General features: G+C 63.7%; 102 protein-coding genes, 1 other RNA gene and 3 pseudogenes (1 of these 106 running past the window's edge). 75 read left to right on the top strand and 31 right to left on the bottom strand.

The window, feature by feature from the left end:
• From NKI21_RS19605 to NKI21_RS19510, 20 genes are all read left to right on the top strand, one after another.
• Window positions 1-1583: the 3' portion of a peptidoglycan D,D-transpeptidase FtsI family protein gene (locus NKI21_RS19605; protein ID WP_128303490.1), read on the top strand. Its footprint begins 127 nt before the window's first position; the window shows 1583 of its 1710 coding nt (coding positions 128-1710); its start codon lies beyond the left edge, outside the window; it ends in the stop codon at window positions 1581-1583.
• A 54-nt stretch (window positions 1584-1637) separates the two neighbouring features.
• On the top strand, window positions 1638-3092 hold the full coding sequence (locus tag NKI21_RS19600; protein WP_128303491.1) for a UDP-N-acetylmuramoyl-L-alanyl-D-glutamate--2,6-diaminopimelate ligase: 1455 nt from the start codon (window positions 1638-1640) through the stop codon (window positions 3090-3092).
• Window positions 3089-4546: a UDP-N-acetylmuramoylalanyl-D-glutamyl-2,6-diaminopimelate--D-alanyl-D-alanine ligase gene (locus NKI21_RS19595; RefSeq protein WP_352442236.1), complete on the top strand. Its 1458-nt coding sequence runs from the start codon at window positions 3089-3091 to the stop codon at window positions 4544-4546. Before NKI21_RS19600 ends, NKI21_RS19595 begins: the two co-directional genes overlap by 4 nt.
• 18 nt (window positions 4547-4564) lie before the next feature.
• Window positions 4565-5647, top strand: coding sequence for a phospho-N-acetylmuramoyl-pentapeptide-transferase (gene mraY / locus NKI21_RS19590; protein WP_352708893.1), 1083 nt, complete (start codon window positions 4565-4567; stop codon window positions 5645-5647).
• An 8-nt stretch (window positions 5648-5655) separates the two neighbouring features.
• The gene (murD, locus tag NKI21_RS19585; RefSeq protein ID WP_352442237.1) at window positions 5656-7056 is read left to right on the top strand and encodes a UDP-N-acetylmuramoyl-L-alanine--D-glutamate ligase; all 1401 of its coding nucleotides are present in this window, start codon (window positions 5656-5658) and stop codon (window positions 7054-7056) included.
• A complete protein-coding gene (gene ftsW, locus NKI21_RS19580; protein WP_128303494.1) occupies window positions 7056-8207 on the top strand; it encodes a putative lipid II flippase FtsW in 1152 nt (383 codons plus the stop codon). The genes murD and ftsW overlap by 1 nt, the downstream gene beginning before the upstream one ends.
• A 1-nt stretch (window position 8208) precedes the next feature.
• Complete coding sequence (gene murG, locus NKI21_RS19575; RefSeq protein WP_128303495.1) at window positions 8209-9336, top strand: undecaprenyldiphospho-muramoylpentapeptide beta-N-acetylglucosaminyltransferase; 1128 nt, start codon at window positions 8209-8211, stop codon at window positions 9334-9336.
• The gene (gene murC, locus NKI21_RS19570; RefSeq protein WP_023813140.1) at window positions 9333-10739 is read left to right on the top strand and encodes a UDP-N-acetylmuramate--L-alanine ligase; all 1407 of its coding nucleotides are present in this window, start codon (window positions 9333-9335) and stop codon (window positions 10737-10739) included. Before murG ends, murC begins: the two co-directional genes overlap by 4 nt.
• A complete protein-coding gene (gene murB / locus NKI21_RS19565) occupies window positions 10736-11701 on the top strand; it encodes a UDP-N-acetylmuramate dehydrogenase (protein WP_031213597.1) in 966 nt (321 codons plus the stop codon). The genes murC and murB overlap by 4 nt, the downstream gene beginning before the upstream one ends.
• 313 nt (window positions 11702-12014) lie before the next feature.
• Window positions 12015-12941, top strand: coding sequence for a D-alanine--D-alanine ligase (locus NKI21_RS19560; RefSeq protein WP_352442238.1), 927 nt, complete (start codon window positions 12015-12017; stop codon window positions 12939-12941).
• Window positions 12929-13870, top strand: coding sequence for a cell division protein FtsQ/DivIB (locus NKI21_RS19555; RefSeq protein WP_352442239.1), 942 nt, complete (start codon window positions 12929-12931; stop codon window positions 13868-13870). Before NKI21_RS19560 ends, NKI21_RS19555 begins: the two co-directional genes overlap by 13 nt.
• Window positions 13867-15174 carry a cell division protein FtsA gene (ftsA, locus tag NKI21_RS19550; protein WP_352442240.1) on the top strand — a complete coding sequence of 436 codons (1308 nt, stop codon included), beginning with the start codon at window positions 13867-13869 and terminating at the stop codon, window positions 15172-15174. The genes NKI21_RS19555 and ftsA overlap by 4 nt, the downstream gene beginning before the upstream one ends.
• Window positions 15175-15242: 68 nt before the next feature.
• Window positions 15243-16922 carry a cell division protein FtsZ gene (gene ftsZ / locus NKI21_RS19545; RefSeq protein WP_352442241.1) on the top strand — a complete coding sequence of 560 codons (1680 nt, stop codon included), beginning with the start codon at window positions 15243-15245 and terminating at the stop codon, window positions 16920-16922.
• 281 nt (window positions 16923-17203) lie between these two features.
• On the top strand, window positions 17204-18154 hold the full coding sequence (lpxC, locus tag NKI21_RS19540; RefSeq protein ID WP_023813134.1) for a UDP-3-O-acyl-N-acetylglucosamine deacetylase: 951 nt from the start codon (window positions 17204-17206) through the stop codon (window positions 18152-18154).
• Window positions 18155-18416: 262 nt separating this feature from the next.
• Entirely contained in the window at window positions 18417-19286 is an 870-nt protein-coding gene (locus tag NKI21_RS19535) for an outer membrane protein assembly factor BamD (protein ID WP_023813133.1), read from the top strand.
• Window positions 19287-19505: 219 nt separating this feature from the next.
• Entirely contained in the window at window positions 19506-21179 is a 1674-nt protein-coding gene (recN, locus tag NKI21_RS19530; RefSeq protein WP_352611269.1) for a DNA repair protein RecN, read from the top strand.
• Window positions 21180-21349: 170 nt separating this feature from the next.
• Entirely contained in the window at window positions 21350-23554 is a 2205-nt protein-coding gene (ligA, locus tag NKI21_RS19525; RefSeq protein WP_127296004.1) for an NAD-dependent DNA ligase LigA, read from the top strand.
• The gene (locus NKI21_RS19520; protein WP_352442243.1) at window positions 23551-24243 is read left to right on the top strand and encodes a DUF2461 domain-containing protein; all 693 of its coding nucleotides are present in this window, start codon (window positions 23551-23553) and stop codon (window positions 24241-24243) included. The genes ligA and NKI21_RS19520 overlap by 4 nt, the downstream gene beginning before the upstream one ends.
• Before the next feature lie 165 nt (window positions 24244-24408).
• The gene (locus tag NKI21_RS19515; protein ID WP_128303502.1) at window positions 24409-25137 is read left to right on the top strand and encodes an AzlC family ABC transporter permease; all 729 of its coding nucleotides are present in this window, start codon (window positions 24409-24411) and stop codon (window positions 25135-25137) included.
• The gene (locus tag NKI21_RS19510) at window positions 25134-25430 is read left to right on the top strand and encodes an AzlD family protein (protein ID WP_352442244.1); all 297 of its coding nucleotides are present in this window, start codon (window positions 25134-25136) and stop codon (window positions 25428-25430) included. Before NKI21_RS19515 ends, NKI21_RS19510 begins: the two co-directional genes overlap by 4 nt.
• Before the next feature lie 158 nt (window positions 25431-25588).
• Here NKI21_RS19510 and NKI21_RS19505 read toward each other — a convergent pair whose 3' ends face one another.
• From NKI21_RS19505 to NKI21_RS19495, 3 genes are all read right to left on the bottom strand, one after another.
• A complete protein-coding gene (locus NKI21_RS19505; RefSeq protein WP_352866848.1) occupies window positions 25589-27433 on the bottom strand; it encodes an aminopeptidase P family protein in 1845 nt (614 codons plus the stop codon).
• 146 nt (window positions 27434-27579) lie between these two features.
• Window positions 27580-28452: a 50S ribosomal protein L11 methyltransferase gene (locus NKI21_RS19500; protein ID WP_352866845.1), complete on the bottom strand. Its 873-nt coding sequence runs from the start codon at window positions 28450-28452 to the stop codon at window positions 27580-27582.
• A 10-nt stretch (window positions 28453-28462) separates the two neighbouring features.
• Window positions 28463-29041 (bottom strand): SCO family protein, encoded by a 579-nt coding sequence (locus NKI21_RS19495; protein ID WP_023813126.1) that lies wholly within the window; start codon window positions 29039-29041, stop codon window positions 28463-28465.
• A gap of 228 nt (window positions 29042-29269) precedes the next feature.
• On the opposite strand from NKI21_RS19495, the gene NKI21_RS19490 reads away from it, so the two are divergent.
• From NKI21_RS19490 to NKI21_RS19480, 3 genes are all read left to right on the top strand, one after another.
• The gene (locus tag NKI21_RS19490) at window positions 29270-29761 is read left to right on the top strand and encodes a CreA family protein (protein WP_352551976.1); all 492 of its coding nucleotides are present in this window, start codon (window positions 29270-29272) and stop codon (window positions 29759-29761) included.
• 68 nt (window positions 29762-29829) lie between these two features.
• A complete protein-coding gene (locus tag NKI21_RS19485; RefSeq protein WP_128303506.1) occupies window positions 29830-30471 on the top strand; it encodes a DapH/DapD/GlmU-related protein in 642 nt (213 codons plus the stop codon).
• A gap of 303 nt (window positions 30472-30774) precedes the next feature.
• Window positions 30775-31200: a low affinity iron permease family protein gene (locus NKI21_RS19480; RefSeq protein WP_127320442.1), complete on the top strand. Its 426-nt coding sequence runs from the start codon at window positions 30775-30777 to the stop codon at window positions 31198-31200.
• A gap of 3 nt (window positions 31201-31203) precedes the next feature.
• Here the strand turns inward: NKI21_RS19480 and NKI21_RS19475 are convergent, their stop codons facing one another.
• Window positions 31204-32070, bottom strand: coding sequence for an SDR family NAD(P)-dependent oxidoreductase (locus NKI21_RS19475; RefSeq protein ID WP_352442249.1), 867 nt, complete (start codon window positions 32068-32070; stop codon window positions 31204-31206).
• A gap of 188 nt (window positions 32071-32258) precedes the next feature.
• Between NKI21_RS19475 and NKI21_RS19470 the strand changes: the two genes are divergently transcribed.
• A complete protein-coding gene (locus NKI21_RS19470) occupies window positions 32259-32540 on the top strand; it encodes a hypothetical protein (protein ID WP_023813121.1) in 282 nt (93 codons plus the stop codon).
• A 53-nt stretch (window positions 32541-32593) separates the two neighbouring features.
• Here NKI21_RS19470 and NKI21_RS19465 read toward each other — a convergent pair whose 3' ends face one another.
• Window positions 32594-33169, bottom strand: coding sequence for a TMEM175 family protein (locus NKI21_RS19465; protein ID WP_127293041.1), 576 nt, complete (start codon window positions 33167-33169; stop codon window positions 32594-32596).
• 242 nt (window positions 33170-33411) lie between these two features.
• On the opposite strand from NKI21_RS19465, the gene NKI21_RS19460 reads away from it, so the two are divergent.
• Both NKI21_RS19460 and NKI21_RS19455 read left to right on the top strand, forming a co-directional pair.
• Window positions 33412-33813 carry an SH3 domain-containing protein gene (locus tag NKI21_RS19460; protein WP_023813119.1) on the top strand — a complete coding sequence of 134 codons (402 nt, stop codon included), beginning with the start codon at window positions 33412-33414 and terminating at the stop codon, window positions 33811-33813.
• A gap of 184 nt (window positions 33814-33997) precedes the next feature.
• Window positions 33998-35209 carry an MFS transporter gene (locus NKI21_RS19455; protein ID WP_352866837.1) on the top strand — a complete coding sequence of 404 codons (1212 nt, stop codon included), beginning with the start codon at window positions 33998-34000 and terminating at the stop codon, window positions 35207-35209.
• 33 nt (window positions 35210-35242) lie between these two features.
• Here the strand turns inward: NKI21_RS19455 and NKI21_RS19450 are convergent, their stop codons facing one another.
• On the bottom strand, window positions 35243-36715 hold the full coding sequence (locus NKI21_RS19450) for an MATE family efflux transporter (RefSeq protein ID WP_352442251.1): 1473 nt from the start codon (window positions 36713-36715) through the stop codon (window positions 35243-35245).
• A gap of 169 nt (window positions 36716-36884) precedes the next feature.
• Window positions 36885-38369 (bottom strand): esterase-like activity of phytase family protein, encoded by a 1485-nt coding sequence (locus tag NKI21_RS19445; RefSeq protein ID WP_352442252.1) that lies wholly within the window; start codon window positions 38367-38369, stop codon window positions 36885-36887.
• A gap of 295 nt (window positions 38370-38664) precedes the next feature.
• Here NKI21_RS19445 and NKI21_RS19440 point away from each other — a divergent pair, with 295 nt between their 5' ends.
• Complete coding sequence (locus NKI21_RS19440; protein WP_352442253.1) at window positions 38665-41076, top strand: GcvT family protein; 2412 nt, start codon at window positions 38665-38667, stop codon at window positions 41074-41076.
• Window positions 41077-41088: 12 nt separating this feature from the next.
• Window positions 41089-42642, top strand: coding sequence for a trimethylamine methyltransferase family protein (locus NKI21_RS19435; RefSeq protein ID WP_352442254.1), 1554 nt, complete (start codon window positions 41089-41091; stop codon window positions 42640-42642).
• A gap of 142 nt (window positions 42643-42784) precedes the next feature.
• Here the strand turns inward: NKI21_RS19435 and NKI21_RS19430 are convergent, their stop codons facing one another.
• On the bottom strand, window positions 42785-43810 hold the full coding sequence (locus tag NKI21_RS19430; RefSeq protein WP_352442255.1) for a LacI family DNA-binding transcriptional regulator: 1026 nt from the start codon (window positions 43808-43810) through the stop codon (window positions 42785-42787).
• Window positions 43811-44007: 197 nt separating this feature from the next.
• Here NKI21_RS19430 and NKI21_RS19425 point away from each other — a divergent pair, with 197 nt between their 5' ends.
• The 5 genes from NKI21_RS19425 to NKI21_RS19405 all read left to right on the top strand — a co-directional run bounded on the left by NKI21_RS19425 (window position 44008) and on the right by NKI21_RS19405 (window position 48994).
• Entirely contained in the window at window positions 44008-45039 is a 1032-nt protein-coding gene (locus NKI21_RS19425; RefSeq protein WP_352866827.1) for a Gfo/Idh/MocA family protein, read from the top strand.
• Entirely contained in the window at window positions 45036-45944 is a 909-nt protein-coding gene (locus tag NKI21_RS19420; protein WP_128303517.1) for a sugar phosphate isomerase/epimerase family protein, read from the top strand. Before NKI21_RS19425 ends, NKI21_RS19420 begins: the two co-directional genes overlap by 4 nt.
• Before the next feature lie 103 nt (window positions 45945-46047).
• The gene (locus NKI21_RS19415; RefSeq protein ID WP_352674441.1) at window positions 46048-47061 is read left to right on the top strand and encodes a substrate-binding domain-containing protein; all 1014 of its coding nucleotides are present in this window, start codon (window positions 46048-46050) and stop codon (window positions 47059-47061) included.
• 89 nt (window positions 47062-47150) lie between these two features.
• A complete protein-coding gene (locus NKI21_RS19410) occupies window positions 47151-47948 on the top strand; it encodes an ATP-binding cassette domain-containing protein (protein WP_023813110.1) in 798 nt (265 codons plus the stop codon).
• A complete protein-coding gene (locus NKI21_RS19405) occupies window positions 47945-48994 on the top strand; it encodes an ABC transporter permease (protein WP_128303519.1) in 1050 nt (349 codons plus the stop codon). The genes NKI21_RS19410 and NKI21_RS19405 overlap by 4 nt, the downstream gene beginning before the upstream one ends.
• Window positions 48995-49275: 281 nt before the next feature.
• Here the strand turns inward: NKI21_RS19405 and NKI21_RS19400 are convergent, their stop codons facing one another.
• A complete protein-coding gene (locus NKI21_RS19400; protein WP_352866820.1) occupies window positions 49276-51945 on the bottom strand; it encodes an ATP-dependent helicase in 2670 nt (889 codons plus the stop codon).
• A 252-nt stretch (window positions 51946-52197) separates the two neighbouring features.
• On the opposite strand from NKI21_RS19400, the gene NKI21_RS19395 reads away from it, so the two are divergent.
• Window positions 52198-54513, top strand: a complete 2316-nt coding sequence (locus NKI21_RS19395; RefSeq protein ID WP_352866817.1) for a glucose/quinate/shikimate family membrane-bound PQQ-dependent dehydrogenase — start codon at window positions 52198-52200, stop codon at window positions 54511-54513.
• Between the two features lie 135 nt (window positions 54514-54648).
• Here NKI21_RS19395 and NKI21_RS19390 read toward each other — a convergent pair whose 3' ends face one another.
• The gene (locus tag NKI21_RS19390; protein ID WP_013530999.1) at window positions 54649-55083 is read right to left on the bottom strand and encodes a hypothetical protein; all 435 of its coding nucleotides are present in this window, start codon (window positions 55081-55083) and stop codon (window positions 54649-54651) included.
• 434 nt (window positions 55084-55517) lie between these two features.
• On the opposite strand from NKI21_RS19390, the gene NKI21_RS19385 reads away from it, so the two are divergent.
• A complete protein-coding gene (locus tag NKI21_RS19385; protein ID WP_023813104.1) occupies window positions 55518-56405 on the top strand; it encodes a dienelactone hydrolase family protein in 888 nt (295 codons plus the stop codon).
• Window positions 56406-56415: 10 nt separating this feature from the next.
• On the opposite strand, the gene NKI21_RS19380 is transcribed toward NKI21_RS19385, so the two are convergent.
• Window positions 56416-57324 carry an EamA family transporter gene (locus tag NKI21_RS19380; protein WP_352866812.1) on the bottom strand — a complete coding sequence of 303 codons (909 nt, stop codon included), beginning with the start codon at window positions 57322-57324 and terminating at the stop codon, window positions 56416-56418.
• An 89-nt stretch (window positions 57325-57413) separates the two neighbouring features.
• Between NKI21_RS19380 and NKI21_RS19375 the strand changes: the two genes are divergently transcribed.
• Window positions 57414-57893 carry an Lrp/AsnC family transcriptional regulator gene (locus tag NKI21_RS19375; RefSeq protein WP_352442261.1) on the top strand — a complete coding sequence of 160 codons (480 nt, stop codon included), beginning with the start codon at window positions 57414-57416 and terminating at the stop codon, window positions 57891-57893.
• 16 nt (window positions 57894-57909) lie between these two features.
• On the opposite strand, the gene NKI21_RS19370 is transcribed toward NKI21_RS19375, so the two are convergent.
• On the bottom strand, window positions 57910-58107 hold the full coding sequence (locus NKI21_RS19370) for a hypothetical protein (RefSeq protein ID WP_013531006.1): 198 nt from the start codon (window positions 58105-58107) through the stop codon (window positions 57910-57912).
• A 234-nt stretch (window positions 58108-58341) separates the two neighbouring features.
• Complete coding sequence (locus NKI21_RS19365) at window positions 58342-58821, bottom strand: thioesterase family protein (RefSeq protein ID WP_352761659.1); 480 nt, start codon at window positions 58819-58821, stop codon at window positions 58342-58344.
• Window positions 58822-58923: 102 nt separating this feature from the next.
• Here NKI21_RS19365 and NKI21_RS19360 point away from each other — a divergent pair, with 102 nt between their 5' ends.
• Together NKI21_RS19360 and NKI21_RS19355 are read left to right on the top strand one after the other, a co-directional pair.
• Window positions 58924-60336, top strand: coding sequence for an FAD-binding oxidoreductase (locus tag NKI21_RS19360; protein ID WP_352776019.1), 1413 nt, complete (start codon window positions 58924-58926; stop codon window positions 60334-60336).
• A gap of 119 nt (window positions 60337-60455) precedes the next feature.
• Window positions 60456-60977, top strand: a complete 522-nt coding sequence (locus NKI21_RS19355; protein ID WP_352866809.1) for a hypothetical protein — start codon at window positions 60456-60458, stop codon at window positions 60975-60977.
• 26 nt (window positions 60978-61003) lie between these two features.
• On the opposite strand, the gene NKI21_RS19350 is transcribed toward NKI21_RS19355, so the two are convergent.
• Window positions 61004-61990 (bottom strand): Dyp-type peroxidase, encoded by a 987-nt coding sequence (locus tag NKI21_RS19350; protein WP_352866805.1) that lies wholly within the window; start codon window positions 61988-61990, stop codon window positions 61004-61006.
• Window positions 61991-62121: 131 nt separating this feature from the next.
• Here NKI21_RS19350 and NKI21_RS19345 point away from each other — a divergent pair, with 131 nt between their 5' ends.
• The gene (locus NKI21_RS19345; RefSeq protein ID WP_352442265.1) at window positions 62122-66084 is read left to right on the top strand and encodes an AsmA family protein; all 3963 of its coding nucleotides are present in this window, start codon (window positions 62122-62124) and stop codon (window positions 66082-66084) included.
• A gap of 34 nt (window positions 66085-66118) precedes the next feature.
• Here the strand turns inward: NKI21_RS19345 and NKI21_RS19340 are convergent, their stop codons facing one another.
• The 3 genes from NKI21_RS19340 to NKI21_RS19330 form a co-directional block, all read right to left on the bottom strand.
• Window positions 66119-67000, bottom strand: coding sequence for an RNA polymerase sigma factor (locus NKI21_RS19340; protein ID WP_128303531.1), 882 nt, complete (start codon window positions 66998-67000; stop codon window positions 66119-66121).
• A 16-nt stretch (window positions 67001-67016) separates the two neighbouring features.
• Window positions 67017-67322 (bottom strand): hypothetical protein, encoded by a 306-nt coding sequence (locus NKI21_RS19335; protein ID WP_128303532.1) that lies wholly within the window; start codon window positions 67320-67322, stop codon window positions 67017-67019.
• 126 nt (window positions 67323-67448) lie between these two features.
• The gene (locus NKI21_RS19330) at window positions 67449-67886 is read right to left on the bottom strand and encodes a MarR family winged helix-turn-helix transcriptional regulator (RefSeq protein WP_352866801.1); all 438 of its coding nucleotides are present in this window, start codon (window positions 67884-67886) and stop codon (window positions 67449-67451) included.
• 156 nt (window positions 67887-68042) lie between these two features.
• Between NKI21_RS19330 and NKI21_RS19325 the strand changes: the two genes are divergently transcribed.
• Window positions 68043-69845 carry a chloride channel protein gene (locus NKI21_RS19325; RefSeq protein WP_023813095.1) on the top strand — a complete coding sequence of 601 codons (1803 nt, stop codon included), beginning with the start codon at window positions 68043-68045 and terminating at the stop codon, window positions 69843-69845.
• Here the strand turns inward: NKI21_RS19325 and NKI21_RS19320 are convergent.
• From NKI21_RS19320 to NKI21_RS19305, 4 genes are all read right to left on the bottom strand, one after another.
• Window positions 69842-70066, bottom strand: a complete 225-nt coding sequence (locus NKI21_RS19320; protein WP_128306086.1) for a ribbon-helix-helix domain-containing protein — start codon at window positions 70064-70066, stop codon at window positions 69842-69844. The genes NKI21_RS19325 and NKI21_RS19320 overlap by 4 nt on opposite strands.
• Window positions 70067-70076: 10 nt before the next feature.
• Window positions 70077-70274: a DUF4169 family protein gene (locus tag NKI21_RS19315; protein WP_127260259.1), complete on the bottom strand. Its 198-nt coding sequence runs from the start codon at window positions 70272-70274 to the stop codon at window positions 70077-70079.
• A 16-nt stretch (window positions 70275-70290) separates the two neighbouring features.
• Window positions 70291-70833: an SspB family protein gene (locus NKI21_RS19310; protein WP_128306087.1), complete on the bottom strand. Its 543-nt coding sequence runs from the start codon at window positions 70831-70833 to the stop codon at window positions 70291-70293.
• A 118-nt stretch (window positions 70834-70951) separates the two neighbouring features.
• On the bottom strand, window positions 70952-71641 hold the full coding sequence (locus NKI21_RS19305; RefSeq protein ID WP_013531017.1) for a TetR/AcrR family transcriptional regulator: 690 nt from the start codon (window positions 71639-71641) through the stop codon (window positions 70952-70954).
• A gap of 188 nt (window positions 71642-71829) precedes the next feature.
• On the opposite strand from NKI21_RS19305, the gene NKI21_RS19300 reads away from it, so the two are divergent.
• Together NKI21_RS19300 and NKI21_RS19295 are read left to right on the top strand one after the other, a co-directional pair.
• Complete coding sequence (locus tag NKI21_RS19300) at window positions 71830-73035, top strand: multidrug effflux MFS transporter (protein WP_352442267.1); 1206 nt, start codon at window positions 71830-71832, stop codon at window positions 73033-73035.
• Between the two features lie 70 nt (window positions 73036-73105).
• Window positions 73106-73204: pseudogene (locus NKI21_RS19295) on the top strand (hypothetical protein); the annotation flags it as partial.
• Between the two features lie 37 nt (window positions 73205-73241).
• Here NKI21_RS19295 and NKI21_RS19290 read toward each other — a convergent pair.
• Both NKI21_RS19290 and ssrA read right to left on the bottom strand, forming a co-directional pair.
• Window positions 73242-73687 (bottom strand): annotated as a pseudogene (locus NKI21_RS19290) (AAA family ATPase); the annotation flags it as partial.
• 112 nt (window positions 73688-73799) lie between these two features.
• Window positions 73800-74159: a transfer-messenger RNA gene (gene ssrA, locus NKI21_RS19285) on the bottom strand.
• Window positions 74160-74329: 170 nt separating this feature from the next.
• Between ssrA and NKI21_RS19280 the strand changes: the two genes are divergently transcribed.
• The 4 genes from NKI21_RS19280 (at window position 74330) to NKI21_RS19265 (ending at window position 76383) form a co-directional block, all read left to right on the top strand.
• Window positions 74330-74641, top strand: a complete 312-nt coding sequence (locus NKI21_RS19280) for a DUF2853 family protein (protein WP_023813086.1) — start codon at window positions 74330-74332, stop codon at window positions 74639-74641.
• Window positions 74642-74798: 157 nt separating this feature from the next.
• A complete protein-coding gene (locus NKI21_RS19275) occupies window positions 74799-75593 on the top strand; it encodes a thymidylate synthase (RefSeq protein WP_109668127.1) in 795 nt (264 codons plus the stop codon).
• Complete coding sequence (locus NKI21_RS19270; protein WP_352723419.1) at window positions 75590-76009, top strand: hypothetical protein; 420 nt, start codon at window positions 75590-75592, stop codon at window positions 76007-76009. Before NKI21_RS19275 ends, NKI21_RS19270 begins: the two co-directional genes overlap by 4 nt.
• Window positions 75988-76383 (top strand): hypothetical protein, encoded by a 396-nt coding sequence (locus tag NKI21_RS19265; RefSeq protein WP_155930600.1) that lies wholly within the window; start codon window positions 75988-75990, stop codon window positions 76381-76383. The genes NKI21_RS19270 and NKI21_RS19265 overlap by 22 nt, the downstream gene beginning before the upstream one ends.
• Window positions 76384-76405: 22 nt before the next feature.
• Here NKI21_RS19265 and NKI21_RS19260 read toward each other — a convergent pair.
• Window positions 76406-76608: pseudogene (locus tag NKI21_RS19260) on the bottom strand (TOBE domain-containing protein).
• Between the two features lie 149 nt (window positions 76609-76757).
• On the opposite strand from NKI21_RS19260, the gene modA reads away from it, so the two are divergent.
• The 4 genes from modA to NKI21_RS19240 all read left to right on the top strand — a co-directional run bounded on the left by modA (window position 76758) and on the right by NKI21_RS19240 (window position 79797).
• Window positions 76758-77552: a molybdate ABC transporter substrate-binding protein gene (gene modA, locus NKI21_RS19255; protein WP_352866795.1), complete on the top strand. Its 795-nt coding sequence runs from the start codon at window positions 76758-76760 to the stop codon at window positions 77550-77552.
• Between the two features lie 15 nt (window positions 77553-77567).
• Window positions 77568-78272, top strand: a complete 705-nt coding sequence (modB, locus tag NKI21_RS19250) for a molybdate ABC transporter permease subunit (protein ID WP_127293102.1) — start codon at window positions 77568-77570, stop codon at window positions 78270-78272.
• The gene (gene modC / locus NKI21_RS19245; protein ID WP_352866791.1) at window positions 78269-79381 is read left to right on the top strand and encodes a molybdenum ABC transporter ATP-binding protein; all 1113 of its coding nucleotides are present in this window, start codon (window positions 78269-78271) and stop codon (window positions 79379-79381) included. The genes modB and modC overlap by 4 nt, the downstream gene beginning before the upstream one ends.
• A gap of 74 nt (window positions 79382-79455) precedes the next feature.
• On the top strand, window positions 79456-79797 hold the full coding sequence (locus NKI21_RS19240; RefSeq protein ID WP_095087111.1) for a winged helix-turn-helix domain-containing protein: 342 nt from the start codon (window positions 79456-79458) through the stop codon (window positions 79795-79797).
• Window positions 79798-79826: 29 nt separating this feature from the next.
• Here NKI21_RS19240 and cobF read toward each other — a convergent pair whose 3' ends face one another.
• Complete coding sequence (cobF, locus tag NKI21_RS19235; protein WP_352866787.1) at window positions 79827-80627, bottom strand: precorrin-6A synthase (deacetylating); 801 nt, start codon at window positions 80625-80627, stop codon at window positions 79827-79829.
• Window positions 80628-80833: 206 nt separating this feature from the next.
• Here cobF and NKI21_RS19230 point away from each other — a divergent pair, with 206 nt between their 5' ends.
• The 6 genes from NKI21_RS19230 (at window position 80834) to NKI21_RS19205 (ending at window position 86462) form a co-directional block, all read left to right on the top strand.
• Entirely contained in the window at window positions 80834-81835 is a 1002-nt protein-coding gene (locus NKI21_RS19230; protein ID WP_352866784.1) for a DUF4424 domain-containing protein, read from the top strand.
• A complete protein-coding gene (locus NKI21_RS19225; RefSeq protein ID WP_352442874.1) occupies window positions 81835-82353 on the top strand; it encodes a dihydrofolate reductase in 519 nt (172 codons plus the stop codon). The genes NKI21_RS19230 and NKI21_RS19225 overlap by 1 nt, the downstream gene beginning before the upstream one ends.
• Window positions 82354-82532: 179 nt before the next feature.
• Window positions 82533-83657 (top strand): FtsH protease activity modulator HflK, encoded by a 1125-nt coding sequence (gene hflK / locus NKI21_RS19220; protein ID WP_023813074.1) that lies wholly within the window; start codon window positions 82533-82535, stop codon window positions 83655-83657.
• The gene (gene hflC / locus NKI21_RS19215) at window positions 83657-84622 is read left to right on the top strand and encodes a protease modulator HflC (protein ID WP_352442873.1); all 966 of its coding nucleotides are present in this window, start codon (window positions 83657-83659) and stop codon (window positions 84620-84622) included. The genes hflK and hflC overlap by 1 nt, the downstream gene beginning before the upstream one ends.
• Window positions 84623-84628: 6 nt before the next feature.
• Window positions 84629-84817, top strand: a complete 189-nt coding sequence (locus tag NKI21_RS19210; protein WP_023813072.1) for a DUF2065 domain-containing protein — start codon at window positions 84629-84631, stop codon at window positions 84815-84817.
• A gap of 127 nt (window positions 84818-84944) precedes the next feature.
• Window positions 84945-86462, top strand: a complete 1518-nt coding sequence (locus NKI21_RS19205; RefSeq protein ID WP_352442872.1) for a DegQ family serine endoprotease — start codon at window positions 84945-84947, stop codon at window positions 86460-86462.
• Between the two features lie 46 nt (window positions 86463-86508).
• Here the strand turns inward: NKI21_RS19205 and NKI21_RS19200 are convergent, their stop codons facing one another.
• A complete protein-coding gene (locus tag NKI21_RS19200) occupies window positions 86509-87081 on the bottom strand; it encodes a GNAT family N-acetyltransferase (RefSeq protein ID WP_128305780.1) in 573 nt (190 codons plus the stop codon).
• Window positions 87078-87965: a phosphoserine phosphatase SerB gene (gene serB / locus NKI21_RS19195; protein WP_352442871.1), complete on the bottom strand. Its 888-nt coding sequence runs from the start codon at window positions 87963-87965 to the stop codon at window positions 87078-87080. Before serB ends, NKI21_RS19200 begins: the two co-directional genes overlap by 4 nt.
• On the opposite strand from serB, the gene miaA reads away from it, so the two are divergent.
• Both miaA and NKI21_RS19185 read left to right on the top strand, forming a co-directional pair.
• Window positions 87955-88923, top strand: a complete 969-nt coding sequence (miaA, locus tag NKI21_RS19190; protein ID WP_352866779.1) for a tRNA (adenosine(37)-N6)-dimethylallyltransferase MiaA — start codon at window positions 87955-87957, stop codon at window positions 88921-88923. The genes serB and miaA overlap by 11 nt on opposite strands.
• A 105-nt stretch (window positions 88924-89028) precedes the next feature.
• On the top strand, window positions 89029-89820 hold the full coding sequence (locus tag NKI21_RS19185) for a GGDEF domain-containing protein (RefSeq protein ID WP_128305783.1): 792 nt from the start codon (window positions 89029-89031) through the stop codon (window positions 89818-89820).
• Between the two features lie 224 nt (window positions 89821-90044).
• Here the strand turns inward: NKI21_RS19185 and NKI21_RS19180 are convergent, their stop codons facing one another.
• A complete protein-coding gene (locus NKI21_RS19180; protein ID WP_352612373.1) occupies window positions 90045-91877 on the bottom strand; it encodes an ATP-binding protein in 1833 nt (610 codons plus the stop codon).
• Between the two features lie 155 nt (window positions 91878-92032).
• Between NKI21_RS19180 and NKI21_RS19175 the strand changes: the two genes are divergently transcribed.
• The 3 genes from NKI21_RS19175 to NKI21_RS19165 are packed head-to-tail and all read left to right on the top strand — an operon-like array spanning window position 92033 to window position 93481.
• Window positions 92033-92596 carry a helix-turn-helix domain-containing protein gene (locus NKI21_RS19175; protein ID WP_023813064.1) on the top strand — a complete coding sequence of 188 codons (564 nt, stop codon included), beginning with the start codon at window positions 92033-92035 and terminating at the stop codon, window positions 92594-92596.
• A 4-nt stretch (window positions 92597-92600) separates the two neighbouring features.
• The gene (locus tag NKI21_RS19170; RefSeq protein WP_023813063.1) at window positions 92601-92909 is read left to right on the top strand and encodes a hypothetical protein; all 309 of its coding nucleotides are present in this window, start codon (window positions 92601-92603) and stop codon (window positions 92907-92909) included.
• A gap of 44 nt (window positions 92910-92953) precedes the next feature.
• On the top strand, window positions 92954-93481 hold the full coding sequence (locus NKI21_RS19165; protein WP_023813062.1) for a GNAT family N-acetyltransferase: 528 nt from the start codon (window positions 92954-92956) through the stop codon (window positions 93479-93481).
• Between the two features lie 4 nt (window positions 93482-93485).
• On the opposite strand, the gene NKI21_RS19160 is transcribed toward NKI21_RS19165, so the two are convergent.
• Window positions 93486-94364, bottom strand: a complete 879-nt coding sequence (locus tag NKI21_RS19160) for a LysR family transcriptional regulator (RefSeq protein WP_352776207.1) — start codon at window positions 94362-94364, stop codon at window positions 93486-93488.
• 122 nt (window positions 94365-94486) lie between these two features.
• Between NKI21_RS19160 and tmpA the strand changes: the two genes are divergently transcribed.
• Both tmpA and tmpB read left to right on the top strand, forming a co-directional pair.
• Entirely contained in the window at window positions 94487-95638 is a 1152-nt protein-coding gene (gene tmpA / locus NKI21_RS19155; protein ID WP_023813060.1) for a 2-trimethylaminoethylphosphonate dioxygenase, read from the top strand.
• Complete coding sequence (gene tmpB / locus NKI21_RS19150) at window positions 95635-96225, top strand: (R)-1-hydroxy-2-trimethylaminoethylphosphonate oxygenase (RefSeq protein WP_128305786.1); 591 nt, start codon at window positions 95635-95637, stop codon at window positions 96223-96225. Before tmpA ends, tmpB begins: the two co-directional genes overlap by 4 nt.
• Window positions 96226-96295: 70 nt before the next feature.
• Here the strand turns inward: tmpB and NKI21_RS19145 are convergent, their stop codons facing one another.
• Window positions 96296-98116, bottom strand: a complete 1821-nt coding sequence (locus NKI21_RS19145; RefSeq protein ID WP_128305787.1) for an NAD(P)/FAD-dependent oxidoreductase — start codon at window positions 98114-98116, stop codon at window positions 96296-96298.
• A gap of 420 nt (window positions 98117-98536) precedes the next feature.
• On the opposite strand from NKI21_RS19145, the gene NKI21_RS19140 reads away from it, so the two are divergent.
• The 10 genes from NKI21_RS19140 to NKI21_RS19095 all read left to right on the top strand — a co-directional run bounded on the left by NKI21_RS19140 (window position 98537) and on the right by NKI21_RS19095 (window position 110738).
• Window positions 98537-99691, top strand: coding sequence for a DUF6600 domain-containing protein (locus NKI21_RS19140; protein ID WP_352442862.1), 1155 nt, complete (start codon window positions 98537-98539; stop codon window positions 99689-99691).
• Between the two features lie 256 nt (window positions 99692-99947).
• Window positions 99948-101729, top strand: a complete 1782-nt coding sequence (locus NKI21_RS19135; RefSeq protein WP_081734942.1) for an acetolactate synthase 3 large subunit — start codon at window positions 99948-99950, stop codon at window positions 101727-101729.
• 86 nt (window positions 101730-101815) lie between these two features.
• A complete protein-coding gene (gene ilvN / locus NKI21_RS19130) occupies window positions 101816-102388 on the top strand; it encodes an acetolactate synthase small subunit (protein WP_023757090.1) in 573 nt (190 codons plus the stop codon).
• A 114-nt stretch (window positions 102389-102502) separates the two neighbouring features.
• The gene (locus NKI21_RS19125) at window positions 102503-103099 is read left to right on the top strand and encodes a LysE family translocator (protein ID WP_127293144.1); all 597 of its coding nucleotides are present in this window, start codon (window positions 102503-102505) and stop codon (window positions 103097-103099) included.
• 242 nt (window positions 103100-103341) lie between these two features.
• Entirely contained in the window at window positions 103342-104601 is a 1260-nt protein-coding gene (locus NKI21_RS19120) for an efflux RND transporter periplasmic adaptor subunit (RefSeq protein ID WP_352442882.1), read from the top strand.
• On the top strand, window positions 104598-107759 hold the full coding sequence (locus NKI21_RS19115) for an efflux RND transporter permease subunit (RefSeq protein WP_352442861.1): 3162 nt from the start codon (window positions 104598-104600) through the stop codon (window positions 107757-107759). Before NKI21_RS19120 ends, NKI21_RS19115 begins: the two co-directional genes overlap by 4 nt.
• An 80-nt stretch (window positions 107760-107839) precedes the next feature.
• Window positions 107840-108463, top strand: coding sequence for a nitrile hydratase subunit alpha (gene nthA / locus NKI21_RS19110; RefSeq protein WP_352442860.1), 624 nt, complete (start codon window positions 107840-107842; stop codon window positions 108461-108463).
• On the top strand, window positions 108460-109119 hold the full coding sequence (gene nthB / locus NKI21_RS19105) for a nitrile hydratase subunit beta (protein ID WP_352442859.1): 660 nt from the start codon (window positions 108460-108462) through the stop codon (window positions 109117-109119). Before nthA ends, nthB begins: the two co-directional genes overlap by 4 nt.
• On the top strand, window positions 109106-109465 hold the full coding sequence (locus tag NKI21_RS19100) for a nitrile hydratase accessory protein (protein ID WP_352866773.1): 360 nt from the start codon (window positions 109106-109108) through the stop codon (window positions 109463-109465). Before nthB ends, NKI21_RS19100 begins: the two co-directional genes overlap by 14 nt.
• Before the next feature lie 145 nt (window positions 109466-109610).
• Entirely contained in the window at window positions 109611-110738 is a 1128-nt protein-coding gene (locus NKI21_RS19095; RefSeq protein WP_352442881.1) for an ATP-dependent DNA helicase, read from the top strand.
• Here the strand turns inward: NKI21_RS19095 and NKI21_RS19090 are convergent.
• Entirely contained in the window at window positions 110731-111153 is a 423-nt protein-coding gene (locus NKI21_RS19090; protein WP_352442857.1) for a SpoIIAA family protein, read from the bottom strand. The two genes, NKI21_RS19095 and NKI21_RS19090, sit on opposite strands and share 8 nt — an antisense overlap.
• A 135-nt stretch (window positions 111154-111288) precedes the next feature.
• On the opposite strand from NKI21_RS19090, the gene NKI21_RS19085 reads away from it, so the two are divergent.
• Window positions 111289-112029, top strand: coding sequence for a pyridoxine 5'-phosphate synthase (locus tag NKI21_RS19085; protein WP_023813048.1), 741 nt, complete (start codon window positions 111289-111291; stop codon window positions 112027-112029).
• 103 nt (window positions 112030-112132) lie between these two features.
• On the top strand, window positions 112133-113567 hold a 1435-nt coding region (locus tag NKI21_RS19080), incomplete at its 3' end, for a potassium transporter Kup (protein ID WP_352866769.1).

Genomic DNA, 113567 nt, shown 5'->3' with positions numbered 1-113567 from the left:
TCGGTATCTTCTCGACCATATCAGGGCGGCTGGTCTATCTCGGCTTCCAGACCCCCGACATGTCGGGCGGTCCGCAGAGCCGGGTGACGGCATCGCGGCCCGACATCGTCGACCGCAACGGCGAAGTGCTGGCCACGGATATCAAGACGGCGTCGCTGTTTGCAGAACCGCGCCGCATTGTCGACGCCGACGAGGCGATCGAGAAGCTGTCGACGGTGCTTCCGGACATCGACTATGAGCAGACCTACCATAAGCTGAAGAGCGGCGCCGGTTTCGTCTGGCTGCAGCGGCAGCTGACGCCCAAGCAACAGTCCGACATCATGCAACTCGGCATTCCCGGTTTCGGCTTCCGCACCGAAAAGCGCCGCTTCTATCCGAGCGGCGAGACCTCGTCCTACATTGTCGGCCTCACCAACATCGACAACCAGGGCATCTCCGGAATGGAGAAATATGTCGACGAGCAGGGGCTGAGCGATCTGCAGGCATCGGGCCTTGCCATTGCCAAGGATCTCAAGCCGGTAAAGCTTTCGATCGATCTGCGCGTGCAGCATGTGGTGCGCGACGAGATCGCCGCCGGCCTGGAGCGCTATCGTGCCATGGGGGCCGGCGCCGTCGTGCTCAACGTCAAGACCGGCGAAGTGGTGGCCATGGCCTCGGTGCCGGATTTCGATCCGAACAATCCCTACAATGCACAGGACAAGGACCGGCTGAATCGCATGTCGGCGGGCCTCTACGAGATGGGCTCGACCTTCAAGAGCTTCACCTCAGCCATGGCGCTCGATTCCGGCAAGGCGACGATGGCGAGCCGCTTCGATGCTTCGCATCCAATCCGGGTCGGCCATCAGGCCATTCACGATTTCCACGGCAAGAACCGTGTGCTGTCGTTGCCGGAGGTGTTCCTCTACTCGTCCAACATCGGGTCGGCCAGGGAAGCCGAGATGGTCGGCATCGAGGGGCATCGCGAATTCCTGCATCGCCTTGGCCTTCTGGACAGGATGCAGACCGAATTGCCGGAGACTGCCCGTCCAACTGAACCGAAGGTCTGGAAACAGGTCAATTCATTCACCATCGCCTTCGGCCATGGCGTGTCGACGACGCCGTTGCAAGCGGCTGTGGGCTGCGCGGCGTTGATGAATGGCGGCTTCCTGATGAACCCTACCTTTCTGGTGCGTACGCAGGCGGAAGCGATGGCCACGGCCAAGAAGGTGGTCAGCGAAAAGACCGTTGAAGGCATGCGCTACCTCTATTCGCTCAACGCGGAGAAGGGCTCGGCCAGAAATGCCAGGGTCCCCGGCTACCGCGTTGGCGGCAAGACCGGAACGGCCGAGAAGGTCGTCAATGGCCGCTACTCCAAGGACTTGAATTTCAACACTTTCGTCGCCGCCTTCCCGATGGACGATCCACAGTATCTGGTGTTTACCATTGCCGATGCCCCGCACCCGGAAAAGCCTGGCATGACGGATGTCGCGGCCGCAAATGCGGGGGTCATGGCCGGCAATATCATCAGGCGTTCAGCTGCCATGCTTGGCGTGAAGCCAGATTTCAGCCATGAAAATGGTGCAACGCTGGTTTCCTATCAGTGATTCTTAGGGCGCGCCGGCAACAGCGCGCTATTTTGTTGCGGTGAACGGGACTCGATGAAGCTCAGAGATCTAGCCGGTATCCTGCCCGTCGAGGGAATAGCTTCCGTCGATCTGGAGGTTACAGGGATTTCTTCGGATTCCCGCCAGGTGAAACCGGGCGTTGTCTTTTTTGCGCTCGCCGGAACCAAGGCCGATGGTGCCGTTTATGCCGCCGACGCCGCCGCGCGCGGTGCGGCCGCGATCGTGGCGGGCAAGGGCAGCACCATTGCCGGGCTGTCGGTTCCGTTATTGGCGGTCGACGATCCCCGCCTGGCGCTGGCGCTGAGTGCCGCCCGTTATTCCGGCAAGCAGCCTGAGATCATGGTCGCGGTGACCGGCACCAGCGGCAAAACGTCGGTCGCCGCCTTCACCAGGCAGATCTGGGAGCAGGCCGGTTATGCCGCCGCTTCGATCGGCACCACCGGCGTGGTGGCGCCTGGACGCAACGACTATGGCTCGCTGACGACACCCGATCCGGTCGCCCTGCACCAATTGCTGCGGGAATTGGCGGATGCCGGCGTCACCCACGCTTCGATGGAAGCCTCCAGCCATGGGCTCGACCAGCGCCGCCTCGACGGCGTGAAGCTGGCCGCCGGCGGCTTCACCAATCTCGGCCGCGACCATATGGACTATCATCCGACCATCGAGGACTATCACCGCGCCAAACTGCGTCTGTTCGACACGCTGCTGCCGAAGGGCGCACCGGCCGTGATCTTCGCCGACGATCCATGGTCGGCGCCGACGATCGAGGCCGCACAGGCTGCCGGGCTCAATGTGCTGACGGTCGGCCGCCATGGCGATTTCCTCAGGCTGAAGCGGGTCGAGCACGAGCGCCACCGCCAACGCGCCGAAGTCGAGGCCGATGGCGTGCTCTACGAGATCGACCTGCCGTTGGCCGGTGATTTCCAGATTTCGAACGCGCTGGTTTCGGCGGGTCTTGCCATCTCCACGGGAACACCTGTCGCCAAGGCCTTGATGGCGTTGGAGAAACTGAAGGGCGCGCCGGGCCGGCTCGACCTCGTCGGCACCACCGCCAGCGGCGCGCCGGTCTATGTCGATTATGCCCACAAGCCGGACGCGCTGGAAAACGTTCTGGCCTCGGTCCGGCCGTTCACCACCGGCCGCGTCATCGTCGTGTTCGGCTGCGGCGGCGACCGCGACCGCGGCAAGCGACCGATCATGGGCGAGATTGCGACGCGACTTGCAGATGTCGTCATCGTCACCGACGACAATCCGCGCTCCGAAGTGCCGGAAACGATCCGCGCCGCTATTTTGGCCGCCGCTCCCGGTGCCATCGAGATCGGCGACCGGCGCCAGGCGATTCATGAGGCGGTCGCCATGCTGCATGCCGGCGACACGCTGATCGTGGCCGGCAAGGGGCACGAGGAGGGCCAGACGATCGGCTCCGAGACCTTGCATTTTTCCGATCACGAGGAGGTTCGCGCGGCACTCGTGGAGCGTGCCGCATGAGCTTGCTGTGGACCTCCGAGGCGCTGGTTGCCGCCATGGACGGGCGGCCGCTCGGGCCGATGCCGGAAGGCATTTCAGGCATTTCGATCGACAGCCGCAGCCTGCAGCCGGGCGACGCCTTCTTCGCTATCAAGGGCGAGGCGATGGACGGCCATGACTTCGCAACCGCCGCCATCAAGGCTGGCGCCGGCGTGCTGGTGGTGGCCGAAGGCAAGCTGCCGTCGCTCGGCCGGCTGACGGCGCCGATCATCGTCGTCGAGGACGTGCTGGTCGCGCTGGAAAAGCTTGGAGTTGCGTCGCGCGCCCGCTCGAGCGCGAAAATCATCGCTGTGACCGGTTCGGCCGGCAAGACCACCACCAAGGAAGCGCTGCGCCATGTGCTGCAAGCCGCCGGCAAGGTGCATGCCTCGGCGCAGTCCTTCAACAATCACTGGGGCGTGCCGCTGACTTTGGCACGCATGCCCGATGATTGCGACTATGCCGTGTTCGAGATCGGCATGAACCATCCCGACGAGATCCGTCCGCTGGTCAAGATGGTGAGGCCGCATGTCGCCATCGTCACCATGATCGCGGCCGCCCACCTAGGTTTCTTCCGCAATCTGGACGAGATCGCCAAGGCCAAGGCCGAGATTTTCGAGGGGCTGGAGCCCGAGGGGGCCGCCGTCCTCAACCGCGACGATACGCGCTTCAAGCTGCTCGACAAGATGGCCCATGCAGCCGGTGTCGAGCACGTCTACGGCTTCGGCGAGAATGCGCGCTCTACCTTCAAGCTCACCAAATGCGAACTGCATGCGGATCATTCCGATATCATCGCCAGGATCGGCGGCCACGAAGTGACGGCGCGGATCGGCGCGCCCGGCCGCCATATGGTGCAGAACGTGCTGGCGGTGCTGGGGGCGGCACATCTGGTCGGGGCCGATCTCGACAAGGTGACACTCGCACTGGCCGATCTTTCGGCCGAGCGCGGGCGCGGCAAGCGCCATGTGCTGCGCCATCCCGGTGGCTCGACTTCGAGCCACCCAGGTGGACCGATCACGCTGATCGACGAAAGCTACAACGCCAATCCGGCATCGATGGCTGCTGCCATGGCATTGCTCAACGCGACGCCTGTGACGGGCGAGGGCCGCCGCATCGCCGTGCTCGGCGACATGCTCGAACTCGGCGACCATTCGGCCAAGCTGCATGCAGCCCTTGCCGAACTCATCGTCGGCACCGGGACACAGACCGTCTTCCTCGGCGGCCCGGAAATGCGGGCGCTGGCCGAAGCGCTGCCGGCTGAGATCAAGACGGAATACCGCGCTGGTGTCGAGGAGCTGAAGCCGGTGCTGCTTGCCGCGCTTAAGCCGGGTGACGTGGTGATGATCAAATCGTCGAAGGGCATCGGTTTTGCAAAACTGGTCGATGCGCTGCTGGGCAAATTCCCGGCTGAATCGACAGCTAGAAAACAGACCTAGGTCGGGGGACGAAAACGCATGTTTACACTGCTCGTCGATTTTGCGGACAAGATCTCGGTCTTCAATGTCTTCCGCTACATCACCTTCCGCACCGGCGGGGCGCTGATCACGTCGGCGCTGATCGTCTTCATCTTCGGACCGACCATCATCAATTCGCTGCGGCTGCGGCAAGGCAAGGGTCAGCCGATCCGCGCCGATGGGCCGCAGACACATTTCAAGAAGGCCGGCACGCCGACCATGGGCGGCCTGATGATCCTGTCGGGCATCATCGGCTCGTCGCTTTTGTGGGCGAACCTGTCGAGCATCTATGTCTGGGTGGTGCTGCTGGTGACGCTGGGCTTCGGGTCGATCGGCTTCTACGACGACTATCTCAAGGTAACCAAGCAGTCGCATCTCGGCTTTTCCGGCAAGGCACGCCTTGCGCTTGAATTTGTCATTGCCGGCATCGCCGCCTGGGTGATCATGCACAATGGCCAGGCGCCGTTCTCTTCGTCGCTGACATTTCCCTTCGCCAAGGAATTCATCGTCAATCTCGGCTGGTTCTTCATTCCGTTCTCCTGCTTCGTCATCGTCGGCGCCGGCAATGCTGTGAACCTCACCGACGGTCTGGACGGACTGGCGATCGTGCCGATCATGATCGCGGCGGCTTCCTTCGGTGTCATCGCCTATCTCTCCGGCAACGCCGTGTTCGCCGAATATCTGCAGATCCATTTCGTGCCCGGCACCGGTGAACTGGCGGTCGTGCTCGGCGCGGTCATCGGCGCTGGTCTGGGCTTCCTCTGGTTCAATGCGCCGCCTGCGGCGATCTTCATGGGCGACACCGGCTCGCTGGCCATGGGCGGCCTGATCGGCACCGTTGCGGTCGCCACCAAGCACGAGATCGTTCTGGTCATCGTCGGCGGATTGTTCGTCGTGGAAATCCTGTCGGTCATCATCCAGGTCGGCTACTTCAAGATGACCGGCAAGCGGGTGTTCCTGATGGCGCCGATCCACCATCATTTCGAAAAGCTCGGCTGGACCGAAAGCCAGGTGGTGATCCGCTTCTGGATCATCGCCGTCATCCTGGCGCTGGTCGGCCTGTCGACCCTCAAGCTGAGATAGGAAGCCCCTTGATCCCCGCCGCATCCTTTTCAGGCAAGCGCGTTTCGCTCTTCGGGCTCGGTGGCTCGGGGATCGCGACGGCGCGCGCACTGATCGAGGGCGGCGCGGACGTGCTGGCTTGGGACGACAATCCCGAAAGCGTGGCCAAGGCAACGGCTGCCGGCATCGCAACCGCCGATCTCCGCGGCGCCGACTGGGCGAAATTCTCGGCCTTCGTGCTGTCGCCAGGTGTGCCGCTGACGCATCCCAAGCCGCATTGGACGGTGGAGCTGGCGCGCGGTTCGGGCGTCGAGATCATCGGCGACATCGAGCTTTTCTGCCGCGAGCGGATGCTGAGCGCGCCAAATTCGCCTTTCATCGCCATCACCGGCACCAACGGCAAGTCGACGACGACCGCGCTGACCGCGCATATCCTGAAAGCCGCGGGACGCGACACCCAGATGGGCGGCAATATCGGCCGCGCGGTAATGACGCTCGATCCACCCGAGCCCGATCGGCACTATGTGGTCGAATGCTCGTCCTACCAGATCGACCTCGCGCCCTCGATCAATCCGACGGCAGGCATCCTGCTTAACCTGACGCCCGATCATCTCGACCGCCACGGCACCATGCAGCACTACGCCGCGATCAAGGAGCGGCTGGTGGCCGGCAGCGAGACGGCGATCGTCGGCATCGACGATTCCTGGTGCGCGCAGATCGCCGAGCGGTTGGAGCGGGCGGGCCGGCCTGTCATCCGCATTTCCAAGCGCCTGCCGCTGACCGATGGCTATTTCGCCGAAGGCAGCAATCTGATGGAAGCCGTGCACGGCCGTTACAGCCGTGTCGCCTTCCTCGAAGGCATCGGCTCGCTGCGTGGCCAGCACAATGCCCAGAACGCTCTGGCGGCGGTCGCCGCTTGCCTCAAGGTCGGGCTGGAGCTTGGCGAGATCCAGTCGGGGCTGGAAAGCTTTCCCGGCCTCGCGCACCGCATGGAGCAGGTCGGCCGCAAGGACCATGTGCTGTTCATCAACGATTCCAAGGCGACCAATGCCGATGCGGCGGCGCCGGCGCTGTCCAGCTTCGCGCGCATCTACTGGATCGCCGGCGGCCTGCCCAAGGAAGGCGGCATCGAACCCTTGCGCGGCTTCTTCCCGCGCATCGCCAAGGCCTATCTTATCGGCGAGGCGGCGCCGGCTTTTTCGGCGACGCTGGGCGAGGCAGTTCCCTACGAGATTTCAGGCACGCTGGCCGCGGCGGTCGAGCACGCCGCGCATGATGCGGCCAAGGACGACAGCGGTGAGGCGGTGGTGCTGCTGTCGCCGGCCTGCGCCAGCTTCGACCAGTTCAAGAATTTCGAAGTCCGCGGCGAAGCCTTCAGGCAAGCTGCGAATGCTATCGAGGGTGTGAAACCCATCGGAGGGGCACGATAATGCAGAGCCGTCTCGACAAAAGTCCGGTTGCGACCTGGTGGTGGACGATCGATCGCTGGTTCCTGGCGGCGTTCCTGTCGCTGATGGGGCTTGGCATCGTCTTGTCCTTCGCTGCCAGCCCGGCGGTGGCCGAACGCATCGGCCTCGACAGTTTCCACTTTGCCACCAGGCAGATCATCTTCACCGTGCCGGCGCTCGGCGTGATGCTGGCCGTTTCCTTCCTCGATTCCAGGCAGATCCGGCGCATGGCGCTGGTCATCCTGTGCCTGATGCTGGTGCTGATGGTGGCGGTGCTCTACATCGGCGTCGAGGTGAAGGGTGCGCGCCGCTGGGTGTCGCTTGCAGGCCTGTCGATCCAGCCGTCGGAATTCCTGAAGCCGGCCTTCGTCATCATGTGCGCCTGGCTGTTCGCCGAGCACAAGCGCCAGCCTGACATTCCGGGCAATCTGTTTGCCATGCTGCTGCTGGTGCTGGTCGTATCGCTGCTGGTGGCGCAACCGGACCTCGGCCAGACCATGCTGACGACCGGCACCTGGGGCATCATGTTCTTCATGGCCGGGCTGCCCTGGCTGTGGATCGTCGCGCTCGGCGCGGCCGGCGTCGGTGGCGTCTTTGCCGCCTATACGGTGTTCCCGCACGTTGCCTTGCGCATCGACAAGTTCCTCACCGGCGAGGGCGACACGTTCCAGGTCGACATGGGGCGCGAAGCGCTGATCAATGGCGGCTGGTTCGGTGTCGGGCCGGGCGAGGGCACAGTCAAGCGCGTCATTCCCGATAGCCATGCCGACTTCGTCTTCTCGGTCGCGGGCGAAGAGTTCGGGCTGATCATGTGCTTCTTCATCATGTCGATCTTCGCCTTCATCGTGCTGCGCGGCCTCAACACGGCGCTGAAGGAGCATGACGATTTCACCCGCTATGCGGTCGGCGGCCTCGTCACCGTGTTTGGCCTGCAAGCGGTCATCAACATGTGCGTCAATCTCCAGCTTGTGCCGGCCAAAGGTATGACGCTGCCGTTCATCTCCTATGGCGGCTCCTCGCAGATCGCCATCGCCATCTCGATGGGCATGGTGCTGGCGCTGACACGCAAGCGGCCGGAAAAGCGCAAGCAGATGGGCTTTGGCCTGTCGCAACGCGCCCTGCCGGCGGAGTGATATGGCCAGAGGCGTCATCCTTCTCGCGGCAGGCGGCACCGGTGGGCATCTTTTCCCGGCCGAAGCGCTGGCGCATGAGCTGAACGAGCGCGGCTGGTCAGTGCATCTGGCGACCGACGACCGTGCAGAGCGTTTCGCCGGCCATTTCCCGGCCGCAGCCGTCCATCCGATCCAGTCGGCGACGATGGGCTCGAAAAACCCCTTTGCCCTGCTTGGTGCCTTCTGGAAAATCTGGCGCGGCGTGCGCCAGGCTTCCGCCGTCATCGCCAGGATCAAGCCGGATGCGGTCGTCGGCTTTGGCGGCTATCCGACCTTGCCGCCGCTCTACGCGGCGACACGGCGCAAGGTGCCGACCCTGATCCATGAGCAGAACGCGGTGATGGGGCGCGCCAACCGGGCGCTGGCCGGCCGTGTCGATGCCATCGCCGGCGGCTTCCTGCCGCAGGACACCAGTGCTGCCGGGGTCAAGACGGTGACGACAGGCAATCCGGTCAGGCCGGCCGTGCTGGAAGCTGCCAGGACGAATTATGCGGCATCGACCGGGGAACAGCCGTTCCGCCTGCTGGTGTTCGGCGGCAGCCAGGGCGCTCAGTTCTTTTCCGATGCCGTGCCGGGGGCGATCGCGCTGCTTTCCGATGCTCAGCGCAAGCGGCTGGTCATTACCCAACAAGCTCGCGCCGATGATGTGGCGCGGGTCAAGGCGGCCTATGCGGCACTGGGCGTTGCTGCCGAGGTCTCACCCTTCTTCACCGACATGGCGCAGCGCATGGCGGCTGCGCACCTGGTGATCTCGCGCTCCGGCGCCTCGACCGTTTCGGAGATCGCCGTCATCGGCCGGCCGGCGCTGCTGGTGCCTTACCCCTACGCGCTCGACCACGACCAGGCGGCGAACGCGGCGGCCCTTGCCGCTGCCGGCGGCGGCGAAGTGCACCCGCAATCCTCGCTCTCGCCCGAACGCATCGCAGTGCTCCTCGGCGGGCTGATCGACCAGCCTGAGCGGCTTGTGGCGATGGCGGCGGGCGCGAAATCGGCCGGCCGGCCGAACGCGGCACGGTTGCTCGCTGATCTTACAGAGGCTATTGCGTCCAAAAAAACCATTTCGGATTTCAGGAAGGGGACGCAAGCATGAAGATGCCGCAGACCATCGGCCTTGTGCATTTCATCGGCATTGGCGGCATCGGCATGAGCGGCATTGCCGAAGTGCTGCACAATCTCGGCTACAAGGTGCAAGGGTCCGATCAGGCCGAAAGCGCCAATGTGCAGCGGCTGCGCGACAAGGGCATCGAATGCTTCGTCGGCCATAGGGCCGAGAATCTCGGCGATGCCGAGGTTGTCGTCGTCTCGACGGCGATCAAGAAATCCAACCCTGAGCTCAAGGCCGCGCGCGAAAAGCTGCTGCCGATCGTGCGCCGGGCCGAAATGCTGGCCGAACTGATGCGCTTTCGCCAGGCGGTGGCGATCGGCGGCACGCATGGCAAGACGACCACGACCTCGATGGTGGCGACCTTGCTCGATGCCGGTGGGCTCGATCCGACCGTCATCAATGGCGGCATCATCAATGCCTACGGCACCAACGCGCGCATGGGCGACGGCGAATGGATGGTGGTCGAGGCCGACGAAAGCGACGGCACTTTCCTGAAACTGCCGGCCGAGATCGCGGTCGTCACCAACATCGATCCCGAGCATCTCGATCACTATGGCAGCTTCGACAAGGTGCGGGAGGCGTTCCGCCAGTTTGTCGAGAACGTGCCGTTCTACGGTTTTGGCGTTATGTGCACCGACCATCCCGAGGTGCAGGCGCTGGTCAGCCGCATCGAGGACCGCCGGGTCATCACCTATGGCGAGAATGCGCAGGCCGACGTGCGCTTTACCAATCACCGCATGGCAGGTGCCATTTCGGAATTCGACGTGGTGATCCGCGACCGCAAGACAGGCGGCCAGACTGTCATAGCAGGCCTGCGCCTGCCGATGCCCGGCCGCCACAACGTCTCCAACGCGACGGCAGCGATCGCGGTCGCGCATGAGCTCGGCCTGTCGGCCGAGGCGATCAAGAAGGGCCTGTCGTCCTTCGCCGGCGTCAAGCGCCGCTTCACCCATACCGGTTCGTGGGACGGCGTCGAAATATTCGACGATTACGGCCACCATCCGGTCGAGATCTCGGCGGTGCTGAAGGCGGCGCGCAGCGCCACCCAGGGTCGCGTCATCGCCATTGCCCAGCCGCATCGCTTCACCCGGCTGCATGATCTGTTCAACGAGTTTTCCACTTGCTTCAACGACGCCGACACAGTGATGGTGGCGCCGGTCTACGCGGCCGGCGAAGAGCCGATCGACGGCGTCAGCTCGGACGCGCTGGTGTCGCGCATCCGCGCCGGCGGCCATCGCGACGCGCGCTACATCGAGGGTCCGGCGGCGATCGCGCCCGTCATCCGTGATCTGGCCAAGCCGGGTGACTTCGTCGTCTTCCTGGGCGCCGGCAACATCACCCAATGGGCCTATGCGTTGCCCAAGGAGCTTGGCGGGACCGTCTCATGATGCACGGCCAGGCCCTGATCGACAGACTTGGCGACCGGCTTGCCGGCCTGCGCGGCCGCCTCACGCCGAACGCCGAGATGGACAAGATCACCTGGTTCCGTGCCGGGGGCCTGGCTGAAGCGTTGTTCCAGCCGGCTGATGAGGAGGATCTTGCGGTGTTCCTCAAAGCCGTTCCTGAAGAAATACCTCTTACCGTCGTTGGCGTCGGCTCGAACCTTTTGGTCCGCGACGGCGGCATCGAGGGCTTTGTCATCCGCCTTTCGGCCAAGGGCTTCGGCGAGGCCGAGGTGATTTCGCCGATCAGGATCAAGGCGGGAGCTGCGACCCCCGACAAGCGTGTCGCAGCGGTGGCGCTCGAGGCCGGCATTGGCGGCTTTCATTTCTACCACGGCATTCCGGGTGCAATCGGCGGTGCGCTGCGGATGAATGCCGGCGCCAATGGTGTCGAGACGCGCGAGCGCGTCGTCGAAGTGCGGGCGCTCGACCGCAAGGGCAATGTGCAGACGCTGAGCAATGCCGATATGGGATACGCCTATCGCCATTCAGCGGCGCCCTCCGGGCTGATCTTCACCTCGGCCGTGTTCGAAGGCTTTGCCGAGGAGAAAACGGCGATCAAGGCGGCGATGGAGGCCGTGCAGAACCATCGCGAGACCGTGCAGCCGATCCGCGAGAAGACCGGTGGCTCGACCTTCAAGAATCCGGAAGGCACGTCGGCCTGGAAGGAGATCGACAGAGCGGGCTGCCGCGGCCTGATGATCGGCGGGGCCCAGATGTCGCCGATGCATTGCAACTTCATGATCAACACGGGAACCGCGACCGGCTACGACCTTGAATATCTCGGCGAGACGGTGCGCACGCGGGTGCTGGAGAATTCCGGTATCCGGTTGCAATGGGAAATCAAGCGAATCGGCAATTTCCGGCCGGGGCATGCCGTGCAGGAGTTTCTCGGGCAGCTCCTTTAAGGTGCACTTTGGCGCGCGTTGAAGTTCATGTGATGCATGAACTTCAACGAGGCCGAAACGGTCCGCGACCGTTGCCGCAAAGACTCAACGACACGCTTTTCGCATCCATTTTCTCAGAAAGTGAATCTCTCGGAATCGTAAGCACTTGCCAGTGAATCAACTCTCTGATTCTCTGCTCGAAAGCGTTTCCTGATTTGAGTCGTTCGACGCGTTTTCAGCGTTTTCCGTCTGGGGGGCAACCTGCCGGGAGACTCTGACTCAATGTTGCGGAAAATCTGGTTTTGGTCCGCCGTGAGAGAGGGGATGCCGGGGAATGAAAAACAAGCATGTGGCCGTCCTGCTGGGTGGTTTTTCGTCCGAGCGGCCCGTGTCTCTTTCGTCGGGAAGGGCTTGTGCCGATGAGCTCGAGAAGGAAGGCTACCAGGTCACCCGTGTCGATGTCGGGCGCGATGTCGGCTCCGTGCTTGCCGAGCTCAAGCCGGATGTCGCCTTCAATGCGCTGCACGGCCCTTTTGGCGAGGACGGCACCATTCAGGGCATCCTTGAATATCTCGGCATTCCCTACACCCATTCTGGCGTGCTCGCCTCGGCTCTGGCCATGAACAAGGAGCAGGCCAAGCGGGTTGCCAAGTCGGTCGGCATCGTGGTCGCCGAATCGAAGGTCGCCAGCCGCTTTGCCATCCAGAACAAGCATCCGATGAAGCCGCCCTATGTGGTCAAGCCGGTCAATGAGGGTTCGAGCTTCGGTGTCGTCATCGTGCATGAGGGCCAGTCGCATCCGCCGCAGGTTCTTGGCTCGTCGGAGTGGAAATATGGCGATACCGTCATGGTCGAGCGCTACATCCACGGCAGGGAGCTGACCTGCGCGGTGATGGGCGATGTGGCGCTGGGGGTCTGCGAGATCATCCCGACCGGCCATTCCTTCTACGACTATGATTCAAAATATGTCGCCGGGGGATCAAAGCACGAATGCCCCGCAAAAGTTTCACCGAATATTTACCAAAAAATACAAACACTGGCGCTCAAGGCTCACCAAGCGATCGGCTGTCGAGGCGTTTCCCGTTCGGACTTCCGTTATGACGATCGTCATTCCGAAAACGGCGAGATTGTCTGGCTCGAGGTCAACACCCAGCCGGGTATGACGCCGACGTCTTTGGTGCCTGAAATCGCCGCCCAAGCCGGGCACTCGTTTGGCGATTTGTTGAGTTGGATGGTGGAGGACGCTTCGTGTCTGCGTTGAAATGGGGACAAGGTAGGGAGAGGGGCGCGGCCGGGCCGGCGCTGTTCGGCCTGTCATTGTCGTTGGACCATTTCGTACTGCCGCGCATGCTTCGCCGCCCGGTGCGCATTCTGGCGCGCCTGGGCGTTGGGGAATTCCAGGCGCCGCGCTTTTCCGCGGCCATGATGTCGGCCGTGCTGATTTTCTCGAGCAGTGCCTATGGTGCCTACCTTGGCGGTCACGTCGACGGTATCGTGCAGAGCATCACCGCCCGTACCGGCTTTGCCGTCGATCAGGTCAAGGTGGTCGGCAATCGCCAGACCTCGGAAATCGATATACTCGACAGGCTTGAACTTGATGGCTGGACGTCGCTGATCGGCTTTAATGCCGAGGCAGCGCGCGAACGGATCTCCGGCCTGCCGTGGATCGAGGTTGCGGCGGTGCGCAAGGTCTACCCGCATACGCTGGAAGTACGTGTCGAGGAGCGCGAGGCTTTCGCGCTCTGGCAGCAGGGCGACGAGCTTTCGGTCATCGAGAGGAATGGTGCCATGATCGCGCCGTTCTCGGGCGGCAAGCAGGTGCTTCTGCCGCTGCTGATCGGCGCCGGCGCGCCGGCGAGCGCGCCCGATTTCCTGGCCAAGGTCGAAAAATATCCCGAGCTCGCGAGCCGGATCAAAGGGTATATCCGCGTAGGCGAGCGGCGCTGGGACCTGAAGCTGGACAATGGCATCACCATCAAGCTTCCCGAGGATGACGAGGAACAGGCGCTCGCCGAACTCGTGAAGATGGATCATGACAGCGGCTTGCTGTCGCGCGACATCGCCGCCGTCGACATGCGCCTGACGGACCGGCTGGTCGTGCAGTTGACGGCGGAAGCGGCGACGCAGCGCGAAGCCGCCCTCAACGAGAAACCCAAGAGCCTGAAGCGCAAGCCGGAGACGAAGATATGAACTGGCTTGGCGGTCCTGGCGATGCCGCGTCGCGCCGGTCCGGCACCCTGACGGTGCTGGATGTCGGTTCGAGCAAGGTCTGCTGCATGGTGGCCAAGCTGAAGCCGTGCGATGACGGCAAGCTGCTGCGCGGCCGCTCGCACCGGATCCAGGTGATCGGCATCGGTCACCAGAAGTCGCAAGGCGTGAAGTCGGGTGTCATCGTCGATCTCGACCGCGCCGAGCACGCCATCCGCCTTTCCGTCGACGCGGCCGAGCGCATGGCCGGGCTGACGGTCGATTCTCTGATCGTCAACATGACGGCCGGCCGGCTCAAGAGCGAAGCCTTCTCCGCCACCATCAATCTTGGCGGCCATGAGGCCGACGAGGCCGACATCAAGCGCGTTCTCGGTGCTGGCGCCAAGCAGGCGCTGAAGGCCGAGCGCGAGGTGATCCATTCGCTTCCCGTCGGCTTCTCGCTGGATGCCGAACGCGGCGTGCGCGATCCGCGCGGCATGGTCGGTGACGCACTCGGCGTCGACATGCATGTGCTGACCGGCGACGCCGCGCCGATGCGCAATCTGGAGCTTTCCATCAACCGCTCGCATCTGTCGGTCGAGCGCATGGTGGCGACGCCCTATGCCAGCGGTTTGGCGGCCCTGGTCGACGACGAGCTGGAAATGGGTGCGGCCTGCATCGACATGGGCGGCGGCACGACAACGATTTCGGTGTTTTCGGAAGGCAAGTTCGTCCATGGCGACGCCATCGCCATCGGCGGCAACCACGTCACGCTGGACATGGCCAAGGGGCTGTCGACCTCGCTCGATGCCGCGGAACGGCTGAAGGTGATGCATGGCTCGGCGCTGCCGGGCAGCGCAGACGACCGCGACCTGGTCTCGGTCCAGCCGATCGGCGACGATGGCGACGTGCCCTTGCAGATCCCGCGCTCGGTGATGACGCGCATCGTGCGCGCCCGCATCGACGAGACGCTCGAACTGCTGCGCGACCGGCTCAACAGGTCCGGCTATGGCAATGCAGTGGGCAAGCGTGTGGTTCTTACCGGCGGTGCCAGCCAGCTTGCCGGCCTGCCGGAGGCGGCGCGCCGCATCCTGGGACGCAATGTGCGCATCGGCCGCCCGCTCGGCGTGGCCGGCCTGCCGGAAGCGGCGAAGGGGCCGGCCTTCTCGGCCGCGGTGGGGCTTCTGATCTATCCGCAGATGGCGAGCTTCGAGAGCCATCCTGCGAAAGGAATTTCCGGTCTCAAAATGACCGGAACGGGCGGAAAACTGCATCGCATGAGTCAGTGGTTGAGAGACAGTTTCTAAAATTGACGGGGACAGCCCCATAGGCGGCCGCGGCGGCGAAGCGGCGTGAAAGGCAAAGGACGGAGACAATGACCATCAATCTGCAGAAGCCGGACATCACCGAGCTTAAGCCGCGCATCACCGTGTTCGGTGTCGGCGGCGGCGGCGGCAATGCCGTCAACAACATGATCACCGCCGGTTTGCGCGGTGTCGAGTTCGTGGTGGCCAACACCGACGCGCAGGCGCTGACCATGTCGAAGGCGGGCCGCCTGATCCAGCTCGGCGCGCATGTCACCGAAGGCCTTGGCGCCGGCTCGCAGCCGGAAGTCGGCCGTGCGGCGGCGGAAGAGTGCATCGATGAAATCCTCGATCACCTGACCAACACCCATATGTGCTTCGTCACCGCCGGCATGGGCGGCGGCACCGGCACCGGTGCTGCTCCCGTCGTTGCCCGCGCGGCGCGCGAAAAGGGCATCCTCACCGTCGGCGTCGTCACCAAGCCGTTCCACTTCGAAGGCCAGCGCCGCATGAAGACCGCGGATTTCGGCATCGAGGAATTGCAGAAATGCGTCGATACGCTGATCGTCATCCCCAACCAGAACCTGTTCCGGCTGGCCAATGACAAGACCACCTTCGCCGACGCCTTCGCCATGGCCGACCAGGTGCTCTATTCCGGTGTCGCCTGCATCACCGACCTGATGGTCAAGGAAGGCCTGATCAATCTCGACTTCGCCGACGTCCGTTCCGTCATGCGCGAGATGGGCAAGGCGATGATGGGCACCGGCGAGGCTTCCGGAGAGGGCCGTGCGATGGCCGCCGCCGAAGCGGCGATCGCCAACCCGCTGCTCGACGAGACCTCGATGAAGGGCGCCAAGGGCCTGCTGATCTCGATCACCGGCGGCCGCGACCTGACGCTGTTCGAAGTCGACGAAGCCGCGACCCGTATCCGCGAGGAAGTCGACCAGGACGCCAACATCATCCTGGGCGCCACTTTCGACGAGGAACTCGAAGGCGTCATTCGCGTCTCGGTGGTTGCCACCGGCATCGACAAGTCGGCGGCTGAAATCGCCGCCGCGCCGATCTCGATCCGCACGGCGCCTCCGAAGCCGGCCAGCCGCCCGGCGGCTCAGATCGCGGAGGTTCGTCCGGCGCCTGTCCAGCAGGCGGCATACGAGCCACGCGCTGTCGACCCGGTCGCGGAAGCCATCCATCTGGCCGAAGCTAATGCCGCGGCCATGGCGCAGGCGCGCCCGGCCCCGGTCGCCCACGCTGAAGATTTCCGCCCGCAGAGCAAGATCTTCCAGGCACCGCCCGCCCAGCCGATGCCGCAGCCGGTGGTCCAGCAGATGCAGCCGGCCCCGCAGCCGCGCGAGATGCTGCGCGAAGCCCCGCAGCCGGTTGCGATGGCGCCGCAGCGTATGCCGCGCGTCGAGGACTTTCCGCCGGTCGTCAAGGCCGAGGTGGATGCCAAGAGCCGCCCGGTCGATCACGAGAACAACAGCGGACCGATGGGCCTGCTGAAGCGCCTGACCAATGGCCTGACCCGTCGCGAGGAGGAACCCGCACGACTGCAGCCGGCGCAGCCGCGCGAGCCCAAGCTGCGCCAGGCAGCGCCCGAAGTACGCCGTCTTGCCAGTCAGGATGCGCAGCTGTATGCGCCGCGCCGTGGCCAGCTCGATGATCAGGGCCGCCTGACGCCGCAGGTGAGGACGACTCAGGAAGACGATCAGCTGGAGATTCCGGCGTTCCTGCGCCGCCAGGCCAACTGATTGGTAAACGGACTGTAACATTTGTTAACAGGTAAGCGAGGAATCGCTTGCCTGTTAACGTTTTAAATGATGGGATTTCAACGACTTACCAATTCGCACTCATTCCATTTCGCGGTTACACAGAGTAAGAAACCGTGATTTGGAGTCTCCCTGACGGGACATTATCTTCGCTGCCTACCATCATCGGTTTGCCGGGATTTCGGGGGAAGTCGCCCTGCCAGCCGATTCACACAAGAGCCGCGCCCTCGGGCTGGAGAAGCGGACCTAGGCATTACGGGCTTATGGGGATTGTCTTGCACGACTATCAGACGACATTGAAGACGCGCGCGTCGCTTACCGGCACCGGCGTCCACAGCGGCAAGGAAGTGTCCATCAGCTTCGTGCCCGCGGATGCCGACACCGGCATCGTTTTCCAGCTTTTCAACGGTGCGGAGCAGGGCCGCGAGTTTCGTGCCCTGGTCTCGGAAGTCGGCGCTACCGACCTGTGCACCATGCTTGGTGATCCCGCTGGCGAGCATATCGCCACGGTCGAGCACATCATGGCGGCGCTGTTTGGGCTCGGCATCGATAATGTCGCTGTCGAGATCGATGGTTCCGAGGTTCCTATCTTCGATGGCAGCGCCATGGCGTTCGTCGAAGCCATCGATCAGGCGGGCATCGAGACGCTTTCGGTCAAGCGCCGCTATATCAGGGTCATCAAGCCGGTCCGCATCGAGAACGGCGCCTCGTGGGCGGAGTTTCGCCCCTATGACGGGACCCGTTTCGAGATCGAGATCGACTTCGAAAGTCCGGCGATCGGCCGTCAGCTGTTTGCCTCCGACCTCAATGCCGATATTTTCCGTCGCGACATCGCGCGCGCCCGCACCTTCGGCTTCATGAAGGATGTCGAGCGGCTGTGGGCTGCAGGCTATGCGCTCGGCTCCTCGCTGGAGAACTCGCTGGTCATCGGCGACGACAACCGCGTCATCAATATGGGCGGCCTGCGCTATCCCAACGAATTCGTGCGCCATAAAACGCTGGACGCCATGGGCGACCTGGCGCTGGCCGGCGCCCGCTTCATCGGCTGCTTCCGCTCCTATCGCGGCGGCCACAGGATGAATGCCGCGGCCCTGCGCCGTCTGCTCTCGGACCGCACGGCATTCGAAATCGTCGAGACGACACGCCGCGAGCGTGGCCGCAGCGCCGAGATGAACGCCGTCAATGCGCCACTCTACGCGCCCTGGATGATCTGATTTCCCGGGTTTTTCGGGTTCCATGGGCGATAGCGCATGTGGCAGGAATGCACCACTCGCCAGTGAAATTGCATTGACGTCCAAGCTGCGTCCGGCCGCCACAAAAATGTGCGATTGGCCGGAGATAGCGTTGTCGGGCAAGGCGGTTATGGTTTATGGCTGCTGCCGTCGATTAATGCATGTCGTTCAAAAGTGGGGACCAGTTTTGAAACAATGGCATGCAACTGGCATTGAAATGGCGCCGAAAGGGCGAGATCCAATCATGTTCTTCAAGCGAGTTGGTCAATTGAAAGCACCGCAGAGGGCTGTTTTCCTGGCGCTTTCAGTAGTTGTTCCATCGCTCTTTCTGTCGGCCTGCATGTCGTCGGAGAAAGATATCGACCTGTCGACCTATGTCGACCAGACCGAGCCGGCCGATGTTCTCTACAATCAGGGCCTTGCCAATCTCAATGCCGGGCGCCTGCAGGAGGCGAGCAAGAAGTTCGACGCCGTCGACCGCCAGCATCCCTATTCAGAATGGGCCCGCAAATCGATGGTGATGGGCGCTTTCGCCGACTATCGCCAGGGCAATTACGATGAGGCGATCGGCTCGGCCAAGCGCTATCTCACGCTTTACCCGTCGACCGATGACGCCGCCTATGCGCAGTACATCATCGGCTTGAGCTACTACCGTCAGATCAAGGACGTGACGCAGGACCAGAAGGAAGCGCGTCAGACCGTCCAGACGATGCAGGATCTGGTCACGCGCTGGCCGACATCGGAATATGTCGACGACGCCAAGGAAAAGATCCGCTTCGCCAACGATCAGCTGGCCGGCAAGGAAATGCAGATCGGCCGCTACTATCTCGAGCGGCGTGAATACATCGCCGCCGTCAAGCGCTTCCGCACCGTGGTCGAGAACTATTCTAACACCCGCCATGTCGAGGAGGCGCTCGCCCGCCTGACCGAAAGCTATTACGCGATGGGTCTGACCTCGGAGGCGCAGACCGCCGCCGCCGTGCTCGGCACCAATTACCCTGACAGTTCATGGTACAAGGATTCATACAAGCTCTTGCAGAGCAATGGGCTTGCACCGCGCGAAAATGCCGGGTCGTGGATATCCAAGGCCGGAAAGATGATCACCGGCGCCTGATCCCAAGCAGACGTTGCAGGCTTCACCAACGCGCCGTCTGCCTGGTTTTGTTGCTTGTCGCGGGTTTTAGCCGCAAAACCGCACGACACTTTTGCGGAACCTGCCTGGAGCACTCGGATCGAAGCGTGCGCTTTTTCGGATTGATCCGGTGCTCAAACAAAAAGATAGTGCGGCGCTGCGACTCCAAACCGTCGCGTGCCGTTCTAGATTTGGGTTCTGATGCTTTCCAGACTGTCGATCCGCGATATCGTCCTGATCGAGAAGCTGGATATCGACTTCCAGCCGGGTCTTTCGGTGCTGACCGGCGAAACCGGTGCCGGAAAATCCATCCTGCTCGATGCCTTGTCGCTGGCGCTCGGAGCGCGCGGCGATGCTTCGCTGGTGCGCCATGGCGCGGCGCAGGGGCAGGTCATCGCCGTCTTCGACGTGCCGCGTAACCATCCGGCGCGTACGCTGCTTGCCGACAATGCGATCGAGGATGACGGCGACATCATCCTGCGCCGCCTGCAGACGGCGGACGGCCGCACCCGCGTCTTCGTCAACGATCAGCCTTCAAGCGTCACCCTGATGCGCGATGTCGGGCGCGCGCTGGTCGAGATCCACGGCCAGCATGACGAGCGCGCGCTGGTCGATCCCGGAGCGCACCGCGAGGTGCTCGACGCTTTCGGTGGCCATCTCGGCGCCGTCCGCTCGACCGGCGAGGCATGGCGGCACTGGCGCGCCTGCGAGCAGGAGCTGTCGCGACACCGCGCCAAGGTGGCGGCGGCGGCGCGCGAGGCTGATTATTTGCGCGCGGCGGTGGCGGAACTGACGAAGCTCGATCCGCAGCCGGGCGAGGAGACCGATCTCGCCGAACTGCGGGCGTCGATGATGCGAGCGGAGAAGATCGCTTCCGAAATCCATGATGCGCAGGATGTGCTGTCCGGCCCGTCCTCGCCCTTGCCGCAACTTGCCAGCCTGCTGCGGCGGCTGCAGCGCAAAGTGACGGAGGCGCCCGGCCTGCTCGACGATGTCGTCAAATCGCTCGATGAGGCGATGCTTTCGCTCGACGCGGCGCAATCGGGGGTCGAGGCTGCACTGCGCGCCACCGAATATGATCCGCAGCGGTTGGAGAAGGCGGAGGAGCGGCTGTTTTCGCTGCGTGCGGCCTCGCGCAAGCACAGCGTCGCCGTCGACGATTTGGCGCAGCTGCGCGACACGATGTCGGCCGATCTCGCCGATCTCGATGCCGGCGAGGAGCGCCTGCACGGGTTGGAAAAGCAGGCCACTGCCGCGCGCGAGACCTATGACATTGCCGCCGCGCAGCTGTCCTCGCTTCGTCATACGGCGGCGGTCGGCCTGACCAAGGCGGTGATGGCGGAATTGCCGGCTCTGAAGCTCGAACGCGCCGCCTTTATCGTGGAAATGAAGAGCGAGGTCGAAAGCCGCATGGAAGAGGGGATCGATCAGATCGAATTCTGGGTGCGGACCAATCCAGGCACGCGGCCCGGGCCGATGATGAAAGTGGCCTCCGGCGGGGAGCTTTCGCGCTTCCTTCTGGCGCTGAAGGTGGCGCTGGCTGACCGCGGCTCGGCACCGACGCTGGTGTTCGACGAAATCGACACCGGTGTGGGCGGCGCTGTCGCCGACGCTATCGGCCAGCGGCTGGCGCGGCTGTCGAAGCGCGTGCAGGTGCTGTCGGTGACGCACGCACCACAGGTGGCGGCGCGCGCGGCGACGCATTTCCTGATCTCCAAATCCGGCACCACCGACCGTGTCGCCACAGGCATTGCCGAAATGGATCGGCCGGCGCGGCAGGAAGAGATCGCACGCATGCTGGCCGGCGCCACCATCACCGACGAGGCGCGCGCCGCCGCGGAGCGGCTGCTGCGTGAGAATACCGCCGTTTCCTGATGGCGCTGCTTCCCGATCGGGGGTGCCTCTAACTGGTGAAATTCGACGCACGAACAGAGTCAGCATATGGCTCCATCCTGCTGTTTCGGCGTGGTTTTGTCAGAATTCAGCTCCCTTCCATCCGAATCCTGATCTATTGTCCCGGGCCAACAGCAGCCAGGTGCAAAACCATGTCCGAAAAACCAGTCGATGCCCTGACCGAAAGCGAGGCCGAAGCCGAGCTGAAGCGCCTCGCGGAAGAGATCGCCGAGCACGATCGGCGCTACCATACCGAAGACGCGCCAGTTATCACCGATGCAGAATATGATGCGCTGGCACGGCGCAACCTTGCCATCGAGGAGCGCTTTCCAGCGCTGGTTCGCGAGGACTCGCCATCGCTGAGGGTTGGTGCAGCACCCGCGGAAGGCTTTACCAAGGTGCGCCACGCCGTGCCGATGCTCAGCCTTGCCAAGGCCTATACCGACGATGACGTCACGGATTTCATCGAACGCGGGCGGCGGTTCTTCGATCGCGACAAGGAGCTCGACATCGCCTTCACCGCCGAACCGAAGATCGACGGGCTGTCGGCTTCGCTGCGCTACGAGAACGGTGTGTTCGTGCAGGGCGCGACGCGTGGCAACGGCGCCGTCGGCGAAGACATCACCGCCAATTTGAAGACTATCGCCGACATCCCTGCGAAGTTGAAAGGCTCGGGCTGGCCCGAAACCATCGAGATCCGCGGCGAGGTTTATATGACCTATGCGGAATTCGAGGCGCTGAAGCAACGCTCGGCAGCGGCCGGCGGCCAGGACTATGTCAATCCGCGCAATACGGCGGCCGGGTCGCTGCGCCAGAAGGATCCGTCCGTCACCGCCAGCCGCAACCTCAAATTCTTCGCCTATGCCTGGGGCTACACCTCGGCGGATCCCGCTCCGACCCAATATGATTCGGTACAGAAATTCGCCGAGTGGGGGTTCAAGATCAGTCCGCTGATGGTGCGGGCGAAATCGGCCGAGGAGTTGATCGCGCATTATCATCGGATCGAGGAGCAGCGCTCGGCGCTCGGCTACGATATCGACGGTGTCGTCTACAAGGTCGACCAGCTGGAATTGCAACGCCGATGGGGCTTCGTCACCGGCGAACCGCGCTGGGCGGTCGCGCACAAATTCCCGGCCGAACAGGCGATGACGACCGTGCAGAAGATCGACATCCAGGTCGGTCGTACCGGTACGCTGGCGCCGGTTGCGCGGCTGGCGCCGGTCACTGTCGGCGGCGTCGTGGTCGAGAACGTCACGCTGCACAATGAGGACTACATCAAGGGCCTGGACAGTACCGGCGAGCCGATCCGAGATGGCATCGATGTGCGCATCGGCGATACGGTCGTGATCCAGCGGGCAGGCGATGTCATTCCGCAGATCGTCAGCGTCGTCATCGACAAGCGGCCTGCTGATGCGGTGCCTTACGAGTTCCCTCACACTTGCCCGATCTGCGGCTCGCCGGCGACGCGCGAGATCAACGAAAAGACCGGCAAGGAAGATTCCCGCCGGCGCTGCACCGGCGAACTGATCTGCCCGGCGCAGGCGGTGGAGGGATTGCGCCACTTCGTGTCACGCGGCGCCCTGGACATCGAAGGGCTCGGCGCGGAAAACATAGACACGTTCTTCAATGCGGGATTGATCAAGACCGCCGCCGATATCTTCACGCTCAGGGACCGCCGTCCGGCTGTCACCAGGGCGCTGGCCGAGCGCCGTGAGGAGCAGGCAAGGCAGCGCGAGGCCGCATCGGGCAAGACACGCAAGAATGTGCGCAGCGTCGAGGATCGCAACTATGAGGGCCTCGACAAGCTGTTCGCCGCCATCGATTCGCGCCGCGAGCCGGAGCTGGACCGCTTCATCTTCGCGCTCGGCATCCGCCATATCGGTGAAACGACGGCCGCCGTGCTTGCCCGCACCTTCTCGACCATCGAGGAGCTGATCCGCGTCGGCAAGGAGACAGCGGCAGCGGAGAATCCACATACGGTTTTCCCCTCGGTCAACGGCATCGGCGATACCGTGATCGATGCTTTGCGCGACTTCTTCGGCAATGAGCGCAATGACGACGTGCTTGACGCGTTGCTCCGCCAAGTCAAGCCGAAGCCGTATATCGTCAACGTCTCGGCCGACAGCGAGGTCGCCGGCAAGACGGTCGTGTTCACGGGCTCGCTGGAGAAGATGACACGCTCCGAAGCCAAGGCGATGGCGGAGCGCCTCGGCGCCAAGGTCGCGGGCTCGGTTTCGGCGAAGACCGATCTTGTCGTGGCCGGGCCAGGTGCCGGCTCCAAGCTGAAGCTCGCCAGCGAACTCGGCATCGAGGTGATCGACGAGGATGCCTGGCTGGTGCGGATCGGCAAGGCATGACCGGACCGTTCAGCGGCTTCGGCCCCAAAGCCATTCCGTTCCTCAAGGCGCTGGATTTCCACCAGAGCCGCGAGTGGTTCCTGGAGAATCGCGACCTCTTCGAAAAGGATTTGCGCGATCCATTCGGTGATCTCGTCGAGACGCTGACCGCGCGCTTCGCGGAGGCAGGTCTCGGCCTGCGCGGCGACCGCAAGAAGTCGCTGTTCCGGATCAATCGCGACGTGCGTTTCGCTAGGGATAAGCGGCCCTACAACAGGCATTTGTCGGCCATCCTGTCGCCCGACGGCACCAAGATGGAGCAGGGCGTGTTCTACGTGCATATCGGGCTTGAGCGCTGCTTTGCCGACATTGCCTGGTGGCAGCCGGAGCCTGCGCTGCTGCTGGCGATGCGCAAAGCCGTCGCGACGAAGCCGGACAAGTTTCGCGCCCTGGTGGCGGCGCTGAAGAAGAACCGGCTTGAACTCGAGACCGAAGGCCGTATGAAGCGTACGCCACGCGGCTTCGAGGAAATCAGCGATCCCGATCTGGTCGCCGCCATCCGCCACCGGCATTTCTATGTCCAGCATGTCATCGATCCGGCCGGAATCCATACGGCTGATCTGGTCGATGAACTCGTCGATTTCACCTTGCGCGCCAAGCCGCTGCTCGACTGGGGCAGGGCGATTGAGGGCAAGATCCCGAAGGAATAAGCGTCTAACTCAGCCGATCCAGCGATCATTTCCGCTGATCGTTTGGCTCAAGCGAATTCGTGTGACACGGCGAGGCGCGCCACCTACATACCGCGCTTCCCTTGTTGTTGTGCATGTCGTTATCCCTGCTACGCACTTTTGGGCGACATGTATCAGGAGTGGTTGATGGCGACGGACGCAATTTCGGAGAGCAGCGAAAGAAGCGATTTCTGGCAGGGCGTGCGGCTGTCGATGCCTGTCGTGGTGGCGTCGGCGCCGTTTGCGGTGCTGTTCGGTGCGCTCGCCGTCGACAATGGTTTCTCGGTCCTGGAAGCCTTCCTGATGAGCGCGCTGGTCTATGGCGGCGCCAGCCAGATGGTCGGCATCCAGCTGTTCGGCCAGCATGTGGCGCCGTGGCTGATCGTGCTGTCGATCTTCGCCGTCAATTTCCGCCACGTGCTCTATTCCGCAGGCATCGGCCGGCGCATCGCGCACTGGCCTGTCACCCAGCAGGCACTTGGTTATTTCATCCTCACCGATCCGCAATTCGCGGTAGCCGAAGCGCGGGCGCAATCGGGCCAGACAGTCGGCTTTGCCTGGTATCTGGGGCTTGGCTTGCCGGTCTATCTGTTCTGGATCGTCGAAAGCGCGCTTGGCGCGCTGTTCGGCAAGCTGATCCCCGACACGCATGCGCTCGGCATCGATTTCCTGCTGCCGATCTATTTCCTCGGTCTCGTGCTGGGCTTTCGCAAGCGGCCGCTGTGGCTGCCGGTGGTCGTCGCCAGCGCCGCCGCCTCGATCATCGCCTACAAGACGGTGGGCTCGCCTTGGCATGTCTCGATTGGCGCTGTTGCCGGTGTGCTGCTGGCGGTCATCCTGCCTCCCCATCACAGCGGCGTAAAGGCACGGCCATGAGCACGACCTTCTGGATCATCATCGCCGGCGCAATCGCGACCTATCTGACGCGAATCGGCGGGCATCTGGTCATCTCCCGCTTCGAAACCATCCATCCGCGCGTCGAGGCCGGTCTCAACGCCGTGCCGGCGGCGGTGCTGACGACGCTGGTGGCGCCGGAACTGTTGAATGCCGGGCCGGCGGAATGGGCGGCTCTGGTGGTCACCGCGGTCGTCTCGCTGCGCGGTGGGTTGATGGCGATGTTTCTGGCGGGTGCGGCGATGTTGATCGTGGCGCGGCAGTTCGTCGGGTAGGGCGTATCGATATTCAGGTGATGACGGCCTGCAAACGGCGGCTTCCTGCGCTTCCGGTGCTCACGTACCCAAAAGTACGCTCCGCTCCGGTTCTCGGAACCCATCGTTTTCGGCTCGTCCTGACCTGAATCTCGACACGCCCTCGGCGCCTCAGAAAATCAGATCTTCGCGTCGTGCGGCAATGGCGCCGTCGCCTTCTCCAGCCAGGCCAGCGTTTCGCCGTCGAGCATCGGGCCGATCTCGGTCAGCACGCGCGCATGGTACGTGTCCAGCCAGTGCAACTCGTCGCGCGTCAGGAGGTCCGACTGCACCAGTCTTGTGTCGATCGGCGCCAGCGTCAGCGTCTCGAAGCCGTGCATGGCGATATCGCCGCCCTCGATCTCTTGCGCCGACGTCACCAGGATCAGGTTCTCGATGCGGATGCCGTAGGCGCCTTCCTTGTAGTAGCCCGGCTCGTTGGACAGCATCATGCCTTCGAGCAGCTTTTCGGTGCCGGTGCGGGCGATACGCTGCGGCCCTTCATGCACGGCCAGATACGAGCCGACGCCATGGCCGGTGCCGTGGGCGAAGTCGCAACCGTGCTTCCACAGCGCCATGCGCGCGACGGCATCGATCTCGGAGCCGCGCGTGCCGGCGGGAAAGCGCAAGGTGGAAATGCCGATCATGCCTTTCAGCACCAGGGTGAAGCGTTCGCGCATCTCCTGTGTCGGCTGGCCGATCGGCACGGTGCGGGTGATGTCGGTGGTGCCGTCCTGATACTGTGCGCCGGAATCGAGCAGGAACAGTTCACCGGCCTGCAGCTTGCGGCTGGTGGCGCGCGATACGCGATAATGCATGATGGCGCCGTTCGGGCCGGCGCCCGAAATGGTGTCGAAGGAGACATCGCGCAGCGGCATCTGCGTTTCCTCGCCGGTCTGCCGGCGCTGTTCCTCCAGCCGGGTGACCACCGATATCTCATCGAGCGATCCGGGTTTTTGCCGCTCCAGCCAGCACAGAAGCTTCGCCACGGCCGCACCGTCACGCCGATGCGCGGCGCGCGAGCCGTTGATCTCGGCCTGGTTCTTGGTGGCGCGCGGGATGCGGGCGGGGTCTGCTGCTGCAACGACGACGCCGCCATTGGCCTCGACCAGCATGCGCAGCCTGTCGGCCGCCAGCACCGGATCGAGCGCGATTTTCGCGCCACTCTTGGCAAGTGCCGCAATCGCCGCTTCGAATTCGCCGGGCTCATGCGGCTCGGCGAGCTGGGTGAGGTAGGCCGCGACCTGGCGCGAGAACTTGCGCTTATCCATGAAAAGCTGGTGCGACCCATCGGCGGCGAGGATGGCGAAGCCGAGCGCCAGCGGCGTGTGCGGCACGTCGCCGCCACGGATGTTGAAGGCCCAGGCGATGGAGGAGGGGTCGGTCAGCACCGCATGGGTGGCACCATCCTTGGCGATCGCCGCCGCCAGCCGCGCCAGCTTGTCCTTGGCAAGCTCGCCGGCAAAGCCGATCGGGTGAAGCTCGACGGGAGCCACCGGCGCCTCGGGCTGATCCTTCCAGATAATGTCGATCGGGTTCTTGTCGAGCGGCACCAGCACAGCGCCCGATCTGTCGGCCGAAGCCTGCAGCGCCTTGACCTCGCTGATCGTGTGCAGCCATGGATCAAAGCCGAGCCGTGCGCCCTTGCCAAGATTGTCTTTCAGCCAGACGGCCGGGGGATTGTCGACCAGGCTTTCGATCGAAAAGACGTCGAGATCGACCTCGCTGCGCACCTGCAGCGTGTAGCGCCCGTCGACAAAGACGAAGGCGCGGTCGCGCAGGACGATGGCGACACCGGCCGAGCCGCTGAAGCCAGTCAGCCATTTCAGCCGCGCCGAGCGGTCGGCGACATATTCGCCCTGATGCTCGTCGGCACGCGGCACGATGAAGCCGTCCAGCCCGTTGGCTTCAAGCCATTGGCGCAGCAACGCCACACGCGGTTGGCCGACGGCCGGGTCGCCGGCGGAATCGAAGGTCTGGAACATTGTGGGCCTCCTGCGGTCAGCGCAACCGTAGCGTACGGTCGCGGAAATCGGAATCGATTTCCGGCTGGGCGCAACCTGCTACAGCATCGCTTGGCTGACAATCGGCGGAACTTGGTCCAAGCTCGGTCGTTGCCGGCCTGCATGCCTCAATGCTTCAGATGGATCGTCACCCAGCCTTCGCGGTGCAAGGTGCGCACGTGGCGAAAATTCTGGCCGACATAGGCCGAGATGACGGCGTCCCGCTGGCGCTCGAGGATACCCGACAGCACGATCGAGCCGCCAAGTGCGATGTGATCGGCCATTTGCGGCGCCAGCCGCATCAGCGGCCGCGCCAATATGTTGGCGACGATCAGATCGAAGGGCGCGCGCTTGCCGAAGATCGGATGGTGAAAGCCTGGTGCTGTTGCTGTTTCCACCAGTGCCTTGACGTGGTTGAGCCGCGCATTGGCGGCAGCCACCCGCACCGCCACCGGATCGATGTCGGTGGCCAGCACAGGAATATGCGCCAGCTTGGCGACGGCGATCGCCAGCACCGCGCTGCCGGTGCCGAGGTCGAGCGCATTGCGCGGATGCTCGCGCCGCACCACTTTCTCCAGCATTTCCAGGCAGCCGGCTGTGGTGCCGTGGTGACCGGTGCCGAAGGCGAGGCCGGCCTCGATCTCGATGGCCAGTTCACCGCTGTGGCGCTTGCGGCGGTCATGCGCGCCGTGGACGAAGAAACGGCCGGCACGCACCGGCTTCAGCTCTTCCAGCGAATGCGCCACCCAGTCGATGTCGGGCAGGGCCTCGCGCTTGATCGGCTTCGATAGGGAAAGGCCGGCAAGGATGTCCTTCAAGCGGGTCTCGACCGCATCGACGTCGCCATCGGCATAGAGCGACACTTCGTGGATGTCTCTGTCCTCGTCGACCTCCAGGACGGCGATCGGCAGCCCCTCTTCCTCGAAGGCTGCCTCAAGCGCCGCGAAAATGCTGGCGGACTCGATCTTTCCGGTGGTGAAGTAAAGGCGCGTCTGGGTCATGAAATGGTAATCAGCCTTTCGCCGCCAGCCGCTTCAGCTTGGCGATGGCCGTATCGGCGCTTTCGCCGTAGGCGATTGTGCCGGCAAAGTCGCCCTTGGCGTTGAGCAGCAGCACCGAGGCGGTGTGGTCCATTGTGTAGTCGCCGTCGCCGGTGTCGACCTTCTTCCAGTAGATGCCGAACGACTTGGCCATGGCATGGACCTTGTCCGGAGCGCCCGTGATGCCGACGATACGGTCGGAGAAATTGCTGACATAGGCGTTCATCACTTCCGGCGTGTCGCGCTCGGGATCGACCGAGACGAAATAGGCGTGCAGGTTCTTGCCGTCGTCGCCGAGCGTCTTCAGCCAGCCGGCCAGTTCGAACAGCGTGGTCGGGCAGACCTCGGGGCAATGGGTGAAGCCGAAGAAGACGACGCTGGGCTGCCCCCTGAAGGCGGCTTCGGTGATCGGCGTGCCTTTCTGGTCGACCAGGGTGAAGGCGGCCCCGAACGGTTCGCCGCCATAGTGGCCGCGGTACCAGTCGAAGGTCAGCCAGCCGATGCCGGCCGCCATCAGGACGAGAATGCCGACCAGGATAGAACGCATCATCATCAAAAGTCCGTCTGCAGAAATCGCCGCGCCGGCTCAATGCCGCGCCTGTGCGACAGTCTTAGCGGTTCGGCCTCGCACAGGCAAAGTGCCGCGTTGCCGCAACCGCGGCGGTGTCGACCTATCTGCTTGCAAAGCCGGGCTGCTCGCCCCACCTGTGACCGGCAACTCGAACCGCAGGAGGCTAGTTTGCGACGACTGGTTGGGCGACGGCTGCTTGGGCACGGACTGATTGGGCGGAAACTGATCGGCGGCGCCTTGGCCGCCTGCGTTGTCCTTGGCGCCGGTGCCGCGGTCGCCGAGGAAGTCGGCAAGGTCGGCGTCGACTGGCTCGGCAATGACATCATCGTCGAAGCGATCAAGGATCCGAAAGTGGAAGGCGTGACCTGCCACGTCTCCTATTTCGATCGCGGCATCATCGATCGCCTGCACAAGGGCAACTGGTTCGAGGATCCGTCCGATTCCTCGATCTCCTGCCGCCAGACCGGTCCGATCACCATCGGTGACATCGACATGAGTGAGGGCGGCGAGGAAGTGTTCAAGCAAGGCATCAGCCTGATCTGGAAGAAGCAGGTGGTGAACCGCATCTACGACAAGGCCAACGAGACGCTGATCTATCTCTCGCATTCGCGCCAGGTGCAGAACGGCTCGGCCAAAATGTCGGTCACCACCGTGCCGCTCTACGGTCAGAACGTGGTGTGGAGCAAAGGCAAGCCGTAACAGGCTGCCGACCTTCGGACGATTGGTCCCGCTTGCGGGACCAATCGCTCGGGGGTAAAGCCGCCGGCATGGACCGTTCCGAAAACCTCGTCCCGAAAGACCCCGAGCCACGCATCCATCCGACCGCGGAGCTGAAGGCGTGCAAGCTCGGCCGCTATGCCTCGATCGGCGAGCGAGTGGTGCTGCGCGAGGTGAATGTCGGCGACTTCTCTTATTTTGAACGCCATTCGGAAGCGATCTACACGACGATCGGCAAATTCTGCTCGATCGCCGCCAACAGCCGCATCAATGCGCTGGAGCATCCCATAGAGCGGCTGACCCAGCACAAGCTCAGCTACCGGCCGAACGAGTATTTTCGTTGGCTGGGCGTCGATGCCGCCTTCCGCGAGCGGCGGCAAGCGAAAGCGGTGACCATCGGCCATGATGTCTGGATCGGCCACGGCGCGGTGATCATGCCCGGGGTCGCCGTCGGCAACGGTGCCGTCATCGGCGCCAACGCCGTGGTGACGCGTGACGTGCCGTCCTATGCGATCGTCGCCGGCGTGCCGGCGAAGGCTCTCCGGCCACGCTTCGCTCCGGATATCGCGGCGCGGATCGAAGCTCTCGCCTGGTGGGACTGGCCGGTCGAAAAGCTGGCCAGAGCGGTTCCCGACATGCAGGCCATGCCGATCGAAGCGTTCCTCGATCGCTGGGAAAACGACGCCGTCTGACCAGGTCAAGTGCGTAGCGTTGAGACGGAGTCGGGCGACGCGCTTCAAGGCCCGCCGGACTGAAACCCCTTCCGCCATGCGGGGGTGGCGCAGCGGAAGGGGCTGGAGTTAAACCGCTGTGAAGCGGAAGGAACAGGCACTCTCGCCTGCAGGGTCATTGTGACATTGAACCCATAAGGCGTGTTTTCCAGGCTATTCTCCCTATGCGTGTAGGCAATTGTACCTGAGGTATTTGCTTGCATCGGGAACCTGAAACGGTCGCTGATTGTTCTCATCGCGCCGCAGCGTTGAGGATTTCGATAGATGGAAAAGCATTTCACCAAGGTCGCCAACTGGGTCGCCCGCATAGCCGGCCTGCCGCCGACATTCGCCCTCTGTTGCCTGATCGTCATCGTCTGGGCGGTGAGCGGTCCGTTCTTCGGCTTTTCGGACACCTGGCAGCTCGTCATCAACACGGGCACGACCATCATCACCTTCCTGATGGTCTTCCTGATCCAGAACACTCAGAACCGCGACGGCGCGGCGATCCAGGCCAAGCTCGACGAACTGATCCGGGTCGGCAAGGGCCACAACCACTTCATCGGCATCGAGCATCTGACCGAATCCGAAGTCGAGGAAATCCGCGCCAAATGCGAGCGTGCTGCAAAGCGGCATGACGAACAGATCGCCGACATGGCGGCGAAGAAGGTTGTGGCGAAAAAGCGCGGGTCGAAAAAGCAGGCGGCCTGAAAATCAGCCCTTCATGAACGCCGCGAAACTGTCCTTGTGGTCCGGATGCCAGCGCGACAGGGCTGGGCGGTTCTCAATGATATCGCCGATCGCCCAGGCCATGCGCTTTTCATCCAGCGGGCGGGCCGCCTCATTGTCCGGGCACAGGATGTAGAAATCGCCTCTGGTCAGGGATTCCAGCATGAAATCCACAACCTGTTCGCCGGTCCAGGCGCCGGCCGGTTTTTCCGTCGCGCCCTCGGTCAGGCCGGTAAAGGTGAAGCCGGGGATCAGCAGATGGGCAGCGACATGGGCGCCGGGTTCGTTGCGTAACGCATGCGCCAGGCCCTCGGTGAAGGTTTTCACCCCTGCCTTGGAGACATTGTAGGCAAGATTGCCGGGCGGCGTGGTGATGCCTTGCTTGGAGCCGGTGTTGACGATCAGACCCGGCCCGGCCGAGGCCAGCATGCGCGGCGCGAAGGCCTCCACGCCATGCACGACGCCCCAGAAATTGATGTCCAACAGCCGTTTCCAGGCATCGCGGTTTTCCCATGGCTTTCCGGGATTGTCGCCGACGCCGGCATTGTTCATCAGCAGCGACACGCCGTCGAAGGCGCCGAACGCCCTCTCGGCGAGGCGGTCCACCTCATCCGCCTTCGAAACGTCGGCGGCGACGGCAAGCACGGCATCGTCGCCGGCAATCGCAGAAACGGCGCGCGAGGCGTCGTCAAGCCGCGCGCCGCCAATGTCGGCCAGCACGATCTTCATGCCCATCAGTGCAAGCCGCTTGGCGGCCGCCAGACCGATGCCGCTGGCGGCGCCGGTGATCACGGCGGCATTGCCTGGGGCAAGCGCGGGCAGGGCGGTCTGGATCTCGGCGTCGGTGATCATGGGCGATGGGTTCCTTGTTCGATGGCGCCGAACTTAGCGCCGGAGCCGGCCGGTGCAAGCCTCTGCTCGCCTTGTCGGGTTGACCAGTGCGGTCGAGGCTGCGCATGTTGCCCTTTGCCTCCGCAAAAGAGATTTTGCCCTGGGGACAAAACAAACTTTAGCCCTGGGGACAAACGGAGATTTCCTGATTGACGGACTGGGTTGCAATCCTGAAGGAACAGACCGCCATTGGCGACCAGATGGGCCGCGAGGTGCCGCAGATGCTGGCCAATCCCGACATCAGCGAAACGCAGGTGAAGACGCTCTTTTCCGCCCTGGAGAAACAAGCCGAGTTCGTCGAGAAGCTGCGCATGGCGCTGGAAAAGTTCGGCCATGATTTCTCGATCATCAAGGCCGCGGAACGGCTGGAGGAGCGCTATGCAGACCTCGCCGCATCGGTGGCGGAAAAACTGAAAGCGATGCGCAAGTAGCGCAACTCTGGGAAAGACGTGCAGCGCTTTGCCTTGAAAATGCGTGAAGACAGCTACTTTTCAATCACCCGCGCAAAGCGCGTATCCGGCACGAGCCAAATCATCGCGACCAGCACATAGAGCGCGACGCCGATCCACTGGCTGACGAAGGTCAGCACGACGGCTGCGATGTAGACAGCCAGCGAGAGCTTCCCCTTGCGGTCAGTACCCAGCGCCTTGGCAAAGGCGGTATCATTGCCGTGCAGGCGATGCAGCGCGGCGGCGAGTATGGTGTAGGCGATGGCGCATAGCGCGAGGTCGGTGCCATAGACCGCGACCGGCACCGGCGCAAAGTGGTTCTCGCCCATGAAGGCTGTGGTCACCGGCATCAGCGACAGCCAGAACAGCAGATTGAGGTTGGCCCACAGCACGCGCCCGTCGACCCGCTGCACGGCGTGGAACATGTTGTGCAGGTTGTTCCAGTAGATGCCGACATTGATGAAGGACAGCACGTAGCAGAAGAAGATCGGCCACAACGGCACCAGGGCGGAGAAGTCCTCGCCGTGCGGCACTTTCAACTCAAGCACCATGATGGTGATGATGATGGCCACGACACCATCGGTGAATGCCTCGACCCTGCCTTTGCCCATGGATCCCACCTTTGCCCGCGATGAATTGTCGAAAGAGAGAGTAAACGCTAGCGGATGTTGGGGAGCCAATAAATGGCAACCGGGGAATTCCTCAACCATGTCCAAGGAAAATCCGGCATCAGTCCCGCTGGTCAGGACGATTACGGCCGCCCAACGTTGACTTTTCTTGGCTTGGCCGCTCCTCTTGCAGGGCAGTCTTGGCCGAAGCAGATGTACGGCTGGGATTCGAATGGAGGGGACTGATGAGATTTCGTTTTCTGCTTGTGGTCGCGACCATCCTGGCCGCGGTCTTCGGGACGTCGGCCGCGGCCTTCGCCTACAGCGCCCACACCTCGACCAACCTCAACGTCCGTAGCGGGCCGGGAGCGGGATACGCCAGAGTGGGAACGCTGCCCGCCGGCTTCAGGGTCAATGTCACCGGCTGCCAGCCGGGCTGGTGTAGAATCCACGGCGGCGGCGTGAGCGGCTGGGCCAGCGCCGGTTATCTCGAACGCTCCCAAATCGTTCGCCCGCCGATCATCATCGTGCGCCCGCCGCATCGGCCGCACTGGCAGCACAGGCCGCACCGTCCTCCGCACCATCGCCCGCCGCACAAGCCGCGCCCCGGCAAGTGCAAGATCGCGCCCGGCTTCCCCTGCAGGTGAGGCCGACCGGTTGAGCGATAGATGACGGATCGGAGCCGCTGGCCCCGATCAGAGCCTGTTCAGCCGGCGGATATCCCGCTCAAGCAATGTCCACGGTGCTGTCAGGAGCCTCCCTGTCGGCTGGAACGTCGTGGATGAAACCGCGTTAAATCCTCGATCCCCGAAATTGGTGACGAGGTTGGCCATGGCCATTCGCAATTTTGCGCATACGCACGAAGGAGCAGGTGGCGACGCTCTTGCAATCCCCACCGTCGCCGCGATGATTGCGGTGCTGTTTGCCGGCAGCACGGTGCTGACGCCGCTCTATATCGTGTACAAGCAGCAATTCGGCTTTTCACAAATCACCCTGACGCTGATCTACGCCGTGTATGTCGTCGGCAATCTGGCGGCATTGGTGATGTTCGGCGGGGTGTCCGATGTCGTCGGGCGCCGGCCCGCGAGCCTGGCGGCGATGCTTGTCGCCATCGTCAGTGCGCTTGTCTTCCTGTTTGCCGGAAACGTCGTCTCGCTCGACGTCGCCCGCATCCTGAGCGGGCTTGGCATCGGCGTCGGCGCGGGGACCGGAACTGCGTGGATTGCCGAGCTTCTTCCCGGCGCGGACAAGTCGCGCGCCAGTGTGATCGCCACCAGCACCAATTTCCTCGGCCTCGGCTTCGGCGCACTGATTTCGGGACTTCTGGCTGAATATGAGCCATGGCCGTTGCGGCTGATCTTCATCGTCTATCTGGCAGCACTTTTGGTGGTAACGGTCCTGGTCTGGCGCACTCGCGAAACGGTGGCGAAGCCGGGCGGCCTGCGGCGGCTTTCCTTGCGGCCGCAACTTTCCGTCCCGGAGGAAATCCGTGCGCGCTTCGTCGCGCCGGCGGTGACCGGCTTCGGCGCGATGGCGCTGGTCGGGTTCTACGCCGCGTTGGCGCCGAGCATCCTGGCGCAGCAGCTGCATGTGACCAACCACGCCGTCGCCGGCGCGCTGTTCTTCGAACTGGCGATCGTCACCGCGATCAGCATTGTCGTTCTGATGCACATGAGGAGCAACAAAGCGATGCTGGCTGCGCTGGCATTGATGATCCCAAGCGTCTCGTTGGTGGTGGCGGCGCAGATACTGCCCTCGATGGCACTGATGGTTGCTGCGACGGCCTGTTGCGGCGTTGCGGCGGCACTTGGTTACCGTGGCGGGCTGCAAGTGGTGAACGAGATCGCGCCAAAGGCTCGTCGCGCCGAAGTGGTGTCCAGCTTCTTCATCTGCTGCTTTGCCGGCAACGCCTTGCCCGTCATCGGCATCGGCATCGTTTCGACCTATGCCAGTCCTATCACTGCCAGCCTGGCATTCGCCGGCGTGATCGTGGCGTTTGCGTTGGTGGCACTGGCTTTTGAGCTGAAACAACACGGGCGTTGAGCCCTGGAGCTGTCCAGCGGAACCGGGTTGGCTTCAGCCGTTCGGTGTTTCAGGCGAAAGATGCGCGCGTCCGCGCGGCACGCCAAGACCGGTGTCCGGCGGCTCGCCGGCGGCCGGCCTGTTCTCGATCATGTGCGTGGTGCGCCAGCGGCCGAAACGGTAGTAGGCCGCCGCCAGTACAAGCGAGCTGATCGAACCCACCGGGAAACTCCACCACAGCGCTTCCTCGCCGATCACGCCACGCATGAAATAGGCGAAGCCGGTGCGCACGACCAGCACCGAAATGACCAGGATGATCAGCGGCGGCATCACGGCACCCGTGGCTCGTACGGTGGCAAACAGCACGATGGTTATGCCGAACAGGATGAACGACCACGAGGCGACATTGTTGATGTGGACGGCGATGTCGATCGCCGCGCTGTCGCTGCTCAGGAACAGGCTCAGCACCGAACGGTCGAAAACCGACAGCACGGCAACCAGCGCGCCGGTCAGGACCAGGTTGAAGCCGACGCCGGAGGCGGCGATGCGGCCGATCCGGTCCCAGCGCCCGGCGCCGACATTTTGTGCCGCCATCGAGGACACCGCAGCGCCGATGGCGAGCGCCGGCATCTGGATGTAGGTCCACAGTTGGGCGGCGATGCCGTAAGCGGCCGCGACCTGCGAGCCGTTGGAGTTGACCATGCCCATCACTGTCAATGCAGCCGCGGAGATGACAATCATCTGCAGACCCATCGGCACGCCCTTGAAGACGACGATGCGAAGCAAGGTGGGATCGGGCCGCAGCAGAGCGAGGTTGGCGCCGGCCAGCCGCAGCGGATGCTTGCGCACATAGAGCACGATCAGGATGGCGATCACGCTTACCGTCTGGCCGATCAGCGTCGACGTGGCGGAGCCTGCGATACCGAGCTCGGGAAACGGCCCGATGCCGCGGATGAGCAATGGGTTGAGCACGATGTCGAGGACGACGGCCAGCGCCATGAAGAAGAAGGGCGTGCGTGAATCGCCGGCACCGCGCAGCACGGTCATGACGAAGGACAGAAGGTTCATCATCGGCACGGCGACGAAGATGATGCGCAGATAGGAGCGCGCCAGCGGCAAGGCATCGGCCGGTGTGCCGAGCGTGTTGAGAATGGCGTCGACCCAGATCCAGCCGCAGACCGCGAAGATAACCGAGACGAGGAAGAAGAACGTCGCGCTGGTGCCGACGATGCGGCGCGCCTCGGGCAGGTCGCGGGCACCGACCGACTGGGCCACCAGAATGGTGGCCGCCATGCCGATGCCGAACACAGTGCCGAGGATCAGGAACAGGACGAGGTTGGCGTTGGAGGTGGCGGTCAGCGCCGATTCGCCGAGGAAACGGCCGACCCAGACGGCGTTGATCGATCCGTTGAGCGACTGCAGCACGTTGGAGCCGAGCACCGGCAAGGCGAACAGCAGAAGCGTGCGCGGGATCGGGCCGCTGGTCAGGTCGCCGGTGCGCCGGCGCGCGGGCATTTTTTCGTCCATGGCGGGCAGCTCGGCAGATGGTGATTTGGATCCAGTCCACGATGATATCGCAGGCGGGACCGAGATGCACCCTTGCGAACGCGCCGCACAGTTGAAAGCCGCTGCCCCGTTCATGCCCAGCCGCTGCCCCCAGCGGACGCGCCAAGCGCGCCCGTCCGTGCAGTGGTCGTTACTTCTTGGCCAGACCCGGCAGCGTGACCTGATAGACCAGGAACATGGTGTCGACATTGGCGCCGTCTTCCGCCTTGTAGGGCGCGCCAACCTGGAAACCGTCCTGGGCAAGGAAGTCGTTGTCGTTGGCGACGAACAGGAAGTAGTCGTCGGGCAGCTTCGCATCGAGCACGCTGACCACTGACATCGCCTCCCACTTCTCGGACAGGTTATCCTGGTCGTTGGGCGCGCCATTGTGCAGGCCGAAGCGGCCGAGCTCGGCACTGTCGTTGATGTCGATGAATGGCGTCAGCTTGGCCGGTGTCACCGATGGGTCGACGACGCCCTTGGGGGCGACCGGCTTGTCAGCGGCGTCGAAGGCGCCGCCGGCGATGTCGGTCGCGGCCGAGACGTCGACGACGAAGATCTGGCGCACAAGCGAGGTGTCGCCCTTCAGCCCCTGGCCGTTGCCGCTGTCGCGCGCCAGCATCAGGAAGGTCTTGTCGGAGAGCGCCACGATCTCGCTCTGCGCGGCGACCTTGGTCTTGCCCTTGGCATCCTTGAACACCGGCAGCGGCACGACATACTCATGCGCCAGCTTGAGGTGGGCGGGGTCGGACGCGTCATAGACCAGCGCACGCGTGTTCTGGCGCGTCGCGGGAGAATCGCCGCCGTCCTGCCTTGTCGCCGACTGCAGCACGGCGATCAGGAACTTGCCGTCGGGCGTCATTGCCATGCCTTCGAGGCCTTGATTGTTCTGGCGGCCGGTTTCGGGATCCTTCGGATCGGGCTCGGCGGCACCGGGTCCCGGATTGTCCGAGGCGAAGTTCGGCGTGCCGTGGCGCATCGGCACGAGGGCGGCCGGTGGCTGGGTTGCCGACAGCAGATGCCCGTCGGCGGAAAACCGATAGATGTTCGGGCCGTATTCGTCGGAGATGAACATCGAACCATCGGGCAGCCGCACGATCGCCTCGTTGTCGAGCGCCAGCTTGCCATTGTCGGCTTGCGGCAGGATCGGCATGTCGCCGCTTGCCGCGCGCACGCCGTTGAGCGGATCGAGGCCTGTGGCATCAGCCCCCTTGTCGTCGGTAAGAAGCATGGTGTCGGCGAGCGTTGCCTTGACGCCGGTCTGCCGCTGGCCGGCAGCAGGTGCCGCATCTGGTGCCACCGGGGTAAACTCGATGCCGATGGTGTTGAGGCGCGGCCGGTAGTCGGTGGTACCGACGACATTGTAGCCGCGATCCGGCAGCAGCCAGAGCGAACCTTTGTAGCCAGCGGCCTCATGCGTCCAGCCTGATGTGTCGATCGACATGCCGGAGCCCGAACCAAACGTCTCGCCGAACTTGTCGCGCTGAGCGGCCGGGATGCGACCGACGCCGACCAGCCCTTTGTTGACAAAGCTCGTGCCGCCGACGGTCGCGGTGCTGTCGGCGAGGGCCGGCGTCAAGGCGGTGAACAAGGCCAGCGCGACGCCGAGCGACGCGGTTCGATACAGGTGTTTCATGGATAATCCTCTTTGTGCCGGATGTGCCGCGGGACGAAAAAACTGAAAGAGGCGCGACATCGATGATGCCGCGCAGGCCTCCCCGAAACGCGGTCTACGGCGCGAACATGATGCTTGCGTGACAGCGCGCAGTGCATGCCGGCGGTCTTCTTCACGTGCCGATAGAAACGTGCGCCTGGCGGAAGATCATTCCGTCAGTCTCAGACCGGCAAAAAAAGCCGCGCGCGCTGGTCCTGGACACTTATGTCTAGTGCGTATATAGTCCGGCCTTCGGACCAACCGTGGAGGGGAAGCCTTGAAGTCGCACTACCGCGCAGTCGTCATCGGAGGTGGCGTGGTGGGAGCCTCGGTGCTCTACCATTTGACGCGGTTCGGCTGGAGCGATGTGGCGCTGATCGAGCGCGCCGAACTGACGGCCGGTTCGACGTGGCACGCGGCGGCAGGCTTCCATGCGCTCAACGCGGATCCCAACGTGGCGGCGCTGCAGGACTACACCATCAATCTCTACCGGGAGATCGAGGCCGAATCCGGCTGGGATATCGGCCTGCACATGACGGGCGGCGTCAACATCGCCAGCGATCCCGCGCGCTGGGAGTGGCTGAAATCGGCTTGGGCGGTGTTCCAGTCGGTTGGCATCGAGACCGCGCGCCTCGTCACGCCCGACGAGATCAAGGCGATCTGCCCGATCGTCGACGTCTCCGGCGTGCTTGGCGGTCTGCATGATTCCAACGAAGGCCATCTCGACCCGTACGGTACGACGCACGCCTATGCCGGCGCTGCAAAAAAGCGCGGCGCCGACATCATACTGCGCAACCGGGTGGTCGAGTTGAAGCCGCGCGCCGACGGTCGCTGGGATGTCGTCACGGAGCAGGGCACCATCATCGCCGAGCATGTCGTCAATGCCGGCGGGCTGTGGGCAAAGCAGCTCGGTCGCATGGCCGGCGTCGACCTGCCGGTGACGCCGATGGAGCACCATTATTTCATCACTGAGGACATTCCCGAGATCGCGGCGCTGGACAAGGAAATCGGCATCGCCGTCGATCTCGACGGCTTTTCGTATCTCCGGCAGGAGCGCAAGGGCGTGCTGCTGGGCGTTTACGAGCAGAACCCGAAGCACTGGAACATGGATGGCGCGCCATGGGACTACGGCATCGAACTGATCCCGGAAGACATCGATCGCATCAGCCCGGAACTCGCCAAGGCGCATGAGCGCTTCCCTTGCTTGGCGACGGCCGGCATCCGCAAATGGGTCAACGGCGCCTTCACCTTCACGCCGGACGGCAATCCGATTGTCGGGCCGGTGCGCGGGCTGAAGAATTACTGGGTCGCCTGCGGCGTCATGGCCGGTTTCAGCCAGGGCGGCGGCGTCGGCAAGTCGCTGGCCGAATGGATGATTTTCGGCGAACCGCAGGCCGACATCTTTGGCATGGACATTGCCCGCTACGGCGCCTTCGCCGCCAACCGGGAATATCTCAAGCAGACGACACGCCAGTTCTATTCGCGCCGCTTCGTCATGACCTTTCCCAATGAGCGGCTGCCCGCCGGCCGGCCGCTGAAACGCCCCGGCGCCTATGACGGCATGACGGCCGCGGGATGCGAATGGACAGCGTCGTGGGGGCTGGAAATCCCGGCCTATTTCGCGCCGATGGGATTTGCCGAGAACACGACGCTGCGGCGCTCCAACGCCTTCGACATCGTCGGCGACGAGGCGCTGCAGGTGCGGCGCGCCGCCGGTCTCGTCGATATCTCGGCCTATTCGCGCTATGCGGTGGCGGGGCCAAGTGCGGAAGCCTGGCTCGACCGGCTGCTCGCCTGCAGGCTGCCGAAGCCGGGGCGGGCCGGCCTGGCGCCGATGCTCGGTCATGACGGACGGCTGAAGGGCGACCTCACCGTCTTCAACTGGGGCGGCGGCAGCTATTGGCTGATGGGCTCCTACTATCTCCGGGAATTCCACATGCGCTGGTTCGAGAGCCATGCGGCTGAAGGCGTCACCGTCGACGACCTCTCCGACACGATGAGCGGCTTTCTGCTGACGGGGCCGAACGCGCGCAAAATACTGGAGCGAACGACGCATCAGGATGTTTCCGGCGCAGCGCTGCCGTTCATGGCCTGCGGCGCATTTGATATCGGCATGGTGCAGGCACGTGTTGCGCGGCTGTCGATATCAGGCGAACTCGGCTTCGAAATCAGTTGCCCCGTGACCATGCATGCCACTCTGCGCGACACGCTGCTGGGCGCTGGCGAGGATCTGGGCCTTGCCGAAATCGGCTACTATGCGCTCAATGCGCTGCGGCTGGAGAAGAGCTTTGGCATCTGGTCGCGCGAATTCACGCAAGGCTACACGCCGGGCCAGACCGGTCTCGACCGGTTCATCGCTTTCGGCAAGAGCGACTTCATCGGCCGCGAAGCGGCGTTGAAGGAGCGCGACGCCGGTGCCTCGCAGCGGATCGTGACGCTGGAGATCGACGCTATTGATGCCGATGCCAGCGGTTTCGAGCCAGTCTGGCATGACAGTCGGCGCGTCGGTTTCGTCACCTCGGGCGGATTTGGTTACACGATCGGCAAGAGCGTCGCACTGGCGTTGGTGGACGACGATTTTGCCGAGGAGGGGACGGCGCTTTCGGTGCACATTGTGGGCGTCGAGCGGCCGGCACGCGTCATCGCGGCCTCGCCCTACGACCCCGAGGGCAAGGCGATGCGGCAATGAGGAGAATACACCATGGTCGATGACGCGGCACGGGACAGCAGGCGCGAGCGCCGGCGTGGACGCACGGGCGAGGCAGGCAGCGAAAGCAGCCGCCGGCCCAATTATCATTCGCTGAAGAATCCGTTCCTGCCGCAGCCGATCTTCTCGGATGATCAGGTCGTCGCCATCCATGACACGGCGTTGCGCGTGCTGGAAGAGCTCGGCATCAAGGTGCTGCTGCCGCAGGCGCGTGAGCTTTTCGCCAATGCCGGCGCCCTGGTCGATCCGGACACCGACATGGTGCGCATCGGGCGCGACATGGTGACGGCGGCACTCGCCTCGGCGCCGAGATCGATCCACGCTCATGCCGGTTCGCGCGCCCGCGATCTGATGCTGGAGCTCGGCTCGATGACCTTCCTGGCCGGGAGCGGAGCACCGAACGTCACCGATCTCGAGCGCGGCCGGCGGCCGGGAACACTGGCGGATTTCGAGGATCTCATGCGGCTGGTGCAGCATTTCGACGTGCTGCATATGCTGGGGCCCTGCATCGAACCGCAGGATGTCGACAACCGCTTTCGGCACTATGCCGTCAACCGCGCGCAGCTGACGCTGTCGGACAAGTTTCCATTCGTCTTCGCGCGCGGTACGCCGCAGGTCGAGGACGGGTTCGAGATGCTGCGGCTGGCGCGCGGCCTGTCGCAGGACGAGTTTCTGGCAAATGCATATTGCTACACCGTCATCAACACCAACTCGCCGCGCCAGCTCGACATCCCGATGGCGCAAGGCATCATCGATTTCGCCCGCGCGGGCCAAATCTCCGTCATCACGCCGTTCTGCCTGGCAGGCGCCATGGCGCCGATCACGGTGGCCGGCGCGTTGACGCTGCAGCACGCCGAAGCGCTGGCCGGGCTGACGCTGGCGCAGATCGTGCGGCCGGGTGCGCCGGTCGTCTATGGCTCGTTCTCCTCCAATGTCGACATGAAATCCGGCGCGCCAGCCTTCGGTACGCCCGAGCATGTCAAGGCGACGCTGGGCGCCGGTCAGCTGGCGCGCTTCACCGGGCTGCCGTGGCGGTCCGGCGGCGGCAGTGCCGCAAACATCTCGGATGCGCAGGCCGCGCACGAAACGCAGTTCGCGCTGTGGGGTTCGGTGCTGGCTGGGGCGACGATGTGCATCCATGCCGCCGGCTGGCTGGAGGGCGGCCTCAGTGTCTCCTTCGAGAAGCTGATCACCGACATCGAGGCGCTGCAGACGGTGGCTGAACTTTGTGCCGCGACGCCCGGCGACACCGATACGATCGGCTTCGAGGCGATCGCCGAGGTGCAGCCGGGCGGCCACTTCTTCTCGGCCGGCCACACCATGGCGCGCTACCGCACCGCCTTCTACGAACCGCTGGTGGCCGACTGGTCGAATTTCGGCAACTGGACGCAGAGCGGCTCGAAGACGGCGAGCGAGCGCGCCACCGGTGTCTGGAGACGGGTGCTTTCCGATTTCGCGCCGCCGGCAACGGCTGCCGCCACCGCCGGCGTGCTGGATGAGTTTATCGCGCGGCGCACGGCAGAGGGCGGAGCGGCGCCGGTGTCTTAAGGCCGGCTCTCGCTGATCGCCCTGGTTGTGGCGCGATCCGGAGCCTACAGCGCCTCCCGCGCATTCAAGGTTGCGGCCGGTGCACTGCGGCACCGGTGTGCTGTTTGAGGGGAGGACGACATCGGCGGTCCTGCTGCCACCATCAATCGCTGTCGCGCGCGACCAGCTCCAGCGGCCAGACCTCGCGGATGATCCGTGGACCCTCGGGGCCGGCGAAGGCCGGGATCGAGGCCAGCAGCATTTCCGCGAGGCGTTGTCCCATTGGCTCCAGCGCCGGGCGGAAGGCGGTCAGCGCCGGGGAAAAATAGCGGCAGAGCGGCGTGTCGACGATGACGGTCACCGCGATGTCGTGGCCCGGCCGGATGCCCATCTCGGCCAGCGCCTTGCAGCCGCCCAGCGCCATTGCATCATTGTTGAAGATGATGGCGGTCGGCGGGGCCTTGGAGCGCATCACCTGAGGCGTCACCTCGTAGCCGCCGGCCTCGTTGATGAAGCCGGAGGCGATCAGCTCGGGGTCGATCTCGATGCCGTGCCGCTTCAGGGCCTTGCGGTAGCCGGCCAGGAACAAATAGCCGAAGTTGAGGTCGAGCGACGGACGGACGGCGGCGATGCGGCGGTGGCCGCGCGCCACCAGGCGGTCGACGGCGTCGGCGCCGGCCTTCTCGAAATCGAGGTCGAGGGAAGGATAGGACTTGGCCCCGGAGCGACTGCGGCCGAGCGTGGCGAAGGGAAAGCCGGCTTGCGTGAGATAGTCGATGCGCTCGTCCTCGCGCCGCGTCCAGGCCAGCAGCACCGCGTCGGCGCGGCGCGTTTCGACGACACGGCGCAGGCGCTCCTGCTGGTAGTCGCCCGGCGCCCCCATGACCACGGTCAGGTCGAGCCCGCTTTCGGCAAGCCTGGCCTGCAGCCCGATCAGGAATGGAATGAAGAACGGCTCGCCATATTGCTGGTCACCGGGATGCGGCTGCAGCATGAAGGCGATCGAATGGGTGGCGCCTTGCCTCAGGCTGCGGCCGGACTGGTTCGGCGAATAGTTGAGCGTCCTGGCCGCCTCGAGCACGCGCTTGCGTGTGTCGGCATTTACATCGGCGCGGCCGTTCAGCGCTCGCGACACCGTGCCGATCGATATGTTCAAGTGACGGGCAAGGTCGTGAATGCTGGACGCCAAGAGACTGTTCTCCCCCTTGCTTGGCTAGCACCGGTAGCCGCTCAGGCCAAGGCGGTAAGACGAATTTCGCCAAGGGCCAATTGACATTCTACGCCTCCGGGTGTGTTCTCGTAAACGTTTACGGAAAAACGTTTACGGTCCTGCCGTAGATGCCGTGACGATCGGTCTGGAGGGACCGAGCGGAGGAGGAGCGCTGGATGATCGATGTCGTCCTGGTCGGCTGCGGAGCGATGAGCAAGGCCTGGCTCGATGCCATCAGGCAGATCCACGGGCTCACCCTTGTCGGCCTCGTGGATCTCGATGCCGACAGGGCACGGGCGAGGGCGCGCGAATACGATCTCACCAATGCCTTCATCGGCAGCAATCTCGACGCCGTGCTCGACGAGACCAAACCGCAAGCGGTATTCGATGTCGTGGTCCCCGCCGCACGGCGCGACATTGCGCTGTCCGCCTTTGCTCACAATTGCCATCTGCTGACGGAAAAGCCGCTCGCCGACAGTCGGGAAAATGCGCGCGCCATCGTCGAGGCCGCTCGCCGCGCCGGGCGCATCCATGCGGTCGTGCAGAACCGCCGCTATGTCGCCAATGTCAGGCGCATCCGCAGGTTCCTGGATTCCGGCGCCATTGGTACGCCGACCAGCATCCACGCCGACTTCTTCGTCGCGCCGCATTTCGGCGGCTTTCGCGAGGAGATGGCGCATGTGCTGCTGCTCGACATGGCGATCCACACCTTCGACGCCGCCCGCTACATGGTCGCCGGCGAGCCGGCCAATGTCTATTGCCAGGAATGGGAGCCGGCCAATTCCTGGTACCGGCAGGGATCGTCGGCCAACGCCGTCTTCGATCTCGGCCGCGGCAAGGTCTTCACCTATGCCGGCAGCTGGTGCGCCGCCGGCTTCCGCACCAGTTGGGAAAGTACATGGCGCATCGTCGCCGAGCGCGGCAGCCTCATCTGGGACGGTCATGACGACCTGAGGGCAGAAGCAGTGATGCCGGGCCGCGACGGAATGTTCGACAAAACCCAGCCGATCGCGGTGCCGCCGCTCGATGCGTCCGATCGCGTCGGCGGCCATCTCGGCATTCTCCAGGATTTCGTGGACGCCATCGAGACCGGCACCGAGCCGGAAACGCGCGGCGCCGACAACATCAAGAGCCTGGCCATGGTTTTCGGCGCCATCGAAAGCGCCGAGACCGGCCGCCGCGTGACAATCGCAGAGGACGCACAATGACGCCGAACCCGCTTCTCGACATCCGGATCGGCACCATGGTGCGGGCCAATCTCGACGACCCGGCGGCTTACGTCAAACAGATCCTGCCGCTCGGCTTCGAGAGCATCCAACCCTTCTTCTGGCAGACGCTTGGCGGCAAGGACCTGCCGCTTCTCGCCGGCCAGATCCGCGAGGCGATCGGCGATGCCGACGTCACCGTGTCCTCGCTCGGCGTGTTCGGCAATCCGCTGGAAGACGGCGAGGTCGACCGCGGCGTGCTCAAGGCCTGGGAGACGGTGATCGACAACGCGCATCTGTTCGGCACCTCGATGGTCAGCGGCTTCACCGGCCGCCTGCGCGGCAAACCTCTGCCGGACAGCCTGCCGCGCTTCAAGGAGGTCTGGGGACCGCTGGCCAAGCGCGCCGCCGACAAGGGCGTCCGCATCGCCTTCGAGAACTGCGCCATGGACGGCAACTGGGCCGCCGGCGACTGGAATATCGCCCACAATCCGGACGCCTGGGAGATGATGTTCAACGAAGTGCCGGACGACAATCTGGGCCTCGAATGGGAGCCCTGCCACCAGCTCGTCTATCTGATCGATCCGATGCCGCAGATCCGCAAATGGGCGCCGCGCATCTTCCATGTGCACGGCAAGGACGCGACGGTGCGTTGGGACGTGATCCGCGAGCATGGCGTGTTCGGCCGGCTGCCCTTCGTGCAGATGCGCACGCCTGGTTTCGGCGACAGCGACTGGACCCGGGTGATCAGCGAATTGCGACTGGCCGGCTACAAGGGGGCCATCGATATCGAAGGCTGGCACGACCCGGTCTATCGCGGCGACCTCGAGATCACCGGCCAGGTGCGGGCGCTGGAATATCTCAAGCAATGCCGGGGAGGGGCCAGCTACCTGCCGAACCCGATGTGAGGATCGGCCGGCGGGAGGAGCCGGCCGGGATGTCTGTAGCGCGCATTGCCGAAGCGAATGTCGAAACCCCTCGCTTGCGAGGACAAAAAGGGAGGATAAGTGCATGAGCATGACGATGAGAAGGACAGTTCTGCGCTCGACCGTCGTGGCCGCCGCCACGGTGCTTGCCGCTGCGATCTCCACCTTGCCCGCGCAGGCGCTCGACGCCAAATGGTGCAAGGATGTCCACATCCGCTTCTTCGTCGGCGGCGCCGAGGGCGACGCTTTCGGCACCATCGTCTATAATGGCGCCAAGCAGGCAGAGACCGATCTCGGGCCGAAGGTCGACTACATCTTCTCCCAGTGGGACATCGAAAAGATGGTGCAGCAACTGCGCGAGGCCGTCGCGGTCAAGCCCAACGGCATCGCCATGATGGGCCATCCGGGCGACGCGTCGATCATGCCGCTCGCCGAACAGGCGCACAAGGACGACATCAAGATGATGTATCAGAACGTGCCGGTGCCGAAGGTGATGGCGGCATTTGGCGGCGGCTATGTCGGCGCCCAGCAGGAACAGCAGGGCCGCGCGCTCGGCGCCGAGGCGTTCAAGCTCGGCAAGCTGAAGGCCGGCGACAAGGCGATCATGATCGGTCCGTTCGAAAACGAAAGTCGCGGCGCGCGCGAGCGCGGCACGGTGGCGGCGCTCAAGGAGGCCGGCGTCGAGGTCATCCAGCTGTCCTCACCGCCGAGCGGCGAATGGGCGTCCGATCCCAATCTGGCCATTCCGGTGATCACCGCGGCGCTGCTCAACAATCCCGACGTCAAGGCGGTCGGCTATCCCGGCGGGCAGATGCTCGGCAATGTCTCGACCTACATGCAGGCGGCGGGACGCAAGGCGGGCGAGATCTTCAATTTCGGCTTTGACACCAGTCCGCAGATCGTCGAGGGCTTCAAGGGCGGCTGGGTGCAATTGACCGCCGACCAGCAACCGTTCCTGCAGGGCTATCTGCCGATCCTCAGCCTCTGCCAGCAGGTGGTGCTGGGGCTGGCGCCGATGAATGTCGACACCGGCGCCGGCTTCGTCACGCCCGAAAATTACGAGATCGTCGCCGAGCTCGCCAAGCAGGCGCTGCGCTGACCTCCCAAGCCGCCGGCCGGGATCTCAGGCCCCGGCCGGTGGGACCGCTGGCGACGAAGCCGGCAAGCGACAATCAAAGCGAGGATCCGATGGCAGAACGCCTCATCGAACTGCGCGACATCAGCAAATCCTATGGCCAGGTCTATGCACTGGGCGGGGTCAATCTCAGCGTCGACCGCGGCGAGGTCGTCGGCCTGCTCGGCGACAATGGCGCCGGCAAGTCGACGCTGATCAAGATCCTCTCCGGCGTGGTCAAGCCGACCAGTGGCGAAATCCTCGTGCGCGGCAAGCCGGTGACCGGGTGGAGCGCCGCGCGTTCCCGCGAGGCCGGCATCGAGACGGTGTTCCAGGACCGGGCGCTGGCCGTGCAGCAGACCATCGTTCGCAACATCTTCATGGGCCGCGAGCTGACCGGATTCCTGGGCTTTCTCAGGGTCAACAAGGAGATCGAGGAGGCAAGCCGGCTGATGCGCGAGATCGGCTTCACCTCGAAAGTGTTCACGCCGCAGTCGATCGTCGGCCAGCTTTCGGGTGGCGAGCGCCAGGGCGTGGCGATCGCCCGCGCCATCTACAAGCAGGCGGAGTTGATCGTCCTCGACGAGCCGACGACGGCGTTGTCGCTGACCGAAACCGCCAAGGTGTTCCATTTCGTGCGCCAGGTGCGGGCGAGCGGCCGCTCGATCCTGTTCATCGGCCACAACATCCATCATGTCTTCGACATCGCCGACCGCTTCGTCGTGCTCGACCGCGGCAAGGTCGCACTGACGACCGACCGCAGCGAGGTCAAGTCGGCCGAAGATCTCATCAACTTCATGGAAGAGGTCGCGCATCCCGGCGGATTGGCCGGGCTGCACGATGCCGGCGACGCGGAGCAGAGAGCACGATGAGCAAGACCATGGAGCCCGATCTGCACGAGCCGTCCGCCGGCATTCCCCGCCCCAGTGCCCAGAAAGAGTGGAAACACCCATCCGATCACTGGATGCGCGGCTTCATCCTCGACAACCGTGCCGCGCTCGGCACGCTCGCCGTGTTCATCGTCATGATGACGGTGTTCCTGATCGCCAACCCGACCGTCTTCACCACCTGGTATCTCTACCGCTCGGTGCTGACGACGCTGCCGGTGGCGCTGTTCGTGGTGGTGCCGCTGGTGTTCGTCGTCACCTGCGGTGAGATCGACCTGTCGTTTCCGGCAACGATGGGTTTTGCCTCATGGGTCTTCGCGCTGGTCGTGCAGGCCGGCTACGATCCGTTTCTCGGCATCGCCGCGGCGCTCGTCACCGGCATGCTGCTCGGCTTCCTGGTAGGCTCGCTGGTCGTCTATGGCGGACTGTCATCGCTGATCGCCACGCTCGGCATGAATTTCCTGCTGCGCGGCCTGATCCAGATCATCAACGAAGGCAAGTCGATGGCGCTGACCAGCCTCAGCGACAGCTGGGCCTACACGATCTTCTCAAGCCAGCTCCTGGGCATTCCGGTGCAGATCTTCTGGGCCATCGGCTTCGTCGTACTGTCGGCGATGCTCTATAACAGGCATCGCTTCGGCGCGCAGGTGAGGGTGGTGGGCGACAATCCCGACAGCGCCCAGCAAATGGGCATCGACGTCAAGCGCGTGCGGGTGAAAGTGTTCGTCTTCGTCGGCATCGGTGCGGCGCTCGCCGGCACCTTCTCGGTGATGATCAACTTCACCTGGTGGCCGACCGCCGGCGATGGCTATCTCTTGCCGGTGCTGGCCTCGGTGTTCGTCGGCGGCACGCCGACCTGGGGCGGCATCGGCACCGTGGTCGGCGGCGCCATCGGCGCCGTCACCGTGTCGTTCATCCAGACCGGCGTCGTCGCGGCGGGCCTCAGCGGTTTCTACGTCCAGTTCTTCAACGGCCTGATCATCATCCTGTCGCTGCTCGGGCATAAGTGGAACCAGGCAAGGTATCGGTGAGGGCTGTTTCGTTGGCGAACCGCATGCCTTGCGCGGACGCCCATCATTTCGTCATCCACGGGCGAAGCAAGGAGCGTAGCGACGCGGCGCAGACCCGAGGATCCATGCCGCGACTTAAAAGTACCGCTGCGGTTGTGGAATTCTGCTCCGCTGCATTTCTGGGCGAAGGTCGCGGCATGGATCCTCGGGTCTCCGCGACGTCGCTTCGCTCCTGCTCCGCCCGTGGATGACGAAGGTGGGGCTTCCGCCAGAGAATGGTCGCTTGTAGGGCAAGCGGGCGCTCACACCGCCGCGACGAACCCGTCCAGCACGCGCTTCTGGCCGGCCTTGTCGAAGTCGATGGTCAGCTTGTTGCCTTCGATCGCGGAAATGTTGCCGTTGCCGAATTTCTGGTGGAAGACGCGGTCGCCGACGTTGAAGGCGGATGGCGTGTCGGAGACGGATTTGGCGACCAGTTCGCCGTCGATGGTGCGGCCTTTGACCGAGGTGCGGCCGGCGCCGTAGCCGGAGTCGGTTTCGCCATAGCCGATGCGCTCGACCTGGTGGCCGGAGCGCGAGCCCCAGTTGCGGTCGGTCGCCTCGGTGCGGTTGGCCTGGGCGCGCTGCCAGCCCGGCGTCGCATAGGTGTTGGAGAAGGCGCCGGATTTTTCGGTGTCGGCGCCGACATTGTCGAAGCGCGAGGCGCCATAGGGGTTCTGCCGTCCTGCCCCCTGGCCGCCACGGCCGGAGGCAAAAGAACCGCCGCCGTAGGAATTGCCGTAGCCGCCGTAGCTGTTGCCGCTTTCGGCGACCTCGACATGGGCTTCCGGCAGTTCGTCGAGAAAGCGCGACGGGATGGTCGACTGCCACAGGCCGTGGATGCGGCGGTTGGAGACGAACCACAGATGCAGGTTCTTCTTGGCGCGGGTCAGGCCGACATAGGCGAGCCGGCGCTCTTCCTCCAGTCCGGAGCGGCCGCCTTCGTCCAGCGCGCGCTGATGCGGGAACAGGCCTTCTTCCCAGCCGGGCAGGAAGACGGTCTCGAATTCGAGGCCCTTGGCCGAATGCAGCGTCATGATCGAGACGGCGTCGAGCCCGGCGTTCTGCTCGGCGTCCATGACGAGTGCGACGTGCTCGAGGAAGGAGCGCAGCGACTCATACTCCTCCATCGAGCGGATCAGTTCCTTCAGATTCTCCAGCCGGCCAGGCGCTTCGACCGAGCGGTCGTTCTTCCACATGTCGGTGTAGCCGCTCTCTTCGAGAATGGTCTCGGCGAGTTCGGTGTGCGGCGTGGTTTCCAGCGCCTTCTGCCAGCGTTCGAAATTGGCCGCGACTTCGCGCAAGGCGGCGCGGGGCTTCGGCTTCAACTCGTCGCTTTCGGCGAGCTTGGCGGCGGCTTCCAGCATCGGGATGCGCAGCGCGCGCGCCGTGTCGTGGATCTGGCGGATGGTGGCTTCACCAAGGCCGCGCTTGGGCACATTGACGATGCGCTCGAAAGCGAGGTCGTCGGCGCCTTGCGCCACCACGCGGAAGAAGGCCAGCGCATCGCGGATCTCCATGCGCTCGTAGAAACGCGGGCCGCCGATGACGCGGTAGTTGAGGCCGAGTGTGACGAAACGATCCTCGAACTCGCGCATCTGGAACGAGGCGCGGACCAGGATCGCCATGTCGTTGAGATTGTGCTTTTGCCGCTGGTAGGTCTCGATGGTCTCGCCCACGGCGCGCGCTTCCTCCTCGGAATCCCAGGCGGCGTGGACATGCACCTTGCCGTCTTCGGGATCGTTGCGGTCCGTGAACAGCGTCTTGCCGAAGCGGCCCTCATTGTGGGCGATGAGGTGGGAGGCCGCGCCAAGGATATGCGCGGTGGAGCGGTAATTGCGCTCCAGCCGAATGATGGTGGCGCCGGGGAAATCCTTGTCGAAGCGCAGGATGTTGTCGATCTCGGCGCCGCGCCAGCCATAGATGGATTGGTCGTCGTCGCCGACGCAGCAGATGTTGACTTTGTTTTCGCTCGCGGCCGCGCGCTCGCTTCGCTCGCTGGCCTCCGCGGGGGCGGCCTGGCCGGCCGACGCCCGGTCGGGCTTGCGGCCTTCGGCCGATCGCAGGTCCGTCGATGTCGACGCGCGCCCGGCACCGGGCCGCTGCGCCAGGAGCCGCAGCCACATGTACTGGGCGGTGTTGGTGTCCTGGTACTCGTCGACGAGGATGTATTTGAAGCGCTTGTGGTACTCCTTCAGCACGTCCGGATTGGCGCGGAAGATGCGGATCGGGTGGCACAGAAGGTCGCCGAAATCGCAGGCGTTCAGCGTCTTCAGCCGCTCCTGATAGGCCTTGTAGAGTTCGCGACCCTTGCCGTTGGCGAAGGCGCGGGCGTCGCCCTCGGCGATGTCGGCGGGACCTTGCCCCTTGTTCTTCCAGCCGTCGATCATCTGGGCGAACTGCTTGGCCGGCCAGCGCTTGTCGTCCAGACCTTCGGCCTGGATCAGCTGCTTGATCAGCCGTACGACGTCGTCGGTGTCGAGGATGGTGAAGTCGGAGCGCAAACCGGCGAGTTCGGCATGGCGGCGAAGCAGCTTCACGCCAATCGAGTGGAAGGTGCCGAGCCATGGCATACCCTCGACATCGCCTTCGCCGATCAGCACGCCGATGCGGATCTTCATCTCGCGCGCGGCCTTGTTGGTGAAGGTTACCGCGAGGATCTGCGACGGGAACGCCTTGCCGGTGGCGAGGATGTGGGCGATGCGGGTGGTGAGCACGCGGGTCTTGCCGGTGCCGGCGCCGGCTAGCACCAGAACCGGGCCTTCGGTGGTTTCCACCGCCAGCCGCTGCTCGGGGTTCAGCCCCTTCAGATAGTCGCGCGCGTTGTTATGGCCGCTGCGGGCAGCCATGGCGCGCGCGGCGATGCCCGACGGGGCCGTGGGCCGCGCATTGGGTTCGTCGAAAAAGGGCATGTCTTCGGAAAAGCCGGACATCGCCCCGAATGTAGTGATTCGGTGGGGAAAGACCAGAACTGTCTACGTTTTGTTCCGCTAAAGTGCCCGATTGCTGCCCCGCGCTCCCACTGCGGTCGATGTTATCCCAATTGCGATGGACCATTGCGGCTTGCGCTTGAGGCCCGTGCTTGACAGGCGGGACCGTCAGGAGAAAGTTGTGCTTCGGGCAGCGACGCAATGCCGGGTTGCCATGGCCGCGCCGCGAAGCGCAACAGTCGAAGGAGTATCATCTTGGCTGTCACCATCACCTCCCTCATTCTTTTCCTCATCGGCCTGGCACTCGGCGGCGGCGGCATCCGCCTGGCGATGCTGGGCGGCAGCTGGTACTATGTCATTGCCGGCCTTGCCTTCCTGATCGCCGCCTGGCTGCTCTACCGGCGCAGGTCCACCGCACTGTGGCTCTACGCGGTGATCGTGCTCGGCACGCTGGCCTGGGCGGTCTGGGAAACCGGCTTCGATTGGTGGGAACTCGGGCCGCGCGGCGGCATCATCGTGCTTCTCGCCTTGTGGCTGCTGACGCCGTGGGCGAGGCGGGGTCTTGCCGGCCCTGACGGGCGCGCACCGCTGATCCTTGCCGTGCTGGCCTCGCTGGCCGTCGCCGGTTATTCGATGACATCGGACCCGAAGGACATTGCCGGTGAACTCGGCACCGACAAGGTGGTCGCCAACGCCAATCTCGGCAATGATGTGCCGGCCGGCGAGTGGCACTATTACGGCCGCACGCAGTTCGGCCAGCGCTATTCGCCGCTCGACCAGATCACGCCTGACAATGTCGCCAAGCTGCAGCCGGCGTGGACCTACCAGACCGGCGACGTGAAGGGTCCGGACGATGTCGGCGAGACCACCTATCAGGTGACGCCGCTGAAGATCGGCGACACGCTCTACATCTGCACGCCGCACAATTTCGCCATCGCCATCGATGCCGCGAGCGGCAAGGAGAAATGGCGCTTCGATCCCAAGGTCAAGCTCGACAAGGACCGCCAGCACCAGACCTGCCGCGGCGTGGCCTATTATGCCGATGCCGCCGGCGCCGCCGGGCAGCCCTGTGCGACCCGCGTCTACCTGCCGACCTCGGACGCGCGGCTGATCGCGCTCGACGCCGCCAACGGGCAGGTCTGCCCGGCTTTCGCCGAGGGCGGCACGCTGAACCTTCTGACCAACATGCCCTATCCGAAGTCGGGCTATTACTACTCGACCTCGGCCCCGCTGATATCAGGCGGCAAGATCATTGTCGGCGGCGCGGTCAACGACAATTATTCGACGCAGGAGCCGTCCGGTGTCATCCGCGCCTACGACGCTGCCACCGGCGCGCTGGTGTGGAACTGGGATTCCGGCAATCCGGACCAGACGACGCCGCTGCCGGCCGGCCAGACCTATACCGCCAACTCGCCCAACATGTGGTCGACGCCGAGCGCCGACGAGAAGCTCGGCCTGCTCTACGTGCCGCTCGGCAACCAGACGCCGGACCAGCTCGGCGCCGGGCGCAGTGCCAATGTCGAGAAGTTCTCGTCGTCGATCACCGCGCTCGACCTCAACACCGGTCAGGTGCGATGGGTGCGGCAGACCGTGCACCACGATCTCTGGGACATGGACGTACCGGCACAGCCGAGCCTGATCGACATCACCAAACCCGACGGCACGGTGGTGCCGGCGCTGGTCGGACCGACCAAGCAGGGCGACCTCTATGTGCTCGACCGCCGCACCGGCGAGCCGGTCATTGCGGTCAACGAAGTGCCGGCGCCGGGCGGCGCGATCGAAGGCGACCACACATCGCCGACGCAGCCGGTCTCCGATCTCACCTTCATGCCGAAGCTGCTCACCGGCGCCGACATGTGGGGCCTAACCATGTTCGACCAGTTGGCCTGCCGGATCGAATTCCAGGGCCTGCGCTATGAGGGTCGCTATACGCCGCCTTCCGTCCAGGGGTCGCTGATCTACCCCGGCAACTTCGGCACCTTCAACTGGGGCGGCGTCGCCGTCGATCCGGTCCGGCAGGTGCTGTTCGGCATGCCGACCTACCTGGCGTTCAAATCGCAGTTGATCCCGCGCGATCAGGTGCCGCCGCCGGACGAAGGGCGCGGCAGCGAGCAGGGGCTGAACCGCAACGAGGGCGCGCCCTATGCGGTGGTGATGGGACCGTTCCTGTCGCCGCTCGGCATTCCTTGCCAGGCGCCGCCCTGGGGCTATGTCGCCGGCGCCGATCTCAGGACCGGCAAGATCGCCTACAAGCACCGCAACGGCACCGTCTACGATATGACGCCGCTGCCGCTGCCGCTGAAAGTCGGGGTGCCGGGCATCGGCGGGCCGATGATCACGGCTGGCGGCGTCGCCTTCCTGGGGGCCGCGGTCGACGACTATCTGCGCGCCTATGACCTGACATCGGGCAAGCAGCTGTGGCAGGCCAGGCTGCCGGCCGGCGGGCAATCGACGCCGATGACCTATACGGTCGCCGACGGCCGCCAGTTCGTGGTCATCGTCGCCGGCGGCCACGGTTCGGTCGGCACCAAGCCCGGGGATTATGTTATGGCCTACGCGCTGCCGAAGTAGGCGACAGGGTAACGCGATCTTTCAGAGGTCGCGCCGCCCCTCATCTGTGCCGGTGTCTTTCCCCGTATAGTGACGGGGAGAAGTGCCCGACTGGGCGATGAGGGGCGGCAAATCTTCCGATCGACCCGTTGTCGATCAGCCAATCCCTAGATGACCCTTCAGGCTGGGCACCGAGCCGAGCACCTTGTTGGTCAGGTCGGGGCCGGCGGCGGCTTCGGCCTGCTGGATCAGCGTTGCACCGGCCTTCTGGATTTGCGCCATATCGAGCCCGGATGCTTTGAGCGCGGCGATGCCGTTGATCAGCGCGCCGGCCTTCTCGCCGAGAACGCCGCCAAGCGCGCCCTGCAACGACGACAGAAAACCGCCACCGCCGGCCGGAGCGGCGGCCATGACGTCATATTGATGGGCGAGGTCGTCGGCGCCGGGGATCTTGGCGAAGAACGCCGAGGCGCTTGTGCCTTCCGCCTCGTGTTCGAGCACCGAGAAAATGGTGCCGACGACTTTCTCCGTCGTCGCCTGGTCGAGGCCGGCCTTCTGCGAAACGGTGTTGACGATGTCCTGGACGTTCATAGCGTCACCTCAACCCTGGTTTTTCGTGTTGCGGTTCCGCTCAGCGCGGACCCTGATCAACGATCGTCTGCCTGCGTTCAGAACCATCGAGCACAGGGCCAAAGCGACGGCCGCCGCAAGGACGAGCGCGCTGGCGAGGATCGGGGAAGGCATGGTCATGGTCATCGCTTCCTTCTGGGTTTGACGTGTAGGCACGCGGTCAAGATACCGTCGATAGCCACCTTCCCTCACGATTGTGGCAGCGCCAGCAGGATTTATCGCCAATGACCAAAAAGTGATGACACGGCCGTGCATGGCACCGGCTTTACTGCCGGGACGCGGCCAGCGGCCTACGCCCTGAGGCAATCGGCGGCCGCGATGAGTGCTCGACTGGACCATGCCGGCTTGGTCCCTATGTAGCTGGCAATTAAAGCCCGAAGCAGAGGACCCGATCCATGACGAAACCCGACGCCAAGCCCGCCATCACCCAGGCGATGATCGACGCCTATGACGAATATACGCATCTGACGCTCGATCGCCGCCGGTTCATGGAGCAGTTGACCCGGCTTGCCGGATCGGGTGCGGCGGCCGCCGCGATCGCCCCGCTTCTGGCGGCAAATTCGGCGCAAGCGGCTGTTGTCGCCGACAACGATCCGCGGGTGAAGGGCGAGGACATCAGCTATCCCGGCGGCAGCGGCGAAATGAAGGGCTATCTGGTCAAGCCGGTGGACAAGGCGGGCAAGCTCGGCACGGTGATCGTCGTGCATGAGAACAGGGGGCTCAACCCGCATATCCGCGATGTGACGCGACGCGTGGCGCTGGAGGGGTTCGTGGCGCTGGCGCCGGATTTTCTGTCGCCGCTCGGCGGAACGCCAACCGATGAAGACAAGGCGCGCGACATGTTCGCCAAGCTCGATCCGGCGCAGACCATCGCCGACGGTGTTGCGACCGTCGCTTTCCTCAAGAGCGACAAGGACGGCAACGGCAAGGTCGGCGCCATCGGCTTCTGCTGGGGTGGCGGCACGGTCAACATGCTGGCCATCAACGCCCCCGATCTCAGTGCCGGCGTTGCCTATTACGGCATGCAGCCGAAGGCCGCCGATATGTCCAAGATCAAGGCGGCCTTGCTGCTGCACTATGGCGGACTGGACGAGCGCATCAATGCCGGCATCGACGCCTTCAAGAAGGAACTCGACGCGGCGCATGTCGAATACACGGTCTATGTCTATGAAGGCGCCAACCATGCCTTCAACAACGACACGTCGGCAGCGCGCTACGACAAGAAGGCGGCCGACCTGGCCTGGGGCAGAACGATCGCCTTCCTCAAGCAGAAACTGGCATAGGGGCGTCCGTCTAATCCGTGTTCGCCGGCTTGTGGAAGGCGACGCCGGCGGCCACAAGCGCAATGCCGAGGCAATCGGTAAAGCTTGGAATCTGGCGCAGCACGACGACGCCGATCAGCGTCGCGGTGACGGGCAGCAGCGACAGCATCAGCGCGAAGCTGGCGCGTGGCAGCCGCGACATGGCGAGCTGGTCGCAGATGTAGGGGATAACCGACGAGCAGATGCCGACGCCGATGGCGGCGAGCAGCAGCGGCGGCGAGAAAAAGGCCGGCAGCGCATCGGTGAAGCCGATCGGCAGCACGACCACGAAAGCGATCGCCATGGCGGCACCCAGGCCGGCAATGCCGCTGCCTGCGCCTGACGCGGCGACGCGGTGGCCGAGCACGATGTAGCCGACAAACAGCGCGCCGTTGAGGAAGGCCCAGAACAGCCCGATGGGATCATCGGACCATTTGACGTCGATGAGCAGCAAGGTGCCGGTCACCGCGACGGCAAGGGCGGCAAGATTGCGCGGGCTCCTGAGGCCGACCACCGCGACGCCGATGGTGCCGACGAATTCGATCGCCGCCACCAGCGAGATCGGTAGGCGGTCGAGCGCCAGGTAGAACGAACAGTTCATCACCGCCAGACAGGCGCCGAAGGCCAGCAACAGCAGCCTTGTCGAGCGATCGGCGCGGGCGAAGGTTCGCCATGGGCGGGTCAGTGGTGCGAAGATGAGTGCTGCCGTGGCGATGCGCAGCCACGCCATGCCGAGCACGCCGACATGCGGGAAAAGCAGCACGGCGAAAGCCGGCCCGAGATAGTGGAAGACGGCGCTGACGCCGAACCAGACATGCGGCGGCAATTTTTCCGTCAGCCTGCCGAGGGTGGGATTGCCGGGGGCAGGGTCTGCTGTAAGAGCTTGCGTTTGATCATCCATCGGATCAGTATCGCAGGCATATTTGCCGGTTTATATGAGTGATGATGGGCTCGTCTGGGGAGAGTTCTCTCGGAAGCAAGGAATTTCCTATGAAACGCCTTCGAACTGAAAGTGCCGATCTCGATGCCGCCGACATGAAGATCCTGCGTCTGCTGGAAAAGGACGCGCGCACCAGCACGGCGGAGCTGGCACGCTCGGTCGGCCTGTCGGCGCCGAGCGTGGCAGAGCGCATCAAGCGGCTGCAGGAAAGTGGCGTCATCGAGGCCTATTCGGTCAGGATCAACCCGGCGGCACTCGGCCTGCCGCTGTCGGCATGGCTGCGCATCCGGCCGGTGCCGGGGCAACTGGCCGTCGTGGCCGAGATCATCCGCGAACTGCCGGAGATCGTGCAATGCGATCGCGTGACCGGAGAGGATTGTTTCGTCGCGCTGGCGCATGTCGGCTCGGTGGCCGACCTCGAGCGGGTGATCGACCGCATTATTCCCTACGCGATGACCAATACGGCGATCATCCAGTCGTCGCCGGTGGTGGCGCGCTCGGCCCTGGCGGCATTGAGGCGCCAGGCTTGACGTACAGGGAGAGGACCTATGCGTGGCCGCGCTTCATGCGCGCCTGCTTCAGGATGGCACGCCAGCGGATCATGTCGAACGGGATCGGCTCGTTGTTGTTGGCGATGTGGAAGATCTCGTTGTTGACGTTCTTGAGCGAGCGCCAGAAATCATAGTCGGTGATGCGCGGATCGGCAGCCAGCCTGTCCACCTCGACCTTGATGTCGGTTTTCATGCACTTTCCTCGAACCGGCGCCGCGCCGCCCGTGTCGCTACCTCGATGCGGATCGTTTTCGACCGACCCGCTGAGTCGCGCAACGGCTCAAATGGCTTGTTCCCGTTAAAACCTTGGTAAGGTTAACGCGGGCGCGGAGCTGCTTCAAGCGCCGGCGTCGGTGGATGGGAGAGTTCCGCGATTTTAGATTGCCGGTGTGGCTTTGAAGCCGGGACGAGACGTGTCGGCTTCCCCCTATTTGCGTTTGATGCCGATCGAGCGGCCGGCCCGTTCCGGCATCGGCAGTGCCGAATGGGCGGCGCGCATGGCTTCGACCCTGGCCAGCACATCGGTGGGGAAGGGCGCCACCTTCGGCCCGGACATGTCGACATGCAGCGAAAGCGATTCGGAAGTCGCGGCCAGCCAGCCGTCGACATGGCGGATTTCCTGATAGGCCCGCAGCCGCTTGTCGTCGTGGTCGATGAGCTGGAATGAGACCGTGACCTTATGCTCGAGATGCAGCTCCTGCACGTAGCAGACATGGACTTCGGCCGTGTAGATGGTGAGGCGACGATCCCTGGCATAGTTCGGTCCCATGCCCATTGCCTCGAAGGCGTCGTCCGAGCAGCGGTCGAACAGCACGTTGTAATAGGCCATGTTGAGATGGCCGTTGTAGTCGATCCAGTCCTTCTCGATGTCCATGGGTTTTGAGACGAAGGGAGTGGGGATGGGCATCGAAACTTCCTTGTTCTGGTGCTGGACAGAGCGTGGCTCCGGAGACTACGCATCCATAGACGCATAACAAGCGTGGACGCTGGTCCATTCGCGGAGGAATTCATGGCTCTGAGCGACCTCAACCCGGTCGAACGCAACGAGGAGGGCATCGCCGCTGTGCTCGGCATCCTCAAGCAGCAGCTTGGCGAGCGATTCCAGACCGGCCAAGCCATCCGCTCGCAGCACGCGCACACCACCACCTATATTCCGACGCAGGCGCCGGACGGCGTCGCGTTTCCCGAGACGGCCGCCGAGGTGCAGGAGATCGTGCGGGCCTGTGCCGCGCACCGCGTGCCGGTGATCGCCTTCGGCGTCGGCTCCTCGCTGGAGGGTCACACCAACGCACCGGGCGGCGGCATATCGGTCGACACGTCGCGCATGAACCGCATCCTGGCGGTCAATCCGCAGGACCTCGACTGTACGGTCGAACCCGGCGTCACCCGCGAGGACCTTAATCGGCATCTGCGCGACACCGGCCTGTTCTTTCCGATCGATCCGGGCGCCAATGCCTCGCTCGGCGGCATGGCGGCGACGCGGGCGTCCGGCACCAATGCCGTGCGCTACGGCACGATGCGCGAGAACGTGCTGTCGCTGACCGCCGTGATGGCCGACGGCGAGACGGTGACGACCGGCAAGCGCGCGAAAAAGAGCTCGGCCGGCTATGATCTGACGCGGCTGCTGGTCGGCTCGGAAGGCACGCTCGGCATCATCACCTCGCTGACCTTGAAGCTGCAAGGCATCCCGCAGGCGATCTCTGGCGGCGTCTGCCCGTTTCCGAGCGTCGAGGCGGCCTGCAACGCGGTCATCGCGACGATCCAGATGGGCATCCCGGTGGCGCGCATCGAACTGGTCAACGCGCTGCAGATGCGGGCGATGAAGAACTATTCGAAGCTCGACTATCCCGAAAGCCCCTGCCTGTTCGTCGAGTTTCACGGCAGCGATGCCGGCGTTGCCGAACAGGCCGAGACCTTTGGCATGATCGCGGAAGAGAATGGCGGCGGGCCGTTCCTGTGGACCAGCGTCGCCGAGGAGCGCACCAAACTGTGGAAGGCCAGGCATGACGCCTACTGGTCGTCGCTGACGCTACGGCCAGGCGCCAAGGGGCTGTCGACCGATGTCTGCGTGCCGATCTCGCGCTTTGCCGAATGCGTCATGGAGACCGAAGCCGACATTGTCGAGATGGGCCTGATCGCGCCGATCGTCGGTCATGCGGGCGACGGCAATTTTCACGTTCTGGTGCTGATGGATGTGAATGATCCGAAGGAGATCGCACTGTCGGAAAAGTTCGTCGCGCGGCTCAACATGCGGGCGATCGCCATGGACGGCACCTGCACCGGCGAGCACGGCATCGGCCAGGGCAAGATCGGCTTCCTGCGCCATGAACTCGGCCACGGCGTCGACATCATGCGCACGATCAAGCAGGCGCTGGATCCGCTCGATATCATGAACCCGGGCAAGATATTGCCGGGGGACTAGGCGAGTCCTCCAGCGCAAGGCCGCAGGCGGCTCGTCTTGACCATGCCACCATTCGGGCCGAGACTTCGCCGAGCAGCGAGGCCTGAAACCAACAGGCGTGCCAGCGGAGGAAAAGTGTCATGGCGATTTCACGCAAGGACGAGGCGCGTGCGCTGAGCGCCGACGAACAGGAACTGGTGGAGAAGTCGCACCATCCGGCGGTGCAGGAGCTTTCCGACGGCGATCTTGCCGGTCTGGTCAAGCTGTTGCGGGAGCGGCGCGACAAGGCGCAGACCGAAACGCATCGGCGCCGCCGCGAAATGCGGGGCAAGGGAGCGCCGAAAGGCGCTGCGCCCTCAAAGTCCGATGGCGGTTCGCAGGTAAAGCTGGCGGTGCTGGCCATGGCGATGCGGCGGCTCAATGGCGAGGCCGAACGGCGGCGGCAACTGGCGGCTCGCGTTTCGCTGGTTGGGAATGCGCGCAAGGCGCTGGCCATGAAGCAAAATGCGCCGGCGGACGGTCCCGCGCTCAATTCGCGGACGGCTCACAAGGGCATGCGCGCCGTGGCCAACAAGCGGGCGCCGAAGCTGGTCCGGCCGGCGGAACTCGGCCGGCAGCGCAAGGCGGGCAAGGTGGCGCAAGCGAAGCGCGACGCACGCTGATCCTCGCTGATAGAGGCCGCCAGCCTTTACCGGGCGGCGGGAAGCTTCTCCTGCGCGCCCTCGACAAGCGCCTGCAGCATGGGGCGGGTTGGCGCGAAGAACGTTGTGCCGGTCTGCGGCGTCGAGAAATCGAGCAGGCGGTCGTAGGCGCCCGGCGGGTCGCCGATATACATGCGCTGCAGCATTTTTTCGGTGACCCAAAGATATCTGGAATAGCCGATGAAGTAGGTCCCGAACTCGTTCTGTCCGGGCCTGCCGAACGGCATGTTGTCGCGCAAAATGTCGTACTCGTTGCCATCGGCATCCTCGATGGTGGCCAGCGACTTGTGCGATTTGCGCGGCGCGTCGTCATCGTCGATTTCGATGTTGTCGATCTTGGTGCGGCCGATGATCGCTTCCTGCTCGGGCGTCGGAATGCGCGCCCAGGCCTGCATGCCGTGCAGATATTTCTGGACGACGACATAGCTGCCGCCGGCGAAGTCGGCGTCTTCATCGCCGACGAGCGCAGAGGCGGGCAAATCGAGGCCGGTCGGGTTGGCGGTGCCGTCGACGAAGCCGAGCAGGTCGCGCGCATCGAAATAGCGAAAGCCGGAAACCTCGTCGACGACGCTCACGCCGTCGCCGAGATTGTCGAGCAGAATGCGCTCGAACTCGAAGCACATGTCGGGGCGTTCGGAGCGGATGTGGAAGAGAAGATCGCCGGCGGTCGAAGGCGCCGAATGAACGGATCCCTTGATCGGCGCAAACGGTTTCAGTTCCAGCGGCCGCCGATCTGGAGAAAGACGATCCCAGAGATCGCGGCCGATGCCGGCAATGCACGAAAGCCGCCCGGAAAGATCGCGGAACCCGACGGTTTTGACGAGATCGTCGAGCCCACCAAGCACGGAGGCCACCTTGGCGAGCGCGGTCTGCTCGCCGGCGACGGTGACGACAAGAAAGACCGCCGAAAGCGACAGCGGAGCGTCGACGCTTTGCGCGTCGATCGGCACGCGATCCCAGTTCTTCCCAGACATCCGAATTCTCCGCTTTGCGAGGATTTGTTTCAGATCATCCGGGATCGCGCAACACTGGATGAATTGCCTCTTTATCGACACGCGGATGCGGGTAGAGTGCGGCAGAATTTCAATCAACCCATTCGGAGCTGATGCTCGCACGCCTGTTCGTGATCTTTGGTGGCCTGTTCGTGCTGGTGCTATGTGCGGCGCTGGTGGTGCCGTATTTTGTCGACTGGACAGGCTACCGCGCCCAATTCGAGCGCGAGGCGAGCGCCATTCTCGGCCGCAAGGTGACTGTGCAGGGCGACGCCACGGCAAGGTTGTTGCCGTTCCCCTCGGTGACCTTCTCGAATGTCGCTGTCGCCGGCGGCCCCAATGGCCAGCCGGCCATGACCGTCGAGACGTTTTCGATGGATGCGGAACTGGCGCCCTTCCTGCGTGGCGAAGTGCTGATCTTCGACATGCGGCTGGTGCGGCCGAAAGCGACCATCGACATCGCCAACAATGGCACGGTCGACTGGGCGATGCGGCCGTCCTCGCCCTTCGACCTCAACCAGATCTCGATCGAGAAGCTGACGGTGACGGAAGGGCAGATCGAACTGCGCCATGCCGCCGGCGGGCGCAGCCATCTGTTTTCCGAGATCAATTCAACTATCTCGGCCAAATCGCTGGCCGGGCCATGGCGCATGGACGGCACGCTGCGGCTGGACGGGTTGCGCACCGCGGTCACCGCGTCCACCGGCAAGGCTGAAGGCAACGGGCAGATGCGGCTGCGGCTGAAGGCCGATCCGGACGCCTATCCGCTGGTCATCGAAGCCGACGGCAATGCTGGCATTGTCAATGGCGCTGCCGTCTATTCCGGCCAATTCAAAATCTCCGGTGCGGACAAGAACAGCGCCGAGCTGCGCAGCACCGACGGTGAGACGGTGAAGGTTTCCGCCGGCAAGCCCGATCCGGGCTTTCGGCTGAACGGCAAGTTTTCGCTCGACCACCAGAAGTTGGGCGTCGACGAATTCCGCTTCGAGACCGGGCCGCTCGACAACCCCTACACCGCCGATGGCAAGGCTTCTGTCGATCTCGGGCTGAAACCGAGTTTCGCCATCGAGGCCAATGGCGCGCAGGTGCAGTTCGACGAGGCGGTGGGCGCCGAGGCCGGCGCCGGCCTGACGCTGGACCAGCGCATCGCGGCGTTTGAGCAGGCGCTGCTCGACATGCCGAAGCCGACTATCCCCGGCACCGTCGAGGTCAAGCTGCCGGCGGTGGTGGCCGGCGACACCACGGTGCGCGACGTGCATCTTTCCGCCGAGCCGGTCGATGGCGGCTGGTCGGTGAAATCGCTTGCCGCGACCTTGCCCGGCCGCACCACGCTGGAAGCCGATGGCATGCTCGTGCTCAATTTGGAGGGTCATTTCGGCTTCAACGGCTCGCTGCTGCTGGCCGTGGCGCAACCCTCCGGCTTTGCCGCCTGGCTGTCGAAGGATGTCGACGAGGCGATCCGCCGTCTGCCTGCCGCCGGCTTCAAGGCCAAGGTCGACCTCTCGCAGAAGCGCCAGGCCTTCAGCGATCTCGAATTGATCCTGGGTAAGGCGAGGTTTTCCGGCCGCATCGATTCCAGCCAGCCCGACGATGCCAAGCCCTCAGTGCTGATGCGTCTCGAAGGGGGCGACCTCGATGTCGACGGGCTGGCGGCCTTCGCCTCGATCTTCGTCAGCGACAAGGGCGCCAATCGCTTTGCCGACCGCGACCTCGATTTCCAGATCAAGGCAGGGCCGGTCAACGCTGGCGGGTTGACCGCGGATACCGTCGACACGGCGCTCAGGCTGCGCGACGGGCTGCTCGAAATCGACCGGCTGTCGGTGGGCGGGCTGGCCGGCGCCTCGATCAGCGCCACCGGCAGGATCAAGGATTTCCCGGCGAGCCCGACCGGCAAGCTCGATGCGTCGGTGGTTGCCGTCGACCTGAAGCCGCTGGTCGACGTCGCCGCCCAGCACTATCCCGACAGTGCCGTGCTGAAAGGGCTGGCGAGCCGCGCCGCTGCCTATCCCGAGCTGTTCCAGGATGCGCGTGTCGACCTGGTAGCGAGTGCGGCCGACAATGGCGACGGCACCACCGGCCTGGCGGTGAGCGGACAAGGCAAGGCCGGCGGCTCGGCCTTTTCCGCATCGCTGTCGGGGAAGGGGGTGGTGGACAAGCTTCTCGAAGCGCCGGTGGCGCTTACCTTCAACGCCAAGAACCCTGACGCCACCGCGCTGCTGGCCCTTTACGGCCTGCCGGCGCTGCCGCTCGGCATGCTGGGCGAGGCAAGCACCGACATTCAGGCCAAGGGAACGCTGGGTGGCGGCCTGGCGACGAATTTCAGCCTTGCCGGCAACGACTTCAAGGCTGGTTTCGAAGGCACGATCGCCGATACGCCGCAGGGCTTCGCCGCCAAGGGCAAGCTCAGCCTCGATGCCGCCGACATCGAGCCATGGCTGATGACGTCAGGCATCGGTCTGCCCGGCATGGGGGCGGGCATGTCGACGTCGCTCGCCGCGCAGGGCGACTATGGCAACGGTCTGCTGGTGCTGGACGAACTCAGCGGCGCCATCAACGAAGCGGCGGTGTCCGGCGACGTCAATATCGATGTAAAGAACGGCGTGCCGCATCTGGCTGGGGCGCTGGCGCTCGACGAACTCGACCTCGATCCCATGGCGGTGGCGCTGTTCGGCGATTCCGCCTTTCTTGCCGACAAAGACGGGACCGACAAGGATGGGGCAGGCAAGGGTGGCGTGTGGCCGGCGACACCGTTCAGCCAGAAATCCAGCCTGCCTTTCACCGCCGACCTCGACCTGACCACGGCAGCACTTGCCGCCGGGCGGTTCGCCACGGCCTATGACGCCGCTTTTTCGCTCAAGCTCGACCAGGAAGGCATCCGCGTTTCGGATCTCAAGGCGAAATTGCTTGGCGGGGCGCTCAGCGGCCTGTTCGAGCTGAAGAACAATGACGGCACCGGGCTGTTCACTGGCCAGATGAAACTGGCGGGCGCCGATCTGGCGACCGTGCTGCCGGATGCCGGCATCAGCGGCATCGGCGACTTCTCGACAGCGCTGTCAAGCAGCGGCAAATCGGTCGAAGGGATGGTGGCCGCCTTATCAGGCTCCGGCACTGCGGCGTTGAAGGGCGTGAAAGTTGCTGGCGTCAATCCAGATGCGTTCAGTGCGTTCCTCGTCAAGGCGGATGCGATCGGGCGTGACATCGATGCGGCCAAGACTGCCGGCTTCGCGCCTGACATCGCCGCTGATGGCAGTCTAGCCGCCAAAGACACCGACATAGCCTTCACGGTTGCCGGCGGCACGCTGCGGGCGCCGCCGGTCAGCCTGGAAAATCCGGCGGCGACCTTGTCCGCCGACGTCACGGCGGATCTCAACGCGGCCACGGTGTCGGCCAAGGGTGCGATCACCTATCGGCCTGGCGACGAGGCGCTGGTCGGCTCCGAGCCGGTCGTGAATTTCACCGCCGAGGGGCCGTTCGGCGCGGTGAAACGAGAGTTCGACAGTGAGCCGCTGGCGCAGTTCCTGACCCAACGCGCGCTGGAAAAGGAACAGCAGCGCGTCGAGGCGATGCAGGCCGCGCTGCTCGAAAAGCAGCGGCTTCGGCGCGAGGTCCGCTACTACGCGGCGCTGCAGATCGAACGTGAGAACGCCGCCGAGGAATTGCGCAAGCAGGAGGAAGCAGCACGGCTGAAAGCCGAGGCCGACGCCAAGGCAAAGGCCGAAGCGGACGCGCAGGCGAAAGCCGAAGCCGACGCCAAAGCTCAGGCCGACGCGGAGGCGAAAGCCAAGGCCGACGCCGATGCCAAAGCCAAGGCGGATGCGGACGCCAAAGCCGCTGCCGAACAGCAGGCCGCCGACGAGGCGGCCAAGGCACAAGCCGAGCAGGCGCGGCAGAAGGCGGAAGAGGCGATGCGTATCGCTTCGCAGGAAAAGGCAAGGCTCGAGGCTGAACGCAAGGCCGCGCAGCAGGCTCCGAAGGTGGAGCGTGCGCCGCCACCGGAAGCCAATGACAATCCGCCGCCGGCCAAGCCGAAGTCCAATCCGTTCACGATCGACAATCTGCTGAAGTCGCTGCGGTAGGCAGTAGGGGAGGCCTTTCCGCCCCGAGACCGTTTCAAAGAACGAACAGTTCGGCACCGTCGGTGGTGTAGCGGGCGTGGCGAAAATCGCGGATGGCGGCAAGCCTGCCGTCCTGCCAGGCCAGCAGGATGAAATAGGTGGGGCGCCCTGTTGGGTCATTGGGATCGCGGACGAGGACTGCTGGCCTGTCTTCGACGAAGCCGAGCATAAGATGCCAATCCTGCACGCGGGAATAGTTGCTGAAGTAGGTGGCGACCTCCTTGCGGCCATTCAGCCGCGCCCTGGCCACCAGTTCCAGCCGCACCTCATCGGCCAGCATGTCGCGCACCGCATCGAAGTCGCGGGCGTTGAAGCGGTCGATGTAAGCGTCGAGCAGCAGACGTTGCGCGGCGCTCAGTCTCGGAACAGGACGGTCGTCCGGTTCGTCCGCAAGATTGCGCAGTCGGTGGCGGCCACGATGCAGCGCCGCCTTGATGGCGGGGATGCTGGTATCGAGCGTGGCGCTGATTTCCTGCAGCGAATAGCCCAGAACGTCCATCATGATGACGCTGCTTCGCTGCGTGACGGGAAGGCGCATGAAAGTGTGCAGGCTGGCCGCGGCGGCCTGACGATCGGCGGTGGGATTGGCCGGGTCGACGATCATATCCGGGTCCTCATCGGAAAAGGCCTTTTCGCGGGCTCGCCGGCGCAGAAAGTCGAGCGCAGCATTGTGGGCAATGCGAAACAGCCAGCCCTCCGGGTTGGCGATCGGGCCGGCATCCGGCAGCGCCTCGAACGCCTTGGCCAGGGCTTCCTGCAGCACGTCCTCGCCGTCGATGACCGAGCCGGCCATGCGGGCGCAGTAGCGGTGCAGTTTGGGACGCATTTCGCCGAACAGGCGGTCAAAAGGCTCGCGGATCTCGCCAGGAATGTTCATGCACCTCTGTTTGCCGTTACTGGTCCAGCATCCGGTAGTGGCCCACCACGGTCATTTCCTCGCGCTGCGGACGCTCGATCAAGCGATCCCTGATGCCGCTCTGGAAGGCCTCGAATGCCGCCAGCCCGGTGATGATGTCGGCATGGGCCTCGGTTTCCGTCTCGACCAGATGGACAAAGGTCCCGTCGTCGGACCGCCATGTCATGTAGCGAACACCTTCCGGCGACTTTTCCCGCAGCTCCTGGAACACGGCCTTGACCAGCCGTTCATTCTCATCGGTCCGTTCCGGTTTCGTCTTGTAGCGTATCAGGTGGCGTTTCATCGCGTTTTTTCCTCTTCGTGCCCTGCGCTTTGCGGGCCGCTTACGTCCGAGACGTTGTGGCGAAGCCAAAGGATTCGGGAGGCCGGGAAAATAGTTCGGTGCCGTTTTCGTGCAAGGTCTGGAGCCTTACGCATGGTCCCGATCGAGCAGCCGGCGCAGCATCGGTTCGATGCGTGAAAGCTCGTCGAGATGTGCCGCCGACAGCTCGGCCAGGCAATCGTCGGCGCGCTCGGTCAGTTGCAGCAGCACGCGGCGGTGGTCGTCCTTGTCCTGATTTCTGGCGACCAGCCCTGCTTCGCAAAGGCGGTTGACCAGTTCGACGGCGCTGTGGTGGCGGATGCGCAGGCGTTCCGCGAGATCGCCAACCGTCACCGGGCCGCCGCCGGGGAATCCCTTGATCGCCAGCAGCGCCTGATGCTGGCGCGGGGTCAGGCCGGCGTCTTCCGCCTGGACCTGGCTGAATTCGAGGAAGCGGCGGATCAGGTAGCGAAACTCCGATAGCCACTGGTAATCGGCTTGGCTGATGGCGGGGCGTGATTTTTGTGGCTGCGACATATCAGACATGTGTTCGTTTTCCGGCGAAAGCTCAAACGGATTTCGGGCGAAACCGGCTTGAATATTTATATCGTGTTACGATACATATCCACCAACAAGCCCGGCTGGCCGCTTCGACCGTGCCGCATCTCAGACATACGGCGCGCCGCCAGGAAGCAAACTGCCATGAAGACCCCTCACTCGAACCCGGAGCATCTGCGCGATTTCACCACGGATGCCAGGGTGCTGTTCGTCGCCGCCATTGCCGTGGTGGTGGCGACAGCTGGACTGGTTGCCGGCATCGCGCTTTTGAAGCTGATCCGGCTGGCCACCAACATCGCCTATTTTGGCCAGTTCACGCTCGCCGATCTGAAGCTCGAGGACACGCCGCTGGGCTATGCCTCCGTCATCGTCCCTGTGATCGGTGCGCTGATCATCGGCCTGATGGCGCGCTTCGGCAGCGAGAAGATCCGCGGTCACGGCATTCCCGAAGCCATAGAGGCCATCCTGCTCGGGCGTTCCAGACTCGACGCCAAGGTGGCGATCCTGAAGCCGCTGTCGTCGGCGATCTCGATCGGCTCCGGCGGACCGTTCGGCGCCGAGGGCCCGATCATCATGACCGGCGGCGCGATCGGTTCGCTGATCGCGCAGATGCTGCCGGTCAGCGACAACGAACGCAAGACGCTGCTGGTGGCCGGTGCTGCGGCGGGCATGACCACGGTGTTCGGAACCCCGATCGCCGCCATCATGCTTGCGGTCGAACTGCTGCTTTTCGAATGGACTCCGCGCAGCTTCATCCCGGTGGCGGTCGCGGCTGTTATCGCCGAGGTGGAGCGCACCATGCTGCATCTGCCCGGACCGATCTTTCCGTTTCAGGGCGGCATGGAGGTGTCCTTTGTCGGCCTTGCCGGCTGGGTGGCGATCGGCGTTTGTGCAGGACTTTTGTCGGGGCTGCTGACGCAGATGGTCTATGCCTGCGAGGACGGTTTTCAGAAGCTGCCGATCCACTGGATGTGGTGGCCGATGCTTGGCGGACTGGTGGTCGGCATCGGCGGGCTGATCGAGCCGCACGCGCTCGGCGTCGGCTATGACAACATCACTGACATGCTGGACGGCCGCACCGTCGCGACGGCAGCACTCCTCCTGCTGGTGGTGAAGGCGATCATCTGGTCGGTAGCGCTCGGCTCGGGAACGTCGGGAGGTGTGCTGGCGCCGCTGTTGATCATGGGCGGGGCCATGGGCGCTGTGCTCGCCGGCGTTCTGCCTGCCGCGGATCCGGGTTTCTGGGCGCTGCTGGCGATGGCCGCCACCATGGGCGGCACGATGCGTGCGCCGCTGACCGCCACGTTCTTCGCCGTCGAACTGACCGGCAACACGCATATGCTGGTGCCGCTGATTGCTGCCTGCGCTGCGGCGCACGCCGTCACCGTGCTTCTGATGAAGCGATCGATCCTGACCGAAAAGATCGCCAGAAGGGGACATCATCTGGTTCGCGAATACCGCGTCGACCCTTTCGCCCTGACCAGGGTGCGCGAGGTGATGACGTCACAAGTCGAAAGCGTGCCGGCGACGATGACGCTGCATGGCGCGGCAGCGTTCCTGACAGCGCCGGAAACACGGCATCCGAGTTTCCCGGTGGTCGATGAGCGCGGCCATGTGCTGGGCCTCATCGATCCGCCGGCGATATTGCGCTGGAGACGCGCCGGCACGCACCGCACCACCACGCTTGGCGAACTGCTGGCCGGCAGCAAGGTGACGCTGGCCTATCCGGACGAATATCTCGAAGGCCTCTCCGACAAACTGCTGCTGGCCAACGTCTCTCATCTGCCCGTCGTCACTCGCGAAGGCTCGTTGCTGGTCGGCTATGTCGGCTGGAAGGATTTGATGCGCGTGCGGTCCAGGAAACAAGCCGAGGAGCGCGAGCGTTCGACCTTGCTTGGCTTCGGCACCAGACACACGAAAAAGAACGACGCCGTCGAAAGCCTTTAGATTCTCTCTGCGTGCTTCGCCCACTCCAGCACATAGAGCCTCAGCGCCGAGGACAGGTTGGTGTCGCGGGGCCGCGTCTCGTCGACTTCGGCGACAAGCGCAGCGAGCGTCAGCTCCCTGGTCGCCGCGATCGCGACGAGGTCCTCATAGAAGGGCTTTTCAAGCGAGTAGCTGGTGCGGTGACCACGAATGGTCACCGAGCGCTTTTCGACCGCGCTCACTGGTGACAGCTCACTGGTCGTCTTCGGCGCCGGATGGCTCGCGGCGGTGCCCAGCGACGAAATTTTCGGCCTTGTCGGCGACTATGCGGTCGCGTTGCTTCTCTGCCTTGGAGCGACCGTACAGTGCCCGGTTCTGTTCGGCGACGCGCACTTTCTCGTCCCGCGCCTTCTGCTTGCGAGCCTGGCGGAGATTGACGATGTCAGCCATGGCGTGAACCGCAGGCCTATTTCTTGCGGAAGGCGTCGAGCGAGACCACTTCGGCGCCCTTGGTGCTGGCGTCCGCCGCTGCGGGCTTCTTCTCCGCCTCGGCGGCAGCTGCCTTCTTCTCCGCCTTCGGCTTTTTCTCGGAGACGATGGTCAACGGCTCAGGCGAGGCTGGAGCGGCTGGTTCCTCGGCTGCCGCGCCATCCGTCTTGACGTCGAATTCGAGTTCGAAATTGACCGACGGATCATAGAAGCCGCGTACGGCCGAAAACGGGATTTCGAGCTTTTCCGGCACATCGGAGAAGGACAGGCCAACCTCGAAGCCGGTATCGGTCACCTTCAGGTCCCAATACTGGAACTGAATGACGATGGTCATCTGCTCGGGATAGCGCTCGCGCAGCCGCGAAGACACGCGTACGCCCGGCGCGCCGGTCAGGAAGGTGATGAAGAAGTGGTGGTTGCCGGGGAGGCCGGTGCGCGCGACCTCGGCCAGGACCTTGCGCATGACGCCGCGCAACGCCTCCTGGGCCAGAATGTCGTAGCGGATGTGGTCGTCGGCCATGTGGCGGTCGGGTTCCGTTGAATCGTCCGCATAGCTGTAATCAAGCTTGAGGGCGGCGTAAACCGCATATAGATCACCCTCGCGCGGAAGCGAAGACTATTGCCAGCGATTTGATCGCTCAGGCGCTGGCGAGCGCGCTTTGCTTTTCGGACGATGCCGCGGACCGGCGCTTGCCGAAGGCGCGCAGGAAGGTGCGCACGCCATTGGTCGCGGATTGCAGCACCTCGTCCTCGCGCGGCGAGCCGCCAAGCATGAAGGTGGTCTGCAGTTCGGCATTGACGAGGCCAAGGAACTGGCGCGCCGCCACGTCCGGGTCCTCGATCGTGAGGTAGCCGCCATAGGCGAGGCGGGCGAAGCGGGCGGCGATTGCCGGCCATGTCCTGCCCGGTCCCTGTTCGCGCCATTCAGCAAACAGTTCGGGATAGCGCTCGCCTTCGGTCTGGATCAGCTTGCGCAGGAATTTTCCGTCGCGGTTGCAGATGCAGTTCTGGTTCAGGCGCACGGCAAAGCCGATCAGATCGGCTTCGAGATCCCCCGGCTGGTCGGGGAAGGTGGCAATGGTGGCGAAGATGCCGGCATTGCAGCGTTCGGTGAGGTCACGGACCACGGCGACGAACAGCTTCTCCTTGTCGCCATGATGGTTGTAGATCGTCTGGCGCGAAACGCCGGCTTCAGCCGCGATCAGATCGATGTTGGCGCCGGCGAAACCTTCGCGGCAAAACACGGTGGCTGCGGAGTCGACGATCGACAGGCGCTTGGCCTCATGGCCGCGTGGCGGGAAAATGTCAGGAGAAACGTGCAGCTTCATAAAAAACTATATAAAGGTGATTGACGATTTAGACAAGAGTGTCTAAATTTGTGGACACAAGATAAAGAGATTTCGCGTGAGAGAGACGAATGGAATTCGCTCTTGAGGTGTCGGAATCTCACGGGATGGAACGTCCTAGGTTAGACGTCGCGTGGCGGCGGCAACCAGATTTGAAAGAAGCCTTTATCATGAGTCCCAAATTCCTCCGCATCGCGGTCGTGCTCGGCTTGTTGTCCGCCATCGGCCCGTTCGCCATCGACATGTATCTGCCCGCGCTGCCGTCGATCGGCGCGGATCTGCATGCCAGCACCGCTGCGGTGCAGATGAGCCTGTTGATCTTCTTCCTGTCGATGGGGTTTGGCCAGATCGTCGTCGGGCCGATTTCCGACATGGTCGGCCGCAAGCTGCCGCTTTATGGCGGTCTTGCGCTGTTCATGGTTGGCGGCATCGGTTCGGCAATGGCGCCGACCATCGAATGGCTGATCGCTTTCCGTTTCCTGCAAGGGCTTGGCGCCAGCGCCGGCATGGCCGTTCCGCGCGCCATCGTGCGCGACCTGCACACCGGTAATGAGGCCGCCAAGCTGATGTCCTTGCTGATGCTGGTGTTCTCGGTGTCGCCGATCCTGGCGCCGCTGACCGGCAGCGTGATCATCGAGAATTTCGGCTGGCGCGCCGTGTTCTGGACGGTGACGGGCGCGGCTCTGCTGGCCACCATCCTTCTGGCGACTTCGCTCAAGGAGACGCGGCCGGTGGAAGATCGCGCCGGGTCCTCCTTCGGCACCGCGCTGTCGGCCTACCGCTTCCTGATGGGTGATCGCAACTTCCTCGGTCTGACGGCGATCGCCGGCTTCGGCATTGCCAGCTTCTTCGTCTATCTGTCGAGTTCGTCGTTCATCCTGATCGACCATTACGGGCTGTCGCCTTCGGTCTACAGCGTGTTCTTCTCGATCAACGCGGTGGCCTTCATCGGCATGTCGCAGATGACGGGGCTGCTGGCCGAGCGCTTCGGCCTGAGGCGCGTGGTGCGCGTCGCGGTGACCGGCTATGCGACGACGATGGTGGTGCTGTTCGCGGTAATGGCGACAGGCATCGACCGGCTCGACGTGATGGCGGCGCTGCTGTTCGTCGGCTACGGCTTCCTCGGCCTGGTCATTCCGACCACCTCGGTGCTGGCCATGGAAGAACATGGCGAGATTGCCGGCACCGCTTCAGCGCTGATGGGCACGCTGCATTTCGCCATCGGTGCGCTCGCCATGGGTGTCGCAGGCGTGTTCTTCGACGGTACGCCGCTGCCGATGGTGGCCGGCATCACGCTGTGTGCGGTGATTTCCTTCACGCTGGCCAAGGTCACGCTCGGCCGCTCGCGCGAGGTTGCCGAGGCACCGGCGGAATAAGCAAACAAATGAAAAAGGCCGGGTTCTGAACTGACCCCCGAAAGTTGGACACAACCTTCGGGGGTTTTGCATGTCCAAATACAGCGAGAGTTTCAAGCGCTCGGTTGTCGATAGCTATTTAGGCGGGGATGAGAGCTGCGCGAGTGCGGCGTCGATGCATGGCGTTGATGCGGCCACTGTTCGCAAGTGGGTTGCGTTGTACCAGGCGCATGGTGGGTACGCTCGGCCTCCTCAAGCGTCTGCTTTCTCTCCTCATCCTGCGCGAAGATCTCCGGCCAAAGCGGGGCGACAAAGATGCGCTGATGATAGCGGAAGCGCTTGGCTGCGGCGCGGGCGTGTTCGGGTAGCGGCAGGCCGCTCAGCCTGAGGTAAGCGCGTCCGGAACGCCGCGATCGAAAAAAACAGGACGCCCGGTCTGTTTTCGCGCAATTTGATACGAGCGCATCTCCCATGCCAGCATCAACTCGGCGAACAGGGCGCGATCACGCCAGGGCAAAGCGGATCCGCCAATGGCGGACTGGTCGCGGATAATGCCGCGCCCGGCTTCCACCGAGGTGGCAAAGCCTGCGTGGCGCAGGGCTTCGATCAGGGTGGTCTTGCCGGATCCGGGACCACCGGTCAGCACGAAGAATCGATCGGAATCGTTTTGCATGTTTTGTCCATAGAGACGGGCACGCGGCGGTGCGCCTTCGCGGCTCATAGCCGTTGGACGGACCGGCCAGCGGGAGCTGCCGTTGTGCGTAGCGCATGTTGAGGAGGGGAGAAGTGGAGGTTTCTGTTGCCAGGTACCTCCGAACCCCGCCTAGAAGTGCGAACCTCTAGGGCTTGATTTGAAGCTGTCGCACCGCTTACGCGGCGAGACGTGCTTCCGCATAGTTGTCATTTGCAACTACAGGTTTAGCCCGATGACGGTGGTACCATGCCGGGCAAAAGTACGATCTTTACACCTTCGTCGATCCTATTTCGCCCCCAGCAAAAACCGCTCTGTCATCAGCAGCGGCTTTTGGTGGAGGCGCCGGGTACCGCCCCCGGGTCCGAACGGCTTATTTCATCGCCCATTTATCGCCATAGTCGGTCAAGCCGACAAACCGAATATAGGGGGCCATCGCAAGAAATGGAAGGCCGCAATGGCACTTTGTCCCCCTGACAAAACCGCAAGTCCAAAGGGTTGACTTGGGCGCGGTCTCAACCGAAGCTTTGCCCCGGTGAGGAGTTACCGACCTAGCGCACATGTTGCAGCAGCGCGCCACAGCCCTCATCGATCGGATCCGTGGCGCCGACGAGGGGAATTTTGATGGCCGACTATCTTGCAGACGTGAAGAAATACGATGCCGGCGCCAGTGCTGATGCGGTTGAAAAGATCGTCAAGCACCTGGGCATCGCGCTCAGGAACCGCGATTCCTCGCTGGTATCCTGCACCGACCCGAAGGAACTCGGGCGTGTCAGGGACAACTGGGTCGCCAAGAAGCTCGGCATCAGCGATGCAGCGAAGGCCGATGCATCCATCGAGAAGACTTGCAAGGCAATGGCTGCCGACAACACCAAGAGCCGGGTGACTTTCTACTACCTCGTCGCGAAGGACCTGGGCAAGCTCGGCTCCCTCTGACGACCGCGCTTCAATTCGCAGGGCTGGCGCGGTCCATGCGCCAGCCCTGATGTTGTTGGGGACTGGCGGGCTTCGGGCAGGGCTTGCGCTGCTTTGTGGTGTTCGATTGTCTGTCCGTAAGCTATGATGGCTGGACAACCGAATCGAGCCGGAACCGATGCGCCAGTATCTCGACCTCCTGCAGCACGTGCTGGACAACGGCGCCGATCGCGGCGACCGCACCGGCACCGGAACCCGCTCCGTCTTCGGCTACCAGATGCGTTTCGACCTGGCGCGCGGCTTTCCCGTCACCACGACCAAGAAGTTGCATCTCAAGTCGATCATCCATGAGCTTCTGTGGTTCCTGGCCGGCGATACCAACATCAAATACCTCACCGACCATGGCGTTTCGATCTGGGACGAATGGGCCGACGAGAATGGCGATCTCGGCCCGGTCTACGGCAAGCAGTGGCGTTCCTGGCCGGATGGCCATGGCGGCTCGATCGATCAGATCGCGAATCTCCTCAAGGAGATACGCAAAAACCCTCAATCGCGGCGGCTGATCGTTTCGGCATGGAATCCAGCCGAGGTGGAAGCGATGGCGCTGCCACCCTGCCACTGCCTGTTCCAGTTCTACGTTTCGGAAGGGCGGCTCTCCTGTCAGCTTTACCAGCGGTCGGCCGATATCTTTCTCGGCGTGCCGTTCAACATCGCGTCCTATGCCCTGCTGACCCTGATGGTGGCGCAGGTCACCGGGCTGAAACCCGGCGATTTCGTCCACACGCTTGGCGATGCGCATCTCTACTCGAACCATTTCGAGCAGGCGCGCGAACAGCTGCGGCGCACGCCGAGGGCGCTGCCGACGATGTGGATCAACCCCGAGGTGAAGGACCTGTTCGCCTTCCGCTTCGAGGATTTCCGGCTGGAAAACTACGTCGCCGATGCATCGATCAAGGCGCCGATAGCGGTATGACGCTAGAGCGGACCGCGCTTCAAGCCATAGCCAATGCGAAGCTGCAAGACGCAGAACTTTTGTTTCAGAACGAACGCTATTCGAATGCTTACTATCTTTTCGGGTACGCTGCGGAAATTGCCATCAAGTCACGAATTTCGCGGCTTTTTCAGCCGGATACCATTCCTGATAAGAAATTCGTCCAAGACATTTACAGCCATGACCTCAACCGGCTTGTGGCGTTGGCTGGCTTGTCTGTGGATCTTACCGAAAGCCGGACGGCGTCGCCTGTATTCGATGGCCATTGGTCGGCGGTCTCAGATTGGAATGAAGCTTCGCGTTACGATATGATAGATGTGTTCGAGGCGACGGCCATGCGAAACGCGATGGTCGACGAAGAGCAAGGAATATTCAGATGGCTTCAGGATCGTTGGTAAGGATCGACATCGACGCCGGCATCAACCTAATTCGTGCTCTTGATGAAAAGGGATTCGGAGTTGCAGCTGCACTATGGTTGTACAACAGTGACGTCGACAATTGGCGCATGATTATCGCCTATCGCGGCCCACGAAAGGATCTCGAAAAAAAATATCTCGATGCGGCAACCATTGCTGCTGACTGGCGCAAGGCACGTCCACAAGAGCCTATTTTAGATCTTAGCAAGGTGAAGATCACATCAGCGGACGACCGGCTCATCGCCGGCTTGGGTATCGCCATGCGGGTTGATGGTCTAGGTGAGGTGCGATTTTCTCACAACACCATCAATGGCATCTATGTCGAAGATGCCTTGATCCATAGGCTTGCGGCCTAAGCCCAATAAATTAGGACAGGCCCTAGTCGATGCCTACCATCACGTCCGAGGCCTTGACCACGGCATAGGCCTGCTTGCCCTTTTCGAGCTTGAGATCGGCGACGGCCTCGTTGGTGAGCGAGGCGGTGACGATGGCCGCCGCCAACGCCGATCATGACATGCGAGGTGGTGGCTCCTTGACGATCTCGGCGATCGTTCCCCGGAGGGGATGTTGCGGGCACTGATCTTTCCAGGGTTTCTTTGCCGGTCTTTCCAGGACAATTGGTGTCGTACGGACGCTTTCAGGGGGCGCCGGGCCTTCCCTTGTTATATTCATGCGGATATATCGGTCGGAGACTTAGGGCTGACTAGCTTTCAAACCGAGGAGAGTTCCCATGCTGCGCAAAGGTTTTGGATCGAGGGCGATCGCCATTGGCGGCTTCGCTGCGGCGCTGATGGCAGTCGTGCCGGCAGCACATGCGGAAGACAAGGTGGTGGTGTTTGCCGCGGCCAGCCTCAAGGACGCGCTCGACGCCGTGAACAAGGCCTGCGAGGCCGATGTCGGCGAGACGGCGACTGTCTCTTATGCCGCGAGCTCGGCGCTGGCCAAACAGATCGAGGGCGGGGCGCCTGCCGACGTCTTCATCTCGGCCGACCTCGACTGGATGAAATATCTCTCCGACAAGAAGCTGACCAAGCCGGACACCGAAGTGAAGCTGCTCGGCAATCAGATCGTGCTGGTGGCGCCGAAGGACTCGGCGGTCGAAACCAGGATCGAGAAGGGCTTCGACCTCGCCAAGCTGATCGGCGACGGCAAGCTCGCCATGGGCGATTTCAAGGCGGTGCCGGCCGGCAGATACGGCAAGGCCGCACTTGAAACGCTCGGCGTCTGGTCTTCGGTCGAAGGCAAGGTGGCGCAGGCCGAAAACGTGCGCGCGGCGCTGAAGCTGGTTTCGACGGGCGAAGCCGCCCTTGGCATCGTCTATGCCACCGACGCGCATGCCGAAAAGGGCGTCAAGGTGGTCGGCACCTTCCCGGAGGATTCGCACCCGCCGATCATCTATCCGGTTGCCCAGACCACCGATTCGAAGGACAAGGATACGCCGGCTTTCCTGAAATGCCTGCAGTCGGCCAAGGCGGCCGCGCTGTTCAAGGATCAGGGATTTACCGTGCTCGCGCCGAGCAACTGAGTTCCAAGGGGCACTATGAACTGGCTGCTGGACCTCACTCCCGACGAATGGAATGCGGTTCGGCTGTCCATCAAGGTGGCAACGGTGGCGATGCTCGCCAGCCTGCCGCCAGGCATCTTGATTGCGCTGCTGCTTGCCCGGGGACAGTTCTGGGGCAAGACCGTTCTCAACGGGCTGGTGCATCTGCCGCTGATCCTGCCGCCCGTGGTGACCGGCTATCTGCTGCTGCTCACCTTCGGCCGGCGCGGCCCGGCCGGCGCTTTCCTGGCAGAGCATTTCGGCATTGTCTTCTCCTTCCGCTGGACGGGTGCGGCGCTGGCCTGCGGCGTCATGGGCTTTCCACTGATGGTGCGGGCGATCCGGTTGTCGATCGAGGCGGTGGACCGCAAGATGGAAGCGGCGGCGGGAACGCTCGGCGCCAATCCGCTGTGGGTGTTTGCCACCATCACGCTGCCGTTGATTCTGCCCGGGCTGATCGCCGGCGCCATCCTGGCCTTCGCCAAGGCGATGGGCGAGTTCGGCGCCACCATCACCTTCGTCTCCAACATTCCCAATGAGACGCAGACATTGCCGTCGGCGATCTACACCTTCACGCAGGTGCCGGGTGGCGATGAAGGGGCGCTCCGCCTGACGCTGATCTCCATCGTCATCTCCATGGCTGCGCTGGTGGCTTCGGAGGTGCTGGCGCGGCGTGTCGGCCGGCGACTGGACATCGAATGAGCGTTCTCGTCGACATCAGTCATCGGCTCGGCGGTTTCGCCATCGACGCCCGCTTCGAAAGCGCTGGGCGGCTGACGGCGCTGTTCGGAGCGTCTGGGTCGGGCAAGACGACGCTGATCGACATGATTGCCGGGCTGATCCGGCCCGACAAGGGACGCATCGAGGTCGACGGCCGTGTGCTGGTCGATACCGGTGCCGGCATTTTCGTGCCGAAGCACAAGCGCCGCATCGGCATGGTGTTCCAGGATGCGCGGCTGTTCCCGCATATGAGCGTGGCCAGCAATCTGCGCTACGGCCGCTGGTTCACGCCGCCGGCGGAGCGCTACGCCGGTATCGATGCCGTCGTCGACCTGCTCGGCATCGGGCCGCTCATGAACAGGCGGCCGGCAAAGCTCTCGGGCGGCGAGAAACAGCGCGTGGCGATCGGCCGGGCATTGCTTGCCAGCCCCAGACTGCTGCTCATGGACGAACCGCTGGCCTCGCTCGACGAAGCGCGCAAGGCCGAAATCCTGCCCTATGTCGAAAGGCTGCGCGACGAGACGAAAATCCCGATCGTCTATGTCAGTCATTCAGTCGCCGAAGTGGCGAGGCTGGCCAGCGACGTGGTGATGCTGGCGCAGGGCAATGTCGTTGCCAGCGGGCCGACCGAGGCGGTGATGCAAAGGCTCGACCTGTTGCCGGCGGAGGAGCGCGGCGAGGGCGGCGCCGTGCTGGACACCAGGGTGCTGCGTCACGACGAGACTTTCGGCATGACCGTGCTCGGCTCGGCCGCGGGCGAGCTCCGGGTGCCACAGCTGGCGATGAAGACAGGTACGCCGGTGCGCATCCGTATTCGCGCCCGCGATGTGATGATCGCCACCGAAAAGCCGAGGGGTCTCAGCGCGCTCAACATCCTGCCGGGGACCATTACCGCGATGAGCCCCGGCGAAGGGCCCGCGGTTGAGGTCGGTATCGACTGCAGTGGTGCAACCGTGCTTGCCCGCATCACCGAACAGTCGCGGCAGGCGCTGAAGCTCCATCTTGGCGGCAAGGTTTTCGCGGTGATCAAGACGGTGAGCTTCGATCGGGCGAACACCGGCGCCGGCCTGCCCGCAGAGGCGGATGGGTGATCCCGCTATGTCTTTTTGGAATAGCGGTTTCGCCAGGGAGCTTCTAGTATGAGGTTGGACCGCGGAGAGTAATGATGCCGTCGCTGAGCTTGCGGATAAATCTCGACCCCGACGGGCGCATCGGGCCGGGCAAGATCGAACTCCTGGAACAGATCGCCGCCTTCGGCTCCATTTCGGCCGCCGCGCGCGGCATGGAGATGTCCTACAAGCACGCCTGGGACCTGGTCGAGGACATGAACCGGGTATTCGGCAAGCCGCTGGTGGCGGCACAGACCGGCGGCCGCAAGGGCGGCGGCGCGCAACTGACGGCTGTGGGGCTGGCGGTGGTCAGCCGTTTTCGCGCCATCGAGCGTGCGGCGGCTGCGGCGGCGGCGACGCATATGGAGGCGCTGCAGGCGGAGATTGATGCGGGATAGGGTAGGCAGTAGGCAGTAGGCAGTACGGCCTATTCCTCTTCCCTGGGCTTTCGCAGCAGGTACGTATCCATGATCCAGCCTTTCATTCGGCGGGCGTAGTCGCGAACCTTTTCGATCTCCGCACCGACATCGCCGAGACGGCCCGAAATGAGGAGCTCGTCTGGTGTGCCGAGATAGGCGCCCCAGTGGATGATCAGATCCTTGTCGTCCAGCGTGTTGAAGGCGCATTTGCCGTCGAGCAGGACGACCGCGCTGCCGGCATTGTCCGGCATGCCTTCCTCGGTCAGGCGGCGGCCTGTGGTGATGAGAACGGAATCGCCGATGCGGTTCAGCGCCATCTTGTGGCTGGCGGCAAGCGCCTGGACAGCGGTGATGCCGGGGATCACCTCAAGCTCGAACGCCACATTTCCTCGCAGGCGCACGCGCTCGAGGATGCGTAACGCGCTGTCATAGAGCGAAGGATCGCCCCAGATCAGGAAGGCGCCGCAGCCGTCGCCTGCAATCTCGTCGCGGATCAGGCCTTCGTAAATGGCGGCGATGGCTTCATGCCAGTCATCGACGGTCGAGCGATAGGGGGGGGCCGGCCCATCTTCTACTGGCCCATCTTCCATTGGCAGATCGCGCACCGGCACGTCGAATTCAACGCGGCGCGACTTCGGGTTGGTGACGAAGCGGTCGCATATCCGGCGGCGCAGTTCGGCCAGCTCATTTTTTTTCGCGCCCTTATCGGGAATGAACAGCACATCCGCCTGGTTCAGGCCTGATATGGCCTGAACGGTCATGTGGTCGGGATTGCCGGCGCCGATGCCGATGACGAGAAGCTTGCGCATGGGCGAACTCCTGCCCGATCGGAACCTGTTAGTCCAGACCGCGCTGGCGCGTGTCCAGATCGCGCTGGCGCGTGTCCAGACCCCTGCTGGGTGTCCAGACCGCTTGCTCCAGACCCTTTTTGGTGCGCTAGCGGATGCGGAAGGGCTTTGAAACGCCACATTGAAACGGCTAGGGTCCTGCAAGCATTCTAGCCGAGGGGGCTTCCATGTTGCGATATGTTCTGACCGCCGTGCTGGCCCTGTCGGCTGCGCCCGTATTTGCCAATGATTCGGTTGCCGAACTTGGCACTGGCGGCCTGATCCTGTCGCGCAGCGATGCCGTGGCGATGCAAAGCGAGGACCTTTTCATCTCGCCTGAAAAGGTCACGGTCGACTATGTCTTCCACAACAACACCGATCGCGATGTCGAGGCCATCGTCGCCTTCCCGATGCCCGAAATATCGGGCAATCCCGAAGAAATCCCGGCGATTCCCGAAAACCAGAGCGACAATTTCCTCGGCTTCGAGGTGACGATCGACGGTGCCGCCGTCAAGCCGCAGCTCGAGCAGAAGGTGTTGGCGCTAGGCATCGACATCAGCGCAGAGCTGAAGGCGCAAAACGTGCCGTTCTATCCATTCGGCGATGCGGCGAAGGCGGCGCTGGCCAAGTTGCCGCAAGCGGTTGTCGATGACTGGGTCAACCGCGGCATCATCATCGAGGACACCGGCAGCGACGGCACCGAGACGACCAAGGTCTACACGCCGTTCTGGCAATTGCGTTCGACCTACTGGTGGCGCTCGACCTTTCCAGCCAACAAGGACGTTCATGTTTCCCACCATTACAAGCCGAGCGTCGGCGGCACGTCTTCAGTCAGCTTCTTCTACGACGGCAAATTCCAGGGTCAGTATGCGGCCTACAAGGCCCGCTATTGCATGGACGACACATTCGAAAATGCGGTGCGCAAGGCGGCCAAGGACGACCCTGACGGCTACCCCAAATATGTCGAGAACCGCATCGCCTATATCCTGACCACCGGCGGCAACTGGGCCACCGGCACGATCGGCAAGTTCAAGCTGACGATCGACAAGGGCAACCCGAAAGCCCTGGTCTCGTTCTGCGGCGACAATGTCAAAAAGACCGGACCGACGACCTTCGAGATGACGGCGGGTGATTTCTACCCTGAGCGCGACATCGACATCCTGATCCTCGAGCCAACGGACGACAATTGATGCATGTCGCAATCTACGTTGCCATCGCCGAGAACGGCGTGATCGGGCGGGACGGCGGGCTCCCGTGGCGGCTCTCCACCGATCTCAAGCGCTTCAAGGCCGATACGATGGGCAAGCCCATCATCATGGGCCGCAAGACCTATGAGGGCATTGGCCGGCCGCTGCCGGGCAGGTTGAACATCATCGTCACCCGCGACAAGACCTGGCGCGCCGAGGGCGTAGAGATGGCACATTCGCTCGAAGCCGCGATCCAACTGGCGACGGAGCGCGGGCGCCGCATGGTCGGTGTGGACGAGGTGTGCGTCATCGGCGGCGGCGAAATCTATGCCCAGGCCATGCTTCTGGCCGATCGGCTGCATGTCACCCATGTGCTGGCAGCGGTCGAAGGCGACGCGCATTTCCCGCCGATCGATCCTGATTCCTGGCGTATTGTCAGCTCGCACGACGTCCCGGCCGGGGAAAAGGACAGCCACCCGACGCGCTATTCGGTTTACGAGCGGCGTCGAGAGAGACATTGACTGAAAAAAGGGGCATTGAAGGGGCATTGAAGGAAGACAAAGGGTCGCGACCGGACAAATCGGACGAAGTCGGCAGCGCATCGCGTTGAAAGCGCCTCGTGGCGTCCCTATAGAAGAACAATACTGGATTTTGCGCCGTAATACCGGCGCTTGAGGGAATTCCAAGCGAAAGGACATTCATGCCCTGGAACGACAAAAGCGGCGGTGGCGGCGGCCCATGGGGTGGCGGCGGCAACAATCAGGGACCCTGGGGGCAGGGTCCAAAGGGACCCAGCGGGCCACAGGGCTCGCCTCCAGATCTCGAAGACATCATCCGCCGCGGCCAGGACCGGCTGCGGCGCGCTCTTCCGGGTGGCGGCGGCGCGAGCCCGGCTATCTTCGCCCTGATCGCGGCTGCACTTGTGGTGCTGTGGGCGTTCAAGGCGGTTTATACCGTGCAGCCCGACGAGGTCGCGGTCGAATTGCGCTTCGGCAAGCCGAAGACCGAACTGTCGCAGCCTGGCCTGCATTTCCATTGGTGGCCGCTCGAAACCGTCGAGACGGCCAAGATTTCCGAGCAGCTCGTCGATATCGGCGGCGGCGGCGCGACAAGTGGCAACACGTCCGGGCTGATGCTTACCGGCGACCAGAACATCGTCAACGTCCAGTTCTCGGTCGCCTATCAGGTCTCCGACCCGAGCGCGTATCTGTTCGATGTGTCCGATCCCGACGGCATGCTGCGGCAGGTTGCCGAAAGCGCCATGCGTGAAGCCGTCGGCCGCCGGCCGGCGCAGGACATCTTCCGCGACGACCGCCAGGGCATTGCCGCCTCGGTGCGTGAAATCATCCAGACGACGCTGGACGGCTACAAGGCCGGTCTCAACGTCAACGCCGTCTCGATCGAGGATGCGGCACCGCCACGTGAAGTGGCCGATGCGTTCGACGAAGTGCAGCGCGCCGAGCAGGACGAGGACAAGTTCGTCGAGCAGGCCAACCAGTACTCCAACCAGAAGCTCGGGCAGGCGCGCGGCGAGGCCGCACAGATCCGCGAAGACGCGGCCGCCTACAAGAACCGGGTCGTGCAGGAAGCCGAGGGTGAGGCGCAGCGCTTCATCTCGGTCTATGACGAATATGCCAAGGCGCCCGATGTAACGCGCAAGCGCCTCTACCTGGAAACCATGGAGAAGGTTCTGAAGGATTCGAGCAAGGTCATCGTCGAGCAGGGCAACGGGCAAGGGGTCGTTCCCTATCTGCCGCTGCCGGCATTGCAGCCGAAAGCGCCGGCACCCGCTGCGCCCAGTGGCGTTACGGGAGGTAACCAGTGATGGCCAACCGTCTTCCCATCATCGTCGTCGCAGCAGCGGTTATCCTGTTCCTGCTCTATTCGTCGGTCTTCGTGGTCAATGCGCGTCAGCAGGCGCTGGTGCTCAGGTTCGGCGAGATCGTCGACGTCAAGAGCGAACCCGGCATCTACTTCAAGGCGCCGTTCTCGTTCTTCGACGCCGATACGGTGCAGCTGATCGAGAACCGGGTGCTGCGCTTCGACCTCGACAACATCCGCGTCCAGGTCTCGGGCGGCAAGTTCTATGAGGTCGATGCCTTCATCGCCTACCGCATCTCGGATCCGCGGGTCTTCCGCTCCGCCGTGTCCGGTCAGATCGAATTGGCCGAGGCCCGGCTCAGGACGCGTCTCGACGCTGCCTTGCGCCGTGTCTATGGTCTGCGTGATTTCGAGGCAGCACTCTCCGAAGAGCGCGGCGTGATGATGCGCGAAGTCCGCGACCAGCTCAGGCCCGATGCCACATCGCTCGGCCTGCAGATCGAGGATGTCCGCATTCGCCGCACCGATCTCACGGCCGAAGTCTCGCAGCAGACCTTCGACCGCATGAAGGCGGAACGCCTGGCGGAAGCTGCCCGGCTAAGGGCACGCGGCAACGAAGCGGCGCAACGCATCACGGCCCGCGCCGATCGCGAAGTGGTCGAGATTGTCGCCGAAGCGCAAAAAGAGTCGGAAATCCTGCGCGGCGAGGGCGAAGCCCAGCGCAGCGCCACCTTCGCGGGAGCCTATCAGCGCGATCCGGCCTTCTTCGACTTCTACCGGTCGATGAATGCCTATGGCACGGCGCTGGACAACACCGGAACGACGATGGTGCTGTCGCCGAACTCGGAGTTCTTCCGTTTCTTCCGCAACCCCGACGGCAGCGAGGGGCCGGCAAAGCCGGCTTCGCCTGCGCCAAACGCTCCGGCGACGGCACCCGCCGCGCCGGCACAGCCCAGCACCGGCCAGTAGCGGCCGGTGCAGGATTTTCTTGCCGCCATGGGCCTGGTCCTTGTCATAGAGGGTCTGGTCTATGGCGGTTTTCCCGGCCTGGCCAGGAAACTTGCCACCGAAGTGCTGTCGCTGCCCGAGAACGCGCTGCGGATCGCCGGGCTGGCGGCGATCGTGATCGGCGTCGGCATCGTCTGGCTGGTACGAGGCGCATGACGGCTGCGATGATTTATCCTCTGCCGATAGTCATAGCCGCAAACGTGCCGTATTTTTTGCCAACATGGCGTGACGCGGCGTTTTCGTCGAAGCGCTTTTCTTTTCAAGGATACCGGGAGGCTTCTCGATGACATCCAATACAATTCTGTGCGCGGCTCGGCGGACATTCATCGCCGGCGCGGCGGCACTTCTTGTCAGCGCCGTCGCTGTCCCCTCCTTCGTGACGCCGACATTTGCCGCCGATGGGCCCGCTTCGGTCGCCGATCTGGCGCAAGGCCTGCTCGGCGCGGTGGTCAACATATCGACTTCGCAGACGGTCAAGGGTACCGAAGGCCCGGGCGCCGTGCCGATGCCGCAATTGCCCGAGGGGTCGCCCTTCCAGGATTTCTTCGACGATTTCTTCAAGAACCGCGGCGGTGACAAGGACAACGGCTCGCAGAAGGTGCAGTCGCTGGGCTCCGGCTTCGTCATCGATGCCGAGCAAGGCATCGTCGTCACCAACAACCATGTCATTGCCGATGCCGACGACATCGAGGTCAATTTCTCCGATGGTGTCACCTTGAAGGCGACGCTGGTCGGCACCGACACCAAGACCGATGTCGCCGTGCTCAAGGTCGATCCGAAAGGCCACAAGCTGACGGCGGTGAAGTTCGGCGATTCCACCAAGATGCGCGTCGGCGACTGGGTGATGGCGATCGGCAATCCGTTCGGCCTCGGCGGCACGGTGACGGTCGGCATCGTCTCTGCCCGCAACCGCGACATCAATTCCGGCCCCTATGATGACTTCATCCAGACCGATGCCGCGATCAACCGTGGCAATTCCGGCGGACCGCTGTTCAACAGCGCCGGCGAAGTCATCGGCATCAACACGGCGATCATTTCGCCTTCCGGCGGTTCGATCGGCATCGGCTTCTCCATCCCCTCGCAGCTCGCGTCCGGCGTCGTCGACCAGTTGCGCCAGTTCGGCGAGACGCGGCGCGGCTGGCTGGGCGTGCGCATCCAGCCGGTGACCGACGACATCGCCGAAAGCCTCGGCATGGCGACCGCCAAGGGCGCGCTGGTCGCCGGCGTGATCAAGGGCGGCCCGGTCGACAATGGCACCATCCAGGCGGGCGATGTCGTCATCAAGTTCGACGGCAAGGACATCCATGAGATGCGCGATCTGCCGCGCGTCGTCGCCGAAAGCCCGGTTGGCAAGGCGGTCGATGTGCTCATCGTGCGCAAGGGTGTCGAGCAGACCGTGAAAGTAACGCTCGGCCGGCTCGAGGACGGCGAAAAACTCGCCAGCGGCGAGGAGGGCAGCAACACCGATCAGGACAAGGGTGACAAGGCTCCAGCCGTTTCCACTGCTTCGGTGCTCGGCATGACGGTCGGCGAACTGAACGACGAGACACGCAAGAAGTTCAGCATCGCGGCCGATGTTTCGGGCGTCGTCATCACCGACGTCACCAAGGACTCGGCAGCCGCCGAACGCGGCATCCAGCCCGGCGAGGTGATCACCGAGATCGCACAGGAATCGGTTGCCACCCCCAAGGATGTCATGGACCGCATCGGCGCCTTGAAGGAACAGGGGCGCAAGAATGCGCTGCTGATGCTGGCCTCGAAGACCGGCGAGCTCAGGTTCGTGACGATCCGAATGGACTGAGATCCGGAAGATCCGGCGAAATCCTCATCTTGAATGGAAAGGGCGGCTAGCAAGCCGCCCTTTCTCCTTGTTCCCAATCGGCGCGGGAGAGCCGGTAGAACACATGGCGCTTGAGCGCGGGGTGGCTGTCGGGAATGCCGGGATGATCGAAGTCGGCCGGTGGATCGGCTCTCATGCCGAGGCGCTCCATGACGGCGGTGGAGCGGCGGTTGTCCGCGACGGCGAAGGAGACGATTTCGTCAAGGCCGAGTGTTTCGAAGCCGTAGGCAAGCCATGCCTGAGCCGCCTCGGTGACGTAACCTCTGCCCCAGAATTCAGGCGCCAATCGCCAGCCGATCTCGATCATGCTGGCTGGCAGGAAGTCCATGTGATCGGTTCCGGTTATACCGACAAAACCGATACATTCGCCCGATGCGGCGATTTCTGCGGCCGCAAAGCCAATGCCGTCGCGATCGATGGCGGCGCGGAACTGATCCATCTTGGCATCCGCCTCGGCGCGGCCACGGCGGAACGGAAAGAACTCCATCACCCGGTCGTCGGAGTTTATGCGGTGGAACAGGTCGCGGTCGCGATCCTCCCAGTTTCGCAGGATCAGGCGCTCGGTGCGCATTGGTTTCATTGCACAAACTCCTCCTGCCTGTAGCCTTGCACATAAAGCAGCGCGGTCAGGTCGCCATGATCGATGCGGACCTTGGCCTGTGCCGCCACCGTCGGCTTGGCGTGGAGCGCGACGCCGGTACCGGCAAGGCGGATCATGTCGAGATCATTGGCGCCGTCGCCGACGGCGATGGCGTCGGCGGGCGTCAGGCCGAGGCGCGCTGAAATTTCGATCAGCGCGTCGGCCTTGGCGGCGCGGCCGAGGATCGGTTCGCCGACCAGCCCGATGAAGCGGCCGTCCTGCTCGAGCAGGCGATTGGCCCGGTTCTCCTGGAAGCCGAGCATGGCGGCGATGCGCGTCGTGAAGACCTCGAACCCGCCAGACACGAGTGCCGTCCAGGCGCCGTTGGCGCGCATGGTTCGGACCAGAACACGGCCGCCCGAGGCCAGCGTCAGGCGATTGGCGACGATGCGATCGACCACGGCGGCGTCGAGGCCCTTGAGCAACGCCACCCGTTCACGCAAAGCCGGTTCGAAGGCGATCTCACCATTCATGGATCGCGCGGTGATGGCCGCAACATGATCCTTGACGCCGATCTCATCGGCCAGCTCGTCGATACATTCCTGGTCGATCATGGTCGAATCCATGTCGGCGATCAGGATTTTCTTGCGGCGGGTTTCCGCCTGCTGGACGATGACGTCGACGGCCTCGCTGGCAAGTGCCGTGCGCAAGACGGCACTCGTGACGGCGTCGTCGGCTGCCTCAGGCAGGACGAGATCGCAGGCAATACCTTCGGCCAGCCAGACAACAGCGCTTGCGCCGACCGACCGTGAGGCCATATTCGCAAGCGACAGCGACAAAGCGCGCTCAGTGGGACGGGAAACAAGCGTGGCGATGAGCGGCATGAAACATTCCGGCGGGCAGGCGGGCGAGGGCCGCGTGAAGAACGCGATCCTGATAGCCGGGCCGACCGCCAGCGGCAAGTCGGCGCTTGCGCTCGATCTGGCGGAGCGCAGGGGCGGCGTGATCGTCAACACCGATTCCATGCAGGGCTATTCGGTGCTCGACGTGCTGACCGCCCGGCCGGAGGCGGCCGACCTCGCCCGCGCACCGCATTTCCTCTACGGCCATGTCCACCCGGCGACACCCTATTCCACCGGCGCCTGGCTGCGCGACGTGAGGAAGTTGATCGACGACGGCACATTCTCCGAACGGCCAGTGAATTTCGTCGGCGGCACCGGGCTCTACTTTCGCGCACTGGCCGAGGGCATTTCGGAAATGCCCGACATTCCGCAGCGGGTCCGCGACCGCTGGCGCTATGAGTTGAAGGAGCAGGGCGCCGTCAAGCTGCACAGCCTGCTGCTGCGCGAGGATTCGGCGGCCGCCATGATGCTCAAGCCAACCGATAGCCAGCGCATCGTGCGGGCATTGGAGGTTCTCGATGCGTCTGGCCGTTCGATCCTGGAATGGCAGGCGGAACGCGGCCAGCCGCTCATCGACCGGGAAAGCGCACGTTTCCTGGTGATCGAGCCGGATCGGGCGGCGTTGGTCGCTCGCATCGACAAACGCTTCGACCAGATGCTGGACAAGGGCGCGCTGGACGAGGTCAAGCGGCTTGCAGCACTTGGTCTCGATCCCGAATTGCCGGCGATGAAAGCGATCGGCGTTCGCGAACTGCAGGCAGCGATGGCCGGAGAGATTGGCTTTCCCGAGGCAATCGAACGCGCGAAGATCGCGACCAGGCAATATTCCAAGCGGCAAACCACCTGGTTCAGGCATCAATTGGGGCCGGAATGGCTGAGGTTGCGCCCCGGTGATGATCTGGAAACCACGATCTCAGCGCTTGCTTCCGATGCAACCTGAAAAGTTTACCTGCAAGGAAAGGTTCCCGTTGTGGTTGTCCAAATTAACCCTCCGTAAGCCCGCCCATGCCATAAGATCAGTGGGCACTTTTCCAACGGGGAGCAGATGCGTTTCCACAAGGCGGAATCAGCATTTTTCGTCTTTATATTCGTGATCCTGGCCGCCGGCCTGGTGACGCTGCATGCTTACGGACTTCTGCAGTCCTTCGCCGACGAGTTGCATACGGCTTCGGGTCTGGACAAGGTCATCTATCTCAACAAGCTCTTGTTCGCGACCGGCGTGCTCCTGGCCACCGCGCTGTTCTTCGGCATTTTCTTCATCTATCCGCTGATCCGCAAACAGGCGACGGAGGAAGGCAAGCTGCGCGCCATGACGGTCTCGCTCAGCGCGCGCTCGGAAACACTCGAGCATGCGGCGTTGACCGACGGCCTGACCGGCATGCAGAACCGGCGCTATTTCGATGATGCGCTGAAGGAGTATCTTGAGGAGTTCCGGCGCATCGAAAAGCCCGTCGGTCTGATGATCCTCGATCTCGACCATTTCAAGCAGGTCAACGACACCCACGGCCATGACGTCGGCGACGAAGTGCTCAAGGCCGTCGCGAACTGTCTCAAGGACATGACGCGCTACCACGATGTGGTAGCGCGATTGGGCGGCGAGGAGTTCGCCGTGGTCACGCCCAATATGGACGCCGAGCTTCTGGGCAAGTTTGCCGAGCGCATCCGCAAGGCGATCGCCAACATGTCGGTGCTGTCAGGCAATGTCCGCCTCAAGATCACCACCAGCGTCGGGCTCGCCGTCTGGGACCGCAAGGAAACAGCGGAAGAGTTCTATCGCCGCGCCGACCGCCAGCTTTACGAAGCGAAGAGGCAAGGCCGCAACCGCGTCTGCGCCTGAAAATCCCATCACTGAATTCGTGAGGCTGGCCGTCTGGCGCCGTTTTCTGCGCTTCCGATGCTCACGGACTCAAATGTCCGCTCCGCTTCGGTTCTCGAAAACAGCACCACCCGACTCAGCCTGACGAATTCCCTGACGGGATTTACCCAGGCTTTTCCAAACGGATCTCGGAAGCCCTGACTTGGGTGCACAGACCCATCCGCCGATGTGCGTGACGCCCAAACTCAATCGTGTTGCGGGCGCAGGCCGAAGGTTGCGGGCTTGAGGCCGTAGCGCATGTCGAAATCGTCGTCCGATGGCGCGCGTGCGGCGGGTGGCTTGCGGTAGTCGGGATCGCCGGCCTGGCGGCCTGAATCGACGACCTCGGCGAAGGCCATCGCCTGCTGCGTTGATTTCGGCACGTTGCGCAGTCGTTCCACGATCGCCACCAGATCGACATCGTCGCCGGCTTTCGACGAGGCGGCCTCTTCGCGCTTGGCGGTGCCAGGAAGCAGGTGGCTCGGCAGTTTTTCGAACTTCAGCCGCATGGTCGTCGCCACGCCTTCGCCAAAGGCGATGGCTTCGCGCTGGCCCATGGAGGACAGGAAGGCAAGCGTCGAGGCGGAAGAATCGGCAATCGCCGAGCGGATGATCGCCTGGTCCTGCTCATTGGCAAGCCGCATGGCGAAAAAAGTCGAGCATTGCGACAGGATGGTCGGGTCGAGCTCGCCAGGGCGCTGGGTGACGACGCCGAGATAGCAGCCATATTTGCGGCCTTCCTTGGCGATGCGCGACAGCGCGTGCCTTGTCGGCGCGAAGCCGAGGCGCGGGTCGGCCGGCATATAGCGGTGCGCTTCTTCGCACAAAAACAGAAGCTGCAGCTTGCCCTCGCTCCACAGAGCGAGGTCGAAGGCCAGGCGCGCCAGCACCGAGCAGACCGAATTGACCACTTCCGACGGCATGCCGGCCATTTCGAAGCAGGTTACCGGGCGGCCATGATGCGGCACGCGGAAGATGTTGCCGATCGTCTCGTGGATGGTGTCCTCGATCAGGCGCGAGTTGAACATGAAGCGATAACGTGGATCGGCCGCCGCCGATTCGATGCGCGTCTTCAGCGATTTGAGCGTCGGGCGATCGGTCTTGCTTTCGAGCATGCCCATGCGCTCATCGATCTGCTTGAGCAGGTCGGCGATGCGGTAAGGCACCGGCGTATCGGCGGTCAGCGCATCGCTGCCGCGCCTGATATAGGAGCCCGAATTCGGGTTGCGGTAGAGATTCTTGGCGGCCGGAATGAGGTCGCGCAAGGCGTCGATTTCTTCCGGCTCGGTCTCGCGGCCCCGGAACAGCACCTCGGCGAATTCCTCCAGCGTGAACATCCAGAACGGAAGATCCAGGGTTTTGGAATCGACCCTGACGCAGTATTCGGGCAGCGATGCAGCGAACTCGTTGTGCGGGTCGAGGATCAGGATGCGCAGATCCGGCCGTGCCGCGATCGACTTGCGTAGCAGCAGCGAGACGGCGGTGGATTTGCCGACGCCGGTGGTGCCGACAATGGCGAAGTGACGCGCCAGCGTATCGTCGATGGCGATGTTGGCGGCGATCGTCTCGTCCTGCGCGAGCGTGCCGATCGTGATCGAATGACGCCCCGCGAGGTCATAGACCGCCTGCAGGTCGCGGGTGCGGATGCGATGCGCAACGGCGCCGATATGCGGATAGGTGGTGATGCCGCGGTCGAAGACCGGTTTGGCGCCGGGCTCTGCTCCGTCACGGACTTCGCCGATCAGCTCGATGCTGACCTCGATGGCGTTCTGGCCCTCATTGCTCCACGCGCGGTCCGACTTGCCGATTGCGTAGACCAGGCCGACGGTTCGCGTCGATCCGAGATTGATGGAAATCATCTTGCCGACCGTCCACAGGCCGGTCACCGCGCCGTCGGCGTCGTTCGCGTAGGCGCTGATGGTGGCGCGCGCGCCATCGCATTGCACGACATTGCCGAGGATGCGCTTGTCGTTCTGCTCTGCGTCGCGGCGCTCCTGCGATGTCGGTTCTCCAACGGAGGCTTCGCGTTCGACATACATGGACAGGCCAATCCCCATTTCCCCTGGAGCATCGATGCTACCCGAATGGGGTTAAGGCCCGATGAGGTCGGATGGTGTAGAGAGCATTAAGGGGCTCGTGGAAATTGTAGCAAGGCGGCTCTTCTCCGGCGTCTATTTTTCGCTATAATAGACATATGGATGATATAGCGAACGACATTTCCTCGACGATCGGCCGCAGGATACACGCCGAAAGGATCGTGCGCGACTGGTCCCTGGCCGAACTCGCGGAGCGTTCCGGCGTCTCGAAGGCGATGCTCAGCACGATCGAGCGGGGCAAGACCAGCCCGACGGCGGCGCTTCTGGTGCGCATCGCGTCGGCCTTCGGCATGACGCTGTCGACCTTGATCGCGCGCGCGGAATTGCAGGGCGGCGGGCTGTTGCGCGAAGCCGACCAGCCGGTGTGGCGCGATCCCGACACCGGCTATGTCAGGCGGCATCTTTCGCCGGCTGGCGATATGCCGCTGGAACTGATCAAGGTGCATCTGCCGGCGGGCGCCAAGGTCAGTTTTCCGGCCGCTTCATACGCCTTCATCAAGCAGCAGATATGGCTGATCTCCGGGCGGCTCGAATTCATCGAAGGTGAGACAGTGCACAAGCTTGTATCAGGCGACTGCCTGGCGCTTGGGGCGCCGTCGGACTGCACCTTCCATGCCCTGGAGCCCGGCGCCGACTATCTCGTCGCGCTGGTCAGGGGCTGACACAATGGCAAGAAGACCAAAGCGCTCCCATAATGGGGGGCCGCCTCTCGATGAGTACAACGGCCCGCCATGGGGCAAGGGCGATCCCTACATCTTTCTTGCCTGGCAGGCAGCGTACGCCAAGGCGTGGAAGGCGCCGAGCCACGAGGTGATGCTGCTGCGCATGGACAGAGCCGAGCGGCTTGGCCTGACCTATGAGGAGTACACGCTCGAGATCCTCGAGCGCGGGCGGCATCTCGGGCACGAAGACGCCGACCGCATCAGCGCCATCAAGGCGGCGCGTAAGCGACGCCGCGCGCGCCATCTGGAGTGACAGCAATGCGCCCGCTTCTATCGCAATCACAGGATATCCTGCACATGAACTCGATCGAGATCGCAACCCTGAACCCGGCTGCCGAGACGCAGGACATGCTGGCCGAATTGCTGGTCGCAACGGTGGCGGCCGGCGGTTCGGTCAGCTTCATGCATCCGTTGGCGCCGCAGGCGGCAAGGGCGTTCTGGGAAAAATCGCTGGCCGCGGCGGCAAGGGGCGAAAGATCGGTGCTTGGCGCCTGGGATGGCAAAAACCTGGTCGGCACCGTGACCTTGCTGCTCGATTGTCCGCCCAACCAGCCGCACCGGGCCGAGATCGCCAAGCTGATGACATCAGTCGATTACCGGGGCAGGGGTGTGGGAACGCGCCTGATGCGGGCCGCCGAGAGCCTTGCCATCGAGAGGGGCCGCACGCTGCTGGTTCTGGACACGGCGACCGAGGAGGGCGCCTCAGGCCTCTATGAGCGGCTGGGCTTCACGCTGGCCGGTGAGATACCGGACTATGCCCTGAAGCCGCATGGCGGGCTGACCGGCACGCTGATTTACTGGAAGCGGATCGGGCCAATCTCGTAACCGGTCATGCCGGCGCGGAGAGGCGTGACAGCAGCCACTGGCGAAAATCCTGTTCGGCACCGGTCAGGCGTGCTGTCGACGCCTTGGTCAGGAAATGCCCCGATGTGCTGGAAAGTTCATAGTCGGAAAGCCTGACCAGCGTCTTGCTGTCGAGCGCCGCATCGACCAGCGGCCGCGAGCCCAAAAGCACGCCGGCGCCGGCGCTCGCCGCCTCCATGGCGGTGACGAAACTGTCGAAGCGGTGCGATCGTCTGGGATGGCCAGCCAGTCCAGCGGCGGCGAACCATTCCGCCCACATTTCGCGCGCGCCGGCGACCAGAAGCAGCGGCAGGGAGGTCCAGTCGGGGTTGCCGGCGAGCACTGGCGCCGCCACCGGCACGAGCCGCTCTGCGGTCAGCCTGTCGGCTTCACGGCCGGGAAAGGATCTGTTGCCAAAACGGATGTCGAGCACCGAGCCCGGCAGGTCGTAGTCAGCAGGGCGATGGATCGTCACCAGATCGAGCTGGATGCGCGGCAGCGCCTTCGCCAGATCGGGCAGCGCCGGGGCGAGCATCAGCAAGGCAAAGGAGATTGGCGCGCGGATCGAGACGGTCTGGATGGCGCGCGGCTCGAACAGTTCCGCGGTGCTGTTGCCGATGGTGGCGAAGGCCGACTGGATGTGGGGCAGGTAAGCCGCACCCTCTGGCGACAGCGCGACGCCGCGCGCCAGCCGCGAAAACAGGCGCGTCTTCAGCCATTCCTCGAGAAGCCGGATGTGCTGGCTGACGGCGGCCTGGGTAAGGCCGAGCTCGGCTGCCGCCGCGGTGAAATTCGACAGCCGCGCCGCCGCCTCGAAACTGCGCAGCCAGTCCAGAGGCGGCACCGGTGTATTTGTACGAGCCATTAGTATTCTGCGGTCATTGGCTAAAAAATGATAATTTGAGTTATGTCTGTCGCGCGATCAACATGCAATCGAAACCCTGCGGATCAGGCTGCGGGGGACGCAATGGACAGGAACGGATCTCCATGCTCACCCAGGCGCGGATCGGCGACGAAGGCAGAACAATCGACCTTGGCTGGCAGGACGGGTCGCGCAGCCGTTTTCACGCCATGTGGCTGCGCGACAATGCGCTGGACGACAAGACGCGCAGCGCCGGCAATGGTCAACGGCTCATCACCATTCTCGACATTCCCGCCGACACCAGGATCGGCGCCGCGTCGATCAAAGGCGGCGCCCTGGAAGTCAGCTTCGTGCCCGAGCAGAAGACGGTCAGCTTTCCCGCGGCATGGCTGAGCGCCAATGCCTATGATCGTGACGCAGGCCGCCAGCCCGGCTGGACAGGCGAGGCCACCGTGCGATGGACCAAGGCCTCGATGCAGAATTCGGTGCCGCGCGCCGGCTATGTTGCGGCCAGCCGCGATCGCGCTGTGCTGGGGCAATGGCTGTCGGCGGTGAAAACCTGTGGCTTCGCGGTGATGGACGATCTGCCGACCGAATCCGGGGCACTGTGCAAAGTGTCCGATCTTTTCGGCTACATCAGGGAAACCAATTACGGGCGCTGGTTCGAAGTGCGCGCCGAGGTCAATCCGAACAATCTCGCCTACACGAATCTCGGCCTCCAGGCGCACACCGACAATCCCTATCGCGACCCTGTGCCGACGCTGCAGATCCTGTCCTGCATCGAGAATACGGTTGAGGGCGGCGAGTCCAGTGTCGTCGATGGGTTTGCAGTCGCGGCTGCGCTGCAGGCTGAGAACCCGGAAGGCTTCCGGCTGCTGAGCTCATGCCCGGCGCGCTTCGAGTATGCCGGCTCTTCCGGCGTGCGGCTGCAGGCGAAGCGGCCGATGATCGAGCTCGGGCCCGATGGCGAGCTGATTTGCATCCGCTTCAACAACCGCTCGCTGGCGCCGACGGTCGACGTGCCGTTCAGCGATATGGAAGCGTACTACGCCGCCTATCGCCGGTTTGCGGAACTGATCGAGGATCCATCCTTCGAGGTGACGTTCAAGCTCGAAGCGGGGCAAGCGTTCATCGTCGACAACACCCGCGTCATGCATGCCCGCAAGGCGTTTTCCGGTACCGGTAAGCGCTGGCTGCAGGGTTGCTACGCAGACAAGGACGGTCTGCTGTCGACGCTCGCGGCAATCGAGCACGGGTTCAAGGAGGCCGCGGAATGAGCGGCCAGGATTTGAACGCGGACACCATCGTCGAGTTCATCGCCGACATCTTCGAGCGCCGGGGCGCCGAATCCTATCTCGGCGAACCCGTCACCATGTCGGAGCACATGCTGCAGGGTGCCTGGTTCGCTGAAAAGGACGGCGCGCCGGACGAACTGGTGGCGGCGGCGCTGCTGCACGACATCGGCCATTACACCAGCGAGTTCGGCACCTATTCGCCCGAGGATGTCGAGGACAAGCATCATGACGAGGCCGGCGGCGAGGTGCTGGCGCCGTTCTTTCCACCTGTCATCGTCGAATGCGTCAGGCTGCATGTCGCCGCCAAGCGCTATCTCTGCGCCACCGACCCGACCTATTTCGGCAGGCTTTCGCAGGCCTCGGTGCACACGCTGTCGCTGCAGGGCGGGCCGATGAATGCCGAGGAGGTCGCCGAGTTCCGCAAGAACCCCTTCCATGAGGAAGCGGTCCGGGTCCGCATCTGGGACGAGAGCGGCAAGATCGCCAACATGAAGACACGGACATTTCGCGATTACGTGCCGCTGCTGCAGCGGGTGGTGACGCAGTTCGCGGCGGGCAAGCCGGCGTAAATTCCCCAGGGAAGGAGGCAGGGTGCAAGCCGTGCCTCCTTTCTTCCGGCTTCACCGGAATGGCGCTCGCCTACCCCTTGTGGTGCACCTGCTGCAGGCCGTAGACCGGCGTCGCGATGCCTTCATGCCGCGCCTTCAATTGCAGCGACAGGAACTGCGAATAGTGGCGTGACTGGTGCAGATTGCCGCCGTGGAACCATAGCGCCTCCTGTTGCGTCGGCTTCCACATGTTGCGCAACTCGCCTTCCCACGGGCCGGGGTCCTTGGTGGTGTTCGAGCCGAGGCCCCAGCATTTGCCAACGTTGTCGGCGGTTTCACGGGATATCAGATCGGCGGCCCAGCCGTTCATCGAGCCGTAGCCGGTGGCGTAGACGATGAGGTCCGCAGGCAATTCCGACCCGTCGCTGAGCAGAACCGAGTGCTGCTTGATCTCTTCGACGTCGACGCCGCTCTTCAGCTTGATCGAACCATTGATGATCAGCTGCGAGGCGCCAACATCGATGTAATAGCCGGAGCCGCGCCTGAGGTACTTCATGAACAGGCCGGATTCGTCGTCGCCCCAGTCGAGCATGAAACCGGCCTTCTCCAGCCCCTTGTAGAATGTCGCGTCGCGTTTCTTCATTTCGGCATAGGCCGGGATCTGGAACTCGTGCAGGATTTTGTAGGGCAGCGAAGCGAAGATGAGATCGGCCTTGGCGGTGGTGATGCCATTCTGCAGCGCCTGCTCCGAATAGAGCGAACCCAGTCCGATTTCCATCAACGTGTCGGACCTGGAGATATGGGTACTCGAGCGCTGCACCATGGTGACGTCCGCGCCGGCTTCCCAAAGTGCCGCTGCGATGTCATGGGCGGAATTGTTGGATCCGATGACAACGGCCTTTTTGCCGGCATAGGCGTCGGGACCCGGATGCTTCGACGAGTGGTGCTGGTCGCCCTTGAAGGTCTCCATGCCCTTGAATTTCGGCAGATTGGCCTTGCCGGACTGTCCGGTTGCCAGCACCAACTGCTTGGGCTTCAGCGTGATGTCCTTGCCGTCGCGGTGGACGACAACGGTCCATTCCTTTTTCTTGTCGTCATAGGAAGCGCTTTTGGCCTCGGTCGAGGACCAGTAATTCAGCTCCATCACCTTGGTATACATTTCCAGCCAGTCGCCGATCTTGTCCTTGGGCGAGAAAACCGGCCAGTTCTTCGGGAAATCGATATAGGGCAGATGGTCGTACCAGACCGGGTCATGCAGGCAGAGCGACTTGTAGCGCTTGCGCCAGCTGTCGCCGGCCCGCTCGTTCTTCTCGATGATGATGGTCGGCACGCCAAGCTGCCGCAGCCGCGCGCCGAGCGCGATACCGCCCTGGCCACCACCGATGATCACCGTATAGGGCTGCGTCTTGAAGCCGAGCTCGGCGGTTTCCCTCTCGCGTTCTTCTTTCCATGTCGGACGGTTCTTGCCCGAGCCGTGCCTGGCGCCCATCGGCCGCGCAAAGCCTGCCGGCTCCTCGTGGCCTTTCAGTTCGGCCATGGTGGTCAGCAGCGTCCAGATCTTGCCGTCCTTCAGCCTGACATGGCCGAAGCCGCGTGCCACCTCCGTCTCGAAGCTGATCCAGCCTTCGATCAACCCGTCGCTCTCCGTCGCGTCCTCGCCCTTGGCGATGGCGAAGTGTGACGGCCTGGTCTTCGACAATTGGCTTTTCAGCATGTCGCGGACCTGGTCGCGGCCTTCCATGGTCTTGATGTTCCAGGTGAAGGTGACGAGGTCGCGCCAGTAGCAATCCTCTTGAAAGCAATCGACCGCTTTCTCGATGTCATTGGCGGCAAGCGCGGCGCCGAATCGATCGAGCAGGTCGGACAGTTTCTTGCTAGGGGCCGTGTTCTTGCTAGAGGGCTTGTCGAGCATCAGGTTTCCTCCCGTGAAATCCAGATCGTCATGGTGGTGGCTCCGCCGGGCTCGCCGCCGGACGATCAAGTATCGTCAGAGATGGCGGCCCTCGTCACGCCCCACCATAGTTTCCAGCGATTTCAATGGTCTATCCTATAAGTGAGATCGCCGGACAGTTTCGGAATCGCTCGGGCGCCGGAAACGAACGTTCCATTTGTGAATGCCGCGCCGGTCGCGCAAAATTGATGGTCAAATGCCGCAATGCGGTCACCGAGGCCGATGACAACCGATCGGTGAGAAGCCGGGAAGCGGTGGCGGGCAACAGGACGGTTCCCGGGATTTTCTGGATGCGGAACTCTGGAGCCCGTTATGATCATCGTACCTTTTATCCAAGCGTCTTCATGTCGCTCCCTTGGCCGGCGTGGACGCGCAGCGGCAATGGCCGCGGTCATGGCCTTGAGCGCGACCCTGACCGGCCCGCTGGTGCTGCCCGGAACGCAGGCGCATGCGGCGGAAATTGCCGTTACCGTCCGCGAAAGGCTTTCGAACTATGGCGGATGGCGAACCTCCAGCCGCTTCGGCGATGTCTGGGTTCCCTCGGTCCGTACCGAATGGCGACCCTACACCGAAGGCAGGTGGGTCTGGACCGACGATGGCTGGTACTGGCAGTCCACCGAGCCATTTGGCGATGTCGTCTATCACTATGGCCGCTGGGCCTATGATCCCGATTTTGGCTGGGTGTGGATCGCCGGCGATCAATGGGCGCCAGCCTGGGTGGTCTGGCGCCAGGGCGGCAATGATGTCGGCTGGGCGCCGGCACCACCCGACGTAGATGTCGCCTTCGCCGATTCCTGGTGGTGTTTCGTGCCGGTGGCGGCGATCGGCGCGGTCGATCTGGTCAGAGTGGTACGGCCTGCCACTGAGAACGTCGGCATCGTGCGCAACACGACGATCATCAACCAGACGGTCCTGGTCAACAAGGCGCCGCACGTGCGGCTTGGCAATCAGGTGGTTGCAATCAATGCCGGACCCCGGCTGCAGCAACTCCCGAAGCCCGTCATCGAGTCGATCAAGGCGGCAAAATTGGTTCCTCCGCGCAAAGGCGTGTTTGCCAGTGCACGGCTCGATGCTTCCAGGGGCGCCGAGATCAAGAGACTTGCCGGCAATACAAAGGGGAACGGGCAAATCGTGGCGGGCTCCAAGACTGCGATCGGCGGCAAGGCCATTTCCCCCGGCGCGGTGGCTGCCAGCAATCCGGCCGTCGTGAAGCCTGGCGACGCCGTGAGCAAGCGGATGGTCGCCGGCAACGGCGCGAAGGCCGATGCGCTCAAGCTGCATGTCGACAGGACCGCGGGCGACGGACGCATCGTTGTCAAATCGTCGCCCAAACCGGTTTCGCCCAAGCCGGTTTCGGGGCAGCGTCTTGCACTCGGTGGCGGGCAACAAAAGCCGCATCAGCAAGCGTTGGCAATGCACATGCCCCAGCACCATGGCCCGGCAAGGGTGGCACCCCACCATCCGCCAGAGAAGATGGAGGCCAGGAAGGCGTCCAAATGCGATCCACGCGTTTCCCGCTGCAAGGCGCCGGGCTGACACCGCAGTCGCGCCTGTACGCTGTGCGCGCCGGCGCGATTTTTCCCGTTGACAGGCTGCCTTGCCCGCCCTTAGTGTCCGCCACCATGAAAACGGCACTCATTCTCGTAGGAAAGCGCGTGGGCAAGGCGGTGTAACCGCCGGGCAAAAACCCCCCATGCGCAAGACACAGGCTCCCTCGGGGGCCTTTTTTATTGCCTGAAACACGACTAAACGACCAGCAAACGCCCAATGGCGACAGTACGGGACCAGACCGATGAGCAACGGACAGAACGAGCGGCGCGAGATGACAGGTGCCGAAATGGTGGTGCAGGCGCTGAAGGACAATGGCGTCAAGCATGTCTTCGGCTATCCCGGCGGCGCTGTCCTTCCGATCTATGACGAGATCTTCCAGCAGGACGATGTCGAGCACATACTGGTGCGCCACGAGCAGGGCGCCGGCCATGCAGCCGAAGGCTATGCGCGCTCGACCGGCAAGGCCGGCGTCATGCTGGTGACCTCCGGTCCCGGCGCCACCAATGCCGTGACGCCGCTGCAGGACGCGCTGATGGATTCGATCCCGCTGGTCTGCCTGACGGGGCAGGTGCCGACCTCGCTGATCGGCTCCGACGCTTTTCAGGAATGCGATACGGTTGGCATTACCCGCCCCTGCACCAAGCACAACTGGCTGGTGAAGGACGTGAACGAGCTCGCTGCGACCATCCACGAGGCTTTCCATGTCGCGACCACCGGCCGCCCCGGTCCGGTCGTCGTCGATATCCCGAAGGACGTGCAGTTCGCCAGGGGATTCTACGTCCCGCCGCAGATCGCGCCGCGCACCAGCTACCAGCCAAAGGTCCAGGGCGACCTGGAAAAGATCAAGGCGGCGGTCGAGCTGATGGCCGGTGCCAAGAAGCCGATCATCTACAGCGGCGGCGGCGTCATCAATTCCGGCCCGGAAGCGAGCCATCTGCTGCGCGAACTGGTCGATCTCACCGGTTTCCCGATCACCTCGACGCTGATGGGCCTCGGCGCCTATCCAGCATCGGGCAAGAACTGGATGGGCATGCTCGGCATGCACGGCACCTATGAAGCCAACATGGCCATGCATGACTGCGACGTGATGATCTGCATCGGCGCGCGTTTCGATGACCGCATCACCGGGCGGCTGACCGCCTTCTCGCCGAACTCGAAGAAGATCCACATCGACATCGATCCGTCGTCGATCAACAAGAACGTCCACACCGAGGTCCCGATCATCGGCGATGTCGGCCGGGTGCTGGAGGATATGGTGCGTTTGTGGCGTGCGAGCGCCAAGGCCGACAAGAAGGCGCTCTACCCCTGGTGGGAGCAGATCGCCAAATGGCGTGCGCGCGACTCGCTCGCCTACAAGATGAACAACGACGTGATCATGCCGCAATACGCCATCGAGCGGCTCTACGAACTGACCAAGGGTCTGGACACCTACATCACCACCGAGGTCGGCCAGCACCAGATGTGGGCGGCGCAGCACTATCATTTCGAGAAGCCGAACCGCTGGATGACGTCGGGAGGGCTGGGCACGATGGGTTACGGCCTGCCGGCGGCACTCGGCGTGCAGATCGCGCATCCAGGCGCGCTGGTAATCGACATTGCCGGCGACGCCTCCGTGCAGATGACGATGCAGGAGATGAGCGCGGCCGTGCAGCACGACGCGCCGATCAAGATCTTTATCTTGAACAACCAGTATATGGGCATGGTGCGGCAGTGGCAGCAGTTGCTGCACGGCAACCGGCTGTCGCATTCCTACACCGAGGCGATGCCGGACTTCGTCAAGCTGGCCGAGGCCTATGGCGGCCACGGCATTCGCTGCGAGAAGCCGGACGAGCTGGACGACGCGATCAAGGAGATGATCTCGGTCAGGAAGCCGGTGCTGTTCGACTGCCGCGTGGCGACGCTCGCCAACTGCTTCCCGATGATTCCGTCGGGCAAGGCGCACAATGAGATGCTGTTGCCCGACGAGGCGACCGACGAGGCGGTGGCCAATGCCATCGACGCCAAGGGCAGGGAACTGGTGTAGCCGGCAGAACCAAGGCAGGGCTGTCGCGAGAAAGCCCCGCGCAAACAGAGAATTAGCTCAAGAGCTTGAAAAACGAGATTCATGTCATGAACGCACAGCTACAACCGACCGGCTCCGCCTATTTCATCGCCAAGGAGACGGAAAAGCCGGAAAACCACACGCTTTCCGTGCTGGTCGACAACGAGCCGGGCGTGCTTGCCAGGGTCATCGGCCTGTTTTCCGGGCGTGGCTACAACATCGAGAGCCTGACCGTCTCCGAGACCGAGCATGAAAAACACCTGTCGCGCATCACCATCGTGACGCGCGGCACGCCGCATGTGCTGGAGCAGATCAAGCACCAGCTCGAGCGCATCGTGCCGGTTCACCGCGTCGTCGACCTGACCGTGCGTTCGCATGAATCCGGCCAGGAGCGGCCGCTGGAGCGCGAACTGGCGCTGGTCAAAGTCGCGGGCACCGGCGAGGCCCGCGTCGAGGCGTTGCGGCTGGCCGATGCGTTCCGCGCCAGCGTCATCGACGCCAACACCGAGCATTTCATCTTCGAGATCACCGGCAAAGGCTCCAAGATCGACCAGTTCATCGCCATCATGAAACCGCTCGGCCTGGTCGAAATCTGCCGCACCGGCGTGGCAGCGTTGAACCGCGGCCCGCAGGCGATGTAGGACTTCGGCGGGGCTGGCGTCGAACGCGTCAGCCAGTTTCCATGGTGAGGCCGTCCGTACCTTTGCGGGGTCGCCGAGAAGAGACAAGATGCTGACTTGTCAGGGAAGATATCCATGTCGCTCGACGCATTCCTTGCCCTGCTTGTCTACGCCTTCGTGACGTCGATCACGCCGGGGCCAAACAATCTCATGCTTCTGGCATCGGGCGTGAATTTCGGCCTCGTCAGAACCGTTCCGCACATGCTGGGCATCAGCATGGGTTTCCTCGTGCTGCTGCTTGCCGTCGGTCTTGGCCTCGGCGCTGTGTTGACGGCGTTTCCGGCGCTGCATACCGCGCTCAAGATCGCCGGCGGCGCCTATCTTTTGTACCTCGCCTGGAAGATCGCCATGTCGCGCACGCTGACCGGCAAGGGCGAGACGAAAGCGCGGCCCATGCGCTTCATCGAGGCAGCCGCATTCCAGTGGGTCAATCCCAAGGCGTGGGTGATGGCGATCACCGCCATGGCCGTCTATGCCAATGCCGAGCACCCGTTCCTGTCGGTGGTGTTGATCGCCGTGGCTTTCACCATCGTCAATTTGCCGAGCGTCTCGGTGTGGGCTGGGTTCGGCACCGCACTGCGCGGTTTCCTGTCGGACCCGGTGCGGCTGAAATGGTTCAACATCGCCATGGGCGTGCTGCTGGCGGCGACGCTTTGGCCGATGCTGAGGTAGGCCCGGGGCGCATCATCTGATCTTTAAGGGACAGGATCCGGAGTCTCGGGCGTACCGCCCAGATCGGGATTGAGCCCGTGTTGCACATCCGTTGTGCAGTGCACATTAAATCTTCGTAATGCCGCCTTTTGGCCCTTTTCCGACAAAGGCGTGTCCTATCTATTCGGCGAAATCGCGGCAACGGGCCGCGTTGGAATAGAACCATCGGACCACGACGTGTCGGGTGGAGAGGGCCTTTGACCATGCGTGGAAAAGTCGTTCTTTCGTTGCTGGCCGTCGCCTGCCTGGGTGCGGCCGGGTGGCTTTATCTCTCGCCTGATGCGCTGGGCAGGGTCCAGCAGGTTATCGGCGCAAAGCAGGTTGCCGCGCCGGACAAACAGGCCACGGCTTCGGACAAGAAGGCCGACAATGCCGGGCGCTCGGCCTCGATCCTCTCGGCCGTCGCCTCGACAGCCGATTTCCCGATCCGGCGCTACGCGATCGGCTTCGTCTCCTCTCCAGCCGTCGTCAACATCAATGCGCGCGTGTCCAGCCAGATCGTCTCCATCGATGTCAAGGACGGGCAGATGGTCAGGGTCGGCGACGTTCTGTTTTCGCTCGATGACCGGGCGCTGAAGGCGCAGCTTGCCAAGGATCAGGCGGCGCTCGCCAAGGATCAGGCGATGCTCGCCAGCTCGCAGTCGGATCTTCAGCGCGCGAAGGATCTGGTCGCCAAGCAGGCCGGCACGCAGCAGACCTACGACCAGGCCGTCGCCGCGCAGAAGGCTGCCGCAGCGACTGTCGATGCCGACAAGGCGACAATCGACGCCGACAATGTCCAGCTTGGCTTCGCCACGATCACGGCGCCGATTTCCGGCAGGCTGGGCGCTGTCAGCGTCGCCGTCGGCGATCTCGTCACCGTCAGCAATGGCAACAGCAGCACGGCCACTCCGCTGGTGACCATCACCCAGATGGACCCGCTGCAGGTCAACTTCAATCTTCCCGAGAGCAATCTGGCCCTGCTGCACAAGGCGCTCGCCAACCCGCAGCAGGGCGCGGTGACGCTGACCAAGGATGGCGACCCGACGCCGATCGGCAAGGGTACGCTCGATTTCGTCGACTCCAGCGTCGACACCGCGTCGGGCACGATTGCCACGCGGGCAAGCATTCCCAATGCCGATCTTTCGCTATGGCCCGGCCAGTATGTGAATGTCGTGCTCGACGCCGGCATCATGCCGCAGATGACATCGGTTCCCACGGTCGCGGTGCAGCCAAGCCAGAAGGGGCCGTTCGTCTATGTGGTCAAGCCGGACAACACGGTCGAGATGCGCCCGGTGCAGGTGGCGCTGACCGAAGGCGACAACAGCGCCATCAGCCAGGGGCTGAAAAGCGGTGAGAAGGTTGTCACCGAAGGTCAGACAAGGCTGAAGGACGGCGCCGCCGTGCATGAAGGCAAGGCCACGGCGAGTGCAGCCGCGCCCAAGGTGGCCGAGGCGACCAACGCCGGCGAGGCGGCCCAATGATCTCCGAATTCTGCATACGCCGACCCGTCGCCACCCTTCTGATGTCGTTCGCCCTCGTGCTGGGCGGGCTGTTCGCCTACAAGTTCCTCCCGGTGGCCGCACTGCCCAGCGCCGAATTCCCGGTGGTCAATGTCTCGGCTTCGCTGCCCGGCGCCTCGCCGGAAACCATGGCGACATCGGTGGCGACGCCGCTGATCAAGCAGTTTGCCACCATCGCCGGCATCGATTCGATCTCGACCACGAACTCGCTTGGCCAGACCTCGATCGCCATCCAGTTCGTGCTCAACCGCGACATCGATGCGGCGGCGGCCGATGTGCAGGCGGCGATCGCGCGCACGCAGAAATCATTGCCGCCGCAGATGACGGCGCCGCCGAGCTATCGCAAGGTCAATCCGGCCGACGCGCCGATCCTTTTGATGTCGCTGGTCAGCGACACGGTTCCGCTGACCGATCTCGATGCTTTCGCGGAAAATGTCATCTCGCCGTCGCTGTCGACCATCGACGGCGTGGCGCAGGTCTCGATCTTCGGCCAACAGAAATACGCGGTGCGCATCCAGATCGACCCGACCGCGCTTGCCGCGCGCGGCATCTCGATCGATCAGCTGCAGGCGGCGGTCGCCTCGGCCAACAGCAACACGCCGCTGGGCGTGCTGCAGAACGACAAGCAGCAGCTCACCATCACCGCCAACACGCAGCTGACCGACGCCGCCGGTTTCTCCAACATCATCATCGCCACCAAGGACGGCCATCCGGTACGGCTGGGCGAGGTGACCCGCGTGGTCGATTCGGTGCAGACCACCACCACCGCAAGTTGGTACGATGGCACCCGCGCGATAATCATGGCGGTGCAACGCCAGCCCGACGCCAACACTGTCGACGTCGTCGACAAGGTCAAGGCGATGCTGCCGTCCTTCAAGGACCAGATGCCGGCCGCCGCCGACATCAAGCTGCTTAACGACCGCTCCAGTTCGATCCGGCAGGCGGTCAGCGACGTGCAGTTCACGCTGTTGCTCACCATTGCCCTGGTGATCATGGTGATCTTCGTGTTCCTGCGCCGGGTAACGGCGACGATCATTCCGGCCGTGGCTGTGCCGATCTCGCTGATTGCCACGCTCGGCGCGATGTTCCTGTTCGGCTTTTCCATCGACAACATATCGCTGATGGGCCTGACGCTGGCGGTCGGCCTCGTCGTCGACGACGCCATCGTGATGCTTGAAAACATCTTCCGCCATATGGAGGAGGACGGGCTGTCGGCCTTCGACGCCTCGCTGAAGGGCGCGCGCGAAATCGGCTTCACCATCATCTCGATCTCGATCTCGCTGGTGGCGGTGTTCATCCCCGTGCTGCTGATGGGTGGCGTCATCGGGCGCATCTTCAACGAGTTCGCCGTCGTGGTGACGGTCGCCATCCTGGCGTCGATGTTCGTGTCGCTGACGCTGACGCCGATGCTGTGCTCGCGGCTGCTGTCGGTGACCAAAGCCGACCGTGACAAGCATGGCCCCGGTCATAAGCAGGACCTCGTCACCCGCGGCTACGACAGGGTCTTGAGCTTCTGCCTGCGCCACACCTTCCTGGTGTTCCTCGTCTTCGTCGGCACCGCGGCAGCGTCGGTGTGGCTGATCCAGACTTCGCCGAAGGGTTTCTTCCCGCAGGAGGACATCGGCCAGATATCGGTGACCACCATCGCACGTCAGGACATCTCTTTCGATGCCATGTCCAGGCTGCAAGGACAGGTCGCCAGTGTCTTCTCGCATTCGCCCTATGTCGACCATGTGGCGTGGTCGGCGGGCAGCGGCAACAATGCGCTCAATCAGGGGCAGCTTTTCGTCCAGCTCAAGGGCAAGGACCAGCGCCCCGATATCGAGAAGGTGCTTTCGGATCTGCGCAAGCAACTGGCCGGCGTGGCGGGCATCGAGACCTACATGCAGCCGGTGCAGAATTTGAGGCTGGGCTCGCGGTCGTCGGCAAGCGCCTACCAGCTCGTGGTTCAGGGCCTTGATACCGGCCTGACCGATATTTGGGCGCAGAAACTGAACGACGCGATGGCTGCCGACCATGCGAACTTCACCGACGTCACCAGCGACCTGCAGAACAATGCGTTGCAGGCGACGCTGGTGGTGGATCGCGACAAGGCCGCCCAGCTCGGTATCGACACCGACACGTTGCGCTCCGCCCTCTATGGCGGGTTCGGCACCGACCAGGTTTCGACAATCTTCGGTTCGGCCGACAGCTACGAAGTTATCACCGAGCTCGATCCCAAGATCGAGTGGTCGCCCGAGCGGATGCTGGCCATCCAGATGAGAACGGCGAGCGGCAGTCTTGTTCCGCTCGGCGCCTTCGCCCGGGTCGATCGCACGGCCGGCGCCCTGACTGTCAACCAGCTCGGCCAGCTTCCAGCCGTGACCATCTCCTACAATCTGCCGCAGGGCGTGGCGCTGGGCGACAGCGTGACGCGCATCAATGCGCTGAAGGAGCAGATCGGCATGCCGACGGTGATCTCGACCACCTTCGCCGGCACGGCCAAGACCTTCCAGGATTCTCTTGCCAACCAGGGTTTTCTGGTCGGCGGCGCAATCCTGACCATCTACATCGTGCTCGGCATACTCTACGAGAGCTTCATCCACCCGCTGACGATCCTCACCGGCCTGCCGTCGGCCGTGCTAGGAGCGGTCGTTGCGCTGCGCTTCGCCGGCATGGATCTGTCTGTCATCGCGGTGATCGGCATCCTGATGCTGATCGGCATCGTCAAGAAGAACGGCATCATGATGGTCGACGTCGCGCTCGAACTGCGACGAGAAGGCATGTCGGCGACCGAGTCGATCCACAAGGCGTGCCTGATGCGGTTCAGGCCGATCATGATGACGACGCTGGCGGCACTGATGGGCACCATCCCGATCGCGCTCGGCACCGGCGCCAGCGCCGAGCTGCGCCAGCCGCTGGGCGTTGCCGTTGTCGGCGGCCTGCTTGCCTCGCAGGCGCTGACGCTGTTCGTGACGCCGGTGATCTATGTCTACATGGAGAATTTCTCGGGCTGGCTGGTCGGGCTTTGGTCAAGTCGCAAGGGCGAGCCGAGCCCGGTCGAAGATGTCGACCAGCTCTCGCTGTTCAAACCAAGGGAAGACATGCTGCCCGAACCGCAGCGGGCGGCGGCCGAATGATGTGACAGGGCCAGCGCCATGTGCCGTTGGCCCAAGCCGTTGCGCTTGCGGCGGCATCGCTGGAAACGTAGTTTGCGGCCATGTCACACGATCATGGCCACGACAACGAACTCGATCCGTTTACCGCCCGCGTCCGCGCGCTGGAAACCATCCTCACCCAAAAGGGGCTGATCGATCCGGCGGCGATCGACGTCATCGTCGATACCTACGAGACGAAAATCGGACCGCGCAACGGCGCCAGGGTGGTGGCGAAGGCCTGGAGCGATCCCGCCTATGCCGAATGGCTGAAACGCGATGCGACGGCGGCGATCGAATCGCTGAGCTACACCGGCCGTCAGGGCGAGCACATGCAGGCGGTGTTCAACACCGAGGAGACGCACAATCTCGTCGTCTGCACGCTGTGCTCCTGCTATCCGTGGTCGGTGCTCGGCCTGCCGCCGGTCTGGTACAAGGCGCCGCCCTATCGTTCGCGTGCCGTCATCGATCCGCGCGGCGTGCTGGAGGAGTTCGGGCTGACGCTGCCGGCGGACAAGAAAATCCGCGTCTGGGATTCCACTGCCGAGCTGCGCTATCTCGTCGTGCCGATGCGGCCCGAAAATACCGAAGGCTGGAGCGAGGAGCGGCTGGCGGAACTGGTCAGCCGTGATGCGATGATCGGGACCGGCTTGGCCCAAAGACCTGAAATAGAGGGGCAGCCGGCATGAACGGGCCGCAGGATCTCGGCGGACAAATGGGGTTCGGTCCCGTCGCGCCCGAACAGGACGAGCCGTATTTTCATGCCGCATGGGAGAGGCGGGCGCTCGGCGTGACGCTGACTGCCGGCGCCATGGGAGCCTGGAACATCGACGAGAGCCGGCATGCGCGGGAATCACTGCATCCGGCCGACTATTATGCCTCCAGCTACTACGAGATCTGGATCAAGGCGCTGGAGGTGCTGCTCAAGCGCCATGGGTTTGTCAGCGAGCGCGATTTGGCTGAGGGCCGAGCGATTGATCCGGCTGCGACACCGAAAAGGGTGCTGAAGGCGGAAAACGTGCCTGCCGTGCTGGCCAAGGGCGGGCCTTGCGACCGGCCGGTGGCACAGCCGGCGCGGTTCAAGGCCGGCGATCCTGTGCGGACCAAGAACTTCAACCCGACCGGCCACACGCGGCTGCCGCGCTACGCACGCGGCAAGCAGGGTAGAATCGAGGCCGTGCGCGATGGCTTCGTGTTCCCCGACAGCAACGCGCATGGACACGGCGAAAATCCGCAATGGGTCTACACCGTGGTTTTCGAAGGGCCGGAAATCTGGGGCGAGGGCGCCGACCCGATGCTTGTTGTGTCGATCGACGCCTGGGAGAGCTATCTTGAGCCGGCGTGATGGCTTCGTTGGCGATTTGCCTCCGGGCGTCGATGCCCCTGTTTTCGCCGAACCATGGCAGGCCGAGGCGTTCGCCATGACGGTGGCGTTGCACGACAAGCGCCTGTTTTCGTGGAGCGAGTGGGCGCAGGCACTGTCGGAAGAAGTGAAGAGACCGGGCGCCGCAGCGGACGGCCATGATTATTACGAACATTGGCTGGCGGCGCTGGAAAGCCTGCTTGCCACCAAAGGGCTGGCCGCGAAGTCGGATGTCGACGCTATGGCTGAAGCCTGGGAGCGCGCCGCGCATGCCACGCCGCACGGCAAGCCGATCCTGCTAGAAAACGATCCCCAGCCGATTCGATAAGGTGTGGGATGAGCTTGTATGTTCCCTTTACGTTCTTGTCTGTGCCTGATAGCCTGACCCGTCGGCGGCATTGAAGCGTCCCGGCGCATCGATGATGGTGGCAACCGATCTTGTCTTTCCCCTGCGAATCCGGTCTGTCGCACTGATGGAATTCTCTCCCCAACAGGACGACGCGCTGCAGGCGGTCGCCCAATGGCTGAAGACCGGCCAGCCGCAGCTGTTCCGGCTGTTCGGCTATGCCGGCACCGGCAAGACGACCTTGGCGCGGTATTTCGCCGAACATGTCGACGGCCAGGTGCAGTTCGCCGCCTTTACCGGCAAGGCGGCGCAGGTGCTGCGCTCCAAGGGTGCAGTCAATGCGCGCACCATCCATTCGCTGATCTATCGGCCGAAGGGCGAGGAATCGGTATCGGACGAGGTCACCGGCAAGACGTCGATGTCGCCGACCTTCTCGCTCAACCGCCAGAGCCCGATTACGCGGGCGAAACTGGTCGTCATCGACGAATGCTCGATGGTCGACGAGCAACTCGGCCGCGACCTGATGAGTTTCGGCACGCCGATCCTGGTGCTGGGCGACCCCGGCCAGCTGCCGCCGATCTCGGGCGGCGGCTTCTTCACCGACCACGAGCCGGATTTTTTGCTGACCGAAATCCACCGGCAGGCGCGCGACAACCCGATCCTGCGGCTGGCGCTCGATGTGCGCGAGGGCCGTGAATTCATGCGTGGCGACTATGGCACGGCGCAGGTGATCGGCAAGGAAGACGTCACCCAGGAGCTGGTGCTGAAGGCGGACCAGGTGCTGGTCGGCACCAACCGCACGCGTCGCCGCTACAATCAGCGGCTGCGCGAGCTCAAGGGCTTCAACGCCGATTATCCGCAAGCCGGCGACAAGCTGGTCTGCCTGCGCAACGATCCGGCCAAGGGCCTGCTCAATGGCTCGCTGTGGAAGGTGATGACCTCGTCGCGCGAGACGGTGAAGCCCGGCATCAACCTTCTGGTGTCGCCGGAAGAGGACGATCCGGATCGTGGCGTCGCCAAGATCAAGCTGCTCAAGGCGGCGTTCGAGGATCCCGATGCCGATATCCCCTGGCAGCAGAAGAAGCGCTTCGACGATTTCGACTATGGCTACGCGCTGACCGTGCACAAGGCGCAGGGCTCGCAGTGGAACGAGATTGTGCTGTTCGATGAAAGCTGGGCCTTCAAGGAAACCCGCCAGCGCTGGCTCTACACCGCCATCACGCGGGCGGCCGAACGGCTGACGATCGTCAGGTAGGGGCTCCGGATGCTGTTGCCCCGATAGGCTGTGCGGCAAGCCATTGCCAGGCGGCAGCCTCGTCCTCCGCCCTGAAATGCCTGATTTCGATGGGCGGTGAGGACGGCAGAAAGCGTTGTGCGTCCGCTATCCAGTCCGGTTCGCCGATGGTTGCGCAACGGCCGACATGTTCCAATGCATGAATGGCACCCTGCTTCAGGGTCTCGTCCGCGATGTCGGCCCAGTCGACGCCATCGTGGTCGACGAGGCGCACCAGCACATCGATGCGCGGGTGCAGGGCATAGGCTGCCTCCAGCAGCCCGAAAAGATTTTCACCGTCGGCCGCGGAAACGTGCCCGACGACATCGATGGCGAAAAGGTCGTCGCGGCTGGTCTCGATACGGCGGATTGCCGGAACCTCATCGAGAAAATTCATCGGTGCGTCCTTTCCCGGGTTCGCTCATCAGGCTTGGAACACGCGAAACCCCCAGTCTGTTCCCACCAAAGGCATTACTGTTCCCGTCAAAGGCATTATAGGTGGGCGCGTTGAATGATTTCCGAGGCCACCCGCATGCCTGCAAAGCTCTCCGTCAACCTCAATGCCATCGCCATGCTGCGCAACCGGCGCGACCTGCCGTGGCCAAGCGTGACCGGCCTCGGCCGCATTGCGCTGGCGGCCGGAGCGCATGGGCTGACGGTGCATCCACGCCCCGACGAGCGGCACACAAGACACTCCGATCTGCCTGAGATTCGGTCGCTGATCGACGACGAGTTTCCGCGCGCGGAATTCAACATCGAGGGCTATCCGACCGAGGATTTCCTGGTGCTTGTGGAAAAGCACCAGCCCGAACAGGTGACTTTGGTGCCGGACGATCCGGCCCAGGCGACATCGGACCATGGCTGGAACTTCGCCACCCGGGCCGCGTTCCTCACACCGATCGTCAAGCGTCTGAAAAAGGGGGGCTTTCGCGTGTCGCTGTTTTCCGATCCGGACCCCGATTGGGTGGCGGCCGCCCGCGATGTCGGCGCCGACCGTATCGAACTCTATACGGGTCCATATGGTAGCTATCACACAGATTCCGCCAAAGCGGCCAAGGAGCTGGAAAGACTGGGAAAAACCGCCGACGCCGCGCTTGCTGCCGGGCTTCAGGTCAATGCCGGGCACGATCTGGTGGTCAGCAATCTGCCCGCACTTGCCAAGCGCATTCCGGCATTGGCCGAAGTGTCGATCGGACATGGGTTGACAGCCGACGCGTTGGAGTATGGCATGGCCGGCACGGTGGGTCGGTTCCTCAAGGCCTGCGGATGGTAGCGATGGCAGCCTCGCGTGGCAGGCATGGCAGCCATTACGCGACGGCACTTGATATTGCATTGCAGCAAGCGTAGAGCACCGCGCGCTTATCGGAGTGTCGTCCATGGCCCTTACCAATACTGGTAGTGAGGCAGAACCCGTCGAACAATCGAGCCATTCGGAAGTCGAGCAGCACAGCACCAAGGTTCTGATGCTGGGCGCGCTCGGTGTCGTCTATGGGGATATCGGCACCAGCCCGATCTACGCCTTTCGCGAGGCGCTGGTGGCGTCGTCGGGCGGACAAGTCGCCCAGCGCGGCGATATTCTGGGCGTTTTGTCGCTGATCATCTGGTCGCTGACGATCATCGTCACCATCAAATACATCATGTTCGTGCTGCGGGCGAACAACCGCGGCGAGGGCGGCGTGCTGTCGCTGATGGCGCTGGCGCGCGGCAGTTTCCCCAAGCGCTCGGCGCTGATGCTCGGCATCGGCATTGTCGGGGCATCGCTTTTCTTCGGTGATGCCGTCATCACGCCGGCGATATCGGTGCTGTCGGCGGTTGAGGGCATGAATGTCGTCACGCCGACCTTCCAGCCCTATGTCGTGCCGCTGACATTGGTCATCCTTGCCATGGTGTTTGCGGTGCAACGTTTCGGCACGGGGGGTGTGGGGCTGGTCTTCGGTCCCGTGACGGCGGTGTGGTTCCTGGCGATCGGCCTTTCCGGCCTCAACCACATCATCGCCGATCCGGAAATCCTGTGGGCGATCAGCCCGCACTACATCGTCGCGTTTCTGATCAATTCGCCCGACGTCGCTTTCGTGACCATCGGCGCCATCTTCCTCGCCGTCACCGGTGCGGAAGCACTCTATGCCGATCTCGGGCATTTCGGCCGCAAGCCGATCGTGCTCGCCTGGCTGTGGGTCGTGTTCCCGTGCCTGCTGCTGAACTATGCCGGGCAGGGTGCCTTCGTGCTGGCCAAGAACGGCGTCGTCGGCCATCCTTTCTTTGAGATGAACGAAGGCTGGACGCTGATCCCGATGGTCGTGCTGGCGACCGCCGCGACGGTCATCGCCAGCCAGGCGGTGATCTCGGGCGCCTTCTCGCTGACCAGGCAGGCGGTGCAGCTCAACATGCTGCCGCGCCTTGAAATCCTGCACACCTCGGAGAAACAGTCCGGCCAGATCTACATGCCGCGCGTCAACCTGCTGCTGGCGCTGGTGGTGATGATGCTGGTCGTCGGCTTCGGCGAATCCAGCAGGCTGGCGTCGGCATACGGCATCTCGGTGACCGGCAACATGCTGGTGACCACAGTGCTCTTGTTTGTGGTCATGACGCGGATTTGGAAATGGCGGCTGTGGGTGGCGGTCGCCATGACGGCGCTGTTCGGCTTCATCGACGTCGGCTTTTTTGCCTCCAACATCGTCAAAGTGTTCGAGGGCGGCTGGGCCTCGCTGGCCGTGGCCTTCACCATCGTGCTGGCCATGTGGACCTGGGTGCGCGGCAGCCGCTATCTGTTCGACAAGACCCGCCGCAACGAAATCCCGCTCGATTTCCTCG

It is taken from the genome of Mesorhizobium sp. M0715 (genome assembly GCF_040320355.1).
Classification (GTDB): Bacteria; Pseudomonadota; Alphaproteobacteria; order Rhizobiales; family Rhizobiaceae; genus Mesorhizobium.
Note: the sequence above shows the minus strand (reverse complement) of the source record. Positions and strands in the feature narration are given on the sequence as shown.

Coding starts and splice junctions, on each gene's coding strand:
- NKI21_RS19600 (WP_128303491.1), top strand. CDS start 1,638: ATGAAGCTCAGAGATCTAGCCGGTATCCTGCCCGTCGAGGGAATAGCT.
- NKI21_RS19595 (WP_352442236.1), top strand. CDS start 3,089: ATGAGCTTGCTGTGGACCTCCGAGGCGCTGGTTGCCGCCATGGACGGG.
- mraY (WP_352708893.1), top strand. CDS start 4,565: ATGTTTACACTGCTCGTCGATTTTGCGGACAAGATCTCGGTCTTCAAT.
- ftsW (WP_128303494.1), top strand. CDS start 7,056: ATGCAGAGCCGTCTCGACAAAAGTCCGGTTGCGACCTGGTGGTGGACG.
- murG (WP_128303495.1), top strand. CDS start 8,209: ATGGCCAGAGGCGTCATCCTTCTCGCGGCAGGCGGCACCGGTGGGCAT.
- murC (WP_023813140.1), top strand. CDS start 9,333: ATGAAGATGCCGCAGACCATCGGCCTTGTGCATTTCATCGGCATTGGC.
- murB (WP_031213597.1), top strand. CDS start 10,736: ATGATGCACGGCCAGGCCCTGATCGACAGACTTGGCGACCGGCTTGCC.
- NKI21_RS19560 (WP_352442238.1), top strand. CDS start 12,015: ATGAAAAACAAGCATGTGGCCGTCCTGCTGGGTGGTTTTTCGTCCGAG.
- ftsA (WP_352442240.1), top strand. CDS start 13,867: ATGAACTGGCTTGGCGGTCCTGGCGATGCCGCGTCGCGCCGGTCCGGC.
- ftsZ (WP_352442241.1), top strand. CDS start 15,243: ATGACCATCAATCTGCAGAAGCCGGACATCACCGAGCTTAAGCCGCGC.
- lpxC (WP_023813134.1), top strand. CDS start 17,204: ATGGGGATTGTCTTGCACGACTATCAGACGACATTGAAGACGCGCGCG.
- NKI21_RS19535 (WP_023813133.1), top strand. CDS start 18,417: ATGTTCTTCAAGCGAGTTGGTCAATTGAAAGCACCGCAGAGGGCTGTT.
- recN (WP_352611269.1), top strand. CDS start 19,506: ATGCTTTCCAGACTGTCGATCCGCGATATCGTCCTGATCGAGAAGCTG.
- ligA (WP_127296004.1), top strand. CDS start 21,350: ATGTCCGAAAAACCAGTCGATGCCCTGACCGAAAGCGAGGCCGAAGCC.
- NKI21_RS19520 (WP_352442243.1), top strand. CDS start 23,551: ATGACCGGACCGTTCAGCGGCTTCGGCCCCAAAGCCATTCCGTTCCTC.
- NKI21_RS19515 (WP_128303502.1), top strand. CDS start 24,409: ATGGCGACGGACGCAATTTCGGAGAGCAGCGAAAGAAGCGATTTCTGG.
- NKI21_RS19510 (WP_352442244.1), top strand. CDS start 25,134: ATGAGCACGACCTTCTGGATCATCATCGCCGGCGCAATCGCGACCTAT.
- NKI21_RS19505 (WP_352866848.1), bottom strand. CDS start 27,433: ATGTTCCAGACCTTCGATTCCGCCGGCGACCCGGCCGTCGGCCAACCG.
- NKI21_RS19500 (WP_352866845.1), bottom strand. CDS start 28,452: ATGACCCAGACGCGCCTTTACTTCACCACCGGAAAGATCGAGTCCGCC.
- NKI21_RS19495 (WP_023813126.1), bottom strand. CDS start 29,041: ATGATGCGTTCTATCCTGGTCGGCATTCTCGTCCTGATGGCGGCCGGC.
- NKI21_RS19485 (WP_128303506.1), top strand. CDS start 29,830: ATGGACCGTTCCGAAAACCTCGTCCCGAAAGACCCCGAGCCACGCATC.
- NKI21_RS19480 (WP_127320442.1), top strand. CDS start 30,775: ATGGAAAAGCATTTCACCAAGGTCGCCAACTGGGTCGCCCGCATAGCC.
- NKI21_RS19475 (WP_352442249.1), bottom strand. CDS start 32,070: ATGATCACCGACGCCGAGATCCAGACCGCCCTGCCCGCGCTTGCCCCA.
- NKI21_RS19465 (WP_127293041.1), bottom strand. CDS start 33,169: ATGGGCAAAGGCAGGGTCGAGGCATTCACCGATGGTGTCGTGGCCATC.
- NKI21_RS19460 (WP_023813119.1), top strand. CDS start 33,412: ATGAGATTTCGTTTTCTGCTTGTGGTCGCGACCATCCTGGCCGCGGTC.
- NKI21_RS19455 (WP_352866837.1), top strand. CDS start 33,998: ATGGCCATTCGCAATTTTGCGCATACGCACGAAGGAGCAGGTGGCGAC.
- NKI21_RS19450 (WP_352442251.1), bottom strand. CDS start 36,715: ATGGACGAAAAAATGCCCGCGCGCCGGCGCACCGGCGACCTGACCAGC.
- NKI21_RS19445 (WP_352442252.1), bottom strand. CDS start 38,369: ATGAAACACCTGTATCGAACCGCGTCGCTCGGCGTCGCGCTGGCCTTG.
- NKI21_RS19435 (WP_352442254.1), top strand. CDS start 41,089: ATGGTCGATGACGCGGCACGGGACAGCAGGCGCGAGCGCCGGCGTGGA.
- NKI21_RS19425 (WP_352866827.1), top strand. CDS start 44,008: ATGATCGATGTCGTCCTGGTCGGCTGCGGAGCGATGAGCAAGGCCTGG.
- NKI21_RS19420 (WP_128303517.1), top strand. CDS start 45,036: ATGACGCCGAACCCGCTTCTCGACATCCGGATCGGCACCATGGTGCGG.
- NKI21_RS19415 (WP_352674441.1), top strand. CDS start 46,048: ATGAGCATGACGATGAGAAGGACAGTTCTGCGCTCGACCGTCGTGGCC.
- NKI21_RS19410 (WP_023813110.1), top strand. CDS start 47,151: ATGGCAGAACGCCTCATCGAACTGCGCGACATCAGCAAATCCTATGGC.
- NKI21_RS19405 (WP_128303519.1), top strand. CDS start 47,945: ATGAGCAAGACCATGGAGCCCGATCTGCACGAGCCGTCCGCCGGCATT.
- NKI21_RS19400 (WP_352866820.1), bottom strand. CDS start 51,945: ATGTCCGGCTTTTCCGAAGACATGCCCTTTTTCGACGAACCCAATGCG.
- NKI21_RS19390 (WP_013530999.1), bottom strand. CDS start 55,083: ATGAACGTCCAGGACATCGTCAACACCGTTTCGCAGAAGGCCGGCCTC.
- NKI21_RS19385 (WP_023813104.1), top strand. CDS start 55,518: ATGACGAAACCCGACGCCAAGCCCGCCATCACCCAGGCGATGATCGAC.
- NKI21_RS19380 (WP_352866812.1), bottom strand. CDS start 57,324: ATGGATGATCAAACGCAAGCTCTTACAGCAGACCCTGCCCCCGGCAAT.
- NKI21_RS19375 (WP_352442261.1), top strand. CDS start 57,414: ATGAAACGCCTTCGAACTGAAAGTGCCGATCTCGATGCCGCCGACATG.
- NKI21_RS19370 (WP_013531006.1), bottom strand. CDS start 58,107: ATGAAAACCGACATCAAGGTCGAGGTGGACAGGCTGGCTGCCGATCCG.
- NKI21_RS19365 (WP_352761659.1), bottom strand. CDS start 58,821: ATGCCCATCCCCACTCCCTTCGTCTCAAAACCCATGGACATCGAGAAG.
- NKI21_RS19360 (WP_352776019.1), top strand. CDS start 58,924: ATGGCTCTGAGCGACCTCAACCCGGTCGAACGCAACGAGGAGGGCATC.
- NKI21_RS19355 (WP_352866809.1), top strand. CDS start 60,456: ATGGCGATTTCACGCAAGGACGAGGCGCGTGCGCTGAGCGCCGACGAA.
- NKI21_RS19350 (WP_352866805.1), bottom strand. CDS start 61,990: ATGTCTGGGAAGAACTGGGATCGCGTGCCGATCGACGCGCAAAGCGTC.
- NKI21_RS19345 (WP_352442265.1), top strand. CDS start 62,122: ATGCTCGCACGCCTGTTCGTGATCTTTGGTGGCCTGTTCGTGCTGGTG.
- NKI21_RS19340 (WP_128303531.1), bottom strand. CDS start 67,000: ATGAACATTCCTGGCGAGATCCGCGAGCCTTTTGACCGCCTGTTCGGC.
- NKI21_RS19335 (WP_128303532.1), bottom strand. CDS start 67,322: ATGAAACGCCACCTGATACGCTACAAGACGAAACCGGAACGGACCGAT.
- NKI21_RS19330 (WP_352866801.1), bottom strand. CDS start 67,886: ATGTCTGATATGTCGCAGCCACAAAAATCACGCCCCGCCATCAGCCAA.
- NKI21_RS19325 (WP_023813095.1), top strand. CDS start 68,043: ATGAAGACCCCTCACTCGAACCCGGAGCATCTGCGCGATTTCACCACG.
- NKI21_RS19315 (WP_127260259.1), bottom strand. CDS start 70,274: ATGGCTGACATCGTCAATCTCCGCCAGGCTCGCAAGCAGAAGGCGCGG.
- NKI21_RS19310 (WP_128306087.1), bottom strand. CDS start 70,833: ATGGCCGACGACCACATCCGCTACGACATTCTGGCCCAGGAGGCGTTG.
- NKI21_RS19305 (WP_013531017.1), bottom strand. CDS start 71,641: ATGAAGCTGCACGTTTCTCCTGACATTTTCCCGCCACGCGGCCATGAG.
- NKI21_RS19300 (WP_352442267.1), top strand. CDS start 71,830: ATGAGTCCCAAATTCCTCCGCATCGCGGTCGTGCTCGGCTTGTTGTCC.
- NKI21_RS19280 (WP_023813086.1), top strand. CDS start 74,330: ATGGCCGACTATCTTGCAGACGTGAAGAAATACGATGCCGGCGCCAGT.
- NKI21_RS19275 (WP_109668127.1), top strand. CDS start 74,799: ATGCGCCAGTATCTCGACCTCCTGCAGCACGTGCTGGACAACGGCGCC.
- NKI21_RS19270 (WP_352723419.1), top strand. CDS start 75,590: ATGACGCTAGAGCGGACCGCGCTTCAAGCCATAGCCAATGCGAAGCTG.
- NKI21_RS19265 (WP_155930600.1), top strand. CDS start 75,988: ATGGCTTCAGGATCGTTGGTAAGGATCGACATCGACGCCGGCATCAAC.
- modA (WP_352866795.1), top strand. CDS start 76,758: ATGCTGCGCAAAGGTTTTGGATCGAGGGCGATCGCCATTGGCGGCTTC.
- modB (WP_127293102.1), top strand. CDS start 77,568: ATGAACTGGCTGCTGGACCTCACTCCCGACGAATGGAATGCGGTTCGG.
- modC (WP_352866791.1), top strand. CDS start 78,269: ATGAGCGTTCTCGTCGACATCAGTCATCGGCTCGGCGGTTTCGCCATC.
- NKI21_RS19240 (WP_095087111.1), top strand. CDS start 79,456: ATGCCGTCGCTGAGCTTGCGGATAAATCTCGACCCCGACGGGCGCATC.
- cobF (WP_352866787.1), bottom strand. CDS start 80,627: ATGCGCAAGCTTCTCGTCATCGGCATCGGCGCCGGCAATCCCGACCAC.
- NKI21_RS19230 (WP_352866784.1), top strand. CDS start 80,834: ATGTTGCGATATGTTCTGACCGCCGTGCTGGCCCTGTCGGCTGCGCCC.
- NKI21_RS19225 (WP_352442874.1), top strand. CDS start 81,835: ATGCATGTCGCAATCTACGTTGCCATCGCCGAGAACGGCGTGATCGGG.
- hflK (WP_023813074.1), top strand. CDS start 82,533: ATGCCCTGGAACGACAAAAGCGGCGGTGGCGGCGGCCCATGGGGTGGC.
- hflC (WP_352442873.1), top strand. CDS start 83,657: ATGGCCAACCGTCTTCCCATCATCGTCGTCGCAGCAGCGGTTATCCTG.
- NKI21_RS19205 (WP_352442872.1), top strand. CDS start 84,945: ATGACATCCAATACAATTCTGTGCGCGGCTCGGCGGACATTCATCGCC.
- NKI21_RS19200 (WP_128305780.1), bottom strand. CDS start 87,081: ATGAAACCAATGCGCACCGAGCGCCTGATCCTGCGAAACTGGGAGGAT.
- miaA (WP_352866779.1), top strand. CDS start 87,955: ATGAGCGGCATGAAACATTCCGGCGGGCAGGCGGGCGAGGGCCGCGTG.
- serB (WP_352442871.1), bottom strand. CDS start 87,965: ATGCCGCTCATCGCCACGCTTGTTTCCCGTCCCACTGAGCGCGCTTTG.
- NKI21_RS19185 (WP_128305783.1), top strand. CDS start 89,029: ATGCGTTTCCACAAGGCGGAATCAGCATTTTTCGTCTTTATATTCGTG.
- NKI21_RS19180 (WP_352612373.1), bottom strand. CDS start 91,877: ATGTATGTCGAACGCGAAGCCTCCGTTGGAGAACCGACATCGCAGGAG.
- NKI21_RS19175 (WP_023813064.1), top strand. CDS start 92,033: ATGGATGATATAGCGAACGACATTTCCTCGACGATCGGCCGCAGGATA.
- NKI21_RS19170 (WP_023813063.1), top strand. CDS start 92,601: ATGGCAAGAAGACCAAAGCGCTCCCATAATGGGGGGCCGCCTCTCGAT.
- NKI21_RS19165 (WP_023813062.1), top strand. CDS start 92,954: ATGAACTCGATCGAGATCGCAACCCTGAACCCGGCTGCCGAGACGCAG.
- NKI21_RS19160 (WP_352776207.1), bottom strand. CDS start 94,364: ATGGCTCGTACAAATACACCGGTGCCGCCTCTGGACTGGCTGCGCAGT.
- tmpA (WP_023813060.1), top strand. CDS start 94,487: ATGCTCACCCAGGCGCGGATCGGCGACGAAGGCAGAACAATCGACCTT.
- tmpB (WP_128305786.1), top strand. CDS start 95,635: ATGAGCGGCCAGGATTTGAACGCGGACACCATCGTCGAGTTCATCGCC.
- NKI21_RS19145 (WP_128305787.1), bottom strand. CDS start 98,116: ATGCTCGACAAGCCCTCTAGCAAGAACACGGCCCCTAGCAAGAAACTG.
- NKI21_RS19140 (WP_352442862.1), top strand. CDS start 98,537: ATGGCCGCGGTCATGGCCTTGAGCGCGACCCTGACCGGCCCGCTGGTG.
- NKI21_RS19135 (WP_081734942.1), top strand. CDS start 99,948: ATGAGCAACGGACAGAACGAGCGGCGCGAGATGACAGGTGCCGAAATG.
- ilvN (WP_023757090.1), top strand. CDS start 101,816: ATGAACGCACAGCTACAACCGACCGGCTCCGCCTATTTCATCGCCAAG.
- NKI21_RS19125 (WP_127293144.1), top strand. CDS start 102,503: ATGTCGCTCGACGCATTCCTTGCCCTGCTTGTCTACGCCTTCGTGACG.
- NKI21_RS19120 (WP_352442882.1), top strand. CDS start 103,342: ATGCGTGGAAAAGTCGTTCTTTCGTTGCTGGCCGTCGCCTGCCTGGGT.
- NKI21_RS19115 (WP_352442861.1), top strand. CDS start 104,598: ATGATCTCCGAATTCTGCATACGCCGACCCGTCGCCACCCTTCTGATG.
- nthA (WP_352442860.1), top strand. CDS start 107,840: ATGTCACACGATCATGGCCACGACAACGAACTCGATCCGTTTACCGCC.
- nthB (WP_352442859.1), top strand. CDS start 108,460: ATGAACGGGCCGCAGGATCTCGGCGGACAAATGGGGTTCGGTCCCGTC.
- NKI21_RS19095 (WP_352442881.1), top strand. CDS start 109,611: ATGGAATTCTCTCCCCAACAGGACGACGCGCTGCAGGCGGTCGCCCAA.
- NKI21_RS19090 (WP_352442857.1), bottom strand. CDS start 111,153: ATGAATTTTCTCGATGAGGTTCCGGCAATCCGCCGTATCGAGACCAGC.
- NKI21_RS19085 (WP_023813048.1), top strand. CDS start 111,289: ATGCCTGCAAAGCTCTCCGTCAACCTCAATGCCATCGCCATGCTGCGC.